Below are 113,262 nucleotides of genomic sequence, written 5' to 3' on the forward strand. Positions count from 1 at the left end.
CGATCGCGGCGAGGAGCTGCACCATTGCACGCGGCGTGCTGCTCGTACGGGTGTCGATCGTCGTCACCGGATTGACCCGGCCATCATCGCGCACCAGCGTTGCCATCGTGTGATCGAGATGCTGGCCTGTCACACCGATACGGCTGAGCCAGGTATTCACAGCGCCGATCCCGCCAACTGCGGCGATCAGCCCATCGGTTGCGTGGTTGTCGCTGCGCGTGATGGAAAGCTCCATCAGGCTCTGCGCGGACATCACCATGCCGGGCCGGACCGCTGCGACGGCCCCGCGCGATTCGACCGATTCGGCCACCGGCATCATCATCGGAAACTGCTGGTCGAGCCGGAGGCGGCCCTGCTCCACACCGGAAAGGTAAGTGGCAGCCACGGCAATCTTGGCGGTGCTGGCCATCGGAAAGGGCATGTCGCCGTTGATCAGGATCTGCCCGCCGCCATCGAGATCGACCGCCGCGACGCCGATGCGGCCGCGTCCTTGTGACACGATGGCAGAGACCTGCTGCTCGATCGCGGCATCGCGCGCGTTCTGCAGGGTGGTGCCGGGACGCGCCTGTGCCGGGGCGGCGACAAGCAGCAGCGGCGCCGCGCACCACAGTGCAGCCGCGATCCACTTGCTCATCGTCTTGCCACCGGAAGCCATGTTCCCCCTTAGCCCAGAACCCGTTTATGATCCATTAGCAGCCTAACTGATTGTGATTCCGTGGCAAGTGCCGCGTTGACAGGTGGTCGCGCGTGGCGCGCGGCCTGCCGTATCGCAAGCTGGAGCCGAACCGGACGCTGGACATTAATCGCGCGATTAATGATAGTGGCGCGAACAACAGCAAAGCGAATAGCCCGATGAAGAGCGGGCGAGAGGAGCGGATGGCGGCGGACGCGCAGCAGGGCTTGGCCGATGGGCTGGCTGAAGGCCTTGAGCAGGTGATGACGCGCGCCGGCTGGCGCGGCATGGTCACCGGCCTGCTCCGGCTATCCGGCGGTGCCAACATGCAGAGCTGGCGTTTCGAGATCGGCGGTGAAGCCTTCGTGCTGCGCCGCGCGCCCTCGGCTGAATGGGTGGCCAATCGCCAGCTTGATATGGCCAAGGAAGCCGCTGTGATCCGCTGCGCGCGTGCGGGCGGCGTGCCCGCTCCCGAAGTGGTCGCCGAACTTACCCCCGAAGACGATCTCGGCCTGGGCTTCATCATGCGCTGCGTGCCTGGCTCACCCGATCCCGAAAACGCGCTGTCCTCGCCGCCTGCCCTGCTGGGCGAGATCGCGGCCGCGATGGCTGGAGTCCATGCGCTCGATCCTGCCGCGCTGCCATTCCTCCCGGTGCTCGAACCCGCCGCCGGGGTCGAAGCGCTCGCCGCGCAATTCGAAGAAGCCGGAGGCGACCGGCCGCCCATCGCGCTGGGCCTCGCTTGGCTGCGCGCCAACCTGCCGCCCCCGGCGCCGCTCGCGGTGCTCCACGGCGATTTGCGCATTGGCAATATCATGGTCGAAGGCGGGCGCTTGTCTGCCGTGCTCGATTGGGAACTCGCGCACCTTGGCGATGTCCACGAGGATCTTGCTTTCGGCTGCATGACCGTCTGGCGCTTTGGCCGTCTCGACAAACGCGGCTTCGGCCTCGGCCAGATCGCGGACCTTGCCCGCGCCTACGAAGCTGCCGGTGGCACCATGTTCGATCCCGCCCGTTTCCGCTTCTGGCTGGTCTATCGCACGGTGTGGTGGGCGCTTTCCGCGCTTTCGATGGGCAAGGGCTGGCGCAGCGGTGCAGACCGCTCGCTCGAGCGCGTCGTCGTGGCGCGGCGGGCGGCGGAACAGGACCTCGATCTTCTGCTCCTGCTGGAAGCCGAAGCGCCCGAGGCGGAACGCGCACGGCCCTTGCCGCCCGCGCCGCCGCCGCCGCCCGCCTGCGCGGGTGAGCCGAGCGCCGCCGAAATCCTCACGGCCATCTCGGAATGGCTCGCCGCCACGGTCAAGCCGCATATGGCCGCCGGGCGCGAGCGCTTCGAACTGGCCGTTGCGCAGAACGCGCTCGGCATTGTCCGCCGCGAACTCGCCGGTCGGCCCAGCCCGCACGACAGGGCCTCGTGCGAAGCCATTCTCGCCGGGCGCACCACGCTGGCCGAGCCCGGCTTGCTCGCGACCCTGCGCCGCCGCGCACTCGATACGCTGGCCGCCGATATGCCGAAATACCCTGCGCTCAGCGAAGCGCGCCGCATCTGGGAGAGCACGACATGAACTTCGATCTGCCGCAGGAGCTCGTCGATTACCTCGCCGAACTCGACGCCTTCATCGATGCCGAGATCAAGCCGCTCGAACAAGCGGACGACAACATCCGCTTCTTCGACCACCGCCGCGAATGGGCGCGTACCAATTTCGAGGATCAGGGCCTGCCGCGCCACGAATGGGAAGCCCTGCTGATCGAGGCAACGCGCCGCGCCGATGCCGCCGGGCACTGGCGTTTTTCCGCGCCCAAGAAGTATGGCGGCAAGGATGGCAAGAACCTGTGGATGGCGGTGATCCGCGATCACTTCACGCAGAAGGGCCTTGGCCTCCACAACGATTTGCAGAACGAGCATTCGATCGTCGGCAACTTCCCGTTCGTGAACATGTTCGAGCATTTCGGCACGCCCGAACAGCAGGAGGAATTCATCCTCGGCGGCTTCGCGCGCACCCGCCGCGTGTCTTTCGGCCTTACCGAGGCGCGCCACGGCTCCGATGCGACGCACATGGAAACCCGCGCCGTGCGCGAGACGCGCGATGGCGTCCCCGGCTGGCGGATCGATGGCGAGAAGATGTGGATCACCGGCATGCACATCGCCAGCCACTGCGCGGTCTTTGCGCGGACCGAAGGCGAGCCCGGGAACGCGCGCGGGATCACCTGCCTCCTTGTGCCCAATCCCTCGCCGGGGCTGGTGATCGAGGAGTACATGTGGACCTTCAACATGCCGACGGACCACCCGCGGCTCTCGCTCACCAATGTCTGGGTGCCGGAATCGGCTATGCTCGGACCGGAGGGCGGCGGCCTCGCCATCGCGCAGAGCTTTGTCCACCAGAACCGCATCCGGCAGGCGGCCTCCTCGCTCGGCGCAGCCACGTTCTGCATCGAGGAATCGGTGCGGTATGCGCGGGAGCGCAAGCCCTTCGGAGAGGAGCTGGCGCGCAATCAGGCAATTCAGTTCCCGCTGGTGGAGCTTGCCACGCAGTGTGAAATGCTGCGCCTCCTCATCCGCAAGACCGCATGGGAAATGGACCGGCTCGAAGCCGAAGAAGGCGGCCACAAGCGCATCGAGCGCGAGCTCTCCGACAAGGTCTCGATGTGCAATTATTGGGCGAACCGGTTGGTCTGCGAAGCGGCGGACCGCGCGATGCAGGTCCACGGCGGCATCGGCTATTCGCGCCACAAGCCGTTCGAGCATATCTATCGCCACCACCGCCGCTATCGCATCACTGAAGGCGCGGAGGAAATCCAGATGCGCAAGGTCGGTGCGTACTTGTTCGGCTACCTCGGGCCGAGGAAGGGCATGTTCGGGTAAGCGCTTCCGTGCTGCTGGTCCGGCGGTGCTTCTGGCGCGGCCGGACCGGCGTTACCCGGCGCAGGGTATTCCGGCTCGCGCGGCAAGGTCAGCGAGTTCTGCTGCCGCCGTGGCCTGCGCCACCCTATCAGCGAAGGCCATGCATAATGCATCGCCGTCGATCCCGGCCCTCACCACGGCGTGGCATCCGCCCATGTCCGTCGCAGTAACCCAGGCGTCACCCATCAGGCGTTTCGTCATGGCCCTCGTCAGCAGGCCCGGGTCCGGGGCCTCGCCTGCGATCAGCGCTGCCTGGGTGCCGGTCCACCATGGGAAATCGGCAATATCGAACAGGGCAGCGGCTGCGCCGGGCGTGGTCGCCACGGTCCATTCGACATGGCCCAGCAGGCCCAGACGGACGGGAAACGCCACCTGACCTTGCCCGGCGAGCCAGGTCGCCAGCAGCGTCTGGAGTGGCTCCGGAACGCCAGCGTCCGCGGGCTCCGGATCGATGGTCCACGTGACCATCAGCGTTCGTGCGGGGCCATCTTCCGGGAGGTCTCCCGGCCAGAGCGAACAAGGGCCCGGTTCAGCGGTCGAGAGCTCGATCCGCAGGGTCATCAATGATGGCCGAACGGGGTCGGACTTGTCGGGATCTGCCGGAAAACGGTGTCCTCGGCCCAATCGTAGACGACCTCGCCTGCCTGCTCGCCCGCCTTGTATCCCGCGTAGCCGCCAACGATGCAGCCGCCGACGCCGCCGATGGCAGTGCCCTCCGGCCCGACCAGCGTACCCGCGCCGGCGCCCAGTGCGCCGACCGCCCGGCAGCCCACCCAGGCCGACGCCCATGCGCTGACAACTGCGGTAGATCGCCGCATCGGCTTATCGGCAACCACGATCGAGTATCCGTCGGTGGCGAGGCCGACGACGAGCAGGCTTCGGCCGAGGTATTTGAAATACTTCGCGCCCTTGTAGAGAAATGCCCCGCTCCGGCCGGCAAGGTCATGGTTCTTGATCTGGAAGGGCAGAGCTTCTGCCGTACCCTTCTGGTTCCAGTGGTAATTCACCGATTTCGTGTTCTTGTTATACCCATAATCAAGCCGCAGCGTCCGCTTGCCCGTCTTGTCGTGGAAGAACAGGCTGCAGGTCGAGTTGCCCTTGAACCCGCGCGCATCGAGCTCGATGGCAAGGCCGCTGGTGCCGGGAATGGGAATCCTGAGGTAGGACGCGAGACCGACGCTTACAGGTATCGACCCTTTCATCGGTTCGGTCATGGCGCCGCCTCCTTAATCAGACACGCGGCCACGAACCTGCCTGCACCGCAGCGATCCGTCAACAAGACCGCAGTCAGCGCTCAGCCGGGTCAATCCGGTGCAGCACAAATGAAAAGCGCTCCGAAGCGATGCTTCGGAGCGCTTTCATTCAGGCCGGTCTGCGTGCCTATGGCAGGCTACCGGTTCAGGCGAACGCCGCCTTGAGATCATCCACCAGATCGAGGCGCTCCCAGGGGAAGAAGTCGCCATCCGCCTTGCGGCCGAAGTGGCCATAGGCGGCGGTCGGCTGGTAGATCGGCTTGTTGAGGCCGAGGTGGGTGCGAATCGCGCGCGGGGTCAGGCCGCCGAGCTTGGCGTTGCCGAGGATGGCCTGCTCGATCAGGTTGTCGCCCACCGTGCCGGTGTCGTGCGTATCGACATAGAGCGAGAGCGGCTCGGACACGCCGATGGCATAGGCGATCTGGATCGTGCAGCGCGTTGCAAGGCCCGCAGCGACCACGTTCTTGGCGAGGTAGCGCGTGATGTAGGCAGCCGAGCGATCGACCTTGGTCGGGTCCTTGCCCGAGAACGCGCCGCCGCCGTGCGGGGAAGCACCGCCGTAGGTATCGACGATGATCTTGCGGCCGGTGAGGCCCGCGTCGCCATCGGGGCCGCCGATCTCGAACGAGCCTGTCGGGTTGATGTAGTACTTGGTTTCGCGCAGCAGCACCGGCGGGATCACCTCGGCGATCACGCGCTTCACGTAGTCGTGGAGTTCGGCTTCCTTGTCGCCCTCGTCATAGCCCGGCGCGTGCTGGGTGGAGACGACGACGGCGGTTGCGGCGACGGGGAGCGAACCTTCGTAGCGCAGCGTGACCTGGCTCTTGGCATCGGGCTCAAGGAACGGAGCCGCGCCCGAGTGACGGTCGGCAGCCATGCGCTCGAGGATCTTGTGGCTGTAGTAAAGCGTCGCCGGCATGAGATCGGGCGTCTCGTCGGTCGCATAGCCGAACATGATGCCCTGGTCGCCTGCGCCCTCGTCCTTGTTGTCGGCAGCATCGACGCCCTGCGCGATATGCGCCGACTGGCCGTGCAGCCGGTTGATGAACTCGAACTTCTCCCAGTGGAAGCCGTCCTGCTCATAGCCGATCCGCTTCACGGTCTCACGAACGGTCGCCTCGATCTCTTCCTGCGCGCCCGGCGCCCATGCGCCATCTTCGTAGACGCCCTTGCAGCGGATTTCACCGGCCAGCACCACGAGCTGCGTCGTCGTCAGCGTCTCGCAGGCGATGCGCGCCTCGGGATCCTTCGAAAGGAACAGGTCCACGATGCCGTCGCTGATCTGGTCGGCGACCTTGTCCGGGTGGCCTTCGGAAACGCTTTCGGACGTGAACAGGTAGTCGGTGCGCATTGGGGGCTTCCTATGTGATATAAAGAATCCTTTATGTCGCCTCCCTAGCGTCCTCTGCGCCGCCTTGCAACCACGAGCGCAGCGCCCAGCAATACCAGCGCCCATGCGAGGGCGAGCCGGTTGCCAAGCCGGGCAAACAGCGTGGGGGCGTGGGCGGGTGGCACCAGCCCGTCGAGCCGCCCGGCGGTAAGGCGGGGCACGAATTGGCGGACCACACCATCGGCATCGATCACCGCGCTGATTCCGGTCGTCGTGGCGCGCAGTACGGGCAGCCCTTCCTCGATCGCGCGCATCCGCGCCTGCGCCAGATGCTGCGGTGGGCCCCATGCGCCGAACCAGCCGTCGTTCGAAGGGTTGAAGATATAGTCAGGCCGGTGCGCGCGGTCGGCCACTTCGCCGGAGAACACGATCTCGTAGCAGATCTGGAGGCCGGCCTTGCCATGCACGCCCATTTCCAGCGTGCGCGGGCCGGGTCCGGGGAGGAAATCAAGGCTGCCCGAAACCAGCCGCGATAGGCCGAGCGGGGCGAGCCACGTGCGCATGGGCAGATATTCGCCATAGGGCACGAGATGCGCCTTGGCATAGCTGCCCCGGATCGCGCCGTCGGACCCGAGCACGGTGACGACATTGCGCGCGGCAGTCACATCGCCGCCTTGCACCACGAGATCGGTCGCGCCGGTCAGCAGCAGGCTGCCCGGGCCGATCACCCGGCCAATGCGGGCCCGGGCCATCGCCGGGTCCGCCGCATAGGTCGTGGCATCATAGAAAAACTGCGGATAGCCGGGCCGCAGATAATCGGGCAGGCCGCCTTCGGGCCACAGTACGATCCGCGTCGAGCCCGGTGTACGCGGCAGCGAAAGGCGCGCGATACTCTGGAACTGGCCTTCGTAAAGGCGCGGATCGTTGATCGTGTCCTGCCCGATGTTCGGCTGGACGAGGGTGTAGCCGAGGTGGCCCTCGCCGCCATGGCCATGCAATGGCAGCAGCATCAGCGCGGCGGGAACTGCGGCCATCATGGCTGCGGCATGCAGGCGCCCTGCCGTTGCCGTGCGCCAGGCCAGCAGCCAGAATCCGGCTAGCAGCACGATCAGGCCGGAAAGGGCGTATGTCCCCGTCCACGGCGCGATGGCGGCAAGACCGGGTCGGCTGAAACCACCCAGCGCGGCCATGGCGAGCGGGTTCCACGCAAACCCGGTGAACAGGGTGGCGCGCAGATATTCGGTGATGATCCAGAACCCTGCAAACGCTGGGAGCAACGCAGCCTGCCACCGCCGTGCAAGCCAAGCCGCGAGGAAGGCGGCGAGCGCGGGAAAGACCGCGAGGTAGACTGCCAGCAGCACGACCGCGATCCATCCCAGCCACGCGGGCATCGCCGCCTGATAGGTGAAGGCGGTTGCGATCCAGTTGTTGCCGAGCGTGAAGTAGCCGAGCCCGAACAGCCAGCCTGCCAGCGCCGCGCGGCGGGCCGAGCGCGCGCGCTCGATCCGGACGATCAGAAACGCCAGCGCAGCCAGCGTGAAGGGCCACAGCGCGAGCGGCTGAAAACCGGTCGCGGCCAAGGCACCTGCGCCGATCAGCGCGAGCGGCATCAAGCCTCTTGCCGATCTTTCCACGCGGCGACCCCGCTCAGGCCCGTTCAGGCGCTGCGACTGGCCGCGATCAGCCTTCTGCGGCTTCCGGCAGCGGATTCTTGCGCGGGCGACCACGGCGCTTGGGCGCCGGAGCCTCGGCAGCAAGCGCTTCGGCTGCAGGTGCCGACCCCGTTGCAGGTGCTTCCTCGACCGGCTCAGCCGAAGCGCGAACGCCGATGGCGGGCGGCAGGCTCAGCGGATCAAGCGCGGCGACTGGCGCTTCCTCGGCCTCGCGGCGGGGGCGGCGGTCGGTGCGGGGGCGCAGACCGCGCTGCGAACGGCTTTCGCGCACGAAGGGATTTTCGGCGGCATCGCCGATCGGCTCGCCTTCATCGGCGCGGACCATTGCTTCGGGCATGGCTTCCGGCTCGAAACGAGGGCGCTGGTTCTCGCGCGGCTCACGGTTTTCACGCTGGTCCCTATTTTCGCGCGGTTCACGCGGCTCGCGGTTTTCGCGAGGCTCCCGGTTCTCGCGGGGTTCCCGGTTCTCGCGCGGCTCACGGTTTTCGCGCGGCTCGCGGTTTTCGCGGTTTTCGCGGGGCTCGCGATTCTCACGAGGCTCGCGCGGTTCCCGGTTTTCCTCACGCCGGACTTGCGGGCGGTCGAAAGCGGGGAAATCGTTGTCCATGGAGAAGTCGGTGCCGTCGTCTTCGCCTTCGCCTTCGTTCCAGCGCTCACCGTTGGGGCGCTGGCGCTGATCGTCGGTGCGCGGGCGGCTGTCGGCGATGACGCGGAAGTAGTGATCCGCGAACTGCAGGTAGTATTCAGCCTGCACGCGGTCGCCATTCAGGTGTGCGTCCTGCGCCAGCTTGCGATACTTTTCGAGCATCTGGGGGGCATTGCCCCGCGCGCGGCTATCGATCCGGTTGAGTTGCTGACCGCCACCCTGCGGGCGGTTGTTGTTCCCGCGACCGCGCCGGCGGTTGTTACCACGATTGTTGTTCAAGTCAGGCACTTTCCTGTTTCGGTGCAACCTTGACCCAGGCAAGTTAAACGTTGTGTTCAACCTGGGCCAGACGTGGCGCAACTCGTGGGTCCGGTCCGGCCAGCCCCGCCGCCGCGCATATTCAACCACGATATGGTATGTTCGTGGTTCCCAGCATTTGCGCGCTGCCGGCCTGCCTTGCCGGCCATCGATGCAAATGGTGGAGTAAGCCGGGACGGGAAGCCTTCATCCGTCGCCCTGCCTGCGGATCTGATTAGTGACGCGCCGCCACCTTGCCAAGCGAAATGTTTGCCCAATTTACGTCATTTCGACGCAGCGGGGCCGCCCAGCAAGGTCCGGGTGGACTGTGGCGGTGAGCCCGGCGTCGTGGGCCAGTGCCACGACGGCTTCGCCCTGCGTCGCCCCGATCTCGAACAAGGCGGTGCCGCCGGGCGCCAGCATGCCGGGCAAAGCGGGGATCAGCAGGCGGTAGTCATCAAGGCCCAGCGGCCCTGCAAACAGCGCCTCGGCCGGTTCATGGTCGCGCACCGAAGGCTCAAGTTCGGCGTCTGTTTCCACATAGGGCGGATTGGCGAGGACGAGGTCGAACCTGTCGAGGCCTGCGGTCCAACCGGGCTGGGTCCAGTCGCCTGCAACGATCCGCGCGCGTCCGGCGAGGTCGTTGCGCGCGGCATTGCGCGCGGCGATTTCGCGCGCGGCGGCGGAGCGTTCCAGCCCGATCCCCTGCGCCTCGGGCCAGAGCGACAGGGCCGCCAGCAGCAGCGCACCCGAACCGGTACCCAGATCGAGAATGCGCGCCGGCGGGCGTCCCTCGCGCAAGAGGCGGGCAACTTCGACCACGGCCTCGCTGTCGCCGCGCGGGATCAGCACCGCGGGGCTGACCTCAAGCTCGAGGCCATGGAACGGTTGCGTGCCAAGGATATAGGCGATCGGTTCGTGGCGCAGACGGCGGTCCAGAATGGACGTGAAGTTCGCTGGAGGTCCGCAATGGAGGTGCCGCAGCAGCAGTTCGGTGCGGCTTACACCAAGCGCATGGGCCATAAGGAGCTCGGCATCGAGCCGCGCGGTATCGCTGGTCGCGGCGAGCCGTGCGGCGGCATCGCGCAGCGCCGAGCGAACGTCAGGCATGCGCCTCAGGCATCGAGGGCCGCGAGGCGCTTGACCTGATCCTCGGCGGCGAGCGCGTCGATCAGTTCGCCCAGGCCCGGGCCTTCGAGGATTTCGGGCAGGCGGTGCAGGGTCAGGTTGATGCGGTGATCGGTCACCCGGCCTTGCGGGAAATTGTAGGTGCGGATGCGTTCGGAACGGTCACCGGAACCCACCATGGCCTTGCGCGCCTCGGCTTCCGCCCCGTGTGCTTCGGCGCGGCGCAGATCATAGAGGCGCGTGCGCAGCACCTGCATCGCCTTGTCCTTGTTTTTGTGCTGGCTGCGCTGGTCCTGCTGAATCACGACAAGGCCGGTGGGCAAGTGCGTCAGCCGCACCGCCGAATCGGTGGTGTTGACATGCTGGCCGCCCGCCCCGCTGGCGCGGTAGATGTCGATCTTGATGTCACCCGGCTCGATCTGCACGTCGACTTCGTCTGGTTCGGGCAGAACGGCCACCGTCGCGGCGCTGGTGTGGATGCGCCCGCCGCTTTCCGTCACGGGCACGCGCTGTACGCGGTGCACGCCGCTTTCGTACTTGAGCTTGGCGAACACGCCGGTGCCCGCGACGTTGGCGACGACTTCCTTGAAGCCGCCCAGTTCGTTGGCATTGGCGGAGACCATCTCGACCCGCCAGCCCTGTTCGGCGGCGAAACGCTCGTACATCCGGTAGAGATCGGCGGCGAACAGCGCGGCCTCGTCGCCCCCGGTGCCGGCGCGGATTTCGAGCATCGCGGGGCGGCTGTCGGCACTGTCACGCGGCAGCATCGCGATGGCGAGCGCGCGCTCGGCCTCGGGCAGTTCGGTGCGAAGGTGGGCGATTTCCTCTTCGGCCAGCGCCCGCATTTCCGGATCGGGATCGCTGCTGGCGCTGAGTGCGGCGAGTTCGCCCCGCATCGTGCTGACATGCGCAGCGGCGCGGGCGACGGGCTCGAGCTCGGCATAGTCGCGGCTCGCCGTGACGAAGGCAGGGCCTTCCAATGTGCCCGAAGCCAGCCGCGCTTCGAGTTCAGCGAAGCGGGAGGCGATCTGGGCAAGGCGGGTGTCGGAGACGCTCACCGCAACTCCGCGAAGAAAGCGTCGTAGACCTCGCCCGCCTTTGCAGCGACAGGCGAACCGTTTTCCGTCGCGCGGAAAGACTTCCAGTTATTCCCATCGCGCACGTCGAGGGACACAAGGGCAGCCGGGTTCAGCTTCTTGGCGCGATCGAACCGTTTGCGCGGGCTGCCGGTGGCAATAAGCTCCGCCGCCAGACCGGCTCGCCGCATGGCAGCAACGAGCGCCAGCGCCTCGATCTCGCGCACTTCGTTTTCAGCGACGACAGCCACGTCTGGCCCAGCCTCTGCCCTGTCCCCCACCAGCATCGCCAGCCGCTCGATCCCCGCAGCCCAGCCGACGGCCGGCGTGTGCGGCCCACCGAGCGCTTCGATCAGGCCGTCATAACGCCCGCCGCCGAGCACGGTGCCTTGAGCACCCAGCCGGTCGGTGACGAACTCGAACGCGGTGTGGCGGTAGTAATCGAGCCCCCGCACCAGCGTTGGCGCGCGCGTCCACGCCACGCCAGCTGCATCCAGCCCGGCGGTCACCTTGCCGAAAAAGTCCTTCGCTTCGTCCGAAAGGAACGCGTCGATCATCGGCGCGTCGGCAGTGAAGACTTTGTCGCGCGGGTCCTTGCTGTCGAGGATGCGCAGCGGGTTCTTCTCAAGTCGCTCCTGCGAATCTTCGCTGAGTTCGCCCTTCACCGCGCGGAAATAGTCGATCAGCGCCGCCCGCCATGCCTCGCGGCTGGGGGCATCGCCCAGCGTGTTGAGTTGGAGCGTGACGCCGTCCGATATGCCCAGCTCGCGCAGGATCTGGTCGGCCATCACAAGCAGCTCCACATCCGCCTGCGGTTCCGCCGCACCGATGATCTCGGCGTCGATCTGGTGGAACTGGCGGTAGCGGCCCTTTTGCGGGCGTTCATAGCGAAACAGCGGGCCGTGCGTCGCGAGCTTGAGCGGCGCGTGTTGCTGCCAGCCGTTGGTGAGATAGGCGCGTGCGATTCCGGCGGTGAATTCGGGGCGCAGCGTCAGCGATTCGCCGCCGCGATCCTCGAAGCTGTACATTTCCTTGGAAACGACATCGGTCGTCTCGCCCAGGCTGCGGCTGAACACTGCAGTCTTTTCGAACACCGGCATCTCGGCGCGGCGGAAGCGGTATAGCCGGCGCACGCGTTCGAAGGTCTCGACCACGAAGGCGAAAGCCTCGGCGTCGGGGCCGAAGATGTCCTGCGTGCCGCGGATCGCCTGCGGCGTTGCGGTTGCCGGTTTCGGGGCGGATGTGTTCTTGTCGCTGCTCATGTCAGTGCGCGCGATTAGCGGGAATGTGGTCAGGGGGAAAGGGGCGCAGGCTGCCCAATGGTCGGGGCCGGTTGCAGTCACGCAAGCTTCGCGCCATGAAGCGCCGATGATCACGACCTCGATGCGCGCTTTGCGCCCTGCCGCCCTGCTGACTTTCGCCGCAGCTCTGCTTGCCACCACCGCCCCGGTCTGGGCGCAGGTTCAGCCGCCGACGAACACCCGCCCCATGGCGGTGCCGATTGTCGAAACGATCCCGGATGCCGAGGACAAACCCTATCCCGGCACGATCCAGCTGGCGATCGATGCCAGCGACACCACCACCGGCGCCTACCGCGTGACCGAGACGATTCCGGTGCCTGCCGGCCAGTCGAAGCTCACGCTGCTCTATCCCAAGTGGCTGCCCGGCAACCACGGGCCCAAGGGCACGATCGCCGAGCTTGTCGACGTGCGCTTCTACGCTGGTGGCCGGTTGCTGACCTGGACCCGCGATCCGGTCGACGTTTTCGCCTTCCATGTCGATGTGCCGGCCGGCGCGGGCGAAGTGACCGCGAAGTTCATCCACACCTCGCCGCTGCGCGAGAGCGAAGGCCGCGTCACCATGACGCGCGAGATGCTCAATCTGCAGTGGGAGAAGATGAGCCTCTATCCTGCCGGGTACTACGTGCGGCAGATCAAGGTGCAGCCGACCGTCACGTTCCCGGCGGGCTGGCAGGTCTTCACCGCGCTCGATGGCAAGGCAGCGAACAACAACGTGGTGACCTGGGGCGTGACCGACTACGAAACGCTGGTCGATTCGCCGATCTTTGCCGGGCTCTACGCCGCCCGCCACGATCTTGGGCTGGGGGTCTGGTTCGATCTCGTGGCCGACAAGCCCGAGCTTCTCAAGATCGCGCCGGAGAACCTGCAGGTCTATCGCAACATGGTGGACGAGGCGATGCTGGCGTTTGGCGCCAAGCACTTCGATCACTACGATTTCCTGCTGGCGATGACCGACCGCATGGGCGGGATCGGGCTGGAGCACCACCGCTCGAGCGAAAACCAGTACGAGCCGCGCACGCTTATCGACTGGGTGGCGGGCGACTGGGATCGCAATGTGATCCCGCACGAGTTTTCGCATTCGTGGGACGGCAAGTATCGCCGTCCGGCCAAGCTGTGGACGCCGGACTACCGCGCGCCGATGCAGGACAACCTGCTGTGGGTCTATGAAGGGCAGACGCAATTCTGGGGTCTCGTGCTTGCCGCGCGTTCGGGCGTGCAGAGCAAGGAGCAGGTGCTGGGCCAGCTCGCCAACTATGCGGGGTCCTTTACCCAGTATCCGGGCCGTGAGTGGCGATCGGTCGAGGACACCACGCACGATCCGATCATGGCGAGCCGCAAGCCCAAGCCGTTTTCCTCGCTCGCGCGGAACGAGGAATACTACACCGAAGGCGCTCTGGTCTGGCTGGAGACCGAGGCGATCCTGCGCGAGGGCACTGCGGGCAAGAAGGGTATCGACGATTTCGCCAAGGCATTCTTCGGCGTCAACAACGGCGACTGGGGCGTGCTGACTTACGAGCTCGACGACGTGGTGAAGACGTTGAACGGACTCTATCCCTACGACTGGGCGGCCTTCTTCAAGACCCGCATCCAGACACCGGGCCAGCCCTCGCCGCTCGGCGGGATCGAGCGCGGCGGCTACAAGCTGGCGTGGAAGGAAGAGCCCAATCCTTACGACAAGGCACGGATGGCGTCGGCCAAGTACATCTCGCTCAACCATTCCATCGGCCTTGCGATCGACAACGACGGCAAGGTGACCGGAAGCCGCTGGGATAGCCCGGCGTTCCGCGCCGGGATCGTTACGGGGATGCAGATCCTCTCGGTGAACGGCAAGACCTATGATCAGGAATCGATCAAGGCTGCGATCACGGCTGCCAAGGGCACGGCTGCTCCGATCGAACTGATCGTCAAGCGCGACGATGTCGTGCGCACGGTCCAGGTGCAGTATCACGATGGGCTGCGCTGGCCCTGGCTGGAGCGCGCCGCACCGGGCACCGCGCCGACCGGGCTCGACAAGCTGCTGGCGCCGCGCGCGCCGGCCGCAAAGCCGGCTGCCAAGAAGCCGGCCGGGAAGTAACGTGGACAGTAGCGGCGGCTCCAGCGCTGACCGGGCCAGACTGCGGTTCGGCCAGCGCTTTGCCCCGCTGCGCTTCGTGCTGTTTCTCGTCCTGCTGGTTGTGGGGGCCGCCGCTCGCGGCTGGATGACGGGCTACGCCGATCTGGCCGATGCGCTGGTCGTCGGCTTCGATCTGGCAGCCGCTGGCTTTCTTCTTTCGCTGATCCCGCTGCTGCGCGAATGCGACATGGCGACAATGCGGCGGCATTCGGAAGAAAACGATGCCAACCGCACGATCGTGCTCGCCGTCAGTACGCTGATCACGCTGGTCGTCATGGCCGCGATCGCGGGCGAACTGCCCGCTGCCAAGCACGGCGAGCCGGGGGCCTTGCTGCGCTTGATCGCCACGCTGCTGCTCACCTGGCTGTTTGCCAATGTGGTCTATGCGCTGCACTATGCCCACGAATACTACCGGGCCGGCGCGGTCCCCGGCGAGGATGCCGGCGGGCTGGAGTTCCCCGGCAGCGGACACCCGGACTACCTCGATTTTGCCTATTTCTCGCTCACGCTTGGAATGACGTTTCAGACCTCCGACGTGGAGATCTCCTCGCGGACGATTCGCCGGATCGTCACCGCGCATTCCTTCGCGGCCTTCATTTTCAACATCGGGGTGATTGCCTTCACCATCAACGGGATCGGCGGCATCTAGCGGTGGAATGAGGACGTTGCCTCACGTTCATGTTGCGACGCACAACGCGCGGCGCTAGAGCCCCGTTACGTTTTCAACGCCACTCCGGCCCAGCGAAGGCATCCCATGCGCATCGACATGATCCCTACCGGCGAAAATCCGCCCGAGACGCTCAACGTGATCATCGAAGTGCCGGTCGGCGGCGAGCCGGTGAAGTACGAGTTCGACAAGGCTTCCGGCGCGTTGTTCGTCGACCGCATCCTGCACACGCCGATGCGCTATCCGGCGAACTACGGCTTCGTGCCGCACACCCTTTCGCCCGACGGCGATCCGCTTGACGCGCTGGTGATCGCGCGCTCGCCCTTCGTGCCCGGCTCGGTGGTGCGCGTACGGCCGATCGCGGTGCTCAACCTCGAGGACGAGCACGGCGGAGACGAGAAGCTCATCTGCGTGCCCGACGACAAGACCTTCCCCTACTACCGCGACGTTGCCGAGCAGAGCGACCTGCCCGAGATCGTGCTCCAGCAGATCGAGCACTTCTTCACCCACTACAAGGACCTCGAAAAGGAAAAGTGGGTCCGCGTCGGCAAGTGGGGCGGCGCCGAGGATGCCAAGCGCATCACGCTCGAAGCGATCGAGCGCGCCAAGACCGCGAAGTAAGCTGCGGTTGAGGGCGCCGCGGCGCCCACAGTCCCCCGCGACGCTGAGCCCGTCGATCCGCAGAGTCGGCACATCGATGCCGCGCCAGGTTTCGAGATCGTCCGCTGCAACAAGCCGCGCGAACATGTCGATCAGGTTGCCCGCCACGGTGAACTCGGCAATCGGCCCGGCAATTTCGCCGTTCACGATGCGATAGCCCGAAGCGCCGCGGCTGTAATCGCCGGTCACGCCGTTGACGCCGTGGCCGATCAGCTCGGTCACATAGATCCCGTCGGCAATATCAGCCATCAGTGCGGCGCGGCTCACGGATCCCGGCTGCAGCACGAGATTGCCTGCCGTGACATGCGGCGCGCCCGATCCCCCGCGCGAGGCGTGGCCGGTGGGCACCGCGCCGAGCTGGCGAGCCGCGGCGGAATCCATCAGCCAGCCGGTCAGGCGGCCCTTCTCGACCAGGTTGCGCGCAGCCGTCGGCAGGCCTTCACCATCGAACGGGCGCGAGCGCGGTCCGCGCAGGCGGTGCGGATCTTCGCTGATGGTGATCGCGGAATCGAAGATCTGCGCGCCGTCCTTGTCGAGCAGGAAACTGGCGCGGCGCGCGATGGCCGAGCCCGACATGGCGCCGAGCAGATGGCCGACCAGCGAACTGCCGACCCGCGGATCGAACACGATCGGATAGGCGCCGCTCTTGACCCGGCCTGGATTGACGCGTGCAACGGTGCGCTCTCCCGCTTCGCGCCCGATCTCGGCGGGCGAAGGCAGATCGGCGGCGTGGCGCGCGCTGCGCCAGGAATAATCGCGCTGCATGCCGCTGTCCGTCCCCGCAAGCACGCTGGCCGAGCGGCCGTGGCTGGTGGCGGCATAGGCGCCGCCAAAGCCGTGGCTGGTGGCCAGTGCAACGACGCCGCGCCCGGCGCTGGCGCTGCCACCTTCGCTGTTGGTGACGCCGGGGACAGCGCGCGCGGCATCCTCGGCTTCTTCGGCCCAGCGCCGCAGCGTTTGCGGATCGGGTTCGTTGGCATCGACGAGATCGAGATCGGCCACGCCGCTGCGCAGCAGCAGCTCTTCCGGCGCAAGGCCGGCGAACTTGTCCGCCGGGGCGGCGCGGGCCATGTCGACCGCGCGGCTGGCCAGCTCATCGAGCGCGCTGTCTCCCAGATCGGTCGAACCGATCGAAGCCGAAGCACCGCCGACGAACACGCGCAGGCCGATATGTTCGGATTCGGAGCGCTCGACATCTTCAAGTGCGCCGAGGCGGACCGAGACGGCCTCTGACGAATCGGCGATATAGACGGCATCGCCGGCTTCGGCGCCAGCCTTCAGCGCGCGTTCGATCAGCGCGTGGCAGCGCTCCTGCGCCTCATGGGGGGAAAGCATCGGGGGAACGGGCCTTTCAAACGTACGGTCGTCTGGCCCTGCATATAGGTGCCGCCGCGCGGCGGGCAATCAGAACAACGAAACCAGTGCCCGGAACACGGCAGCAAGCAGGAACGGCAGGCCGATCGCGACGGCCCAGGTTGCCAGTTGATCGCGGCGGAATGCGGTGCTCAGGGCAGGATCAGCGGCTTCGCTATCGCTCAGGGCTTCCCAGCGGCGCTCGAAGTGGCGGAACATCGGAATGATCCCGGCGACCAGCACGACCAGCGCCATCATCGGCAGCATCGAGCCGCCTTCGCCTTCCAGCGTGCGCAAGGTCACGAAGATCTGGAGGCTGGTGTAGACGAGCAGGCCGTAGGCGACAGTGTCGCTCATCCGTTTGCGCCAATCGAGTGCGTGGCCCTGCATGGCTGTGCCTTCGCGTCCCAGATCCGCAGCAATTCCCTTGCGCATCGGTTGTGCCCCCGTTTCTGCCTCTCCAAGCGGAGTAGACCACGACTTCGGGAATGTTTCAAGCACTGCAATATTACCGGGGGTCTATCCTGACGCATCTCGCGGCGAGACATGCATAAATCCTGCCAAAGGCGCGCAGACGGGCTTTGCCCGCGCCGCGGACCGGGCTATGGACCAACTCGATTATGGATGAGACGCCCGCCACTGCGACCAACCAGGCAACCCTCGCCCAGGGCGGGCTGGAAGTTGTCTCGATCGCCAAGAGCTATGACAAGCGCGCGGTGCTGACCGATATCTCGCTATCGGTGGGCAAGGGCGAAGTGCTGGGGCTGCTCGGGCCCAACGGTGCGGGCAAGACGACCTGCTTCTATTCGATCATGGGTCTGGTGCGGCCGGATTCGGGGCGCATCCTGCTTGATGGCGTCGACATCACCCGCCTTCCCATGTATCGCCGCGCGATCCTCGGGCTGGGCTATCTGCCGCAGGAAACCTCGATTTTCCGGGGCATGACGGTCGAGCAGAACATCATGACCGTGCTCGAACTGGTCGAGCCCGACAAGACCACCCGTGCGGCAGAGCTCGACCGGCTGCTCGACGAGTTCGGCCTCATCCGCCTGCGCACCTCGCCTGCCATGGCGCTCTCGGGCGGTGAACGGCGGCGCTGCGAAATTGCCCGCGCGCTGGCGGCGAATCCGTCGATCATCCTGCTCGATGAACCGTTCGCGGGCATCGATCCGCTTTCGATCAGCGACATTCGCCACCTCGTGATCGATCTCAAGAATCGCGGCATCGGCGTGCTGATCACCGATCACAACGTGCGCGAGACGCTCGATATCGTGGACCGCGCCTGCATCATCTATGGCGGGCAGGTGCTGTTCGCCGGGAGCCCCGAAGCGCTGGTTGCCGATCCCAACGTGCGCCGGCTTTATCTGGGCGAAGGCTTCACCCTATGACATTTCGGGGTGTGATTCTGCCGAGACCGGGAGGATAGGCGGCGATGGCGCTGGGTCCGCGGCTCGACCTCCGCCAGAGCCAGTCACTGGTCATGACCCCGCAGCTTCAGCAGGCGATCAAGCTGCTGGCGCTGTCGAACCTCGAGATCGAGACCTTCATCGGGGAGGCGCTGGATTCGAACCCGCTGCTCGAACTGGGCGAAAGCGGGCCAGATGGCGGCAGCGAACCCGTGTTCGAGGGCGAGCCCGACGCGCTGCGCCGCACGACACTCGAATCCTCGCCGGTGGATCAGCTGGTCAGCGAAGGGCGCGCGGCGGATGACCGGCCGCTCGATATCGACGCCACTGCGCTCGACCGCGACCGCGATACCGGTGACGGTGATCAGGGTGGAGGCACGAAGAGCGATTTCACCGACAGCCTCGGCGATTTCGGCAGCAGCGGCGCGGGCGGCGAAGCGCCGGACATCAACGAGCGCGGCGGGACAAGCGAAACGCTGGCCGAGCATCTCCATGCGCAGATCGGCGCGGTCACGTCGGACCCGGCGTTGCTGTTTGCCGCGCGCTGGCTGATCGATCAGATCGACGAGGCGGGCTACCTCACCACCACCCTCGAAGACGCGCGCGAGGCGCTTGGCCTGCCGCAGACGGCGGTGCAGGCGGCGCTGGCCCTGGTCCATTCGCTCGACCCCACCGGCGTGGGCGCGCGCAATCTTGGCGAATGCATTGCGCTGCAAGCGCGCGAGGCGGATCGCTACGATCCCTGCATGGCGCGGCTCATCGACAATCTCGATCTGCTCGCACGCGGCGAGATCGCGCGATTGAAGCGGCTCTGCCAGGTCGATGACGAGGACTTTTCTGACATGCTGCGCGAACTGCGCAGCTATGATCCCAAGCCCGGCCTGCGCTTCGGCAGCCGCCCGGCCGAAGCGGTCGTGCCCGATATCCTCGTGCAGGCAGTGATTGGCGATGACGGTGCAGGCCAAAGTCACATCGAGGGCTGGGACATCGCGCTCAATCCCGCGACCCTGCCGCGCCTGGTGGTCAATCGGCGATACTATGTTGAGATGCGGCATGCCTGCGTGGGCAAGGATGCCAAGGCGTGGCTGGGCGAGCGGCTGGCCGATGCCAACTGGCTGCTCAAGGCGCTCGATCAGCGGCAGAAGACGATCCTCAAGGTCGCTGCGGAAATCGTGAAGCAGCAGGAAGGCTTCTTCCGCATGGGCGTCGCGCACCTGAAGCCGCTTACCCTGCGCACCGTGGCCGAAGCGATCTCGATGCACGAATCGACCGTGAGCCGCGTGACGTCCAACAAGTACCTCCACTGCGCGCGCGGTACTTTCGAGCTGAAATACTTCTTCACCTCGGGCGTGGCGTCGTCGGATGGCGAAAGTTCGGTTTCGGCGGAGTCGGTCAAGGCAGTGATCCGCCAGTTGATCGATGCGGAAGACCCCAAGGCGGTCCTTTCGGACGATACCCTTGTCGATCTCCTCAAGGCGCGCGGCTTCGATCTCGCCCGGCGGACGGTCGCAAAATACCGCGAGGCCATCGGGCTGGGGAGCTCGGTGCAGCGCCGCCGGCAGAAGGCGCTGGCGGGCGTGCGCTAGTCTGTTCGGCTTGCGCGGGGCGGTGCCGCCCCTGTTTCAGCCAGGCCGCTCAGCCAGCATGTGCTGGATCATGCCCTGCAGATTGGCGTCATAGCGGGCAAGGATCGTGTGATCCTCCGCCGTCTGCCAGTGCGTCACCAGTTCGCGCCCGTTCCACCAGTGCAGCGCATAGGCAGGTGGATCGGCCACGATCAGCGGGCGATGGTCGGGATGGTCGGGATCGATCGGACTGAGGTCGAGCGCGACTTGCGGCGCGGTCGAGGGGCAGGTGGCGACGACGAGCTCTTCCCAATGCGCCGTCACCGCGCGGTGGATATGGCCGCAGACAAGGCCGATCACATTGCTCCGACCGCGCAGGCAGGCGGCGAGGCGTTCGACCCAGGGCTCGGCCGGATCGGTGTTCATCCACGCGATGCCCACTTCGATCGGCGGGTGGTGCTGCACGATCAGCGTCTTGCGCTCCGGCGCGGCATCGAGCTGTGCGGTGAGCCAGGCGGCACGCTCCTCGCAGAAAGCGCCGCCGTGGCGGCCTTCCTCCAGCGTATCGAGCACGAGCAGGCGCAGCGCAGCGGTCTCGATGGCGTATTGCAGGAAGCCGCCGGAAAACATCGCTTCCGGGAAGACTTCGGCAAAATTGGCGCGCTCGTCGTGGTTGCCGAGCGCGAAGTAGACCGGGAAGGGCAGGCCGGAGAGCGCTTCGCGGAGCCGTTCGTAGCTGGCGCGGTCGCCGCGGTCGGTCAGGTCACCAGTGGCGAGCAGCATGTCCGGCTGCGGCACCATGCGCGCCAGTTCCGCCACCACGCGGTCGAGCCGCTGGCGGTTGAACTCCGCGGGGCTGTCAGGCTCGAAGCCCAGGTGGATATCGGTGATCTGTGCGATCAGCATCCGGCGGTCCCAAGTGCCTCTAGCGCGGGGCTGGTGGGTGGCGAGTGCGGTCCCACGCTGCCGTAAGCAGTGCAGGGCCCTTGCGCTGTTCAGCCGGCTTCCACGGAGCGCCACTGTCCATGTGATATTCGTGGCACATCGCGCAGCCCGATGCGACCGGTTCCTTCACGTGCGCGCCGGCGAGCTTTGCCCCGCCTTCGCCGACATGGCACGAGCGGCAGCCGCCTGCGCCGTCGATCCCCGGTAAGAGCACGGCATCGGCATCATTCGAAGTGGCTGCCTTCACATGGCAGGTCACGCATTCGGACTTGCGGTGGTCCTTATGATCGAACCAGCCCTTGCTGTAGTAGCGCCCGTTCTGCACGGGCCGCTGCACAGTGAAACCGGCGGTTGCCGCGCTCCCGCCGCGCCCGATCGTATGGCAATCATAGCAAAGGCCGCCCTTGCTGAAGACGGCAGCCACAGCCGCGTCTGCCTGCATGGGATAGAAGTGGACCGCGCGGGCAAAATCCGCTGCGGTCGATTGCTGCGCCGCTGCGCCGGGAATGCGCCGCGCCATGCCCGAAAGGCTGGCTGGGCGCGGCGGCATGCCGCCCCGGAACGCGGCGCGCAGATCTGCGACGACCTGATCGGGCTGGCCATGGCGCAGCGTGCGGAAAGTGCCGCCGATCTCGTCGAAAGTCAGCGCGTGGCACGATTGGCAGGCCTTCTCCATCTCGATCGGCTTGAACCGCGCTCCGCCGCTGTCGGTCTGGTGGCAGTCCTTGCAGCCAAGCGCATCATTAGAGGCAAACTGGCCCGGACGGCGGCGCACCATTTGCGCGATGCCGTTGGTTGTGGAGAGGTGCTGGGCGTGGGTGAACTTGAGCCCGGTGCGCTCCTTCATGCCGTCCTGCCAAACCGCGCGCTGGACCATAGGTTTGCCATCCCCGCCGATCCCGGCCACGAGCATGGGCCGGAACTGGGGATGGGCCGTCCCGAAATCGGCGGCATCGGCGATCTGCGTGTCGGGCAAGCGCGTCTTCAGTCCATCGTGGCAGGTGGTGCAGAATTGCTGCTGCGTGGCGGGCATAGCACCCGCGCCCTCATGCTCGGTGTGACAATCGACACACCGGCCAGCGGGTTTGTTGAAAGCCTTGGCCACCGCGCGCTGGAATCCGGCGAAGCCGCCCGGCTCGCCCCGTGCCTTCAGCAGCCGCGCGCCATCGGCGATATGCTGGTGCGCGTCCTCCTTGTGGCAGGTCATGCAGGCGTTGTCGCGCACCGCCACGAAGGGCTGGACATGGCAGGCCTGGCAATCTCCGCCGAGGTTCTTGTGCGCAAGGCTGAGAGTGCCCGAGGACCATGCGGCATCGCCGTGCATACCCGCCGGCCGGCGCGCATCCTTGTGCAGCGCGAGCGGCTGGTAGGTCGCCCACGACCAGATCGGCACCGCAAGGAACGCCAGCAGCACGAGCGCCGCGAAGCCCCAGGCCGAGAGCCGCTTGCCCGGCAGCAGCTTCTGCAGGGTGTAGGCGCTGCCGATATCGATGGCCTCGGCGCTTTCTGAAACGGCCTCCACCCTGCGCACGGTGAAGCTGGGCAGGCCGCTCTCCGCCTCGCGCGCGAGGGTGATGCGGTGGCCGCCAAAGCCGAGTTCGGCGCCCGTCGCCACATCCAGTTCGCTTGAAGTGGCAGAGCGGCCGTTCACGGTGAACGGCTGCGCGCCGATCGATTCGATCAGCAGTGTCTCGCCATCGATCGCGCGGATGCGGGCATGGCGGGGATCGACGGCAAGATCGGGCAGATGCATGCCCGAGGACCCGTCGCGGCCGATGACGAGGACGTCGCTTTCTACAACCGCACGGCGGACGATTTCCTCCCCGCTGGATTTGAGCGCGATCTGGCGGACGACAAAGCGCATCGGCGCGGTCACCAGTAGAAGAACACGCTGACGACATGCGCGCAAAGCGCAGCGATCAGCGCGAACGTAATCGGCACGTGGAGATAGAGCCAGGCCTGCAGCCAGCCCTTGATCCGCAAGTGCCGCCGCAGCCGTGCCAGCATGGCCTCCTTTCTCGTGAGCAGCGCGTCCACCTTGTCGAGCGGATCATCGGCGGTGCGGGGCCGGTGTGCGCGCAGCCGTCGCAGCTCGCTCGCCGCTTCGCGCGTGGCATCGCCGGGATAGCGACCGGTAAGGCGGCTGCCGATCCCGCCTGTGAAGGGATCCTGCCCCAGGCTGCGACCCACCAGCATGGCGCATTCGGGATCGAGCGGCTGCGCGGCTTCGTGGAGCTGGCGGTCTAGCGAGCGCAGCGCTTCCACCATCTGCTTCTCGGTAATCGCGCCTTCCGCGTCATAGCGGTTGGCCGAAAGTGCGCGCGGCAAGGTGGCATAGGCCGTCACGCCAAAGATGCCCGAGACGATCACGATCATCATCAGCACCCAGACCAGCGTATGCACGTTCCAGCCGAAGGCGAAGCCGGAATGGAGCGTGCCGATCACGATCAGCAGCACGCCGAGCCAGACATGCGCTGATGTCCACCCCTTCAAGGACCAGCGCCCCGGCGTGATCGCACGCTTGCGCATGCCGAGCGCTGTCAGCCAGAGGATCAGCAGCGCGCCCACCGTGCCCAATGTGTAGCCCAGCCAGCTCGAGCCGAAGTGGTGCGGGGGTAGCGGCACGAAGATGTAGAGCAGGATCAGCGCAGCCGCGAGCGCGGCGGCAATCTTGATCCACTTGCCGCCGCGATGAACGAGGAAGCTCTCGTGCGTGCTCTGCCGTTCGCGCGTAGTGCCGGTGCGGCGGCGGGGGGCGGCAGCTGGTGTTGTTGTCGCCATGGCTCAGGCGCCCTCGTTCTCGAGCCGCGCGACGGTCAGGAACTCATCGGGCGAGACGCGGATGGCAGCCCCCGTCGGGCAGGCGCGCACGCAGCTGGGGCCGCCTTCGATCCCGGCGCACATGTCGCACTTGATCGCCTTCTTGCGGTCGAGCTTGTCGTCGGCGACCGGATCGCCGGTGTATTTGGTGTGCTTCTTCGACCACTTGTAGGGCGGCTCACCCGGCCCAGGGCCGCTGCCGAAGAGGAGCCACGAGAGCAGCGAGGGCTTCTTGGGCGGCACCTTGTCCATGCGGATCACGCCATAGGGGCAGTTGCGCTGGCAATTGCCGCAGCCGATGCAGGTGTCGTTGATGAACACTTCGCCGTCCGGCCCGCGGTGGATCGCATTGGGCGGGCAATCGGCCATGCAGTGCGGATGCTCGCAGTGGCGGCATGAGGTCGGCACGTGGAGGTGCGCCAAGCTCTTGCCCGCCTCGCGGTCGAGCCTTGAAAGCCCGTCGTGGCTGTCGGCGCAGGCCTTCTCGCAGTTGTCGCAGCCGACGCAGAGCCGCTCGTCAATCAGCAGCACGTCGGTCGCCTCGCCCAGACCCTGCGAAACGAGGAATTTGGCCTGCTCCGAATAGAGATCGACGACCCCGGAGAAGCCCTCCTTCTTCGATTCGACGAAGGCATTGGTTGCGCGGCGCGCTGCCATGTCGTTGCGCGCGCGGGCCAGCAGCGCAGGCTTGGCTGCCAGCACTCGCGCGAAGGCCTCGCCGTCGATCCGGATCACTTCGCTCTTGATGGCCGCGCGCACTGTCGCGGTGCGCTGCCCGCCATCGATCAGCGCCATTTCCCCCACATAGGACCCGGCGGGGAGGTAGGACAGGAATACCGGCTTCCCGCCGACGATCTTCTCCACGATCATCGAGCCGACGCGGATGACGAACACGTCCTTGTCGTCGGCGCCTTCGGTGATGATCGCCTCGCCCGCGCGCACGGGCATGATCTTCGCGGTATCGACCACTTCGCGCACGTCATCGCTCGTGAGCCCCGCGCCGAACATCTGCAGCAGTTGCCGCTCGACCCCGATGCGCTCGATCGCGCGGCGGGCGCTCGGCACCTGGCTTTGCAGCTTGAGTGCAGCGTTGCGGCTGATCTCTACGCAGATGCAGTCGCTCGCCGCCACGATAGTCGCGCCGCGCCGCCGCCCGGAAATCAGGCCAACCTCGCCGAAGATCGAGCCCTTCGCAATGGGCACGACCTTGCTTGGATCGTTGGCGTCGATCCGGACATGCACAGTGCCATCGGCAATGGCAAACAGCGACGAGCCGGGATCGTTCCTTTCGAAGATCGTCTCACCCGCCTGATAGAAGCGGGCATCGGAATCGAGCATGAATTCGCGCAGCTGCAGCGTCGTCATGCCGTTCAGGATGGCGATATTCGTGCGCAGCAATTCGAGCCAGTCGGCCACGCTGCGCCTGCCTGGCAGACTGGCAAACCTGGCCTCTAGCAGCGGCTCGTCCGCCGGCTTGAGAGCCGTATTGCCGTTGATGAACTCGATGACGTCATAGCCCTGGTTCATGCAGTGCTTGATCAGCGGATAGCCCGCGAGCGCACCGATCACGAAAATGCCGGGCGCAGTCGATTCGAACTGCGGTGAGAGTGTGGGAAAGGCGAGCCGGTCATTGCTCGCGAAGGCGATGCCGCAGCCTTCGACAAAGGCGCGGGGCGGGGCAGAGCCGATGCGCGCGATGATCCGGTCGCAGCGGATGCGCTCCTCGCCGTCGCGCGTGTTGAGCGTGATCCAGCCCGGTTCGACTGCGCTGGTCTCGGTCTCGTAGCGGATCGTCAGCTTGCCCGCTGCGTCGTCCTCCACCAGCGCCTTGGCGTTGGGCTCCTTGGCGGTGGCGAAGCTCTCGCGCACGTTGGCTGATTTGGGGCTGCGGTTGAGGATCGTGACGACGTTGCCCTGCGCCGGATCCTCGGCAAGCCCGCGCGCGTTCTCGATCCCCGCGTCACCCGTGCCAATCACCACGATATGCTCGTCGAGCACGGCATAAGGATCGTCGAGCTGGTAGGTGACATGCGGCAGATCGCCGCCCCGGCAGCGCATCAGGTTCGGGTTGCCCTGCGTGCCGATGGCCAGCACGACCGCTTCGGCCATGACCACTTCGCCGCTCGCCAGCGTGATCGCATAGGGCGGGGCGTGGCGCTGCAGTTCGGTCGTTGTGGTCGAGCCATCGCGGGCGCGGGTCACGATCTTCTGGATCGAGCCCTCGATCGCGGGGCCGGTGCCGCGGATCGATCTGACCTCGGCGTTGTACTTGACGTTGACGCCCAGTTCCTCGGTCCGCCGGTTCCAGCGGCCAAGGATATCCTCGCGTTTGCCCGCATCGAATTCCTGATCGGAGCGCAGCACGAGCTGCGATGGCGTCGCCATCACGTGCTTGCCCTTCTGGTATTTGAAGATCGTATCTGAAAGGTGGTCGCTCTTTTCGAGCAGCACGTGCGACAGCCCCAGTTGCGCCGCCCGGCTCGCCGCGCTCATCCCGGCCGGGCCGGATCCGATGATCGCAACCCGCAATACCTCGCCGCAGCCTTCGCTCACCGGTGCACGCCCCCCTGCCATGCTCGGCACGGGCCCCTTTTGGCTGGCCTTGCGCCTTGTTTTCCCGACTTGCGATCCGTTTGCCGTGGGAGTTTAGCCAATACGCGGCGCTTTGCCAGTCGCATTATGGCCCGGCCGCCGCTGCCATCCGTTCCGCTCCGGCGTGCGGCGGGCTGCTGCCGCACCGCTTGCATGGTGCGGGTGGCAGAGGATATGCCCGGCATGAGGGGCAGCGCCGACTTCGGCGCACAAGGGAGCATGTGATGACCGAGGCCGAACCTACGCCGACCCCAGAACCCGCCCGCACGTCTCCGGCTTCCCCCGCTTCCGCTTCCCCTCCCAGCACTTCATCGGGCCTTGGCGGCCGCGTCGTCCTCGTGCTCGCGGCGGTCGTCGCGCTCACGGCAGGCGGCGTTGCGGTCTGGCGCGGCCAGCGCGATGCCGAGATCATTGCCCTGCCGCCGGCCCCCACCGAAAGCCAGGCCCCCTCGGTCGACGATGTGATCACCCGGCTGGAAGCGCGGCTCAAGGCCAAGCCCGACGATGCCGAAGGCTGGCGCATGCTCGGCTGGTCCTACTTCCAGACACAGCGCTATGCCGAAGCGGCGACCGCGCTCAAGGAAGCCACCAAGCTCGATTCCACGCACGCAGAGACTTATTCGTTCCTCGGTGAATCGCTGGTCCTTGCCAGCAAGACCGAGGGCAAGATCCCCGCTGATGCGCAGGTCGCCTTCAGAAAGGCGCTCAAGCTTGATCCCAAGGATGCCCGGGCGCGCTATTTCCGCGCCGTGGCGATGGATCTGGGCGGGCAGCACCGCAAGGCGATCGACGCATGGTTCGCGCTGCTCAAGGATACGCCAGCGGACGCGCCTTATGCCGAAGATATCCGCGCGGTGATCAAGAACGTGGGGGACCGCTACAAGATCCCCTACGAGGAGCGCCTCGCCGCCGCCCAGTTTGCCGCGCCCGCCGGCGGCATGGCAACCAATGGTGCGGCGGTCGCTTCGGGCGCCATTCCGGGACCGTCCTCGGCCGAGATCAAGGCTGCTTCCACGCTGCCAAAGGGCCAGCAGGAAGCGATGATCCGCGGCATGGTCGATGGGCTGGAGGCAAAGCTCGCGAAGAACCCGGGCAATGCCGATGGCTGGATCATGCTGATGCGCAGCCGCATGCAACTGGGCGAACCGGGCAAGGCGGCAAAGGCGTTTGAAGGGGGCCTTGCGGCCTTCCGCAACGATCTGGGCGCCACCCGCAAGCTGCGCGAGGCGGCGGTCGCAATCGGTGTGCCGGGCGCGGCTCCTGCCCGATAAGGCGTCACTTCTTAAAAAGGTTTCGCCTTCAGCTACACGCACCGGTCCCGGAAAAGACCCTTATCAGGGCACTTAACTATTGACAGAAAATGAGATTTTACCAAGCTACCGGGCATGTTCAGATTTCCGTAACGCGAACGGTACCGGCCATGGCGCTTACGATAAATTAACCTTTCATGTTCATTGGTCATATGGTTAATGACGGTGAAGGCCCTCGGTTAGGGGCCTGAGCCATCGGGGAATGGCAATAAGGGGCTGATCCATGCGCGTGCTGCTGATCGAGGACGAGCCGACCACGGCCAAGGCGATTGAGCTGATGCTCACGACCGAAGGTTTCAATGTCTATGCAACCGACCTCGGGGAAGAAGGCCTCGATCTCGGTAAGCTGTATGATTACGACATCATCCTGCTCGACCTCAACCTGCCCGACATGCACGGGTACGACGTGCTCAAGAAGCTGCGCGTCGCCAAGGTGCAGACGCCGGTGCTGATCCTCTCCGGCATTGCCGAGATGGACTCCAAGGTCCGCAGCTTCGGCTTCGGTGCCGACGATTATGTCACCAAGCCATTCCACCGCGAAGAACTCATCGCCCGCATCCACGCCGTGGTGCGCCGCTCGAAGGGCCACTCGCAGTCGGTCATCCGCACTGGCAAGCTTTCGGTCAATCTCGATGCCAAGACGGTCGAGGTCGACAGCGCCCGCGTCCACCTGACGGGCAAGGAATACGCGATGCTCGAGCTGCTTTCGCTGCGCAAGGGCACCACGCTGACCAAGGAAATGTTCCTCAATCATCTCTATGGCGGGATGGACGAGCCGGAACTCAAGATCATCGACGTGTTCATCTGCAAGCTGCGCAAGAAGCTTGCCCATGCCTGCGATGGTGAAAACTACATCGAAACCGTCTGGGGCCGCGGCTATGTGCTGCGCGATCCGGATGAAAAGCTGGAAGTCGAAGCGGCCTGATAGGCCAAAAATCCCCCCCGGTGATCGACCTCCCGTGCGCAGCGGCCCGTCAGCAATGGCGGGCCGCTTGCGTTTGGGGGCTCAGCCGATCCGGTGGAAGGTATTGGTTTCCAGCTTGGGCATGGCCGTACCGGCCCAGATGATCGTCTCGGTCATCGAGCGACGATCACGCGATACGGTATAGACCCGCGTCGAAACCGGTGCGCCGTCCTTGCCCAGCGTCATCACCAGTGTTCCCGGCGCGGGCTGGCGCAGTGAGCCGCTGTCGATGAAGCCCATGTTGCCGGTCACCGGCACAGGCGCGGCATCGAGCGCGGCAGTGGATTCGGCATGCAATGTGCCGCCATCGGGGTTCACGATCTCCACCGCAGTGGTCCAGCGCTGATCGGGCGCGACGCTGAAACTGATAGTGACGCTGCGCGGCCGTTCTTCGGCGGGCACGCGGGCCACATCAAGCGCCCAGCGGCCGACCAGCGGCGAGATGTGCGCGGCGCTTGCGGCCGCCGGGGCAGCCTGCGGACGGGCCGCGTTGAACGGGGCATCCGCTGCCATGAGCAGCGATCCTGCGGCGATGAGTGGCATGGCGATGAGCATGGCAATCTTTCCTTTCGGTCCTGACAGCCCGCGGCTTGCGGGCTGGACCGATCCTTCCGCCCCGGCGGATGTCATTGCCAGATCAGGATTTCTGTCCCAGATTTTCTGGGCACCCAGCTGCCGCGCCAGTTCGCGGCTGCTGCCCACCCCGGTTTTGCGGCGGGCATCGCGTAGCCGTTCGTTGATCGAGGCTTCGGTCCGGTCGAGCTTGACGGCGATCGATTTGATCGTGTGCCCCTCGGCCAGCAGCCGCAGCACTTCAAGCTCGCGCGCGCTGAGCTTCTCCGCAAGCGAACTTTGCCCAAGCGCGGGGGCACCGGTCAGACGTTCCATGGCCGACATGGTTTTTGAGTGACCACATGCCCCGCCGGGCGTCTATCCCAAATTTCTTGTCTGGCGCGCCGGGAGTGAATACCGGGCCTCCTTGATGAGAGGGTCGCTCACCGCATACCTTGCCGGATGCTCGGCCGTCGCTGGCCTGCTGGTCTGTGGCCTGCCGGATGCCGCGCGCGCGCAGGAAGCAGCGGAGCAGTCCATCCTCGTTACCGCGCCCGGTGCCGGGGTGGACAGCGACGACGCGCTGGGCCTTTCGCGCGAAGACCTGGCACGCAGCGGTCGCCCCGATCTCATCGGCGCGCTCACGCGCCAGCTGCCCGGTGTCACCTTGCAGGATGCGCAGGGCAACCCCTGGCAGCCGGTGCTGGTCTATCGCGGTCAGACCGCCTCGGGCGCGCAGGGCCAGTCGCAGGGTCTGGCGGCATACCTCGACGGTGCCCGGTTCAACCTGCCGTTCGGCGATACCGTGTCGCTCGATCTCCTGCCCGATGCGGCGCTGCGTGACGTCGAATTGGTCGATTCGAGCCCGGTCTACGGCCTAAATGCGCTCGGCGGCGCACTGGTGCTCGAAACTGCGACCGGGCGCAGTGCGCCTGGCGTGACTGGCAACGCCTCGCTCGGCGCTTATGGTGCGCATGACGCAAGCCTCGCAGCAGGCGGCGCGGCGGGCCGGTGGAGCGTGTTTGCCGCCGTGCAATCGCGCGGCGAGAAGGGTTGGCGCGATTTCAGCAGCTCGCGCCTGGCCAGCGGCTATGCCGATCTCGGCTATGATGGCGTGGCTGCCGGGCTCCACGCCAAGCTGATCGTGGCAAGCACCGGCCTCAGCGGCAATGGCGCCTCGCCCGAGGATCTGCTTGCCTTGCGGCGCGCGGCGGTGTTCACCCATCCCGACCGCACCGAGAACCGCTTCACCCGCGTCAGCCTCCACCCCTGGGCCGATCTCGCGCCCACCACGCGGCTGCAGGCGGCCGTCTATGCGCAGTGGCAGACCAGCCGCGCGCTGAATGGCGATGCCGCCGATATCGAACCGTGCGAGGATGAGCCGGGTCTGCTCTGCCTCGAAACCGAGAACGAGGGTGAGGAGGAGGCCGAAGTCCTCACCGATCGGCTGGGCCGTCCGATCGGTGCGCTGGCGGGCGATCCCACTTATGCCGTGCTCAATCGCGGCGAGCTGCATTCGCGCGCCTTTGGCATGCTGGCGCAGATCACCGACCGGCGGCTGCTGCTGGGGGGCAGCAACGTGCTGACGCTCGGCACCAGCCTTGATTACGGGCGTAGCGCCTTTGCCGCGACGACCGCGCTCGGCATGCTTGATGCGACGCGCGGCGTGCAGGCCGCTGGCCCTGTGATCGCGCAGGACGATAACGCGATTGCGCCGGTCTCGGTCGTGACCCGCAATCTCTATGCCGGGTTCTTCGCGGCGGAGACACTGCCGCTGGGGCCACGCCTGCGGCTGGAGGCGGGGCTGCGCTACAACTACGCGGCGATCCGGCTGGACGACCAGCTGGGAACGGCGCTCGATGGGCGGCACTTCTTCACCCGGCTGAACCCCGGTCTGGAGCTCGACTGGGACGCTGCCCCCGGCCTGTCGCTGCGCGCTGGCTATGCCGAGACGAACCGCGCGCCCACCCCGGCGGAGCTTTCCTGCGCCGATCCCGAAGCGCCATGCAGCCTCGCCAACTTCTTCGTTGCCGATCCGCCGCTGCGGCAGGTCGTGGCGCGGACGTGGGAGCTGGGCACATCGGGCAAGGGCGCGGTGGGCGGCTGGCGGCTGACCTGGCTCGCCTCGGTCTACCGCGCGGACAGCCGCGACGAGATCCGCCGCATCGCTTCGGGCGTGCGCGGCCGGGCCTATTTCCAGAACCTTGGCGACGCGCGGCGGCAGGGCGTCGAGCTCTCTCTGACGGCACAGCGCGGCGGGTTCAGGGTGGGCGCGACTTATGCCTTCACCGATGCCACCAACCGCTCGCTGGTGCGGATCGCCAGCCACGGCAATCCGGATGCGGAAGCGGACGGCGCGATCACGGTGCGGCCCGGCGATCGGCTGCCCGGCGTGCCGCGCCACAGCGCCAATCTCAATCTGGACTATGCCGGGAAGATGGGGGCCGGAAAGGCTGGCGCATGGCGGCGCTTCAGCCTTGGCGGCACGCTGTCAGCGCGGTCCGGGCAGGTCTTGCTGGGCGACGAAGCAAACCGCGCCCCGCTGGTGCGAGGCTATGTACTGGTGGATGTGCGCGCAGGGATCGAACTCTTGCGCGATGTCGTGCTGTTCGGTGAAGTGCGCAACCTGTTTGACCGCGCGCACGCCACGTTCGGCACCTTTGGCGAGATCGGCTCGGTTCCACTCGCCGAAGCGCCGGGGGCTTCCTCGCCACGCTTCCTTGGCCCGGGCGCGCCGCGCCGCTGGACGATCGGGATCAGGCGCGGGTTCTGAGCGGCCCGATCATGCGCATTGACCATTTGGGGCCTCGCTGCCACAGGCGCGCACCATGACCGCGCACAAGCCGGGCGATCCGCTCACCATCAACCGTCTCTATGGCCGCGCCAAGGGCAAGCCCCTGCGTGCAGGTCAGCAGGCCCTGATCGATACGCTGCTGCCGCAGATCGCGGTGCCTGATGAAGGGCCGGTCACGGCGGAGGCGTTGTTCGGCGACGCGCGCCCGCTGCATTTCGAGATCGGCTTCGGCGGCGGCGAGCATATGGCGGGGCGGGCGGACATGCTGCCCGATCATGGTTTCATTGGCGCGGAGCCTTTCCTCAACGGCGTGGCGCAGGCGCTGGTCCACGTCGATGGCGGGCGCGGGTCTGATGGCAGCGCCACCGGCATGCCGATCCGCAACGTGCGCATCCACCACGGCGATGCGCTGGAAGTGCTGGCGCGGGTGCCCGATGGCGCGCTCTCGTTCGTCTATCTGCTCCACCCCGATCCCTGGCCCAAGGCGCGCCACGCCAAGCGCCGGATGATGAACGACGGGCCGGTGGACCTCATCGCGCGCAAGCTGAAGCCGGGCGGAGAATTCCGTTTCGGCACCGATCACCCGGTCTATCTGCGCCATGCCTTGATGATCATGCGCGGCCACACCGACCAGTTCGAATGGCTCGCGCAGAAGGCCGCGGATTTCCAGACCCGCCCCGGCGGCTGGCCCGAGACCCGCTACGAGGCCAAGGCCCGCGCGCAGGGGCACGAGGTCTGGTATTTCCGCTACCGCCGCCGCTAACGGCGCAAACGGCCCCACGCGAGCGCGGGCAGCATCGTCGCCCCGACCAGCGGAAACAGCACGGCCAGCACCGCCAGCAGCACCTTGACGCCGGCCGGCATGCGATCCCCCGGCTGCAACACTGGTGCGCCGAGTTCGCCTTGCGGACGGCGCCGCCACCACAGCACCAGCCCCGCCGACACGCTGCCGACGAGCATCAGGCACACCGCCAGATTGGCGAGCTGGTTGGCGAGGCCATACTGCCGCCCCATGTGCGTCATCACGCCCCATTCGACCGCCTTGGCGACCGGGCTGTAATCCGCCCACCCCACATTGCCCAGCACACGCCCGGTGCCGGGGTCCATGTAGAGCGTGCGCTGCCCCTCGGCCTTGTCGGGCACGTAGGACACGGTGAACACGCCCTTGGGCCCCTGCGGGTAGATGATCCGCACGCCTTCGCCGAAATGGGCGCGGTCGAGCAGGGGGAGTAGCGCCTCCACGCGCGCGATGCCGATGGGGCCGCTGCCCGAACCTTGCGGCATGGCGCTGTGGCGGATCGTCCACGGCAGCTTCGGATCGGCGGGTGGCATGGCCATCATCTTGTGCATGGCATGCGGATCGGCGGCGGGCCGTCCGTCCGCCTCGGGCGGTGCGTGGAAATTGGGCGAGGGCGCGATGAAGGGCACGACTTCGCCCAGCTTTGCGAACTGCGCGCCCCAGAAGGCGGACCACGGCAGCCCGGTCAGCACCAGCAGGATCACGAACCCTGCAAGGAAGATGGAGGGTATGGCATGGAGATCGCGCCACATGCGGCGGCCTCCGGCGGAGAGGCGCGGGACAAACACGCCCCGCACCTTCCACTTGCGCGGCCACCACAACCACACGCCTGTCGCCATCATCACCAGTGTCCAGCAGGCCACGATTTCGACCACATGGCTGCCGATTTCCCCGGCGAAGAAAGTGCCATGCACCTTGCGCACCAGATTGGTCGGCTGGAGCGCCGGGTCCGCCGTGCCGGTGATGCGGCCGCGCCCTGCATCGAGGAACACGTCCTGCGCGGAGCCCTCCGCCTGCCGCACCGTCCAGATCGTCGCCTCGTCTGCCGTGAAGGGCAGACGCACCCGCAGCACCGTCGCGCCCGGATGCGCTGCCTTCACGATTGCCTCCTGCCGTTCGAGCGGCAGCGCGGCGAGGCCGGGAGCAGGCGCAAGCGTCTGCACGCTGCGGTTCCACCACGCGTCGATCTCGCGGTCGAACAGGTAGATCGCGCCGCTCAAGGTCAGCACGATCAGCAGCGGTGCAGTCCACAGCGCGGCGTAGAAATGCCAGCGCCACACCGCGCGGTAGCCATGCGGGCGGACAGGTTCATCTGCGTTTGCCATGGACCGCGCCTCCCTCAGAAGCCGACCGACACGCGCACGCTCAGCGTACGCGGATCGCCGGGATAGACCGCAAACCCGTTGCCCGATGCGGTGAAGTACCGCTCGTCCAGCAGGTTGCTCAGCGTGGCATCGATGCGGAAGGGCTTGAGCGACAGGCCCACCCCGATATCCGCCAGCGTATAGGCGGGCAGCGTGGTATCGCTCCCGTCAACCAGCGCGCGGCTCGTCACATGGTTCACCCCGCCGCGCAGGGTGAGCGGCGTGCCCGGCACCGCAATGCTGGTCCGCGCGGTCAGGCTGTGGCGCGGCAGGTCGCCGATCCGCTTGCCCGCGATGCCATCATTGCTGCGGGTGACCTTGCCGTCCATCAGCGCATAGCCTGCACTCAGCTCCCACCATTCCAGCGGCTGCCATTCGCCCTCGAACTCGATCCCGCGCACACGCTGTTCGCCCGCGTTGACGCTGAAATCGGGATCGACCGGATCGGCGGTGACCGCATTGACGCGCTTGATCTGGAACACCGCGAGGCTCGCGCGCAGCGTGCCCGTGCGCACCCTCAACCCCGCTTCGGCCTGGTTCGAGCGTTCGGGCTGGAGCGGCGTCCCGGTGCGGGTGCGCGCCCCCGCGGTGTTCTCCACGTCGAAGCCGGTGTTGTATCCGGCGTAGAGCGAGACGGCGTCCGTCACGCGGTAGGTCGATCCCAGCTGCCAGATCGTCGTGCTCGTCTTCGCGCGGTTGTTGGTTGCTCCGCCATAGTCGCCGTCGCGCGCGTCGATCCAGCTATGCCGCGCCGCCCCGATCACATTCCAGCGCGGGGTGATATCGATCTGGTCCTGCGCATAGAGCGCATGGCCGTCGATATTATAGAACCCATCGAAGGCGAAGGTGCCGGCAGGGGCCGTGCTGCTGAAGCCATAGACAGGCGCCAGCACGTTGATCGGGGTTACGTTGGTAAGGTTGTACTGAGTGAAGCGGCTGCGTTCGTGGTCGTATTCATAGCCCATCAGAAGCTTGTGGGTGAACGGGCCCGTCACCAAGCGGCCCGCCAGATCGAGCTGTGCGATGGTGTAGCTGTCATCCTCGCGCCCACGGCGGCCGTTGCGGTTGATGAGCGCCGGGTTTGCTGCATCGGGCGCGCGCAGGCGGATCTGCGTGAACGCGCTGTTGAATTCCTGGTATTGCAGGCGCGGTGTCACCGTCCAGCCATCGGCGAGCCGCACATCGACCCAGGTCTGCACCAGCGGTGCATCTGCGGTGAGCGTATCGACCGCCGGTTCGCCAAGGTAGAGCCCGCGCCGCAGTGCCGGAACTCCATCCTTGACCGTGCCCGCCAACGGCAAGCCCGGATTGCGCCGCGTATCGCGCTCGACATATTCGGCGACGAGATGCGCGGTCACGCTGTCTGACGGCGCGTAGCGCAGGTTCAGCGCCACGTTCTTGCGATTGAGATCCTGAAAATCGACGAAGGTGCCCGAACGCTCGACTTCGCCCGTCACACGCACCGCAAGGCCGGGAGCGAGGCCGGTGTTCATGTCGAAGGTCAGCATTTTCTGGTCGAACTGCCCCGCCGTCAGTGCGAAGCTGCCGAACTGCCGCTCTTCCGGCTGGCGCGTCACCACGCTGACGATGCCGCCTACCGCCGACTGGCCGTAGAGCACGCCCGAGGGGCCCTTGAGCACTTCGACCCGCTCGATGTTCGAGAGCGCAGAGGCATCGACGTCCTCGTAGTAGCGCTGGCGGATGCCGTTGCGCATCTGATCGGCAAGAAAGCCGCGCACCTTGAGGCTGAAGGACTGATACGGGCCGACGCGCGAGAAGCCGGGGTTGGCGCTGGGCACGGTGCGCAGGAGATCGCCGACCGAACGCGCGCCGCGCTCTATGATATCCTCGGCGGTGATGATCTGGATCGATTGCGGCAGCCGCGCGATGGGTATGCCGGACTTGGCGCCGAAATCGCCGGAAAGCTTGGTGCCCGTGACGATGATGTCGCGGTTGTCGGTGTTTTCGGGGGCTGCGGCCTCTTCGGCGCGCGCAGGAGTGGCCACCGCCATGATGGCGGCAAGGGCAATGAGTGACGTCTTCATGGGAAATCATGCTCCGCACCGGCGCGCCGTGGCGCGCGCGGTTCATCGGGAAAGTGTGCCCGGCGCGCAGGAGGGCCGGGCGGCCTGTTCCGTCAGAGGGAGAGCGGCGGTCCGCGCAAGGGGGGGCGCAGGCGGGAAAGCCGCCGGGGGCGCGGGGCGGGTGTGGGCGCAAAGCCCAGCGTGAGGATGAAGGCGAGCGCGAGCGCCAGCAGGATACCATCGGCACCGCCCGTCGCGGCCATCGACAGCGAGGAGAACGCGCATTCGCCCTTGCCCGAACTGCCTCCCGAACTGCCGCTCTTGCCCGCCGTCCCCTTCATCGGAACGGCAACTTGTGCGATCGCATCGTGATCGAGACTGTCGACGCAAATGCGGATTGTCAGGACCTTCGCCTCGGGCGCGACCATGACGCCTGCCGGCATGACCATGCGCAGGCACAGCGCCGCCCCGACCAGCACCATGGCCAGCAGGTGGTGACGCAGGACGAGGGCGCGCAAAACGGTCATTGCCGGGAGGCCCTAGCGCCGGGGCAGTCGGCTGTCACCCTGCCATGTCTTGAAAAGTATTGCCCGGAATCACCCGGCACGTAGCGCATTAACCAATTAATCTCTTCCTAACCGAGCAAGCTTACCATCTGCCCATACACCGGACGGGAACGGGATTGTCCGGCGGGAAAAGCGAAGCGAGGGGCTCATGGCCACGACGAAGACAGCGCAGACCATTCTGACCGAAATGCGGGAGTTTGCCGGATTTTCGCCGTGCGAGCAGCGTTATATCCGGCGCAGCCTCGATGTCGGCCTCGCCCGCCATGACGCCTTCCGGCGTTGGGCACGCGGACCTGCCGAAGCGGCCTCGATCCGCACCCAGTACGTGATCTATCAAGACCTCAAGCTGCTGCGCAGCCTGCTGAAAAACGAGCTCGAAACCGGCGAGGGCGCTGGCCTCGAGGACCTTGAAACCGTGATGGGCCCGCTGCTGCGTGTCACCACGTTCGATCTGGCGCAGGGCCGGATCGAATGCTTCTCGGCCTATCGCTTCCTCTACGAACGCCTGCTTGGCGCCGAAGTGCGCCCCTGGCTGCCGGGCGCGTTCTGCGGCGCCGCCGCCCTGCCGCACATCCGCCCGGAGCGCCGCAAGGAACTGCTCCAGTCGATCAGCGAAGCCGCCGCGACTGCGCCGGCCTGGTCGATGTGCGCGCCGCGCTTCTTCCCGGACTATGTCGAAATGGAAGAAGCCGCCTGAGGCTGACCGTCCTTTCGTCGTCGCTTCGCCAGGCTCGCAACGACGAAATTAGTTGTCTACCTCTTCGCTGTTACTTGGCCCGGTCAGGCTTCGCCCGCCAGGTGCCCTTGCGGTGCGGCTTCTTCGGCGCTTCGGGGCGGCCGGCCTGGCGATAGGGCTTGGGCGCGTGGTTCGGCTTCCCTTCGCGGCGATGCTTGCGGGCTTCGTCGCGCGGGGCACCATCCATCGGCCCGATTTCGAACTCGTCGGCTTCCTCGGCGGTGCGGCGCACGGCGTCCATGAAGCGGGCGGCGATCGCGGTCGGCACTTCGAACAGCGTTTCCTGCGCAGTGATACGGATCGCGCCGATCTCGCTGCGGCTGACATGGCCGCGGCGGCAGAGCAGCGGCAGGATCCAGCGCGGATCAGCGTTCTGGTCGCGCCCGAAGTTGAGCCGCATCCAGGTGCTCTGCTCGAAGCCGGGGCGCGGCTCGCGCTGCGCGGGCGGGCCGGCATCACTGCCGCTCATCATATCCTCGGGCTCAGGAAGGCGGGCGCGGTGAACCTGCACGAGCGCGGCGGCGATATCTTCGGCGCTGCGTTCGGCGAGGAGCCGGGTCGCGAGCGCACGGTCTTCTTCGCTCGCCTCGACAGGCGCGAGGAGCGCGGCCATCATCCGGTCATTATCGGCCGCGCGGATATCGGCGGCAGAAGGCGCTGGCACCCACTGCGCCGGAATGCGCGCGCCGCGCAGCATGGCTTCCACCCGCTTGCGGCGCGGATAGGGCACGATCAGCACGGCGGTACCCTTCTTGCCCGCGCGCCCGGTGCGGCCCGAACGGTGCTGCAGCGTTTCGGCATCGCGCGGAATCTCGACATGGACGACGAGGCTCAAGGACGGCAGATCGATCCCGCGTGCGGCGACATCGGTGGCAACACAAACGCGCGCGCGGCGATCGCGCAGGGCCTGCAGCGCATGGTTGCGCTCGCTCTGGCTGTGCTCGCCCGAAAGCGCGACGACCGCAAAGCCGCGCTCGGTCAGGCTGGCGTGGAGGCGGCGGACATTGTCGCGCGTGGCGCAGAACAGCATCGCGGTTTCCGCTTCGTGGAAGCGCAGCAGGTTGACGACCGCGTTCTCGATATCGGCGGGGGCGACGGCCATCGCCTGATAATCGATATCGCCGTGGCCGCGTTCCTCGGTGACCGTGGAAATGCGCAGTGCATTGTGCTGGTAACGGCGGGCGAGCGCGACGATGGGCGCGGGCATCGTTGCTGAAAACAGCATCGTGCGGCGTTCCTGCGGAGTCGCGTCAAGGATCGCCTCAAGGTCTTCGCGAAAGCCCATGTCGAGCATTTCGTCGGCTTCGTCGAGGACCGCCACGCGCAGCGCGGAGAGTTGCAGCGCGCCGCGTTCAAGGTGATCGCGCAGGCGGCCCGGGGTGCCGACGACGATGTGTGTGCCATAACCCAGCGCGCGGCGTTCGCGCGAGGCGTCCATGCCGCCGACGCAGGTGGCGATGCGCGCGCCGGTCTGTTCGTAGAGCCACTCCAGCTCGCGGCTGACCTGCAGCGCGAGTTCGCGGGTGGGGGCAATCACCAGCGCGAGCGGCGCGCCGGCGGGGCCCATGCGGTCTTCACCGGCGAGCAACTGCGCGGCCATGGCGAGACCGAAAGCGACGGTCTTGCCCGAGCCGGTCTGCGCGGAGACGACAAGGTCACGCCCCTCGGCTTCGGCTTCGAGGACGGCGGCTTGCACCGGCGTGGGTGCGGCATAGCCGCGTGCTGCCACGGCGGCGCCGAGGGCGGGGGGGAGTTTGGAAAAGGGCATAGGGCTTTCGGGGGAAGGACGTGTGCCCGGACATGCGTTGGCGGCCAGAACGCACCGCCTCCACGCCGGAAGATGCGCGCCCCATAGACCAATCGGAGCGGTTTGGCTTGTGTTGATTGCAGGGGGCCGGAATTTGCCCCCTCTTGTCAGCCGCAACGCGAGCGGACAAGCTGGCATTATAAAAACGACAGGAGGGGATGGCGATGGATTTTCGCGTGCGCGCGATGCGGCTGGCTTTGGGGGCGGTGGCCGCTTTACCGGGATTGGCGCTGGCCGCACCACCCGCCAATGGGCCCGTCAATGTGCCTGCCGATCCGGCGCTCGCACCCAAGCCCGCAAGCGCGGCGACGCTCGCGGCGCAACAGGCCGTGGCGGCAGCCTTGCCGCAGGAAGACGGGCGCGATGCTGCCTTTGCCGCGCAAGGTTTTGTGGCGAGCGCCGGTGATCCGGTGATCCGCGACGCTGCGGGCAAGCCGGTGTGGAACATGGCCGCCTATGACTGGGTTTCGGGCCCGGCGCCCGCAAGCGTGAACCCTTCGCTGTGGCGCGAGGTGGGCTTGCTCAGGAAGCACGGCCTCTACGCGGTGGCGGACGGGGTGTGGCAGGTGCGCGGGTTCGACGTTTCGAACATGACCGTGATCCGGGGCGCGACCGGTTGGATACTGGTCGATCCGCTGACCACGAAAGAGACGGCAGCGGCGGCGCTGGCGCTGGTCAACGCACAGTTGGGCGCAAGGCCGGTTTCGGCGGTAATCTACAGCCACAGCCACGCAGATCACTTCGGCGGCGTGCGCGGGGTTATTGCGGAGCCGGATGTGGCGGCGGGCAAGGCGCAGGTCATCGCGCCTGCCCATTTCATCGAGGAAGCGGCGAGCGAGAACATCCTTGCCGGCTCCGCAATGGGGCGGCGCGCGCAGTACCAGTTCGGCGGTGGGCTTGTGCCCGGCGCGCAGGGGCAGATGGGCAGCGGCATCGGGCTTGGCGTATCCTCCGGCACGATCACGCTGGTTGCGCCCTCTGATTCCATCAGCAAGACCGGCGAGACGCGGGTGGTCGACGGCGTGGCGATGGAGTTCCAGATCGTTTCGGGAAGCGAGGCGCCGAGCGAGCTCAACGTCTATCTTCCCGGGCCGAAGGTGCTGCTTTCGGCCGAGATGAGCACCTGTTCGCTGCACAATATCCTCACCCCGCGCGGGGCCAAGGTGCGCGATACGCGGGCTTGGGCGGGCTATCTGGATGAGGCGCTGCGGCTTTACGGTCCTCGCAGCGATGCGGTGATCTCGAGCCATTGCTGGCCGCGCTTCGGGCAGGCGGAAGTGAGCCGGATGCTGGCGAGCCAGCGCGACAACTACCGCGTGCTGCACGATCAAACCTTGCGGCTGATGAACCGGGGCGAGACTCCGGCGGAGATTGCGGAAGCTTTGGTGCAGCCCGCCAGCCTCGCGGCGGACTGGTTCAACCATGGCTACTACGGGACCTACAGCCACAATTCGAAGGCGGTCTATCAGTTCTATCTTGGCTGGTACGACGCGGTGCCCGCGAACCTGAACCCATGGCCCGCGGCCGAGCACGCCAAGCGGCTGGTTGCGGCAATCGGCGGGCCGGCCAAAGTGATCGCGCAAGCGCGGGCGGCGATGAAGGCCGGGGATTACCGCTGGTCGTCCGAACTGCTCAGCGCTGCGGTGTTCGCCGATCCTGCCAACAAGGCCGCGCGCGCCTTGCTGGCAGACAGCTATGAGCAGCAGGGCTATCAGGCGGAGAGCGCGATCTGGCGTAACCAGTTCCTTGCCGCCGCGAGCGAGCTGCGCAACGGGCGGATTGCCTCTGCCACATCAAGCCAGAGCCAGGACATGATCGCGGCGGTGCCGACGCAGCTGCTGCTCGATTCGGTGGCGACACGGATCGATCCGGCGAAGCTTGCGGGGCGGCACACCGCGATCAACCTCGTAATGCCCGAGCGCGGCGAGACGGCGGGCGTGGAATTGACCGGCACTGCGATGCTGGCGCGCATTGGCGCAGCGCCGGGAGCCACCGCGACACTGACAGCCCCGCGCCGCCTGCTGCTGGGGCTGCTGTTCCTGAAAATGCCGCTGGCGCAGCTGGAAATGGCGGGGCTCAAAGTGGAGGGCGACCGCGCGGCGGTGGAAGCGTGGCTGGCGGCGCTCGATCCGATGCCGGGGGCGTTCAATATCGCCGAACCGTGAGGGGTATCAGACCATCTTTTCGATGAGTATGGCGGCCCACACCGCCAGCGTGAGCGCGCCGCCGGCGATGGTCCAGCGGATAGCAAGGCGCAAGTGCCGGGCCTGCGCGTCTATGGAGTGAACGAAGCTGGCGAACAGGCGCTGGCGCAGCGCGGCATCGCCTTCCAGACCTTCGGCATCGAATTCCTCGCCCAGCAGCATGGCGCGCAAGGCGAGTGCGCAGGAGACGATCAGCGGCGCGATACCAATCAGGCTGGCGAGCACCAGCAGTGGCTGGGTGGCCGCGTCGACCGAAAGCGGTGCGCCGGGGCTGGCCGAGATCGGGTGGGTGCCGATGGTGATCATCAGCGCGTTGAACCCGAGCATCGCGCCCAGCCGCACCGAGAGATCGAGATCGCGGTTCTCGAGGAATTCGAGATCGGCAATGAAGCCCGGTTCGGGCGGCTCGCCGCGCATGTCGCGAAACGCGCGGAGCCGGGAGCGGAAGGACGTGGGGAGCATCGCCTGCGAGCGTAAAGCGATTTGCCTGCTCAGACCAGCCTGATCGGCCCGCGATACCGCGCGATGGCCTCGTCCGCCGTGAGCAGCGTGACGCCTTCTGCCATCGCCTGGGCGATGAGCAAGCGATCGAACGGGTCCTTGTGGATCGGCGGAAGCGAGGCGGCGGTAATGGCATGCGCGCTCGTCATCGCGAGTTCTGTCATGGCGTTGTCGAGGCAGCCACGCCGCACGAGGTGGGGATCGACATTGAAGTCCGGCCGCTGGAGCGCGTACTTGATTGCGATTTCCCAGATGCTCACAGCGCTGAAGGCGATCTCGTTGTCCCGGTCCTCGATCAGTTTGCGTGCCTTCTTGCTCAGCTTGTCCGGTGCAGCAGCGGTCCAGATGAGCAAGTGGGTGTCGAGCATCAGCTTCATGTGAACTTGTCGGGCCGATCACCGAACATGGCCTCGATGTCGTCCTTGAACGGCGTCTTGATATCGTTCGGCACATCGATCTGGCCTTGCAACCAGCCCAGTTTGCGCTTTTTCGGCGCTTCCTCGAGCGGGCCGAGCCGCGCGGTGGGCTTGCCGCCTTTTGCGACGATGATGTCCTCGCCAGCAGCAGCGCGCGCCACGAGCTTGGAGAGCTGGGTTTTGGCTTCGTGGATATTGACGGTATGCACGGCTGACTCCGGACTTAGCCAGATGAACTTAGTCCAGTCTGGCAGCACGATCAAGTCGCACCTGTCGTTGGCTCACCCCTTATACAACCCGTCGATCCGCGCCCCGTAGCGTGCCTTGATCTTGTGGCGACGGATCTTCATCGAGGGGGTCATTTCCTCGTTGTCGATGGTGAAGGGCTCGTCTGCCAAGGCGATCTGGCGGACTTTTTCGATCACCGAGAGGTCCTTGTTCACCCGGTCCACCGCGGCGCGGATCGCGGTGCGGAAAGCGGGGAGATCGGAGAGCGCGGCCATGTCGAACTTTTCGCCCTGCGCGCGCGACCATTCCATCGCCCATTCGGCATCGGGGACGATGAGCCCAACGATGTAGGGCCGCTTGTCGCCCGAGACCATCGCCTGCCCGATCTCCGGCTGAAGCGTGAGCATGCCCTCGATCCGCTGGGGGGAGACGTTGTCGCCCTTGTCGTTGACGATCATGTCCTTCTTGCGGTCGGTGATCTTGATGCGGCCCTTTGCATCGAAGTGGCCGATATCGCCGGTGTGGAGCCAGCCTGCCTGCGGGCCGTCCTGCGGGATGGCGCGCAGCGTTTCGGCATCATTGCGCCAATAGCCGTGCATGACGAGTTCGCCGCGCACGAGGATTTCGCCGTCGTCGGCGATCTTCACTTCGACCCCGCGCATTGGCGGGCCAACCGTGTCCATCGCGAGGCCCACCTTGGGCCGGTTGCAACTGATCACCGGACCGGATTCGGTCTGCCCATAGCCCTGCAGCATGGTGAGGCCCATGGCATCGAAGAACAGGCCGACATCGGGATTGAGCGGCGCGCCGCCCGAAACCATGGCCTTGATCCGGCCGCCGAAGCGCTGGCGGATCTTGGGGCGCAAGGTGCGTTCGATGAAGAAGTCCATCGGCGCATCGATCAGGCGGCGCAGCACATTGGCCCCCTCGGCCTTGCGCGCGCCGATCGCGAGGGCGCGGGCCATCAGATAGTTCGGCAGTTTGCCCTGCTTTTCGACCTGCTTCATGATCCGCGCACGCAGCACTTCGAACAGGCGCGGGACGACGACCATCAGCGTGGGGCGCGTCTCCTCGATATTGCTGGCGAGCTTTTCCAGCCCTTCCGCATAGTAGATCTGCGCGCCCATGCCGATGGGGAGGTACTGGCCGCCGGTGTGCTCGTAGGCGTGGCTCAGTGGCAGGAACGAGAGGAACGCCTCGGTTTCCTTGCCGGTGGGATCCCAGCCGAGGTCTTCGGCGAGGATATGCGCCGCACCATCGACATTGCACAGGATCGCGCCGTGGTGCTGGCACACGCCGCGCGGGGCGCCGCCGGTGCCGCTGGTGTAGATGATGCAGGCGGTTTCGCTGCGGCTGATCGCGGCCACGCGCGCCGCCACCGAAAGGCGCGCCGGGACGGCATCGCTGGCGGTGAGCGCCGACCAATCGTGGAAGCCGATGCGTTCGGACTGCATGCGGCGCAGCGGCTCCATGCCGATGATGTGCGCCACCTGCGTCGCGCTGAGGCAGGCGGTGAGCAGCGGCTGGGCAAGCTTGGTATTGGAGACGATGACCGCGCGCGCACCCGAGTTTTCGAGCACATGGGCGTGGTCACGCTCGGTGTTGGTGACATAGGCGGGCACGGTGACGAGCCCGGCGGCCATGATCGCGAGATCGGCGATGCACCATTCGGGGCGGTTTTCCGAGACGAGCACCACCCGGTCGCCCGGATCGAGGCCGAGGCTGCGCAGCGATTCCGCAAGACAGCAGACCTGATCCGCCGCCTCGCGCCAGCTCAGTGAAGTCCAGCTGCCGCCGCGCTTGGCCCAGAGGAACGGACGATCCCCGAAGAACTCCGCCCGATCGAGGAACATGGCGACGAGATTGGGATAGGACGCAAAATCGGAAAGCTGCACGGTATGACGATCCCCTGGCCCACTGGTGCCCGCACGGGCGGGCCTTTTGTTTGGCCCGGAAACTAGGAGTGCCGTCGCGGAAGGGCAAGCAGCCCTGTGGATATGGTTCAGGGCGAGGCAGTTGCGCCTTCGCTTCTGGGATCGGCAGCGCCGACCCAGTGGTACTTGCCGTTCTCGCCGGGGACCCATTCAATGGCATTGGCCTTGAGGCGCAGCGGCACCGCGACGACCTTGGTGTGGCCGAGTGCCTGAAGCGCCGGGACCATTGCGGCAAGCGGCGTGCCGGATTCTACCGCGAGCACGCCGGGGGCGGGCATCACGATGCCCTGCGCGATGGCCTCGCGCGCGGAGAGGTTCCAGTCGAGCGTGCCGATGATCACGCGGATCACCTGCGGCGGGATGGTGTAGCCGCCCGCCGCGCCCGCGATCAGGCGCAGGTGGCCATCGGGGCCATAGACCACGACCGGGCTCATCGAGCTGCGCGGGCGCTTGCCGCCTTCGACGCGGTTGGCGGTGGGCTTGCCATTGCGGTCGGGGGCGAGGTTGAAGTCGGTCAGTTCGTTGTTGAGGTAGTAGCCGCCGACCACGAGGCCCGAACCGAAGGCGCTTTCGACGGTGGAGGTGTAACTCGCGGCGTTGCCCCAGCGATCGACAGCGGCGAAGTGCGTCGTGCCGTTCTCGGGGATGGGGCCGGCCATGGCGAAGCGGTCGCTCGCGCCGGCGGGTTTGCCGGGGGCCACATCGGCCATCGTCGCGCTATCCGAAATCAGCGCCGAGCGCGCGGCGACATAGGCAGGGTCGATCAGCCCAGCGGTGGGCACCGGGACGAAATCGGGATCGGCGAGCCAGGTGTCGCGGTCGGCGAAGGCGAGCCGCTCCGCCTCGGCGATCAGATGCCACGCGGTGGGCGAGGCGGGGCCCATGGCCTTGAGATCGAAGCGTTCGAGCATGCCCAGCGTCTGTAGCACGGTCACGCCGCCGGCCGAGGGCGGGCCCATGCTGCACACCCGCCACACACGGTAGCGGCCGCAGACGGGATCGCGCCGCTTGGCCTTGTAACCCGCCAGATCGGCGGTGGACATCGGCGCGGGGTTGCGGGGGCTTGTGCCGACCTTGGCGGCGATCGCCTTGGCATTGCCGCCCAGATAGAAGCTGTCCGCCCCGAGCGCGGCGATCTTTTCGAACGTGGCGGCGAGTGCAGGGTTGCGCACCACGGTGCCGACAGGGAGCGGTGCCCCGTCCGCCCCGAAGAACAGGGCGCGCCCGGCGGGATCGAGCCCGGCAATATCGGGCGCCAGGGCCAGCGTGCTGGCAAGCCGCGGTGTGATCGCGAAGCCATCGCCTGCGAGCCGGATTGCCGGGCCGAACAGCACGCGCCACGGAAGCTTGCCACTGCGGGCATGTACCGTGGCGGCAAGGCGCAAGTTCCCCGGCACCCCGACGCTGCGCCCGCCGGGGACGGCGTCGCTGTGGCTCAGCACCTTGCCATCGGCGGTGAACCAGTTCGGCGTCGCAGCGGCAGGCGCCATCTCGCGCCCGTCAAAGCTTTCGACCGTGCCAGCCGCGTCGGCCGTCACGAGAAAGCCGCCGCCGCCGATGCCGGAGCTCTGCGGCTCGACCACGGTGAGCGCAAGCATGACGGCAATCGCGGCATCGGTGGCCGATCCGCCAAGGCGCAGCATTTCCGCCCCTGCTGCCGCAGCGCGCGGATCGGCGGCCGTGACGACGCCCATGTCCTCCGCCGCGAGCGGTGCGGTGGGTGCAGGCGCGTTTGCGGGCCGGGCCGCGTTGGGCAGCGGCGCGCAAGCCTGGGCAAGAACGAACAGCGCGGCGGGCGCAAGCGAGCGGACGAAACGGAAAGCCATAGTGCAGCGTTATGCACTGCCGACGGCCTCGGCAATGCTGCACATGCCTTCGGCGCTCACGCGCTTGGCGAGGCCGTCGACGATCCGCCGCACGAGGCCCGGTCCTTCATAGACCAGCGCGCTGTAGATCTGGATCAGGCTCGCCCCGGCGCAGATCCGTGCCCAGGCATCGTCCACGCTGGCGATGCCGCCCACACCGATCAGCGGAAGGGTGCCGCCGGTGGCGGAGCGAAAATCGCGCAGCACCTGCAGTGCCAGCGGGCGCAGCGGTTCGCCCGAGAGGCCGCCGGTCTCTACCGCGAGCGGCGAGCGCAGCGAAGGGCGGGTGATCGTCGTATTGCTCACGATCAGTGCGTCGAGCCGTTTGTCGATCGCGATCTTGCAGATGGCATCGATATCGGTGCTGGTGAGATCGGGGGCGAGTTTCAGGAACAGCTTGGTCGGCAGAGCGCCGCGCGCCTCGATCACGGAATCGAGCAGTTCTGCCAGCGCGGCGGGATCCTGCAGCGCGCGCAGGCCCGGCGTATTGGGCGAGCTGATGTTGACAGTGAGGTAGCTGGCAAGCGGCGCCATGATCCGGGTCATTGCTGCATAATCGGCGATGCGGTCTGTCGAATCCTTGTTGGCCCCGATATTGGCACCGACGACCCCGGACCGATTCTGCCGGGCGGCGAGACGTGCCGCCACCACCTGCGCGCCCGCGTTGTTGAAGCCCATGCGGTTGATCACCGCGTTGTCCTCGACAAGGCGGAAGAGGCGTGGCTTGGGGTTGCCCTCTTGCGGGCGCGGGGTGACCGTTCCCGCCTCGACAAAGCCGAAACCCAGGCCGAGCAGCGCGTCCGGCACTTCGCCGTTCTTGTCGAACCCGGCGGCGATGCCCACCGGGTTGGGAAAGACGAGGCCTGCGACTCGCTGGCACAGCAGGGGCTGCGGCGCGGCGCGGCCCGCACGCGGCGCCGCGGAGAGGGCAGCGATCGTGAGGCGATGGGCAGTCTCGGCGGGAATGCGGAACAGCAGGGGGCGGCAAATCGAGTAGAGCATGCTTGGGCGTTTCCCTCCGGCCCGATGACGGGGTGCGGCGTTCTATTGCCGCCCCGCGCGAGCACGCCAAGCTGCAATTACAACCAATTTGTCGGTTAACCGGCTGTTAAGCAATGAATTCGTTCGGCTGTGGCTTGTGTGCCACCGATTTTGTCGAATCCGTACAATTCTTATGTGTTGCAGTGTCCTAATCAAAACGTGCGACCCGAAGGGCTCGGTGCAGAAATGCATTCGAGTTCTCGACTTCATGGCGGCTCGTGCCCTGGCACGGCCGCCTTTTTTTCGTCTGTCGCCCTCATCCCGCTGGACCTGAACGGCCACCCGCACACCTGACATTTTCGGGCATGGCGCACGGCTTGCGCTGGGGCCGTCCATCGCCTAGATAACCGGAGCATATCAGTCCGATTTCAGATCGGATCGAATTTTACCGGGAACAGCCGCAATGCGACTTTCAAGCATGGCCGACTATGCCGTGGTGACGATGACCGCCGCAGCGCGTCATTGCGGGCGCCATGGCGTAGGCGAAGCGCGGGTTTCGGCGCAGCAGCTGGCCGACGAGACCGGGCTGCCGGTGCCGACGGTACAGAAGCTGGTGAGCAAGCTTGCCGCGGCCGGACTGCTCAAATCGTCGCGCGGGCTGGGTGGCGGGCTCAAGCTGGCGCGGCCGGCGGCGGCGATTTCGCTGGCCGATATTGTCGAGGCGGTCGAAGGGCCGATCGCGTTGGCGCCGTGCAGCGTGCATGGCCGCCATGATTGCACGCTGGAAGCCGATTGCACCGTGCGCCCGCACTGGCCGCAGGTCGATGCCGCGCTGCGCGGGGCACTCGCGGGCGTGCCGCTGACGCAACTGACGCGCCCGGTGCCAAAAGTGGCTCAGGCAGGAGCACCGGCATGAGCGAGGATACGGGTATCGAGATGGGCGTTGAAGTGCGTGATCAGGCTGCGCGTGATGCAGCGGCGCGCGTTGCCGATTACGAGCATGGCTGGTCATCGGACATCGAGCAGGAGTACGGCCCCAAGGGTCTTTCCGAAGACACGGTGCGCTATATCTCGGCCAAGAAGGACGAGCCGGAGTGGATGCTGGAGTGGCGGCTCAAGGCCTATCGCCACTGGCTGACGATGCCGACGCCGGAATGGGCCAAGCTCAATATCCCGCCGATTGATTACCAGGCAGCCTATTACTGGGCAGCACCCAAGGCCAAGCCCAAGCTCGGCAGCCTTGACGAGGTCGATCCCGAGATCCTGCGCATCTACGAAAAGCTCGGCATTCCGCTTGAAGAGCAGAAGGTGCTCGCGGGTGTCGAGGGCGCGCGCAAGGTGGCGGTCGATGCGGTGTTCGACAGTGTTTCGGTGGCGACGACCTTCCGCAAGGAACTGGAAGCGGCGGGCGTGATCTTCCGCTCGATCAGCGAGGCGATCCGCGAATATCCGGAGCACGTGCGCAAGTGGCTGGGCCGGGTCGTGCCGATGCAGGACAACTTCTTTGCGGCGCTTAACTGCGCGGTCTTTTCGGATGGCACCTTCGTCTACATCCCGGAAGGCGTGCGCTGCCCGATGGAGCTCTCCACTTATTTCCGCATCAATGCGGAAAACACCGGCCAGTTCGAGCGCACGCTGATCGTGGCCGACAAGGGGTCCTATGTCTCGTACCTCGAAGGCTGCACCGCCCCGCAGCGCGACGAGAATCAGCTGCACGCCGCGGTGGTCGAACTCGTCGCGCTCGACGATGCCGAGATCAAGTATTCCACCGTGCAGAACTGGTATCCCGGCGATGCGGACGGCAAGGGCGGCATCTACAACTTCGTGACCAAGCGCGCGCTGTGCCAGGGCGCGCGGAGCAAGGTTAGCTGGACACAGGTCGAAACCGGATCTGCGGTGACGTGGAAGTACCCCAGCTGCGTGCTCAACGGCGAAGGCTCGGTCGGTGAGTTCTATTCGGTGGCGGTGACCAACAACCACCAGCAGGCCGATACCGGCACCAAGATGATCCACAACGGCAAGAACACCCGCTCGACCATCGTGTCGAAGGGGATCAGCGCCGGCAAATCGAACAACACCTATCGCGGCCTCGTCCGCGTCGCCCCGCAGGCCGAGGGCGTGCGCAACTTCACCCAGTGCGATTCGCTGCTGCTGGGCGCTGAGTGCGGCGCGCATACGGTGCCCTATATCGAGGTGCGCAATCCGAGTGCGACGATCGAACACGAAGCGACCACGAGCAAGATTTCCGATGACCAGCTGTTCTATGCGATGCAGCGCGGCCTCGCGCAGGAAGATGCCATCGCGCTGATCGTGAACGGTTTTGCGCGCGAAGTGCTGCAACAGCTGCCGATGGAATTCGCGGTAGAAGCGCAGAAATTGCTGGGAATCTCGCTTGAGGGGTCGGTCGGGTGAGCGATGCGATGACCCTTACCGTGCGCCCCGTGGCAGCCGATGATGCCGCCGAACTCGCCGAGCTGCTCAACGCGGTGATCGCGGCGGGCGGGACGACCGCGCTGCAGGAACCCTTCACGCCCGAGGCGCTGGATGCGGCCTATCTGACCGGGCCGAACGTCCACTGCTGCTTCGTGGCGGAGGACGAGGACGGCACCTTGCTCGGCTTCCAGACGTTGGGGCGTTATCCGGGTCTGCCCGAGGATGTTGGCGATATCGGCACTTTCGCGCGGCTCGGCGGGACGCAGCGCGGGATCGGTTCGGCGCTGTTCGCCGCGACCACTCGGCGCGCCACGGAACTCGGCCTCAGCGCGATCAACGCGACGATCCGCGGCGACAATACTGGCGGCCTCGCGTTCTACACCAAACAGGGCTTCGTCGATCACGGCGCGACGCCGGGCGTGCCGCTTCAGGACGGGACGCCGGTGGACCGCGTGCACAAGCGGTTCGTGCTGGCAGCAGAAGCCCCGGCCAAGCGCAAGCTTTCGGTGCGTTTCGGCGGGGACGATGCGCCGACCCTGCAGAAGAAGGGGCGCGGCTGGGCGATTTCGGAATCGCGGCTCGATGTCTTGCACGAGCGTGCACGGGAGATGCGCCGCAACCCCGGCCCGGCGCAGGAAGCGCTGGCCGATGCGCTCACCCGCGTCGAGACTGGCGGCTACAGCTTCAAGCAGCAGGCGGTGATCGGCTCTGCAATCGTCGATTTCGCCTGCAAGCAACTGATGCTGGTGGTCGAGATCGACGGCGATGCCGATGCTGCCTTCACCGCCGCGCGCGACAAGAGCCTGACCGAAGTGGGCTACCGGGTGGTGCGCATTGCCGCTGCCGATGTGCTCGCCGATCCTGATGCCGCCGCGCAGCGCATTTCCGATGCGATGCGCAGCCTCCACACTGAACGCCGCGCCAGGCGATCTGCCCCCAGGCGCGCCGCGCCGCGCTCACCCCGGAACTACTGATGCTCAAGATTGACAACCTTTCCGCCACCGTTGCCGAAAAGCCGATCCTCAAGGGGCTTTCGCTCACGATCAACGCGGGAGAAATCCATGCCATCATGGGCCCCAACGGCGCGGGCAAATCGACGCTGGGCTACACGCTGGGCGGTAGGCCCGGTTATGCAGTGACCGGCGGTTCGGTGGAGTTTGACGGGCAGGACCTGCTCGCGCTTGAGCCGCATGAGCGTGCGGCGGCGGGGCTGTTCCTCGGCTTCCAGTATCCGGTCGAGATCCCCGGCGTGTCCAACCTGCAGTTCCTGCGCGAGGCGCTCAATGCCCAGCGCAAGGTGCATGGGCTTGAGCCGCTTTCGGGCGCGGCCTTCATCAAGCTCGCCAAGGAGCAGGCGGGCCTGCTGCGGTTTGACATGGACATGCTCAAGCGCCCAGTGAACGTCGGCTTCTCAGGCGGCGAAAAGAAGCGCGCCGAGATGGTGCAGATGGGCATCCTCGCGCCCAAGCTGGCGATCCTGGACGAGACCGATAGCGGCCTCGACATCGACGCGCTGCGCATCTGCGGCGAGGGCATCAACGCGATCATGAGGAAGCCCGACAAGGCCGTGCTGCTGATCACGCATTACCAGCGCCTGCTCGATTACGTGAAGCCGGACTTCGTCCACGTGCTCGCGGGCGGGCGGATCGTGAAGTCGGGCGGGGCGGAACTGGCGTTGGAACTCGAAGAGCACGGCTATGAGGCGGTGGCGGCATGAGCCTGCTGCTTGCCCTTGCAGCGGCGGCGCAGGCGGCGGAGCCTGCTGCGCCCGCTGCCCCGGCCCCTGCGATGCCAGCGGCGTTTCTCGGCGAGTGGGCGCCTTCCGGGGCGCTGTGCGGCGACAAGTATGCGCGCCGCATCGTGACGGCCTCGATGAACACCGAGGGCGACTATTGGGGCGTGGTCAAGGCGGTCGAGACGCTGGGCGAACGGCATGTCCTGGTGCGCGAAGGCGATGATGATTTCGGCGTTTCGCTGACGGCGGACTATGTGCTGAGCCCCGATGGCCGGATGCTGGTGCTCCACGTGCTGGAGCGCAGCGGTGCCAAGGTTTCGGAAAGCCCCATCCCGATGGTGCGCTGCGAGACGTCCAATGGCTAGTCTGGCGCTCCCCACCCGCCCCCTGCCCACGAAGAGGGATGAAGCCTACCGCTACGCCGATCTGGCCGCGCTGGCACCGCTCTGGCCGGTGGCTGTGCAGGAAATCCGCGTCGCCGCCGGGCAGAGCGAGGCGCTGGCAATCTCCGCGCGCTCCGACAGCGCCGAGGCACGCGAACTTCTGATCACGCTGGAAGATGGCGCCAGTTTCGACCTGCGCGTGCTGAACGCTGGCCATGCCTATGGCCGCATCGCCGTCACTGCCGTGCTGGGCAAGGGCGCGTCGTTCCACTTCGGCGCAGCGCAACTGGGCGGCGGGGCGCAGACCTTGGAGATCGTCACCGAGGTGCGGCATCTGCAGCCCGATGCGGTGAGCCGGCAGGTCGTGCGTTCGGTGCTCGGCGGGCAGGCAACCGGCACCTATCTCGGCAAGGTCCATGTCGCGCGCGGGGCGATCGGCACCGATGGCGAGCAATCAATTCGCGCGATGCTGCTGGAGCGCACGGCGACGGCCAATGCGCGGCCCGAACTTGAAATTTACGCTGACGACGTGAAGTGCGCGCATGGCTGCGCGGTGGGCGAGCTCGATCCGCAAGGCCTGTTCTACCTGCAATCGCGCGGGCTGCCGCCAGCCGAGGCCAAGAAGCTGATGCTGCACGCCTTTATTGCCGAAGCCTTCGTCGGTGCGCCCGATGCCGAGGCGTTGACCGAAGCCGCGCTGGCCGGGCTGGAGAACTTGCTGTGAGCACCGATACCCTTGTCCGCACTGACGCATGGCCCGGCCTGCTGAACGGGGAGGGCAAGCGCTGGCACTACCTTGATACCGCCGCCACCGCGCAGAAGCCGCAAGTCGTGATCGACGCCATGAGCCGCGCGATGGGCGCGGATTATGCGACGGTGCACCGGGGGGTCTATACCCGCTCCGCCGAGATGACGCTGGCCTACGAAGCCGCGCGGCGCACCGTGGCGGCGCTAATCGGCGGTCGCGAGGAAGAGCTGGTCTTCACGCGCGGGGCGACCGAGGCGATCAATCTCGTGGCACAGTCGTGGGGTGTGGCCAACCTCAAGCCGGGCGACCGCGTGCTGCTCTCGCAGCTTGAGCACCATTCGAATATCGTGCCGTGGCAGCTGATCCGCGAACGGACGGGCCTTGAAATCGACGTCTGCCCGCTGACCGAGGACGGTCAGATCGATCTCGATGCGGCGGAGCGGATGCTGACCTCGGCGCACAAGCTGGTGGCCTTCGCGCATGTTTCGAACGTGCTCGGCTCGGTGCTCGATGCGCCGCGCGCGGTGCGGCTGGCGCATGCCGTCGGCGCAAAGATCCTGCTCGATGGCTGCCAGTCGGCGGCGCGGTTGCCGGTCGATGTCGCGGCACTGGGCTGCGATTTCTACGTGTTCTCCGCGCACAAGCTCTATGGGCCGACCGGGATCGGCGCGCTCTGGGCGAAGGCGGATATCCTCTCGGCGATGCCGCCTTGGCAGGGCGGCGGCTCGATGATCGACCGCGTGACCTTTGCGCAGACGACCTGGGCGCCCGCACCGCAGCGCTTCGAGGCGGGCACGCCCGCGATTGTCGAGGCGATTGCCTTTGGCGCGGCGGTGGATTTCCTGACCGGCACGGGGCTGGACGTGATCCACGTGCACGAGGCGCGGCTGGTTGCGCTGGCGCACACCGAACTGGGCCGCCTCAACGCGGTGCGCCTGTTCGGACCCGCTGACAGCGCCGGGATCGTCAGCTTCGCGCTCGAAGGCGTGCACCCGCACGATCTCGGCACGATTCTCGACGAGGAGAACGTGGCGATCCGCGCAGGGCATCACTGCGCGCAGCCGCTGATGGAGCACTTGGGCGTGCCGGCAACGGCGCGCGCGAGTTTCGGGATTTACAGTGACGAAAGCGATGTCGCGGCGCTGGTGCGCGGCATCGAGCGGACCCTAAGGATATTCGGATGAACCGGATCGAGATCGAGGAAGTCGAAGGCGTAGAACCGCCGCGCCGTGCGCGGGTGGAGGAGGCTGTTGAGACCCCCGCAGAGAAGCTTGAGCGCAAGCGCGACTATCTGGAAGGCTTCCTTTCGGAAAAGCCCGCAGATGCAGCGCCGGGCGAGCCAGGCGGCGATATCTACGAGGGCGTAGTGGCCGCGCTGCGCGAGATCTTCGACCCCGAGATTCCGGTCAACATCTATGACCTCGGCCTGATCTACGGGGTCGATGTCAGCCCCGAAGGCTCGGTCGTGGTGTCGATGACGCTCACCACGCCGAATTGCCCGGTGGCCGAATCGATGCCCGCAGAAGTCGAGCTGCGCGTGGAGGCGGTGCCCGGCGTGCGCGACGCCGAGGTCAATCTGGTGTGGGAACCGGCCTGGGACCCGCAGAAGATGAGCGATGACGCCAAGCTTGAACTTGGTATGCTCTGAACAAGCCCCATATAGGTGAAGCCATGACCACCGAAGCCCCCGCCCGCCCCAAAGTCCGCCAGCGCCCCGCTGCAGTGATCCTCACGCCCTCGGCCGAGGCGCGGATCGCCAAGCTGATGGCGAGCGCGCCGGAAGGGGCGATCGGCGTGAAGCTTTCCACCCCGCGCCGGGGCTGCTCGGGGCTGGCCTATTCGGTGGACTATGTCGAAGCGGCCAATCCGATGGACGAGCGGATCGAGACGCCGGGCGGCACCTTCTTCATCGACGGCGGATCGGTCCTCTATCTGATCGGCAGCACGATGGAATGGCAGGAGGATGATTTCACCGCCGGTTTCGTGTTCGAGAACCCCAATGCCAAGGGATCCTGCGGCTGCGGGGAAAGCTTCACGGTCTGACCGGAGTGGCCACACCCATCGCCGAACTGCGCGCACGGATCGCCGCGCAGCGCACTGACAATCCGGCGATGTATGGTGCGGTCGATTTTGCGATCCATCCCGAGCGGCTGCTGCTCGATGGGAACATCGCAGGTAGCGAACTGCGCACCTATCCCAAGGTTGCAGCCAAGCTGCTCGAAGATCGCGCGCTGATGGAGCGCATAGGCGCCTACACGATGATGGGCGATGCGCTGGCCGATCCCTATGCCGCGCTGATGCCGGAGTATGGCTTCAAGCGGCTCGTCGATATGCTGGTCGAGGCCTGCGACAAAGGCCTTGAAAAAGTTGATGGCGCACCGTCGGAACTGGTCACGTTCATTCGCTCGATGGAAGCGACGCCCGCGTGGGTGAACATGCCGATGGTCGAGGAAGGCGCGCGGCTGCAGCGCGTAACCTTTGCCAATGTCGCGCCCTGGGCGATCCGCGGGGCTTTCATCGCCACCTTCATGAACAAGTATGCCGCGCTTCCCATGGCGCTGACCGGCACGCTTTCCAACAAGACCGCCGCACGCCGGATCAAGGAAACCGCGACGTTCTTCGGCACTTCGGTGCTGCCGGGCGCGCTCGCCCGCTTCGGCCCCGGCTTCAAGGCGGCGGCGATGGTGCGGCTGATGCATTCGATGGTGCGCTTCAACGTGCTGTCGAACGGCAAATGGGATCAGACGGTCTACGGCATTCCGATCCCGCAAGTGGATCAGATGCCGGCGGGGCTGATCTCGGACTTCCTCATTTCGTCCAAGGTGCTCAAGGAAGGTCGCAGCGACTTCACGCCAGAAGAGCGCGCGCAGATCGAGCTTTCGCGTTACCGCTGTTTCCTGCTGGGCTTGCCGGCGGACCTGTTGGCCGAGACGCCGCAAGGGATCGTCGATGCGTGGAACGCCCGCGCGCTTTCGCTGCGCGCCGGGTTTGATGAGGCAACCTGCGGCGGCCTGCTGCGCGCGACGATGGAAGCCGATCTGATCGACACGACAACCCCGCAAGGGCAGATGCGCGCGCGGCTCGAACGCTCGTTCGCCAAGGTCTATTTCATGCAGAACTTCTGCGACGGCAGCGAGAAGGCGGCAGCGCGCTTCGGGGTGAAGATCCGCGCCATCGACAGGATGCGCGCGGCGGCGGTCGGCGTTGGCCTCATGGGGCAGATGCGGCTCTATGGCGTCGCCGCGAAAACCCCGGTCGTGCGGCACCTGGCGGACCAGCGACTGGTCGGCAAAGTGCGCGGCTACCTCGGCAGCCTCGGGCATGCCGAATTCACCACCGATGCGACGAAGTACAAGCCTGCAGCGTGATCGGCTGTTTCAGGGTGGCCGAATCAAAGCGGCCCGGCGCCGCCTTGCGCGTCAAACCAGCAAGCTATAGCCGCCGCAGGCGGATCGGCACGGGCTCTGCCAGCAGTGCGTCGACTTGCCGCGAGCCCAGCGGGCGTGCGAACTCAACGCCGAGCCGCGCGCGGTCCGACCAGCGAATGATCGCGCGGGTGACGACGCCGCCGAAATCGATCTCGACGAACTGGCCGCTCGCGCCATCGGCAAGATCGTTGCTTTCGATCTGGCAACCATAGCGCGAGATATCGAAGATCCGCTGCACGCGCCCCGGGGCGCTATCGCCCCCGCGCTGACGCTGCACGCGGCGATTGTCCACCGCGACGTCTTGCGACAGCATTCTGGCCGGAATGTGCATAGAGATCCCCTTGCGATGGGGCCCTTATGCAGGAGCGCGGGTAAACGCTTCCTGTTGTAGCAATGGCTAATTTCACGTGAAGGGCGGCTTCACCCCTCGGCCAGAAACGCCAGCAGAGCCGCTTCCAGCGGGTCGGTCCGGCCGTCTGCGCCGATCCTGCCATCCAGCCAGGATTGCTCAGGCGAAGTGAGCGCTGCCTCTGCCCCCGCCTCGCCGGCAAAGTCGCGCGCGGGTGCGTTCGCAAGCAGGTCCTGCGCCGCCGAGCGCAGATCCTTCGCGCCGACCCGGCTCATGCGGCTGAAGAACGATCCGAAACTGCTCGACCTCTCGTTCATGAAGCCTTCGAGTTCGGCAGCGCGGTCGCGGGTGATCGCGCGGCCGCCGGTCCAGCCCTGCAGGTAATTGCCTACGCCCTGCACGAAAAGGCGCTGCCATTCGGGCGCATTGTCTGCGCCGAGCGTGGCATCCTTGATGCGGAACAGCATTTCGGCCTCGCGCTGGCTCACCGCCGCAGGGCGATCGCCGCCGCTGGCGAAGATCACGCGGCGCAGCAGCTTGCATTCGGCCTGCGTGATGGAGCCGGCGTCGAGCGCCCCGCCCCCGAGTATACTGGCATCGCGCGTCGGCCCTTCGCCGGTGAGCACGGCGCGCTCGATCTGGGCGAGCGCATAGTCCTTGAGGTGGTCCGGCGTGCCGAGCGCCTTTTCGAGGACGCGGACGAGGAGTTCGAGTTCGGCTGCCGAATCGAGGCGGCCATCATGATCGAGCCGGGCGATGAGCCAGTCGGCGGTCGCATCGGCGACATAGCCGCGCGGCTCGGTGCCATTGAGCGCGTATTCGCCCACCGCTTCGACAAGGAAGTCGACCCATTCAGGGCTCTTGGCGGAAACCACATCGTTGATCGCGAGAATGGCCTCGGCCTCGGTCTGGTCGATCCGGCCATCGGGCCACGCGGCGCGGCGCAGCGCCAGCACTTCATCGGCGGTGATCACGCCATCGGCAGCCGCCTGGCGAGCAAGCTCGGGGAAATTGATCGTCATCGGCAGTCCGTCCGCTAGTCTGGTGGCGCAGACCTATGGACCGGAGAGGGTTTATTTGGCGTTACCCATGGCGCTCCGCGCGCCAGGCAGATCAGCCTAGTAAGCGGAGGACGGCCATGAGCGCGGATGCCGCCAGCAGGAAACCGACAAAGGTGCGCCAGACGGGATCGCTGACTTTGCCGAAGGCGAGCGAACCGAGGTGATTGCCGGCCAGCACCGGAGCGAACAGCAGGAGCGCGAAGAGTGCATCGCGCCACGAGGCGAGTCCCAGCGCGAGGGCGGCCGTGGTGCTGGCAGCGGAGGTCAGCAAGAACACGGTGAGCATCGAGGCGCGCGCCACCTCGCGCGGGATCGGGCGGCGGAGATAGTAGGGCACCACGGGCGGGCCGGGCATGCCGGCGAATCCGGTGAGAAGGCCCGCCGCCGCGCCGGTCAGCCTGGTTTCGAGGTTGCCGGGGGCGTGGCCGGGCTTTGCGGGCAGCAGGACCATCACGAAAGCGCCGATGGCCACGACCGCAATCAGGACGCGGGCGACTGCAGGCGGCGTCGCGAACAGCGCAAGCAGGCCCAGCGGGGTCATCAGCATGGCGAGGCCGCCGATCATGCCGGCGCTCTTCTCGCCCACGTTCCACACCTTGCGCGCGCCGACGAGGCCGATCAGCAGGCCGAGCATGTTGGAGACGACCACCGCCTCTCCCGGGCGGATGACAAGCGCGATCAGCGGAACCAGCAGGATCGCCATGCCGAAGCCCGCAAGGCCGCGCACAAAGGCCGCGACGAACGCCGCCAGCACGCAGAGCGCCAGCGAAAGCAGCGGCAGGTCGAGCAGTGCGATCAGTTGCGCAGGTCCGGCGGGGTCGCTTCGGCCCGTAGCATTGCGATGGCTTCGGCCAGCGGCATCACCTTCTGGTGCTGTTCACCCAGCGTGCGGATGGCGACAGTGCCTTCCTCCGCCTCGCGCTTGCCGACCACCAGCAGGTAGGGGACCTTCTGCAAGGAGTGCTCGCGCACCTTGTAGTTGATCTTCTCGTTGCGCAGATCGGATTCCACGCGGATGCCGGCGGCGCGCAGCTGCTCTGTGGCGGCGAGCGCATAGTCGTCCGCGTCGGAGACGATGGTGGCGACCACGGCCTGCACCGGGGCAAGCCATGCAGGCAGACGGCCGGCGAAGTGTTCGATCAGGATGCCGATGAAGCGTTCATACGAACCGAAGATCGCGCGGTGGAGCATGACCGGGCGGTGCTTTTCGCCGTCTTCGCCGACATAGGCGGCATCGAGCCGATCCGGCAGCACGCGGTCGGACTGGATCGTGCCGACCTGCCAGGTGCGGCCGATCGCGTCGGTCAGGTGCCATTCGAGCTTCGGCGCATAGAACGCGCCTTCGCCGGGGAGTTCTTCCCAGCCGTATTCCGGCGTGGCGAGACCTGCTTCGACCACTGCATTGCGCAGCTCGGTCTCGGCCATGTCCCACATCTCTTCGGTGCCGAAGCGCTTTTCCGGGCGTAGCGCGAGCTTGATCGAATAGGTGAAGCCGAAGTCCTTGTAGATCCGGTCCGCCAGTTCGCAGAATGCACGCACTTCGGAGACGATCTGGTCCTCGCGGCAGAAGATATGCGCGTCATCCTGCGTGAACTGGCGCACGCGCATCAAGCCGTGGAGCGCGCCGTGCGGTTCGTTGCGGTGGCAGCAGCCGTTCTCGTAGAGGCGCAGGGGCAGCTCGCGGTAGGACTTGAGGCCCTGCCGGAAGATGAGCACGTGCGCCGGGCAGTTCATCGGCTTGAGCGCCATCCAGTCGGCCTCGCCGCTGATCACCGGGCCTTCATCCTCGGTGTTCGGCACTTCGTCGGGGATGACGAACATGTTCTCGCGGTACTTGCCCCAGTGGCCGGACTGCTCCCACTGGCGCGCGTCCATCACCTGCGGGGTCTTGACCTCGCGGTAGCCGGCGCCGTCGATGGCGCGGCGCATATAGGCCTCCAGCTCGCGCCAGATGCGGTAGCCCTTGGGGTGCCAGAACACGCTGCCGTGCGCTTCCTGCTGGAGATGGAACAAGTCCATCTCCGCACCCAGCTTGCGGTGATCGCGCTTGGCGGCTTCTTCCAGCCGCATGAGGTGCGCATCGAGCTGCTTCTTGTTGAGCCAGCCGGTCCCGTAGACGCGGCTGAGCATCGCATTGGCCTGATCGCCGCGCCAGTACGCACCCGAGACCCGCGTGAGCTTGAAGGCCTGCGGATCGAGCTTGCCGGTGGAGGCAAGGTGCGGCCCGCGGCACATGTCGAGCCAGTCATCGCCCGACCAGTAGACCGTCAGTTCCTCTTCCTTGGGAAGTTCGGCGGCCCATTCGGCCTTGAAGCTCTCGCCCTGCTGCAGCCAGCGGCTGATCAGCTGCTCGCGGCTCCACACTTCGCGGCGGAGCGGTTTGTCCGCTGCGATGATCTTGCGCATCGCTTCCTCGATCGCCGGAAGGTCGTCCTCGGTGAAGGCGCGGTCCTTTGGTGCGAAGTCGTAGTAGAAGCCGTCGTCGGTGCTTGGACCGAAGGTGATCTGCGTGCCGGGAAACAGCGCCTGCACGGCTTCGGCCAGCACGTGCGCATAATCATGGCGCACGAGTTCGAGCGCATCGGCTTCATCGCGCGTGGTCACGAGTGCGAGCGCGGCGTCGCCTTCGAAGGGGCGGGTGATGTCGAACAGTTCACCGTTCACGCGCGCGCCGATGGCGGCCTTGGCAAGGCCCGGGCCGATCGCGGCGGCAATGTCTGCCGGAGTGGTGCCCGGCGCGACTTCACGCACGGAACCATCGGGCAGGGTGATCTTGAACATTTCGGACATGGACGCTCTCGCTGATAATCAGGGGCGCTTTGGCAGAAACCGGCCTTCGCCGGAAGGGGGCAGAAACCGGCCTTCGCCGGAAGGGGGCAGAAACCAGCCTTCGCCGGAAGGGGCCAGAAACCGGCGCGCTTTCGGCAATAGTGATTGTGACTGTTTGACCTCTCGGCTGGCGCTGGCACAAGGGCGGCATGATCCAGCACTTCACGCTGCCTTCGGGCGAACGCATGGCCTATCGTTTCGCGCCCGGTACAGGCCCCGTCATCGTGTTCCTGCCCGGCTACATGTCCGATATGAGCGGGGGCAAGGCGCAGGCGGTGATCGCCTATGCCGAGGCCAAGGGGCGAGCCTGCCTGCTGCTCGACTATACCGGCCTCGGCCAAAGCGAGGGCGCATTTGCGGAGAAGTCGCTGCCGCTGTGGCGCGACGAGGTGATCGCGCTGCTGGACGCGCTGGCCATCGAAAGCATGATCCTCGTCGGGTCCAGCATGGGCGGCTGGCTGATGTTGCTGCTGGCCGAGGCGCTTGGAAACCGCGTCGCAGCGCTTGTCGGCCTCGCCCCCGCGCCCGATTTTTCCGAATGGGGCTTCGAGGCAGCGCAGAAGGCCGTGTTTGCGCGCGGCGAGACGGTTTATGAGGACAATCCCTATGGCCCGGAGCCGACGCCCACTTATGCGAAGTTCTGGGCGGCGGGGCAGGAATGCCTGCTGCTGGCGCGCAGTATCGCATTCGATGGGCCGGTGCGGCTGATCCACGGGCAGGCGGACCGCGATGTGCCGTGGGACATTTCGATCAGGCTCGCCGCTGCGCTGCGTTCAGCCGATGTGCAGGTCCATCTGATCAAGGACGGGGACCACCGCCTTTCGCGCCGGTCGGATATTGCCGTGCTGCTTGGCCAGCTGGACACGCTGGGCGAGGCCTGAAGGACCGTTGATGCTCATCCTGCTTTCTGCCCTGCTTGCTGCCGAACCCCTGCTGCCAGTGCAGGCGGCGCCGGACGTCTGGCATCAGATCGGCCCCAACCCGCGACAGTACGAACCCTCACCGCTGCCGATCCCGCGCCGCAAGCGCGTGACCGAAGTGCCGCCGCCGGTCCCCGGTGAAACGCCCCCCGCGACCCAGACCGGCATTCCCGCCGCGCCAGTGCAGGCATCCGCGCCGAGGCTGACGCGCTACACGCTTTGCCTTGCGGCGGGTGACAAGGATCTGACCTCCGGCATCGCTGCCGCGCGCGCGTGGCTTGCCGAAGCGAGCAAGGCTGCCACGCCCGACACGGCACACGGCGCTGCCGCGCAGTGCCTCGGCCAGTTGCTGCTGCAACAGGGCGATTCCGCCGGTGCCGAAGCGGCCTTCATCGAAAGCGCCGGGCAGGTGCCCGCCACTGATCCCGCCGCAGCCGCTGCGCTGCAGACCATGGCGGGCAACGCGGCGCTGGCAGGAGGCCGTGCCGAAACCGCGCTCTCCTGGTATGACAAGGCGCTCTTGCCCTTGCCCGCCAGCGCCCCCAGCGCGGAGGACAATGCGGTTCGCGGCGCCGTGCAGATCGGCCGTGCGCGTGCGCTCGTCGCACTGAGCCGCCTGCCGGAGGCCAGCGGCGCGCTGCAGGAAGCGCACCGGTTGGCGCCCAATGATCCCGAAGGCTGGCTGCTTTCCGCCACTCTGGCGCGGCGCGGCAAGGATCTGGAGCGGGCGCAGCGCGATATCGAGGTGGCCGCGAGCCTTGCCGCGCACGGCGATCCGCTGGGAGCGCCGATCGGGCTTGAGGCGGGCGTGATCGCCATGCTCGATGGCCGCGAGGATGCCGCGCGCAAGTCATGGCAATCGGTCGTCGCGCTCGCGCCGGACAGCGCCGAGGCAGCGACCGCAAAGGGTTATCTTGACCAGATCGGGCCAGCACCTACATCGAGTCCTGCAGCATCCCCTGCCGCTCCCCCGGAGACCTCGCGATGAGCCCCCCTCAAGGCAATCTGGCGAACCTCAAGCTGTCCGTCCTCGATCTCGTCCCGGTGCGCGAAGGCGGCACCGTGGGCGAAGCGCTGGCCGAAGCCGCTGCGCTCGCCCGCACGGCTGAGGACCTCGGTTACAACCGCTTCTGGGTGGCCGAGCACCACGGCATGGAAGGCATCGCCGGGGCGGCTGTCTCGGTCGTGCTCGCCCATGTCGGCAACGCGACAAGCCGTATCCGGCTGGGCGCGGGTGGGATCATGCTGCCCAACCACAACCCGCTGGTGATTGCCGAGCAGTTCGGTGCGCTAGATGCCCTGTTTCCGGGGCGGATAGACCTCGGGCTCGGCCGCGCGCCGGGGGCCGACCAGCGCATCCTGCGCGCGCTGCACAAGGATATCCACCAGGCGGCAGAGAGCTTCCCGAACGACGTGGTCGAGATACAGCTCCACTTCGCCGGTGATCCGCGCCTGCCGCTTCAGGCAACCCCGGGCCTCGGTGCCAATCCGGAAATGTGGATCCTCGGCTCCAGCCTGTTCGGCGCGCAGCTCGCTGCGATGCTGGGGCTACCCTATGCTTTCGCCTCGCACTTCGCGCCTGATTATCTCGATGCGGCGCTCAAGCTGTACCGCGAACGGTTCGAGCCTTCGGCGCGGCTGGCCGAGCCCTACGTGATGGCCGCAATCAACGTGATTGCAGCAGATACCGACGAGGAGGCCGTGCTGCTGGCTTCGTCGATGGACCAGTCCTTCGTGCGGCTGCGCACCGGATCGCCGGGCAAGCTGCCACCGCCGGTGCCGGGCTACCGCGAAAGCCTGCATCCCGCTTCGCTCGCGATGCTCGATCACATGCGGCAGGTCAGCGCCATTGGCAGCGTGAAGACGGTGCGCGAGCGGCTTGCGGCGTTTCAGGCGCGGACCGGGGCGGACGAGTTGATTGTCTCGGGCTCCACCTTTGATCCGGCGCTGCGCCACCGCAGTCTGGCGTTGACGATGCAAGCGTTGAACGCCGAAGTCGCGGTCGCCGCATAATAGCCGAAGATGCCTAATTCTTATCCGTTCTCCCGCTTGCCACTGCGTTGATGCCGGAGTAGGCTGCGCATGATTAGTTCATGAGTGTGACATAAAATTACGCACTCATAACGACAAGATGGCGCGCTTCCGCAGGGCTTCGTTCAGGCGGGGTGACAGCGCCGGGATGCAGGAGCGACCATGGCTACGAAGACCGCCGATTCCGGCGCTGATGCGATTCTGTCGCAGGCGCTCGCTTCCCGTTTTGCAGCGTCGCTGCTGCCCGCAGAGGCGGCCGAGTTCGAGGCGGAGCGGCTCGCGGGCGCAGCGCGCTTCACGCTGAGCGCTGCTGCCAAGCGCACCGGAGCGGAACCTGCAATCGCCATCGAAAGCATCGGCGGGCAGGCGGGCGCGGCTGGCGGCGCGCGGTATCTGCGCATCGCGGTGATCAACGATGACATGCCGTTCCTCGTCGATTCGATCGCGGCCACGATCTCGGCGCAAGGCCTCGCCATAGATCGTCTGGTGCATCCCGTGGTTGCCGTGCGGCGCGATCCCGATGGCAAACTGCTTGGCCTGCCCGAAGGCGAGGCGCATGGCGAACGCCGCGAATCGATGGTCTATCTCGAGACCGAGCGCGTCGATGCACGCGAACGCCGCGAACTGCTCGCCGCGCTGCAAGCCACGCTGGCCGATGTTCACGCTGCCGTCGCCGATTGGCCGCGCATGCAGGCGGCGATGCAGGAAGATGCGCGCACCCAGCCCGATCAGGAGGGCGCCGCGCTGCTGCGCTGGCTGGCGGACGGGATGCTCACCCAGCTCGGCCATGTCGTTCAGCACCGTGATGGGACGCATGGTGAGCGGCTCGGCATCTGCCGCGCCAGCGATGCGCCGCTGCTGGCCAAGGCGAGCTACGACCGCGCCTTTGCGTGGTTCGACCGGTTGGGCGAGCGCGGGACCGAAGTTCCGCGCGCCCCGCTGATCGTCAAGGCCAACCGCATCGCGCGGGTGCACCGCCGCGTGCCGCTCGATCTGTTCATCGTGCCGGTGCTCGAAGGCGGCAAGGTCGTTGCGCTTTCGGTCCATGCGGGCGTCTGGACCAGTGCCGCGCTGGCCGCCACGCCCGACCGTATTCCGCGCATGCGCAGCCAGCTCGATGCGCTGATGGTGAAGTTCGGCTTTGCCCCCAATGGCCATGCCGGCAAGGCGCTGGCGCACGCGCTCACCGCGCTGCCGCACGATATTCTGATCAGCTTCGACGAAACCGATCTCGAACGCGTCGCAACGACGATGATGACGCTGATCGATCGGCCGCGCCCCCGCCTTGCGCTCGTTGCCGCGCCGCTCGCGCGCCACTTGTTCGCCTTTGTCTGGCTGCCACGCGATGTGCAGTCGACCGAGCTGCGCCACCGCGTGCAGGCCATGCTGGAAGCCTCGACCGACGCGCCGATCCTCGATTGGAGCCTTTCGGTCGAGGGTAGCACGCTCGCGCTGATGCGCTTCGTGATCGATATCCGTGACGGTGCCGCGCTACCCGATGAAGCCGCGCTCGATATGGCGCTGCAGACGATGGTGCGCGGCTGGGGCGCTGCGGTGGAAGCCGAGCTTGCCAAGGGCGAGGACCCGGCCCGCGCCGCGGCGATTGCCGCGCGCTATGCCGAGGCATTCCCGATCGGCTATCGCAGCGCCTATGGCCCGGCCGAAGCGGCAGGCGACATCCGCGTCCTGCGCGCCCTCACCCAAACCGGCGCGCCGCGCCGCGCGGTGCGGCTCCACCGCCTGCCGGGCGAGGAAGGCCTGCGCCTCAAGCTCTACCAGCGCGAGGGCGCGATCGTGCTTTCGGACGCTGTGCCGGTGCTCGAAAACTTCGGCTTCCGCGTGCTCGAGGAAGTGCCGACCGCGCTCGACAAGGGGCGGCTGGGCTTCATCCATGATTTCCTTGTGGCGCTGCCTGAGGGGATCGAATGCGAAGCGGTGCTTGCGCGCGGTGAGGCGATCGAGGAATCGCTTGCCGCCGTGCTCAACGGCGGGGCGGAGGATGACCTCTTCAACCGCCTGATCGTGACTGCCGGGCTCACCGCGCGCGGGGCGAACTGGATGCGCGCCTGGTATCGCTACTTGCGCCAGGCCGGGATGACCTTCTCCATCGCCACCGCGGTCGATGCGCTGCGCAGCGCGCCCACGGTGACGCGCGGGCTGATCGGCCTGTTCCTCGCGCGCCATGATCCGGCCTTCGCGGAAGACCGCGCCGAGGCCGAGGCCGGTTTTGCCGAGCAGATCCGCACCGGGCTCGCCGGAGTCGCCGCGATCAACGACGACCGCCTGCTGCGCCAGTTCCGCGCGCTGGCCGAGGCGATCCTGCGCACCAATGCGTTTAGCCCGGCAGCGAACGAGGCGCTAGCGTTCAAGATCGATTCGGCGCTCGTTCCGGGCCTGCCCCGGCCGGTGCCGTGGCGGGAAATCTTCGTCTACAGCCCCCGCGTCGAGGGCATTCACTTGCGCGCCGGGCCGGTGGCACGCGGCGGTCTGCGCTGGTCCGACCGGCGCGATGATTTCCGCACCGAAGTGCTCGGCCTGATGAAGGCGCAGCGCGTGAAGAACGCGGTCATCGTGCCGACGGGCGCGAAGGGCGGGTTCTATCCCAAGCAGCTGCCCGATCCGGTCCGCGCGCGCGAAGCCTGGCTGGCCGAGGGGCGCGCGAGCTATGAAGTGTTCATCCGCACGCTGCTGTCCGTCACCGACAATATCGTCGATGGCAAAGTGGTCCACCCGGCGGGCGTGATCATCCGCGACGGGGAGGACCCCTATTTCGTCGTGGCGGCGGACAAGGGCACCGCGACGTTCTCCGACATCGCCAATGCGATTGCCGAGTCCAAGGGCTTCTGGCTCGACGATGCCTTCGCGAGCGGCGGCTCCAAGGGCTATGACCACAAGGCCATGGGCATCACTGCCCGCGGCGCGTGGCTTTCGGTCCAGCGGCACTTCCGTGAGCTGGGCGTCGATGTGCAGACCCAGCCGATCACGGTGGCGGGCTGCGGCGATATGTCGGGCGACGTGTTCGGCAACGGCATGCTGCTGTCCAAGGCGCTCAAGGTGGTGGCGGCCTTCGATCACCGGCACATTTTCCTCGATCCCGCGCCCGATCCGGCGGCGAGCTGGGCCGAACGGTCGCGCATGTTCGCGCTGCCGCGTTCAAGCTGGGACGATTACGACAAGTCGCTGATCTCGCAGGGCGGCGGGGTTTTCCCGCGCACGATGAAGCAGATACCGCTGACGGACGAGATCCGCGCCCTGCTTGGGCTTGAGGTAGCGGAGCTCGATCCCGAAGCGCTGATCACCGCGATCCTCAAGGCACCGGTCGATCTGCTGTGGTTCGGCGGCATCGGCACTTATGTGAAGTCGTCCGCCGAGAACAACGTCGCGGTGGGTGATCCGGCCAACGATGCCTTGCGCATCAACGGCGCGGAGGTTCGGGCGCGGGTGATCGGCGAGGGCGCCAATCTCGGCACCACGCAGGCAGGCCGTATCGAATATTCGCTGGTCGGCGCGACCGGCCGGGGCGGGCGTATCAACACCGACTTCATCGACAATTCGGCGGGTGTCGATTGCTCGGACAACGAGGTCAACATCAAGATCGCGCTCGCTTCGGCCAAGCGCGCCGGGCGGCTGGATGAGCCGGGCCGTGTCGCGCTGCTCACGGCGATGACCGATGACGTTGCGCACCTTGTGCTGGAGGACAACCGCCTGCAGGCCCTCGCGCTCTCCATCGCAGAGCGCGGCGGGCCGGGTGCGGCCCCGGCTTATGCGCGGCTGGTCGATGTGCTGGAGGAAGGCGGCGACCTTGATCGCAAGACCGAGGGCCTTGCCAGCAGCGAAGACATGTTGCGCCGCGCGGCGGGCGGGCACGGGTTCACCCGGCCTGAACTTGCGGTGCTGCTTTCCAGCTCCAAGTTGGTGCTGCAGCGCGCGCTGGAGGACAGCCCGGTCGTCGATGATCCGGTGCTGGAGGCCGACCTCTTCGCCGCCTTCCCGCCGCAGATGCGGGAAACCTTCGCCGAGGATATCCGCGCCCACCGCCTGCGCCGCGAACTGATCGCGACTAAGCTCGCCAACAGGATCGTCAATGATCTTGGCCCCGTCCATCCCTTCGAACTGGTCGAGGAAGAGGGTTGCAGCCTGGCGCAAGTCGCGGCGGCCTTCGTGGCGGCGGCGAAGCTGCTCGATCTCAAGGGGATCTGGGCCCTGCTCGATGGGCCGGACGGCGACGTGATGCCCGAACAGGTGCGCCTGTCGCTCTATGCCCGCGTGGCCGAAGTGCTGCGCGGCCATATCGCCGATGTCCTGCGCGCCGGGCGCGGATCGCTCGAGCCGGGCAAGCTGATCGATCAGCTGTCCCCGGGCGTTTCGCAGCTCGCCGCGTCCACCGGCGAGCTGCTGCAGGGCGAGGCCAAGGTGCAAGCGCGGCGGCTGCTGGCCGAACTCACCGACCTCGGCGTTCCGCTTCACGTGGCGCAGCGCATCGCGCATCTTGTCGATATGGACGGGGCGATCGGCCTCGCACACCTCGCCGCCGCGCGCGCGATCGATCCGGCGGCGCTGACGGCGGCGTTCTCGGCGCTCGGCGCAGCGCTCGGGCTTGACTGGGCGCAGCAGGCGGCCAGCCGGATGAGCCCCTCCGATCCGTGGGAGCGCCTGCTCGTCGCAGGCCTCGCGCGCGATTTCCAGCAGATGCGGCTCGATTTCCTCGCCCGCGCCGCCGGGCAGGATCCGGGCGCAGCAGTGGCGCAGTGGCTGGAGGCGCACGCCGCCCCGGTAAACAATTTCCGCGCACTGACCGGCCGGGCGCAGGCGACGACGGGCGTTGCTCCGGCGATGCTGGCGCAGCTTGCAAGCCAGGCACGAACCTTGCTGGCGCGGTGATGTGCTGGGCCGGGGCGGACAATCTGCTTTCGGCTAGTTGACCTGCCGCGACTTTTCGCCAAATCCGCGCTCACGAAAAGGAGTGCGGGCATGAGCGAGACGGATCTGACGGCCGATGTGGTGATTGTCGGCGCGGGCCATGGCGGGGCGCAGGCGGGAATCGCGCTGCGGCAGAACGGGTTTGCCGGCACGATCCTCGTCGTCGGGCGCGAGCCGGAGCTGCCCTACGAGCGGCCGCCGCTCTCCAAGGAATACCTCGCGCGCGAAAAGACCTTTGATCGGATCATGATCCGGCCCGAAGCGTTCTGGGCGGACAAGGCGGTCACCATGCTGCTCGGCACCGAAGTGACCGCGCTCGATCCCGCCGCGCATGTGGCGACGCTGAGCGATGGGCGCACGCTCGCTTATGGCCACATGATCTGGGCGGCGGGCGGCGATCCGCGCAAGCTGACGTGCGAGGGGCACGACCTCGCCGGCGTTCATGCCGTGCGCACGCGCGAGGATGTCGACCGCCTGATGGGCGAACTCGATGCCGGAGCGAAGCGCGCAGTCGTGATCGGCGGCGGTTACATCGGCCTTGAAGCGGCGGCGGTGCTGACCAAGCTCGATTGCAACGTTACCCTGCTCGAAGCCCTGCCGCGCGTGCTGGCGCGCGTGGCGGGTGAGGCGCTCTCGTCGTTCTATGAGGCTGATCACCGCGCCCATGGCGTCGATCTGCGCACGGGCGTCATGGTCGATTGCCTGGTGGGTGAGGGCGGCAAGGTCACCGGTGTGAAGCTGGCGGACGGCACTGTGTTGCCCGCCGATCTGGTGATCGTGGGCATCGGCATCATCCCTTGCGTCGAGCCGCTGCGCGCGGCGGGCGCGGAAGGCGCCAATGGCGTGACGGTCGATGGCCAGTGCCGCACCTCGCTGCCCGATGTCTATGCAATCGGCGATTGCGCAGCGCATGCCAACGCCTTTGCCGATGGCGCGGTGATCCGCCTCGAATCGGTGCAGAACGCCAATGACATGGCAACCGTCGCGGCCAAGACGATCTGCGGTGTGGAAGCGGCCTATCACGCGGTGCCGTGGTTCTGGTCGAACCAGTATGACCTGAAGCTCCAGACCGTCGGCCTTTCGACCGGGCATGACGCCGTCGTCACGCGCGGCGATCCGGCCACGCGCAGCTTCTCGGTGATCTACCTCAAGGCGGGCAAGGTCGTCGCGCTCGATTGCGTGAACATGATCAAGGACTATGTGCAGGGCCGCAAGCTGGTGGAAAACGGCGCGGTGATCGCGCCCGAGAAGCTGGCGGACGCGGGCACCCCGCTCAAGGAACTGGCATAACCTCGACCAGCCGGTCGAGCGCCCAGCTGGCGGCATCGGCCACGGCGGGATCGGGATCGGCCAGCAGACGCTGCACCGGGGCCATCAGCGCGGCGTCGCCGCTGTTTCCGGCGGCATAGAGGCAGTTCCTCACGAACCTGTCGCGCCCGATGCGCTTGATCGGAGAACCGGCAAAGAGCGCGCGGAAGGCGGCATCGTTCAGCGCCAGCAATTCCGCGAGGCGCGGCGCTGCGAGTTCGGCGCGGGGCAGGAACGCGCGGTTGGTCGCCGCCGTGCTGGCAAAGCTGTTCCACGGGCAGACCGCTAGGCAATCGTCGCAGCCATAGATGCGGTTGCCTATCGCCGCACGGAATTCGGCAGGGATCGGCCCCTTGTGCTCGATCGTGAGGTAGGAAATGCAGCGCCGCGCATCGAGCCGGTAGGGCGCGGGGAAAGCATCCGTCGGGCAGGCGCGTTGGCAGGCGGTGCAACTGCCGCAGCGGTCGGCATGCGGCGCGTCAGGCTCCAGCACCAGCGTCGTGTAGATCGCGCCGAGGAACAGCCAGGAGCCGTGGCTGCGGCTGACGAGATTGGTGTGCTTGCCCTGCCAGCCGATCCCCGCCGCTTCGCCCAGCGGTTTTTCCATGACGGGCGCAGTGTCGACGAATACCTTGACCTCGCTGCCGGGCACTTCGGCCACGATCCACCGCGCAAGCGCCTTCAGCGCGCGCTTCACCACATCGTGATAGTCTGCCCCTTGCGCATAGACCGAGATGCGCGCGCGGTCTTTCGCGTCCGCCAGCGTCATGGGATCGGCGGCGGGGGCATAGCTCATGCCCAGCGCGATCACGCTGCGCGCGGCAGGCCAGAGCGATTGCGGACCGCGCCGATGCTCCAGGCGGGTCTCCATCCACTCCATCGAGCCGTGGTTGCCTTCTGCCAGCCACTCCTCCAGCCGTGCCGCCCGCACCGGATCATCGCTGGCAGGCGCAATCCCGCAGGCGGCGAAGCCAAGCCCGGCAGCTTCCTCCTTGATGCGTTCCGTCAGCATGGTTTCCGCGCTGTTAACCATGTTTGCTGCGCCCCTCGTTCATGCCTGACGGTTAACGGCATACGCCATGAAGATCGAACCCTTTGCTTCCTTTACCGGGACGACCGTGCTGGACAATGTTCCATCCGCTGAGGTTGCCCCTGAACTCGCAATCGAGGCGCGCGGCCTCGTCAAGCGCTTCGACGGCTTCACTGCCGTCGACGGCGTCGACATCTCGGTGCCGCGCGGCGCGATCTACGGCATTCTCGGCCCCAATGGTGCGGGCAAGACGACGACGCTGCGCATGCTGCTCGGCATCATCGATCCCGATTCGGGCTATCGCCGCGTGCTGGGCCATGAGCGCCCGACCGAAGTGGCGCGCCGCATCGGCTATCTGCCGGAGGAGCGCGGGCTCTATCCGGCGATGAAGGCGACCGAAGCCATCGCGTTCCTCGCCGCACTGCGCGGGGTGCCGCTTAAGGAAGGCCGCCGGCGGGGGCGTGAACTGCTCGAACAGCACGGCCTTGGCTATGCGGCGGACCGCCAGATCCGGCAGCTCTCCAAGGGTATGGCGCAGCAGGTGCAGCTGCTCGGCACGCTGGTGCACGAGCCCGATCTCGTGGTGTTCGATGAGCCGTTCTCGGGTCTCGACGCGCTCAATCAGGGCAAGCTCGAGCGGATGATCCGCAGTCTTGCCGAACGCGGCACGACGGTGATCTTCTCCACCCACGTCATCGCCCACGCCGAGCGGCTCTGCGACCAGATCGCGATCATCGCCGGCGGCAAGGTGCCATTCGCGGGTCCAGTGGACGCCGCGCGCGATCGCCTGCGTCCGCAAGTGCGCCTCGAAACCCGCGTGCAGGACGGGCCGTGGCGTGCCGCGTTGCCCGCCGATGCGCGCCACGAAGGCCGTTTCTGGTTCTTCACTCTGCCTGAAAGCGGGGTCGAGCCGCTGCTGCGCGCGCTGATCGAAGGCGATGCCGGCATTCTCTCGCTCTCCATCGAGCGGCCGGGCCTGCACGATGCGTTCGTGTCGATCGCCGGCGAGGCAGCTGCCCGCGCGCTGGAGGAATCGGCGCAGGAAGCGGCCGAGAAGGCCGCCGAACAGACCGGATCAAAGAAGGGTCGCCGCTGATGCTCCGCAACCATTTTGCCGCCGCCTGGGTGATCATGCGCCGCGATTTCTGCGCGGTTATCTTCTCCAAGACGTTCATCTTCTTCCTGATCGGCCCGCTGTTCCCGGTATTCATCGGCGCGATGGCGGCGGCGGTGGGCTCGCAGGTCTCGCGCGATATCGACAATCCGGTGATCGGCGTTGCCATGCCCGCGCACCAGGGCGATTCGCTGGTTGCCGCGCGGGGTGGCCTTGCGCCGAAGATGGCGGGCTTCGTGCCGGAATATACCGTGCTGGCGCGCCTTGCGCCGGGTGAAAATTTCGATGCGCGCACGGTGCTGGCTAGCAAGGGCGTGAAAGGCGCGCCGCAACTCGCTGCCGTGATCACCGGCACGTTGGACAAACCGGTGCTGACCGGCAACTCCGAGCGGGTCGACCAGTGGCGCGGGCAGGTCGCGCTGATCGCGGCGGAGGCCGGTGCGCCGGGGCCGCGCACCTATCCCGAGGTGGCGGAGGACAAGATCGCCACCACCGCGGCCAAGCAGCACGTCGATCTCGCGGTCACGGCGCAAGCGGGCCAGGTGCTGTTGTTCCTCCTCACGATGCTGCTGGCCGGCATGGTGCTGTCCAACCTCGTCGAGGAAAAGGCCAACAAGATCATCGAAGTACTCGCCGCCTCGATCCCGATGGACGCGCTGTTCCTTGGCAAGCTCTTCGCGATGCTCGCGGTCAGCCTCGTCGGTATCGCGGTGTGGGGCTCGGTCTATGGCGTGCTGATGCTGGCCGGCATGAAATCGATCCCGCTGCTGGCGACGCCAGCTGTCGGTTGGCCGCTGTTCTGCGTCCTCGGCTTTCTCTACTTCGCGATGGCCTATCTGCTTCTCGGCTCGCTGTTCCTCTCGATCGGCGGCATGGCGACCACGGTGCGTGAAGTGCAGACGCTTTCGATGCCGGTCACGATGATGCAGCTCATGGTGTTCTTCTTCGCCAGCTACGCATTGGCCCGGCCCGGCACCTGGATCGAGACCGCGAGCTTTGTCTTCCCGGTCAGCTCGCCCTTCGCGATGCTGGCGCAGGCGGCGCAATCGCCGGTGCTCTGGCCGCACCTGATCGCGCTCGTCTATCAGGCGGTGTGGGTTGGCGTGATCATCCGCGTGGGGGCGCAGCTGTTCCGCCGGACGGTGATGAAATCGGGCCCGGCGCGGGGGCGTCGGGGCTGGTTCCGCCGTCCGGCGAAGGCCTAAACCTTATTGACAGCCATGTAGGTTGCAAGGATAGTATTCACCGAGTGACAAGGGCGGCCGCGCGGAGCTGCCCGCACCCGGAAGGATAGCCATGGCCACCCAGCTCGCGCCCGAAGCGCCGTTCACTTATCGCTCGTCGCCCACTGCGAACGAGGCGTTTGAGGCCTGGCTTGCCGCCAATCCGCAGGCCGCGCCGCACCACACGCAGCCTTGGGACGTCAGCGCCTCGGCGATCTATGTCGAGGACCGCTGGGGTCCGATCTTCGCTGAAATGCGAGAGCAGGCACCCGTCAACAAGGTCACCGGCACGCCGTATGGCGACTACTGGAACGTCACCACGCACAAGGCGATCCAGCACGTCGAATCGCTGCCAGAGCTGTTTTCCTCGGGATGGCAGCATGGCGGCATCACCATCGGCGATCCGCCGGAAGGCACCGATCCGGTCAAGCTGGCCGAGCGCCAGATGCCGATGTTCATCGCGATGGACCGGCCCGAGCATACCGGCCAGCGCCGCACCGTCGCGCCCGCCTTCACGCCCGCCGAAATGGTGCGCATGGAAACGGAGATCCGTGCGCGAACCGGCGAAGTGCTCGACAGCCTGCCCTGGGGCGAGAAGTTCGATTGGGTCGACAAAGTCTCGATCGAGCTCACCACCGGCATGCTCGCGATCCTGTTCGGCTTCCCGTGGAAGGACCGCCGCCTCCTCACCTTCTGGTCCGACTGGGCCGGTGATGTGGAACTGACGCTGGCGCAAGACCTTGCCGACCAGCGCTTCGAGATTCTGAGCGAGATGGCACGCTATTTCCAGGGCCTGTGGATGGAGCGCATGGGCAAGGCGCCGACGCCCGATCTCATCTCGATGATGATCCATTCGCCGGCCATGGCGACGATGAGCCCGCTGGAATTCATGGGCAATCTCGTGCTGCTGATCGTCGGTGGCAACGATACCACGCGCAACACGATGTCCGGCATCGTCCACGCGCTCGATCAGTTCCCGGATCAGCGGGCGCTACTCGAATCCGATCCCTCGCTGATCCCCAATGCGGTGCAGGAATGCCTGCGTATCGTGACGCCGCTGGCACACATGCGCCGTACCTGCACGGCGGATACCGAGCTGTTTGGCCAGCAGGTCAAGGCAGGCGACAAGGTCATCATGTGGTACCTTTCGGCCAACCGCGACGAGACGGTGTTCGAAAACCCCGACAAGCTCATCATCGATCGCCCCAATGCGCGCCGCCACCTTGCTTTCGGTTATGGCGTTCACCGCTGCGTTGGCGCGCGGCTTGCCGAACTGCAGCTGCGCGTGCTGCTCGAGGAGATGCACGAGCGCAAGATGCGCGTGCGGGTGGCGGGCGAGGTGAAACGAGTGCGCGCCAACTTCGTCCATGGCTTCCGCAAGCTGGAGGTTGTGCTCGAGAAGCGCTGAACCAGGGCCCTGAACCTTTCCTATCCGATTCGGTCAGATTCGGTTCAGATAGCCTGGGCTAGGAGGGTGGCGTCCCGCCGGTGGGCTTACCCGCCCCCCTCCCCAGCCCACCTGGCGGGACATCTCCCCACCTCGATTGGCTCCACCCGAACGGTCCTCTTGATCGGCTCGGCATGGCAGGGAATGTAACGGAATGACTCATTCCCCCGAACTGGCTGCCATGAGACCTTCACGCCGCAATTTCCTCGCCTTCCTCACCGCCACGGCGGCCATGACAGCTGCCGCCTGCGGTGCGCCCGCCGCCGCGACGCGCAAGGGAACCTTCCCGCTGCGCCATACCGAAGCGGAATGGCGCAAGATCCTCACGCCCGCGCAGTACTATATCCTGCGTGAGGAGGGGACCGAGCGGCCGTTCACTTCGGCGCTGCTGGGGGAACATCGCAAGGGCACTTTCACTTGTGCGGCTGACGGCAATGCCGTGTTCGCCTCCTCGACCAAGTTCGACAGCGGCACCGGCTGGCCCAGCTTCTGGACCCCGATCAAGGGCGGCATCGCCACGTCGGTCGATACCTCGTTCGGCACGACCCGCACCGAAGTGCATTGCACGCGCTGTGGCGGCCACCTCGGCCACGTGTTCGATGATGGCCCGCCGCCCACGGGCAAGCGCTATTGCATCAATGGTGATGCGCTGAAGTTCGTGCCGGCCTGAAGGCGCTACCTTTTGGCGGTGCGCTGTGGCAACGCCGCCGCAATGCGCGCGTTCAAACTCGCCCTGCTGATCCTCGCGCTTGTGCCGGTCACCTGGTTGCGGGCACCGAAGCCTGAACCCTCCAGCGATCCGGTGGTCCATCTCGCCGATCTGATGCCAACGCTGCGCAGCGATCTACCGCAGATGGGTGCATTGCAGCTGGCAGGCGTCTGGCAGATCAAGGGCCGTGCGCGCAGCCTCGGCACGCTATCGGGACTGGCCCGGACGGACGATGGCTTCGTGGCCGTGGGCGACCGGGGCGGCGTGCTCTGGTTCACGCGGCCTGACAGGGCGGGGGCGTGGCGCGCGCATCTCGATCGTCTGATCCATCTCGAATGGCGCAAGCACCGCTATGCCACTGATGCCGAATCGGTCTTTGTCGAGCCGGCGAGCGGCGATCTCGTTGTCGGCTACGAGGACAAGCCGATGCTGCAGCGCTTCAGCCCGGATCTTGCGCGGCATGAGGCAATCGCGCTGCCAGCGCTGGCCGAATGGCCGGAGAATCAGGGCGCCGAGGCGACGACGCGCCTTGCCGACGGGCGCACCCTGATCATTGGCGAGACCTATTCCCGCTGGCTGGACCGGACCCGCCATCCGGCTCTGATCTTTCCGGGTACGCCCCGGCCGTTCGAGGACCCGGAGCGATTTGTGCTCATCATGCCGGACGGTTACCGGCCGAGCGAACTGGCGCAGATGCCGGATGGCCGGCTGCTCGTGCTGGGGCGCCATTTCGGCCTCCTCGGCTTCCGCTCGGTCATCGTGGTGTTTGCCCCCCAGGATGTCCGCTCCGGCGCTGAGTTGACGCCGCAGGTGCTCGCCCGGATCGATGATCCGCTTATCCGCGATAACTACGAAGGGATGACCGTGACACGCGAAGTCGATGGCAGCCAGGCGATCTGGCTGATCTCGGACAGCAACGAAATGGTCTGGGCGCAGCGAACGCTACTGCTCAAGCTGCGAATCGGGCCGGAAGTCCGTCAGACCCCGGCCCGTTCAGCGCGGGCGGCAGCTGGCCGCCCGGCGAATTGATCAGGCGGCAGTCGCCTTGGCCAGCTCGCGCTTCACCTTGAGCGCGCGCGGGCTGAGCTTGGTGTCCGACTGCTTGAGCAGCCAGTTGTCGAGCCCGCCGTTGTGCTCCACCGAGCGCAGGCCGTGGGTCGAGACGCGGAACTTGAAGCTGCGATCGAGCTTCTCCGACATGAGCGTGACGTTCTGCAGGTTGGGCAGGAACAGACGCTTGGTCTTGTTGTTGGCGTGGCTCACGTTGTGGCCGACCTGGCGGCCCTTACCGGTCAGTTCGCAGATGCGCGACATGGCTGAAAACTCGCTTGGATTTGAACGATCATGGATCGGGAAGGGCGCGCTTTTGCCGATCCGGGGGGCAAAGTCAAGGATTCGCACGTTGCGCTTGCAGCCCCACCCGCGCTAGCCCCGCCGGCATGACTCGCTGGCCCCTTCCCGAACCCATGCGCATGGCGCTGGAGGCCGCTTCAGAGGCGGCAGAGGCGGGCGAAGTGCCCATCGGGGCGGTGATCGTCAAGGACGGCGTGGTGATCGCCGCTGCGCATAATACGCCGCGCGCGGACCATGATCCCACTGCCCATGCCGAAGTCATGGCGATTCGCGCCGCCGCCGCGGCGCTGGGGCAGGCGCGGCTCACGGGCTGCGACTTGTGGGTGACGCTGGAGCCCTGCGCGATGTGTGCGGGTGCGATTGTCCACGCACGGCTGGACCGGGTCTACTACGCGGCGAGCGACCCCAAGGGCGGGGCGGTGGAGCACGGCGCCAAAGTGTTCGACGCGCCGGGCTGCCTGCACCGGCCGGAGGTCTATTCGGGGATCGGCGAGGCGGAAGCTGCGGAACTGCTGCGAGGCTTCTTCCGCGAGCGGCGTTAGCTGCCGCGCCAGATCTTCAGCGGGGCGGCGTCGCTGGCGCCCCGATCAGCGCAGGGTGCGGGCAGGAAGTCCTTGCCGTAACATACGTGGACTTCCTCCAGCCAGCCGCGCCTGTTCGCCTTCACGCGGATCGCGGCGGCAGGGAGGAACAGGGTGGCGGCGCGAAACGCGGTGCGCAGGTCTCCGGCGGTAAGGCCCGGGCGGCGCGAGAGGCGCATCATGTCAGGATAGCGCAGCGAACGCAGCAGGGCGGCGCCGGCCTTGAAGTAGCCCTCCGGCCTGCCCGCCATGCAGGCGCCGTGCTTGGCCCACTCGTGCGCGAGGAGGCCGGGCGAGGGGGTCATGCACAAGTTGCGGCGCACCGTTTCGGCGGAGAGCGGCGCAGCCTCGCACCACTGCGGCCAATTGCCGGGCGTCGCTTCGGGCCACAGGCCGTGGAGGATGAAGCCGAAGCGCCCCAGTTCGCCGCCGCACTGGTAGCTGGCACGCGGATCGCGCGCGCGGTTGCGGCAGTATTCCGGCGACCAGCTGAGCGCGAGGGTATAGCCCGCGATCGGCAACACCCGGCGCGGGCCATCCGGCACCGGCAGGGCAGGCGCGGCCAATTGCGGCGGCAAGCGGCATTGCGGAACCTCGGCCTGCGCCGCAGCGGGAAGCGCGAGGGCCAGCGCTGCAAGAGCGATCACGCGCATCAGTTGAAGGTGGACACGTCGACCATCTGGTTCTGCCCCTTGCTGCGCAGCCAATCGGCGGCATCGCGCCGGAACAGGAACACCACCGCAACAAATTGCAGCAGCGTGACCAGCGTGGTCAGCAGGGCTTCGAGAGGAGAGGAAGAGAACATCATCGCCAGCATGGGGACGGTGCCGATCATGCCGAGCAGGGTGATGACCACAAGAAGCCATTTCGCGATGTTGCTGGCCCGGCGCGCGATCAGATACCAGAACAGGAACGTCAGCCCGTAGCCGACCGCCATCAGGATCAGCAGCGCGAAAGGGCTCAAGGCGTCACTGCTGCTGAAGCCGAGTAGCCCGATGGCATTGAGCAACTGGGTCAGTAGGCTGATTGCAGTGCCACCGAGATAGAACTGTTCGAAGCGGATGATCGACTGCGGTCTCAATGCGCGGGTCCCCGTGATCGCTGTGCGGCCAGACTAGCATGCAGCGAGCAGGCGGCAATTGCGAGACAGTTCAAAGCGGCGTGAAATCGAGGCCGATATCGGCTGCCGGCGCGCTTTGCGTGAGGCGGCCGACCGAGACGTAGTCCACGCCCGAGGCGGCGATTGCGCCGATGGTTTCGAGGCGCACGCCGCCCGATGCCTCGCACGGCGCGCGGCCTGCAACGAGCGCAACGGCCTCGCGCAGCAGGTCTGGCCCCATATTGTCGAGCAGCAGGCGAGTGGCGCCTGCCTCCAGCGCGGGCTCGATCTGGTCGATGTGATCAACCTCGCAGATCACCTCGCGCACCCCGGCGGCAAGCGCGCGGCGCACCGCCTCGGCCACCCCGCCCGCGACGAGCACGTGGTTATCCTTGATCATCGCCGCGTCCCACAGCCCCATGCGGTGGTTCACCCCGCCGCCGGTGCGCACGGCGTATTTCTCAAGGTGCCTGAGGCCCGGAATGGTCTTGCGCGTATCGAGCAGCTTCGCGCGCGTGTCCCCCATCGCATCGACATACTGGCGCGTGAGCGTGGCAACGCCCGAGAGGTGCTGCACGGTGTTGAGCGCGCTGCGTTCAGCGGTGAGCATGGCGCGGGCCGAGCCGGTGAGGCGCATCAGCGCGGAACCGGGGGCAACTTGCGCGCCCTCCTCGACCAGCACTTCGATTTCCATCGCCGGATTGAGCGCGCGGAAGAAGGCGGCAGCGATGGGGAGCCCGCAGACGGTGATCGCATCGCGGCTGTCCATCACCCCGGCAAAGCGCGCGTTCGCCGGGATCACGCTTTCGCAGGTCACATCATGCCCGCCGCCGGGCAGACCCTGCCCAAGATCCTCGGCCAGCGTGGCGGCGACGAAGGCATCGAGATCAAAGCCGGGGAGGGTGAAGGTGGTCATGTGAAGCGCTTACCGATGCGCTGCTGGTGTGTCGAGACGAGGAAAGGGGTTCGCGCAGAGGCGCGGAGGCGCAGAGAAAGAGATTCCGGCGAAGCCGGTTCAATTACTGCGAGCGGGCCAGGAAGGCGAATGGCCTTCGGCCAAGACTCCCTGCGCCTCCGCGCCTCTGCGCGAACCGGAAAATCAATGCACGAAGCGCGCCACCACATCGCGGTACGAGCGCGAGACTTTCACTTCCGAGCCAGAGTCGAGCACCAGAAAGCATTCGCCATTGGTGTGCGGCTTCACTTGCCGCACGCGGTCGAGGTTGACGATCTTCGAGCGGTGCACGCGCTGGAACACGCGCGGATCGAGCCGGCGTTCGAGGTCCTTCATCGTCTCGCGCAGGATCAGTGAATTGTCGCCGGTGTAGATGCACATATAGTCCCCCGCCGCTTCGATCCGCTCGATCGTATCGACATCGACGCGGAAGATCTGGCCGCGGTCCTTGATGTTGATGAGCTTCTCGAATCGGCCGACCGCAGGCTCGCTGTCGTCAGGCATCGAATCCATCGCATCGGGAGCGACTTCGGCGAGCACGGTCTTCAATTTCTCCGCCTCTTCCAGCCCGCGCTTTTCAGCAAGGCGAGTGCGCGCGCGGTCGAGCGCGTCGGCCAGGCGGGCTGGCTCGACGGGCTTGAGGAGATAGTCGACCGCATTGGCCTCGAACGCGCGGATCGCGTGCTCGGAATAGGCGGTGACGAAGACGAACAGCGGCGGATCGATCTCGATCACCCCGCTCACCACGCTGAACCCGTCGAACCCGGGCATCTGGATATCGCAGAACACCAGATCGGGCTTCTCGGTCTTGATCTTGCGGATCGCCTCGCGCCCGTTGGAGCAGGTGTCGATGATCTCGACATCGGGGAAGGCTTCAAGCCGAAGCTGGAGGCCCTGGATCGCGAGCTTTTCGTCATCGACGAGGATCGTGCGAATGGTCATGCGCTACCTTTGCTGTGTCGCGAGCTGCGCGGCAGACTGCTGATTGGGGGCTATCTCACGCGCTTCGAAGGGCAGTTCGATCACCACCATGAAGCCTCCACCCGGCCGCTCGCCGATTTCGAACCGCTGGTTCTCGCCATAGGCCTGGGCGAGCCGGTCGCGGATATTGGCGAGGCCGACACGCGTGGAGTCCGATTGAGAACTGGTCACGCCGAACAATGTCGAGGGGTCGGTGCCCGGTTGCAAGCCCGGGCCAGTGTCGGACACGGTGACACGCAGCACCGGGCCGACGAGTTGCGCCGCGATGGTGATTGTGGCCCCTTCCTCGAGCGGGCTGACACCATACTTGATCGCGTTTTCCACCAGCGGCTGGAGCAGCAGCGAAGGCATCAGCGCGGGCGAGGCCTCATCGTCGATGCGGAATTCGGTGCCCAGCCGCTCTTCGAAGCGCATTCGCTCGATATCGAGGTAGAGCTTCAGCGTCTCGACCTCCTGCGCCACCGTCACGCGCCCGGTCGGCTCGTTGATCAGGGTGTAGCGCAGGAACGAGGACAGCCGGCTCAGCATCGCATTGGCGGGCTCGGTCTGCTTGAGCAGTACCAGTGTGGAAATCGAGTTCAGTGTGTTGAACAGGAAGTGCGGGTTGAGCTGGTAGCGTAGCATGGCCAGCTGCGCGGACGTCGCCTGCGCTTCCAGCCGCATCAGCTGGTCGTTCTGCTCTTCCACCTGCACGTAGAAGTTGATCGCGTAGTAGAGCGCCGACCACGCGCCGAGCAGCGTGAGATCGAGGTAGAACACGCCGAGGAACAGCTGCGCGAAGCCGGAATCGCCGTCCGTCCGGTAGAGGCTGATCACCCAGCTGTCGATGAAGGCATAGAGCCCGACCGCGATGGCAAGAACGACCGAGGTGATGCCCCAGGTGATCAGCGGCGTGCGGTTGATCAGCGCGCGGTAGATCACCGAGAGGATCAGCGAGATTGAAAAGCCGGTGATCGTGGCGATCAGCACGATGATGAGGAACGACCAGGGCTGCGCATTGGCAAGGCTGGACAGCGCGCGCAGCAGCATCGCGCCGCCCCAGCCAAGCATCTGCAGACGCCAGAAGGCGCGGTTCTTGTTGCCGAAGAACGGCGTGGGGCGCAGCGGCAGCTTCATTGCCATGGGGGATGTGTAGCCCACAGTTTGCCATCGCGCCACTTTTGCGCGCGGCACCAGCCCACTCCCCCGCCCGGCCACCCACGAGAGTACCCTGAATGGGTGGCCGGGCGGGGGAGTGGGCTGGTGCCGCATTCCGCGGGAGCGGAACCAACCAATGGCTTTGCGTGGCTGGGTAAACCGGTTATCCTCCCGCAAAACGGGAGAGAACCATGGATCATCACGGCAGTTCCGAAGAGCGCGCGCAGTTCCATTCGATGGAGGAAGGCACGCAGGAAGACTGGGCGATCATCGCGCGCGATTATGTCGGCTTTGCCGCCGGCCTGCCCGACCGCGTGCTTGCACACCTGAAGCTGCTCGATGGCGATTTCGGCGGCTTCCCGATCGACCGCCTGACCCACAGCCTGCAGACGGCGACCCGCGCGCACCGCGATGGCCGCCCCGAAAGCTATGTGGTAATGGCCTTGCTGCACGACATCGGCGACACGCTGGGTTCGTACAATCACCCCGAAATCGCCGCCGCGATCCTCCAGCCCTTCGTGAGCGAGGAAGAGCACTGGATCTGCCGCAATCACGGCGCGTTCCAGGGTTACTACTACTTCCACTACCTCGGCATCGATCGCAACGTGCGCGAGAAGCACCGCGACAATCCCCATTTCGATGCCTGCGCGGAATTCTGCGCCAAGTATGACCAGAGCGCGTTCGATCCGGACTACGACACGCTGCCGCTCGATTTCTTCGAGCCGATGGTGCGCCGGGTCCTCGCCCGCCCGCGCAGCGAGACGTCGATAAAGGCGATGGAAACGACCGCCGCGAAGGCCGGCGTTCCCGCCTAAGGCTCGCGGCGGAACCGCAGCGCCCAGTTCGTATCGGGCTGGGCGCGCATCACCGCGATCTCCGCCGCCATCTCGCGGGCGCGGGTGCTGGCCTTGCCGTGGCTCGCGCCGGGGATCACCAGCAGGCCGCGTGGACCGATGCGGCGGATCATCGTGAGTGCGGCTTCCGGCGGGTAGCCGGCATTCGCCATGATCCACACCGAAAGTCGGTCCGCCTCGCGCTCTGTGCGGCGGACGGCTGCGGTGGGCCGCTTGCCCGGTCCGAGCAGGGTTTCGTGATCGAGTGCGGCGTGGGCCAGTTCGTGCGCCAGCACCGCCGCGATCATCGCTTCGTCGCCGCCGAGCTGGTCCAGCGCCTCCCGGCCGATGCGCACCTGGCTGCGGGTTGCGCCGGCATTGTCCTTGGCATCATCGAGGATGAAGCGCACCCCGCACGATGGCGCGGCGGGCACAGTCACCACACGGCCGCCGTCCAGCGAGAGCGCAACCTTGCCGCCTTGCGCCGCCGCCTGCTCCAGCCGCGATTGCAGCGCCCAGACGCGGTCCCAGCTGCCCTGGCGCGGCGCCGGGCCGACCGGTTCGCCATCGACTGCCAGCACCACCGCGTTGGCGGCGAGGCCCGCCGCTTCTGCCGGGCCACCCACCGCCACGGCTGCCACCGCGATATCCCCGGTGAGGCCATAGACCGCGCGTGCCACAGCCGGATCGGCGAAGGTCTGCACGTCGCCCAGCAGCAGACCGATCCCGGGCGCGCCGCGTGCGCAATAGGGCGCATTGGCGTGGCTCAGCCGCCAGCCGATCGTCTGGACCTGCGCATCGTCCTGCTGGAGATCATCAACCGGTTGCGCGGCGGCTGGCACCGCGAAGGCGAGCGCTGCCGCCAGAACCGTACCCCGGGCGCGCATCAGCCTTTGCGGGCCGCGTTGACCGCCTGTTGCAGCGCCTCGCGCCCCACTGCGCCGGACATCAGCTTGCCGCCCACGCTCCATGCCGGTGTGCCGCTGATGCCAAGCTGGCGCGCAAAACCAAGGTTGCGCTCCAGCTCCTGATGCACACCGGGCGCTTGCGCGAAAGCAGTGGCGGCGGCGCTGTCCACGCCGGCCACGGTTGCGGCCGCTGCGATGCTGGCGCTGCTCGGCCGCTCGCCGGAGAACATCGCCTTGTGGAAGGCCGGATACTTGCCTTGTGCCGCAGCGGCGAGGCCCATGCGCGCGGCAGGTTCGCTCTCAGGCGCGATGATCGGCAGCTCGCGAACTACCACGCGCAGATCGGGGTTGGCCTTCACCAGCGCTTCGACATCGGCCACGCTGCTGCGGCAATAGGTGCAGGCAAAGTCGGTGAATTCCACCAGTGTGACCTTGCCCTGCGGATTGCCGAGCACCGCACCGGGGAACGGCGTCTCGATCGCGCCGCGCAAGGGGGCGAGCCGCGCCTCGGCTTCGCGCGCCTGGAGCTTTTCCATCGCCTCGGGCAGCACTTCGGGGTGCTCGAGGATGTAGCTGCGCACCAGCGCCTCGATCGCGCCGCGCTGGCGGGCATCGATCCCGGCCTCGGCCAGCTGGCTTTCGAGCCTGGTGTCCTGCGCGGGCGCTGCCGCTTCGCCGCCCTGGCCATGCATGGCCCACCACCCGCCGGCGGCACCCGCAGCGCCGATCACCAGCGCAAGGGCAAGAAACGGACTGAAACGCATCAACCAAACTCCTGCTGGGCCGCTTACCCCGCGCTACCGCGACTTCTTCATCCGCTCAATCATCGCGCGTGCCGACATGGCGATATCCTGCGCGCGCAGCCAATCGGGCGAGCCCTTTGGCAGCGCGCCTTCCGCCGCCTCGGCGCTGCGCAGCGCCTCGGGTAGCTGCATTTCGCCCAGCTGCTGCTCCGCGCTGGCCAGCCGGGCGCGCGGAATATCGCCCTGCGCTTCATAGACCACGCCGAGCTGGTACCACGCGAAGGGGTTGTCGCGATCACGCGCCACAGCAGTCTTGAGCACGCGCTGTGCCTCAGGGAAATTGGCCTTGTCTTCCGTCGCCAGCAGCGCGTGGCCCAGCGTGGTGGCGATCAGCGGCGCGTTCTGGGTCAGCTCGGTCGCGCGGCGCAGCGGTTCAAGCGCGTCCTTCGGCCGCCCCGATTCGAGCAGGACCTGCCCCTTCAGTTCCAGCGCATAGGGATCGTTGGGGTCCATCTTGAGCAGCGCGTCGGTTTCCGCGAGCGCCTTGTCCATCAGCGCTTCCTTGTGGAAGGCATAGGCGCGGGCAAGGTGTGCGGGCGCGTCCTGCATCCATTCGGGATAGGCGGCTAGCGTGGCGGCAGGCTCCGCCAGATAGCCCACCAGCTTGGCCTTCACCCGCAGGAACCGCGCCTGCAGCGCGGGATCGGGCGGTGCATTCCACGCCGGATCCTGCGAGAAGCTGTCCTGCATCGTCGTCAGGCGGTCTGCCGTCATCGGGTGGGTCGAATAGAACTCCGCATCGGCATCGCGCTTGAAGCCATAGCGGAACTCCATGTTCTGCAGCTTCTTGAAGAAATCGACCGAGCCCTTGCCCGAAATCCCGGCCTTTGAGAGGAAGCCCACGCTCGCCGCATCGGCCGAGGATTCCTGTGCGCGGCTGAAGGCGAGGTACTTGCCCAGCGCGGCCTGCTGGCCGGCCATCATGATGCCGATGCCCGCGTCCCCGGAACCGGCCGCCGCCGCCGCCGCGCCCAACAGCAGGCTGAGGATGGTGATGCCGGTGGCAGGCTTGCCGCCCTCGTCGCCGCGGATCACGTGGCCGCCGGTGATGTGGCCGAGCTCGTGCGCGAAGACGCCTTGCACTTCCTGCGCGTTGTCCGCCGCGCTGATCAGGCCCGAATGGATATAGACCGCCTGCCCGCCCGCCACGAAAGCGTTGATCGAGGGATCGTTGAGCAGCACGAGATCGATCGCACGCGGATTGAAGCCCGCCGCCGCCACAATCGGCGCGGCCATGTCCTGAAAGAAGGCCTCGGTCTCGGCATCGCGCAGCACCGATTGCGCCGCAGCCGGCACCGGAGCAAGGAGTAAGGCGATGGAGGCCGCCAACGCGCGGCCGATGCGGCGGGGGAGGGACCGTGTCACGATGCGCGCAGCTTATCCGCCATGCGCCTGAACCGCCGGTGAAGCAGTCACCTTGGCCAGGAACGGCAGCACGGCGTCAAGGCTTCGCGGATCGTGCGAGAAGGGCCGCGCGAACATCATGATCAGGCCCTCGTGGGTCACGCCGTCCAGCAGCACGGCCCGCGTCGGCGCGCCGGCGCGGGTCATCGTGCGGGCAAGTTCGACCGAATTGCGCGGGCGCACGCGGGTATCGGCGGTTCCGTGGACAAGCAGCAGCGGCGGCCCTCCGGCGCGGGCGTGGACCACCGGCTGGGTCTCTTCGGGATCGGGTGCCTTGCCGAAGCTCAGCTTGGTGGCGTCGGAATCGAAGGGATAGAAATCATAGGGACCGGCAAGCCCGACCACCCCGCGCAGGGCATCCGCCGAAAGGCCGCGGGCCGCCAGCCAGCGCTTGTCGAGCCCGAGCATGACCGCGTTGTAGGCCCCGGCGGAGTGCCCCATCAGCACGACGCGGGAAGGATCACCGCCAAGCTTTGCGGCATGGTCAGCCACCCAGCGCAACGCGGCAGCGCCATCCTCCAGCATCCCGGGATAGCGCGCCTTGGGATAGAGCCGGTAGCCGGCCAGCACCACGGCATAGCCTTGCGGTGCCAGCGCGCGGGCCATGAAGCGATAATCATGCGGATCGCCCGAGCGCCACCCACCGCCATGGATGAACACCACGATCGGCAGCGGTCCCTTCGCGGAGCCGGTATCGGCGGGCAGGAACATCTCCAGCTTCTGCGCCGGATCACTGCCATACCGCACCGATGCAACTTCGCGGATCATGCCGTCGCCCCCGCGCAGCACGCGGTCCGCGTTGTCGAGCATCGCCACGGCCTCCGTCGCAAGTGCTTGCCGATAAAGCAGAAAACCGCCCACGCCGAGCAGTGCGAGCACGGCCAGCGTCCACAGGAGCCAGCGGCGGCGCGGCTTGCCGGGTGCGCGTTTCAGGATCGTTAGGTCAGCCATGGCGCATGGCTAGACGGTTTTGTTCAGGCGGGAAAGCGGCCCTTCAGCCCAGCAGGCGGCGCGCGGCGCGCTCCAGAAGCGGCTGGTCATCGGCAATCTCGCCAAGCAGCACCGCGGGGCCGCTCGCCAGACGGCGCACCAGCACCAGCGCGAATTCGGCGCCGTCCGGTTCCAGCGCATAGAGCGGCTTGTGATCGAGCGTGCGCAGGTTCTCGACCAGCGATGCGCGCGGCGCAGGCGCGGTCTTGCCGGTTTCCTCGCGCCGCAGCTTGCGCTCCAGCGCGACGACGCCCTTGAGTCCGCCGGACGCCTTGGCAAGGTAACCGCCAAGCTCGCCGTAGCCGAGCGCAAGGCGCTGTGCATGGGTCAGCGCGGTGGTGTATTCCGCGATGCGCGTCTTGTCGTAGTCCGCGCCAAACACGAGCTTGACCAGCGGGGTCAGCGGCGCACGCGCCTGCATGGTGAGGCCCGCATCGGCGACCATTTCAGCATAGTCTTCGGGCGCATCTTCGGCCGCGAGTGCGAAGTCCCACGCCCGGCCGATCGCGGCATAGAGCGCGCCGCGCGTGCGGTCTTCGCTGGCGTGGGCGATGTGCGCCAGATCGCGTGCCGAGGCGAGCCAGTCCGCCAGGCAGGCCGGTTCGGGCTCCCCCGGTGCGAGGCCGTGCTCGGGCTCGGCCGCTTCGCCGGCGATGATTTCAGCGCCGAACTCGGCCAGATCGAGCGGCTGTTGGCCTTCGAACCCGGCGATTTCGCCGTCCGGCCCATCGGCCCAGCCGCCCAGCGGCACCGTTGCCCGGCGCGGCGCGAGCGTGGCGCTGCTCGGGCGCTGATCCAGCGACTGGTCGATCTCCAGCAGCAGCGCGTCGGTGGTCTGCTGGTCGGCCAATTCCTTCCAGTTGATCACGCCGTAAAGGTAGTCGATCGTGGTGTTGTCGGTCGAAAAGGGCAGGAGAATGCCCCGGTACAGGATCGTGCGGCCGCGCTGGTTGACGAATTCGGCCTCGAAGCCGATCGGCGCCTGGTTGGCGATGATCTGCAGATAATGATCGGTGATGCGCGACAGCAGCGAGCGTCCCGGAATGTCGCTCAGGCGGCGCAGCGGGCTGCCGGCCTCGCATTCATCGGCAAGCACCTGGCCCAGGAACGGGATCGCTGGATCCTCGATGCCGTTGTCGAAGTGCAGCAGCACCGAATGGTCGGCAAAATCGGGCAAGTGCCCGTCGAGCAGCGATTGCACGGGCGGGAACTGCCCTTGATCCAGCAGGCTCGCCCAGAAATTGTAGGCGCGCACCTGCATGCGGCGCTCGTCCTGCCCGATCGGCGGCGGCGGCGCGGCGACCGTGCCCTGCTCGTCGATCGATTCCTCGTAAGCGGTATAATCGGCGGCATAGTCGAGAGGGTCCTGGCCCTCTGAACCGTCCTTGCTGATGCCGCGATACGTATCCATGAACCAGTCCCCGTGGTCGTCCGATGGGGCCCGTCATGGCGCAACATGGTAAAGATGTGTTTAAGTTGCGCCGCGCCTCTGCACGCAATCGTTCGAATATGGCGGCGTTCGAATATGGTGGGTTCCCAATCCCGGTCCCGCGATCAATCAGCGCGCGGCGATGGCCGATGCCTTGGCCAGCAGCCGCACCGCCATGTCGCGGTGCAGCAGTTCGGCCATCTTGCCGCCCACCTTGAGCGCGCCCTTGCCCGCATTCGCAGGGTCCGCAAACGCGGCAACGATGGCTTCGGCTTCCGCCACTTCGGTTTCGGCCGGTGCGAACACGCGGTTGGCGGTTTCGATCTGCGAGGGATGGATGAGCGTCTTTCCGTCGAGACCCAGCTCGCGCGCCTGCACGCATTCCGCTTCGAGCCGCGCGGGATCGTCGATCGCGTTGCACACCCCGTCGAGCAGGACGAGGCCATGCGCGCGCGCCGCCATCAGCGATTGCACCATGACCGGCACGAACCCGGCGCGTCCCGGCACTTGCGCCATGCCGGTTTCCTTGGCGAGATCATTCAGCCCGAGCACGAACCCGGCGAGCCGCGAGAGCCGCGCCGTTTCCGCGATCCGCTCCAGCGCGAGCACCGCCCGGGGCGTTTCGATCATCACCCACAGGCGGACGGCGGGATCATAGCCTGCCCCGTCCATCGCCACCGAAAGCGCCACGACGTCGGCGGCATCGTCGACCTTGGGCGCCAGCAGGGCGTGGAGTGGGCAGCCCGCCAGCGCGGCGAGATCGGCCTTGCCCCAGGGCGAGCCGAGCGGGTTGATCCGTGCGATCATTTCCCGGTGCCCGAAACCGCCAGCCGTCAGTTCTTCCACCAGTGCGGTGCGGGCCTCGTCCTTCATCTCGGGCGCAACGGCATCTTCGAGATCGAGCGCGACGGCATCGCAGGGCAGCGCACGCGCCTTGTCGACAGCACGGCGGTTGCTGGCAGGCATATAGAGCAGCGAGCGCAGCGGCTGCGCTTGAATCAGGGCTTCCGGCACACACTTCTCCGAGAAAGTATGGGGCACTTGGGCATGGGGCGATTGGCCCCCGCCCTTTCCCGATGCCGCGTCGCTGCGCAAGCGATTGTTACAGGATATAGCGCACCTTGATGGCGGTCCGCAGTTGCGCGGGGCCGACCTGGAACGAGGCCGCGCCGAAGCGGGGCGGGCCGAACTGCAGCGGCGCATCGCGCGAAAAGCCGAAGCCCTCGCGCGGGAGCATCATCATCTTGTCCATGCGGCCATTGCCGTTTTCGTCATGAAACAGCGCGATGGCATAGCGGCCTTGCGGCACGTCCTTGAACTGCACCGTTTCGCCATTCAGCGCCGGCACGGTCAGATGCCGCGCATAGGGGTCCTTCTGGCAATCGGGGAATGTCTTCGGATTGGCGGTCATGCAGGCCATGATCTGGCCGCGACTGGACCGCAGCCCGTCGATCTCCACGAGGATCGAACTGGGCGCGGCCGGGCCAGCCTGCACCGGCCCCTGCGGACGCGGCTGGATCTGCGGCAGCGGCACCGCCGCCATGGCCAGCGGCGCGGTGAGCAGGGCGAGCCCCAGCGTAAGCCCCTTTCGCTTCATGGCGCGGATATTCCCTTGTCGGTCCCGCAAACGTGATCCCAGAAGCGGAAGTAGAGGCCAAAGTTGCATCGATAGAGCTCGTGATGACGGTGATGATGGCTGGCTGTTATCACCCATTGCCCTACAGTTGAGTGAACGAGGGCCTTGGAAAACAGTTCCCAGCCCATGTGATTGGTCACGCCCATCACGGTCATCACCATCAGCACGAGGCCAAGCACGCCGGCGTGGATCGGCACCACGAAGACCAGCGCAGGAATGAACAGGCCGACGATCGCGGCCTCGACCGGGTGGAAATTCATCGCCGCCCATGCCGTCGGCGGACGGCTGGCATGGTGCACCGCATGGACCGCACGGAACACCTGCGGGCGGTGCATCCAGCGATGCGTCCAGTAGAACCAGGTATCGTGGAGCGCGAGGTAGACGAACAACGAGACCGGCAGCCACCACAGCGGCCAGTCGTTCACGTTGGTATAGACCCGCGTCCAGCCATAATGCTGCCAGCCCCAGGCGATGATCCCCGCCGGCACGCCGTAGATCGCGGCAGAGGCAAGGCTCCACGTGATCTCGCTGCGCATCTGGCGGGCAAGACCGTTGTAGTGGCCGGGGCGCACCAGTTTGGTCAGCCAGGCGAACAGGCCGCTCACCGCCAGATAGCGCACCGCGACGATCACGGTCATCACCAGCGCAGAGAGCCACAGTTCGGTCATGCGCGGTCAGAAGGGCAAGGCTGGGTCACCCCACCCCTATGCCAAGCCCGCGCAGCCGTGGACAGCCCGCATTCGGGGTAGTCCACAAGCCGACGCGAGCTCGGTCCGGTCATCAGATGGCCCGACGAACCTTGTTGCGGTGCTGGCCGACGCCGGGAGCCCCGCCACCCGTGCGCGGGCGGAAGCTGCGGGGCTTTTCGCCCTGCGGGCCGTCGCCGCGTTCGGCGCGGGCCGGGTTGCCCACGGGGCCACGATCATCGACCTTGCGCGGATTGGGATCGCGGGGACGTCCATCGACCCCCTGCGCGCGGCCACCGGGCGAACGGTCGTCGCGCCGATTGGGATTGGGGCCTGCACCCCGACCTTCGCCACCACGACCCTGGCCGCCTCGGCCCTGACCACCGCCACGGTTGCCGCCCCGATCACCGCCGCGCCCGCGTGCATCGCGGTCATCGCGGCGCGCATCGCGCTCGGCTTCCTCGGGCTTGCGGCTGACAGCGGGTAGCTTTGCGGCCTCGGCCAGGAAGCCTTCGGGCAGCGGCAGCGGCATGAGCTTGATGCCGGTCAGCTTCTCGATGTCCTTGAGGTAGGGCTTCTCGTCCGGCGCGCAGAAGCTGATTGCCTCGCCATCAGCACCTGCACGCGCGGTGCGGCCGATGCGGTGGACATATTGCTCGGCCACGTTGGGCAGCTCGAAGTTGAACACGTGGCTCACCCCGGTCACGTCGATCCCGCGCGCGGCGATATCGGTGGCAACGAGGATCGGGCAGGAACCCTGGCGGAACGCGTCCAGCGCGGCGGTGCGCTGCGCCTGGCTCTTGTTGCCGTGGATCGCGCGGGCGCTGATCGAAGCGGCGGAGAGGTGGCGCACCACGCGGTCCGCGCCGTGCTTCGTGCGGGTAAACACCAGCGCGCGGTCCAGCTTGCCATCAGCCAGCAGCGCACGGATGCGCAGCGTGAGCAGCGCCTGCTTCTCGGCCTGATTGACGAAGGTGACGAACTGCTCGACGCGCTCGGCCGTGCTCGCCTGCGGAGTCACTTCCACGCGCACCGGGTTGTTGATGAACTGCTTGCCGAGATCCGCGATGGCCTTGGGCATCGTCGCGGAGAAGAACAGGCTCTGCCGCTCCTTGGGCAGCAGGTTCGCCACACGCTTCAGCGCATGGATGAAGCCGAGGTCCATCATCTGGTCCGCTTCATCGAGCACGAAGATCTCGACGCGGCTGAGCGTCAGCGCGCGCTGGTCGATAAGGTCGAGCAGGCGGCCCGGCGTTGCCACCAGAATGTCGCAGCCCGGCACGAGGCGGCGGGCCTGCTTGCCCACCGGCACGCCGCCGAACACGCAGTCGACCGTCAGGCGCAGGTTCTTGGCATATGCCGCAATGTTCTCGGCAATCTGCGCGGCGAGCTCACGCGTGGGCGAAAGCACCAGCATGCGGCACGAGGCGGGCTTGCGCGGCTTCATGTCCGCCGCAAGGCGGTGGAGCGAGGGCAGCGCGAAAGCGGCGGTCTTGCCGGTGCCGGTCTGCGCGATGCCGAGCAGGTCGCGGCCTTCGAGCAGCGCGGGGATCGACTGACGCTGGATCGGCGTCGGGTCGGTGTAGCCCTTGCTGGCAAGCGCGTGGAGAATGGGCTCGGCAAGGCCGAGATCGCTGAAATATGACATGTAGAATCCAATCGGGTGTTTGGGCGCACGGCACGATGCGGCGCGCAGGCAGAAGGTCGACCATGCGACCCATGCGTGAAGGGGAAGCCAAGCGAAGCAGCCGTTCGACCGGGGCGGGTCTCGCCCTGAAACGGCGGACCTCACGCTTGCCCGGGCCTGCGGCGGAAAGTCCGCTCGCCAGTCCTGCTGGACGCGCACCTAAGCGCAATTGCGCGCAAAAGCAAGGAAATTGCGCGAGAGGGTTGCAGGCTTTCCAAGTGCCAGCCTGTCGTTCTATCACGGTGCGATGCACCACCGCCTTGCCTTCGCGCTGTTCGCCGCCTCCCCCCTGCTCCCCGCCAGCGCATTTGCCGCGCCTGCACTGACTGCGCCTGACAAGCGCATGGTCGCCACGGTGGAGGCGAACGAGGCGCGCGATCTCGCCCTGCTCGAAAAGCTGGTCAACCAGAACTCCGGCTCGCGCAATATCGCCGGGGTCAAGGCCGTGGCCGCGGTGGTGCGGCCCGAATTCGAAGCGCTGGGCTTCACCGTGAAATGGTTGCCGATGGAACAGACCGGGCGCGCCGGGCATCTTGTCGCCACGCATACCGGCAAGCCGGGTGCCAAGCGTCTGCTGCTGATCGGCCATCTCGATACGGTGTTCGAGCCGGATTCGCCGTTCCAGACTTTCACCCGGCGGGGCGATTTCGCCAGCGGCCCCGGCGTGGCGGACAACAAGGGCGGCGTGGTCGCCATGCTCGCTGCGCTGCGGGCGATGGCAGCGGCGGGCACGCTCAAGCAGGCCAACATCGTCGCCTACCTGACGGGCGACGAGGAAGACGCCGGTGATCCGCAGTCTGCCGCGCGCGCCGATCTGATCGCAGAGGGCAAGAAGGCCGACGTCGCGCTCGATTTCGAAGGCCTTGCCCGCGATCTGGGGCCGGATGGCAAGCTTGTCGACATGGGCTCGATCGCCCGCCGCTCGGCCTATAGCTGGACGATCGAGGTCACAGCTAAATCGGGCCATTCCAGTGGTGTGTTCGGCGCAGATGGCGACGGCGCGATCTATGCCCTCGCGCGCATGCTCGCCGCGATCCGTGCCGAAGTGCCCGAACCCAATCTCACGCTCAATGTCGGCATGATCGCGGGCGGCGCGGAAGCGGCGCTTGCCGCCGATCAGGCCCACGTCAGCGCCGCGGGGAAGACCAACATCATCCCGGCCAAGGCCGTCGCGCGTGGCGACTTGCGCACCCTTTCGCCTGAACAGAACACCCGTGCGCAGGAAAAGATGGCCGCAATCGTCGCGCGCGCCTTCCCCGGTGCCACGGCCCGGATCGTGTTCGAGGATGGCTACCCGCCGATGGCGCCGACCGACGCCAACCGCGCGCTGCTCGCCCGGCTCAACGATGTGAACGCCGCGCTCAGCCTCCCCGCAATGGCCCCGCTCGATCCGCTCAAGCGCGGCGCGGGGGATATCAGCTTCGTCGCCGCCGATGTGCCTGGCCTCGTCGGGCTTGGCCCCGCGAGCAAAGGGGATCACACCCCGGCGGAGACGGTCGATCTCATCAGCCTCACCCTCCAGGCCAAGCGCGCCGCGCTGCTGATGAGCCGGTTGGCGGCGGAAAAGCGCTGATGGACCATCCGCCCAGCCCCTGCACCGGCACCTGCACGCTCGATCCGTTCACAAAGCTGTGCCGCGGCTGCGCGCGCACGATCGAGGAAATCATGGTCTGGCCCAGTGCCAGCGCCGCGCAGAAGCACGCCATCCTCGGCGCGTTGGGCGATCGCCTTCAGAGCGTCAGCGTCAGGTCGAAATAACCGTAGACGCTGTTGCCGCTCGCCGGAGCATTGGGCGCATCGCGCAGGACCCCGTGCTTGAACAGCACTGCGCCGCCCGTCTCGGCTTGCAGCAGTGCGGGCACGAGCCAATGCCGCACCCGCGCCTCGGCCTGATGACCGGCAAAGCGCCCCGAAGCGCCCTTCGCATCGCGCACGCCCGTGGTCGCAAAGGCATCGCGCGGGTTTTCGAGCCACATCGCGCGGTAGGAGAGCATCACGTCGGTCTGCTTGTCCGGCTCCGCTTCCAGCCGCAGCCCTGGTGAAAGGATGTTGGTCCGCTGCAAGGCGCCATAGAGCGCCGTCGGCCCGAAATCGAAGCGCCGCGCTCCATAGAGAGTATCGAACCGGCCATAGTGTCCCGCCCGGCCGTCATCGCCGCTCGCGGCATCGAACAGCGCGGCGAGGCGCGGCGTCCACCCGGTCTTGAGCGTGTAGCCCGCCTCAGCATGGAGGAACCACGCCCCAACATCGAGGTCGGTCCGGTCCGCCGCCGCCGCGCTGCGCCGCGCGGTGCCGAACTGGTAGGCGCCTTCGACGTCATGGTCCCACTTGCCCGCCGCCGGCCGCACGAAGGTCCGGGCGCCCACGGTCCAGAGCCGGCGGTTGCGCGTCTGCCGGTTGTCGCCGTCCTGTTCGGCCAGCCGGAAGCCATATGTCTCTAGCGTCCCGCCCAGCACATGCCGCAGCGTGGCATGCGCGCCGAAGAACTGGACGCGGGTGGTTTCCAGATCGACCTTCACGCGGTTGTCCCGCAGCCCTTGCGAATCGTCGGGCCGGCGTATCTGGGGCATGGTCCAGAACGCTTGCAGCCGCGTGCCGCCCTGCGTGGTCCATTCCAGGTTCGCGCCGGTAAAGCCGTTGGTGGTCTGGCGAAAGCGGTTGCGCGCGACCAGCCGCCGCGAGCCGATATCCATGGTCTGGCGGCCCAGCGTCAGCATGCCGTGTCCGCCTTTCGCACCCTTGCGCCCATCGCCCAGCTCGATCCTGGCATAGGCCTGTACCAGCTCGAGCGAATTGACGTCCGATGTCGTGATGCTCGAAGTCGGCCCCTCGCCATAGGCGCGCGCATCCCACAGCTCGCCGCCGAAGCGGACGGGTCCCGCATCGTATTCGATGGCGAGCGTGGTGCGCAGCGAAAAGAGCGAATCCGCAGCGGCAGGGCTGGGGCGGAACTGCCCGTCGATCCCCTCGACCCGCGCGCGCACGGTCGCGCTGATCGAAAGCTCCTCGGGCGCCCCCAGCGCTTCGGCGAGGGGGCCGGGCTTAGCCGAGGCAGGCACGGCAGCAGCAAGCGCGGCCAGCGCCGCGAAGGAAAGGGCTCTCTTGGTCAAGGTCGCTTCCAAAGATCCAGGGCGCGTCCCCTCCCGGTGTCGGGTCGGTGCATGAAGGCGCCGTGCCGCGCATAGAGCATCCGGCCGCGCCGTCCAACCGGGCTTGCCGCCCGGGGCAAACGGTCCTAGGGCCGCAGGCAGTCACTTGGGGAGTAGCCGCTGCGCGTCCCGCGCGCAGTCCCCCCGTCCAGCGGACGGACGCGTCAACATGCTTGGTCGAGAGGCCATGGCGCAGGCGGCAGGCACGGAGCGTCCCCGTTCCACTTGCCGGGCGAGACCAATGGCACCGTATTTCCCTGTCCGGCCGGGCGGGGGAGGCCGGTGCCGTTGTCTCGATCAGCTCGCCCGGCCCCGGAACATGTCCATGCTCGAAGCTCTGTTCACCTCCACTGCCATCGTCGCTCTCGCCGAGATCGGCGACAAGACGCAGCTCCTTGCCATCGTGCTCGCTGCAAGGTTCAAGCGGCCCGTGCCGATCGTGCTCGGCATACTAGTCGCCACGCTGGCCAACCATTTCCTCGCCGCGATGGCGGGATCGCTCGCTGCCGGGTGGTTCGACGGCCCCGCCTTCCGCTACGCCGTCGCCGTCGGCTTCCTCGCCATGGCGGCCTGGACCCTGGTGCCGGACAAGTTCGATGATGACGAAGCACCTGCCGTTTCGCGCGGCGGCGCGTTTCTCACCACTCTCGTCGCGTTCTTCCTCGTCGAGATGGGCGACAAGACGCAGATCGCCACAATCGCGCTCGGCGCCCGTTTCCACGATGCGCTGGCGGTCACGGCGGGCACCACGCTTGGCATGATGCTCGCCAATGTGCCTGCGGTGCTGCTCGGCGGCGAACTGGTCAAGCGCGTGCCGCTGGGCGTCGTGCGCACGGTCGCCGCGCTCCTGTTCGCGCTGCTGGGCCTTTGGCTCCTGCTCGCGACAGCGGGAGTCATCTAGCTTTCCTCACCCCAGCCGGCACATAGCGGATCGCCGCTGACCACCAGCCGCCGCAGCGCCGCGCGTGCCAGCCGCTCGGTCTCGGCCTTGCGGCGCGCGGCGGCGAGGGGGAGGCTGGGGGCAGGGCGCAGGATCTCGGCATCATAGCCATCCGCCACGATCACCCCGCACAGGTCCGGCCGGAACGCCGGTGTTTCGAGGCACGCGCGGTCGAGGTGCGGGGCAAGCCCCCAGTAGAACCGGTCGCAGTACTCCAGATAATCCGGCCACTTCGCATCACCGAGGAGATCGGCGCGCGCCACCTTGATCTCCACGATCACGATCCGGCCCTTGCCGTCGATCCCCATCAGGTCCGCTCGCCGGCCGGAGCGCAGCGGCATTTCGGGCAGGCACCAGATCCCGTTGCGCGCAAAGAGCCGGCCGATCCCGCGGGCGACGGCCTGTGCCTCCCGCTCGGCGGGAACAGGTGTGGCGGCAGGGAGGGCCGAATCGAGCATGGCCCCAGTTTAAGAACAAAAATGGAACAAGGGAAGAGCGCCGAGCGCTATCGCTCGATCCCCAGCGGCGGGATCAGCGCGAGCAGGCCCGCGCGCGCCGTGTGGAATTCCTGCCACAGCGCCAGCGCCGCCGCGCTTGCGGCGGCGCCGCTGCCATGCAGTGCCAACAGCGCGGCAAGACCGGGTTCGAGAATCGCGGCCAGATCGTCCACACCCTGTTCGGCCAGCCGATATCGCCAGCCGCCCGTATCGCGCATCATCGCGGGAAAGTTGCGAATCTCGGGCGAGCGGTACTCGGGCGCAATCCCGGCAAGTTCGCCGATCGCCGCCGCCGCCGCGTGCACCGCTTTCCACTTCATCGCCATCTGGCTCGCCGCCGCGTGGCCGCCAGCGCGATTCGCATCGTGAGAGGGGGGGCGAGTGGCCATGCGGGAGAGACTATCCCCGCGTCCGCTACCAAATCGCTAAACCGCAAACTTCTGGTTACGATCCTCTGGCTTTAGATCGCTGGCCATAAACCACTGGCCATAAACCACTGGAATGCCGCGCGCGGCGCTGCTAGGCGGTTCGCAAGGCACCCGTAGCTCAGCTGGATAGAGCGCTGCCCTCCGAAGGCAGAGGCCACAGGTTCGAATCCTGTCGGGTGCACCACCTTTCAAATCCCTGGCGGCAACCGGTCTGCTCCTTACGAAGTGCGTACGGAGCATAGTGGCATGTGCATTCTTACGCGGGTCAGTGGACGGCAATTGAGCCCAGCGACGTTTGCTTGCAGCGGCTCAATCGGCCTCGACAAGCAGCCGACTGGCTATGGCGGAAATAGCGCAAAGTCCCCTTGGGCCGGAGAGGTTTGATCCCGCCCCTCATCTGCTGATCATCCGCGAGCGGGAGACGGGCGCCTTCGCGAGAACCTCGCCCGTTCGCTCACCTCGTGTCAGCGGGTGCATTTGCACTTTCACCGCTATCCGGGACCGACGTGCGGTAATCTCCGAAGGCCCCATCGCGCGCATCGAGCGCACCGCGGACGTTACCGGCGCGGAATCCGGCGAAGGTCTGCCGGGAGGCCTCTGTCGTCATCGCCAAGGCCTGCATTTCCGTGCCCGCACGGATTGCAGACCGCAGCCCCATCGCTTCCATCGCGCGGTGCACCGATCGCTTGTTGATCTGCTGAACCTCGGGTGGGATCTTCGCGATCCGCTCCGCGATCTTGAGGACTTCGCCTTCAAGCGCCTCTTTGGGGAACGCCCGGTTGGCGAAACCTACGCGCACCGCTTCGTGGGCAGACAGCGCATCCCCGGTCAGCATCTGCTCCATCGCCGAGCGGAGGCCGCACAGCCACGGATGGAACTGGGTATCGGGCGGGCTCATGCCGCGCACCGGCGGATAGCCGATCTGCGCATCGTCGCTCAGGTAAATGAGATCGCAGGCCGTCGCGAGCTCCGTCGCCCCGGCGAGGCACCAGCCGTGAACTTGCGCAACAACGGGTTTCGCCAGATCCCAGATCCGGAACACCCCCTCGACGACATGCCGCGGCCAGAAGCCCGCGCCGCCTGCGGTGTGATAGGGCGGCACCTGCGTGCTGGCCTCCGGCGAAAGGTCATAGCCGGCGGAAAAGCAGGAACCAGCGCCCCGCAAGATGATCACCCGAACCTCGGGGTCCTTGTCGGCCTCTTCAAGCGCCGCAAACAGCTCGGTCCTGAGGGCATTTGAAAGCGCGTTGCGCTTCTCCGGACGGTTCAACGTGAGCCGGCGGATACCGGCACGCGGCGTGTCGCTCAGCACCAGAGACAGAGGCGCATCTTCCATCGGGGCAACTCCAGTTCGGTCAATAGATCGTGTACCCGCCATCAAGGACGATGCTGTCTCCGGTATGGAACCGTGATGCGTTAGAGGCGAGGTAGATCGCGATCCCGCCGAAATCCTCAGGCTCGATCCATTGCCGGAAGGGCACGCGCGAAATCACCTGCCGGTTGAACTTCTCGTTCGCTTGCGCGGCCTCGGTCATTTCGCTGACCGTCCAGCCAGGAAGCACCGCATTGGCGCGCACGCCGTAGCGAGCAAACTCGACAGCGGTTGCCCGAACCAGCGAACACAGTGCCCCTTTGGCCGCGCCATAGGCCTGATTGCGCGCCGCGCCGTGGATGGCCGAAGTCGACGAGATCGCAATCAGCGATCCCCCCGGATCGCCCGCTTCGGCACGCGCCTTCATATGCTTGCACGCCTCGCGCAGCGTGAAGAACACGCCGTCCAGATTGACCGCCATGACCTTGCGCCATTGCTCGGTCGGAAACTCGTCAAACGGAGCCCCACCGCCAACGCCGGCATTGGCCACGACCGTATCGACACGGCCGAATTCGGCGACCGCCTTTTCCATCGCCGCGCTCACCGCATGCTCGTCCGACACATCGACGATCTCGCTGGCGATGCGCGCTCCGGTTTCCTCCAGCCTGCTCTTCGCGGCAGCATTCTTGGCCGGGTTCGTTCCCCAGATGATCACGGACGCCCCTGCCTGCGCGAGCGCCTCTGCCATGCCGAGGCCGATGCCGCCGTTGCCCCCGGTCACGAGAGCTACCTTTCCGCTTAAGTCGAAGGGCTGGTAAGGCATTACGATACTTCCTTAATTCGCACCCGGTTGCCGCATTGTGTGAGAGGGTCCTCCACAAGCGCGAGCTAGTCCACTTCTGCAAAGTGCTAGTGGAATCGCGGCCGCTGTCGAGACCGCAACCGGGCGCTGGCGAAGGGCCTAATCTTGATTCTTTGTCGGAAATTGAACGCCGCAGGATTGGAAAAGTCCGACCAGGTAGCAAAAACGCCGGTCACGATGCACAAGATGTCGCCATGCCAGCGCCATCGATTCCCAGCAGCCTTCTCACAGGCCTTCTCGGATCGGGGCGTGCGGCTGCCTTGCTTGCAGCCGGGAACCTGCCGCTCGACACAGCCGAGATCGACCATCTCACGTTCTGGCGCCTGCTGCGCGACAACATCGTGCGCACTGGGGATGAGCACCATGCACTGGGCGCCAATGTGGTGCCCGAGGGCAGTTTCGAACTCCTGCTTGCCGCCATGCGGCTTGGCACCAATCTCGCGGACGGGTTGGAACGCCTTGCCGGTGCCGCGCGCATTCTCCGGCCCGATCTGGGAATTGTCGTTAGCCGCAAACGCCATCTCGTCCTGCAGTTTGCGCCGGGCGCGGTCCGCAGTGTGCAGCAGGCGCTCTATGTCGAGCTTATCGTCGTTGTGATCCACGCCGCCATCTGCTGGATGACCGGCAGCGTCTTCCGGCCACGCGCGATCATGGCGGCGCCTTGTGCCGAAGCCGGTTCGGGCGCTGTCTATGCGCTGCTGGGCACACCCATTCAGCGTCGCGGCAACGGCGTTGCCGTGCACTATGCTGCTGCGGATGGAGGCCGCGCCTTGTCCGCTGAAGCCTTCGATCTCTGGCCGACGCTGGTTTTCGAGGCCTATCGCCAACTGGCAAATTCGGCGACCGATGCATCTGCGGCAACGGCGGATCAGGTGAGAGCGCGATTGCTGATGGGCCGCGTCGATCAGACGACTGTGGCCCGGGAGATGGCCATCTCGGTCGCGTCGCTGCGCCGACGTCTCGCGGATGAAGGCCATCGGTTTCGTGATCTCGATCGCGAGGTGCGCCAGTCGCTTGCGCGGGACGGCATCGTGGCCGGGCGCAAGACCGAAGATATCGCCAGCGATCTGGGCTATTCGGAAGCCCGCAGCCTGCGCCGGGCCGCCAATCGCTGGTTCGGCAAACCTCCGACCGGCTTGCGGCAGCTGCCGATCGATTGAGCGAAATTGTCCGCCCCAACGGCAGCGCTGCCGTCCTTCCGCACCCGCTGATCCGCGATCTACACTCCTGAAAAACAACAGGGGAGGATCGTTCATGCGCAATCATCTGCTTATTGTGTCGACAGCGGCCACGCTGGCGTTCGCGCCGGATCTGGCCGCACAGCCGGTCACCTCCGCGGCCCCGGCGGCGCAAGACAATGCCGCCGACATCGTCGTGACGGCCGAGCGACGTTCCTCACGCGTACAGGACGTTCCCATCGCGATCTCGGCCTTGTCCGGCGATACATTGCGCGCTGCTGGCAACAACGGTCTGTCCGATCTGGCCAAGCGTGTCCCAAGCCTGACCTTCGCGCAGAGTTTCGGCATTGCGCAGGTCTTCATCCGCGGCGTGGGCAACAACTTCTTCTCGCCCGGCGGCGATCCCGGGGTCGCGACCTATGCCGATGGGGTCTATCTGTCCGATCAGGAGGCCACTGCAGTCGCATTTCTCGATCTCGAACGGGTCGAGGTCCTGCGCGGCCCCCAAGGCGCGCTCTATGGGCGCAATGCCACGGGCGGTGCGGTCAATCTGGTTTCGGCAGAACCGGAAGCAGCCTTCGCCGGACGTGTCGGCTTGCGGTTTGGTGATTTTGGCCGGATCGAAGCGGACGGCTTCGTCACGGGCGACATCGGCCGCGGCGTTCTGGTGCGCGCAAGCGGACAGGTGCGCCGGCTGCGCGGCTATGCCCGCAACGAGCTTACCGGGCCGGGACTGCCAACGCGGCTTGATGGCGAGAAGAGCTTTGCCGGGCGACTGCAGGTCCGCGTGCCGATCGGGGCGGGTTCGCTGCGGCTGATCGCGAACGGCTACACGCAGGATGATGTGGGACCGGGGTTGAAGATCCTTGCCGATCCCTTCCCCCAGCCCGCGCAGTTCCTTTATGGCGTGCGCCCATCGGACAGCCCGCGCAATTTCAAGAGCCAGGTTTCGGCGAACAAGCGCGACGTATGGTCGGTAACGGTCGCGCTCAAGCAGCCTCTTTCGAACACCATCGATGTCAATCTGATTGCCGACTATCGCCATTCGAACCGCGCGATCACCTATGATCAGGATGGTACCGAGCGCGAGGTTTCGCGCACCACACTCGATACGCGCAGTCATCAATGGAGCATCGAGGGCTATCTTCAGGGGCGTTCTGGTGGGTTCGACTGGCTGGTCGGCGCCAACTACCTCCAATTCGAACAGACCCGGGTGACGACTGTGCCCGGCCTTCTGCCGGCAGCTTTCCTCGATCCGTCCCTGCCACTCACGCTGCCATTTCCGTTCCGCTTCGATGGCGGCGGCACGATCCACACCAAGGCGTGGGCGGGCTATGCGGATGGTTCGCTGAAGCTGTCGGACACGATCAAGCTGCGACTTGGCGGACGGTATAGCGACGATGCCAAGCGGGCGGATGAATTCCTGACGTTCCTCGCGCCGACCATCCGTGGCACGCAGGCCAAGTCCTGGGGCCAGTGGTCGGGCAAGGCCGGGATCGACGTGACACCGGCCAAGGGCATCCTGCTCTACGGTTCGGTCGCGCGGGGCTTCAAGTCGGGCGCGCTCAATGTTGGTGCCTTTACGCCAGCGGTGAAACCGGAAATCAACGTGACCTGGGAGATCGGGGCGAAGCTCGAGACGGCGGATCGCCGGGCCCGGTTCAACCTCGCTGCGTTCACCAGCAGCTACAAGGACCTCCAGATCGTCCAGATCGGCCCGATCAGCCAGATCCTGGCCAATGCGGCCGATTCCACCATCAAGGGTATCGAGGCGGAGGCAAGCTTTCGCCCGGTCAGCGGGCTGACGCTGGGCGCCACGCTTTCCTACCTCGACGCGCGCTTCGGCAGTTTCTCCGCAACCGATCAGCGGCGCGCCTTCCAGCGGTTCGATCTGACCGGGAACCGCTTGCCGCTGACCTCGCGCTGGCAGGGCAGCGTTTCGGCGGGGTACGTGCTGCCGCTTGCCTCCGGAGCCACCATCGGGGTGGACAGCGCGGTGCAATTCCGCTCGGAATACTTCTTCACGGAGTTCAATACCGCCGATGCCCGGCAGGGCGGCTTTGCCCGCTTTGATCTCGCGGCCAACTGGACCAGCGCCGATCGGCGCTGGAAGGTTTCGGCATTCGGCCGAAACCTCTCCAACGAGCGGGTGCTGGCTGGTCTGGCCGTTGTTTCGCCCCTGCTCGGATCGGTCAGGGTCGCCTCGCTCGAACCGCCGCGCACGTTCGGCGTTGCGCTTGATATCAGCTTCTAGGAAGTGATGCCCATGGCCGATCGCCCCGATCTTGACCGCATCTTTGCCCACCTCGCATCGCCGCCCGCTGCCGGGGACAGCCCGCTGGCGGCGATGCGCGCCATGGTCGAAGACTACGGCATGGGTGCCTCTGGTGATGGATTGGTCGCGTGCCGCCGTCTGCCGACCATGATTGGTTCGCTCGAGGCCGAATGGCTGGTGCCGCCCGGCGCCTCGACCAGCCAGCGCATCGTGCATCTGCATGGCGGTGGCTGGTCTGCCGGCTCGATTTCCAGCCACCGCGCGTTCGCGGCCGAAATCGCTTACCGAACGGGGCAGGCGGTGCTGCTGCCGGCATATCGCCTGGCGCCTGAACACCCGTTCCCCGCCGGTCTCGACGATGCGATGGCGGCGCTGGCCCATGCGCAGGTCATGGGGCCAGAGGGACTAGGCACTTCCCGAGTGGCGGTTTCAGGGGATTCCGCTGGCGGGAATCTCGCCGTGGCCGTCGCTGCCCGCTGCATCGAAGAAGGATTGCAGGTGCCACTTGCGCTCTGGCTTGTGTCACCGTTTCTTGCGCCGGACCTGCCGGCCGATCGATTTGCCGCGCCGCTCAGGGATCCGGTGGTGGACCCGTTGTCCACGGCGGGCGTGGCCCAGATCTATGCTCCGGGGGTGGACGTGCTCGACCCCAGAATCTCGGTTCTGAGGACCACTGCCAAAACGCTGGCAGACTTTCCGCCAGTGCTGCTTCAGGCAAGCGGCGCAGAGGCACTGCGCGAACAGGCGGTGCGATTTGCCGATGCGGTCTGGAAGGCGGGTGCCTGGCTCAAACTGAGCCTGTGGCCGGGCATGCCGCATGTCTGGCCGGTCTTTGTCGGGATCCTGCCGGAAGCCGAACAGGCGATCATCGAGGCATCGGCGTTTCTGAAACAGCCGCAGCCGTAAGCCCGTTGGTTGCGAACATCACTTCGGCAAGAGTTGCGCGCGCTGGTAGGTCTTGATAGCCCCGCTTTCGACCGTCGCCGGGGTGTTTGCGTCGCGGGCTTCGTGCGCGCGCTTCCATACGCCGAACAAGCCCATGATATGGGGCGGATCGCCGTGGATCTCGGTGAAGCCGCCGTTGAGCGAGCGGGTGTCGAAGTAGGCGGCATTTACTTGATCGGCGTAGAGTTCGGTCGCGAGTGCATAGCCCATGTCGAGCCAGCGCTGGCGCTCGGCGGCGAAGTCGGAAACGAGATAGGCGATGTGGTGGAAGCCTTCCTCGCCGTCCCTGTACATGTCGCGGTAGATCGATGGCTGGTCATCATGCTGTTCGATGAACTGGATCATCGTATCGCCAAGATAGCCGAACGCGTAGGAAACATCGGCCTCGACCGCGGTGCCGCGATAGGTGAATTCCTCGCACCGATGGTGGCGCGCCATGAAGAAGGGCCCGGCGCCGAATGCCTCCGCCCACTTCTCCGCCGCCGCGTCGATGCTCTTCACGAAATAGGCATGCTGGAACAGCTGGCAGGACCGGGTCATGCGATCACTCCTTGCAGAACGCGCTCCGGCTTTCCGAAGCGCCTTGATCGATAACCCCGTAACCGCGCGTCGTCTGCTGTCAGAAGCGCTTGGTCCGCTCGGCTCAATCCGCAGGCATACCGAGCGCCGCCGTCACGCTGGCCAGGGCATCGCGGTTCAGCGCGGCAGCGCGCGTTTCGCTGTCCGCCTCGGTATAGCAGCGCAGTTCCGGCGCGTTGCCCGATCCGCGCAAGTGGATGATCTCGCCGCTGCTGAACGTCGCGCGGACCCCGTCGGTCGTGTCGATGATGGTCGCCTCGCCGGCAAAGGCCCCGAATAACCGCGTCTGCAACGCCAGCTGCTCGGCCGCCGAACCCGCCTTGAGCATGGTGAAGAGCTGCTCGCTGAGCGCCGGGGGAAATGCCTGAAGCCGGTCGCTGAACGTGAAGCGCTGCGGCAGGCTCGCCAGTTGCTGCGAAACGCTCCCGCCTGCTGCGGTCAGCACCAGCAGGATCGGCAGCACCGCATCGCGCGTCGGCAGTGCCGTGGTCGTCCCGCCGCCCGCGCCGGTAATATCCGAGCCGAGCAGGAAGCCGCCGTTTGCTTCATAGCCGCAGACCACATCGGACGGCGCGTGCTGCTCCTCGCTCATGGCGGCGATCACATAGGGCGAACCGATCCGCGTGCGCCGGCAACGCGGGAAGAGGTCCGATAGTTCGAGCGCGGTGTTGCTGCTGACTGGCGTGACAACCGCCGTCGCGCCGACGCGGGCTGCCGAAAGGATGCCGAGCACATCGCCGCGCATCCAGGTGCCGGCTTCGTCTGCCAGCAGCGGACGATCGGAATCGCCATCGGTCGAGACGATCGCATCGAACGTCCCGCCGCGCGCCCAGTCCCGCGCGAGGACGACGTCTTCATCGCGGATCGCCTCGGTATCGACCGGGATGAAGGTATCGGAGCGCCCGAGCAGCTCGATCTCCGCGCCAAGCTCGCGCACGATGCGGGCGAGAATGTCGCGCCCAACCGCTGAATGCTGGTAGATCCCGATGCGCTTGCCGCTGAGCGCGCCCGGCCCGAAATGATCAAGGTAGCGCTGGACATAGGCGGTCTCCACATCGGTAACCGGCGGCAGCGTTTCCGCGTCCGTCAGCATGCCCTCTGCCGTGAAAGTGCCCTCCGGCAGCGGGACCAACTGGGCGGACATCCCGGCCTCGTCCGTCTTGAGCACTTCTCCGGCGGGCCGGTAGAACTTGATGCCGTTGCGGTCCGCCGGGATGTGGCTGCCGGTAACCATCAGGCTGGGCATGCCTTCGGCGAACCCGTAGAGCGCCAGCGCCGGTGTCGGCACATAGCCGCAGAACACGGGCACGCCGCCGCAATCGCGGACAGCGCGGGCACAGGCTGCAAGGATGCGCGGCGTGCTGGGGCGCAGGTCTCCGGCAAGCGCCACGCGGCCGCCGGGCTGGAACTCGCCAAGGCCGGAAAGGTACGACAGGAACCCGCGCGTATAACCGTAGCAGACCCGGTCGGTCATCGCGACGACGGTGCCCCGCGCGCCGCTAGTCCCGAAAGCCACGCCGCTTTCGGCCATGAGGTCCTTCACCGTAATCTGCGCCATGCGATTGTCCCGATCCGTTTGCCTGCACCGGATCGGTGCAGGTGCGTGCACGCAGCCCGATCGCAGGGGCGCAGATGCACGATGCTCTTCGCCTGCCGCGCGGCAAGGTTCAAGACCCAAGTCGTGCGGCCCGTCGCAGGTCAGGCCCCAAGCGGTGCGCTCCGCGCGGTGTGCTTGAGCAAAATGGCGGGCGCGGCCGTTTTGTTCCCGCAGGGCAGCCTGCCGCCAGGTGCACGTCGCTGGCAGAGCGCCTCTAAAGCGGCTTGCCCATGCGGATGATCGGGACCTTCACGCCCTCGCGCGAGGTGGCCTCGACTGCCTCGATCTCGGCATAGCCGCAGGCCTTGTAGAGCGGCAGACCGGCCAGTGTTGCCATCAGCTCCGCACGGCTGAACCCGGCCGCGCGCGCGGAATCCTCGCACAGGGCCATGATCCGTTTGCCGATGCCGCGCCGGGCGTGGGCGGGATCGACGTACATCGCGCGGATTTTCGCGGCGTCCTTCGCCGGATCGAGTGGCAGCGGTTCGCGTGCCACGATGCTGTCATCCCCGCCGAACAATGTCGCCCGCCAGCTCCACCCCCCGCAGCCGACGAGCGCGCCCCCATCGAGGATCATGAAGTAGGTGCGGTCCTTCACCAGCTGGGTATCGAGCCCCATGATCTGGTGGCTTGCCTTGACCTGCTCGGGGGTGAGGAAGCCGTGCTGCAGCTCCTCGATGGCACGCGTCATCAGTGCACGCAGGGCGGGCAGGTCCTCCTCCTGCGCGAGGGCATGGGTGAACGCCATGACATCAGTACCCGGCCACGCTGCCCACCGGCAGGCGCGGATCGATTGCGCCGTAGAGCCGGTCACGGCCCACCGCGGGCTTGCCCAGCGCGGGGCTGCCGACGAGGATCGCCGCGACCTGGTTCCAGTAGTCCATTGCTTCCAGCTTGTGCCCCTTGGCCTCCAGCGCGGCGCGGGTTTCGGCGCTCAGCGCATTGGGTTCCATGAAGATCACATCAGGCAGCCACTGCGCATGGATGCGTGCGGCATCGGTCGCCTCAGTCACCGTCATGCCGTGGTCGATCACGTTGAGCATGACCTGCAGCACGCCTGTCGGGATATGGCTCCCGCCCGGGGTGCCGACGACCATGGCGAGCTTGTCGTCCTTCGTCACGATGGTCGGCGTCATCGAGGAGAGCGGCCGCTTTCCCGGGGCGATGGCATTGTTGGCACCTTCGACGAGGCCGTACATGTTGGGTACGCCGGGCTTCGACGAAAAATCGTCCATCTCGTCATTGAGCAGGATGCCGGTGCCGTCCGCCGTCACCCGCGCGCCGAACCAGTCGTTGAGCGTGTAGGTGAGCGAGACGGCATTGCCCGCGGCATCCACGATGGAAAAGTGCGTGGTGCTCGCGCCCTCGTGGCTCGTGCCCGGCACGCCGAGCGAGACGGACGGTGTGGCCTTGTCCGCCGCGATGCCGGCGCGCAGCTGCGCCGCATAATCGGGCGAGATCAGCTTGGCGACATCGGCCTTCACGAAGCCGGGATCGCCGAGGTTGACGTTGCGATCGTGGAAAGCGCGGCGCAGCGCTTCGGTCAGGTAGTGGATGTTCTGCGCCGAATGCCAGCCCAGCTCACCCATCGGGTAGGCGGAGAGGATGTTCAGCGTCTCGCACACCACGACCCCGCCCGAGCTCGGCGGCGGCGCGGAGATCACGTGATAGCCGCGGTAGTCGCATTCGAGCGGCGCGCGCTCGATGGCGCGGTAGGCGGCAAAATCGGCCTTGGTCAGGATGCCGCCGTGCGCCTTGCTCGATGCGGCGATCTTCTCGGCGATTTCGCCCTTGTAGAACACGTCCGCGCCCTTGTCGGCGATGAGCTGGAGCATGCGGCCAAGATCGGCCTGCACGAAGCGATGGCCCTTCTCCCAGGGCTTGCCATTGTCGAGGAAGATCGCGGCGCTTGCCGGATCCCGGGCGAAATCCTCCGCCCCTTCGGCGAGGAACGTCGCATCGCCCTGATCCATCACGAAACCATCGCGGGCGAGGCTGATGGCCGAGGCCATGAGGCGCGCGCGGGGCAGGGTGCCGAACTTCTCGCGCGCGAGTTCAAGGCCCGCGACCGTACCGGGCACGCCGACGGCCTTGTGACCGCGCGTTGAAAGCAGCGGGATCACCTTGCCCGCCTTGTCCTGATACATCGTTGGCGTGGCCGCTGCGGGCGCGGTCTCGCGGAAGTCGATGAAGCTGGTGCGGCCATCGGCAAGGCGCACCGTCATGAAACCGCCGCCGCCGATGTTACCGGCCTCCGGGAACGTCACCGCCAGTGCATAAGCCACTGCGATGGCCGCATCGACGGCATTGCCGCCCTCCTTCAGCACCTCGACCCCGGCATCGCTCGCCAGTCGGTGGGCGGAGACGACCATGCCATGCTCGGCGCCCACCGGCACTTGCGATGCGGCCATGAGCGGCGCGGGCAGGCTGGTGCCGGAAACAAGGGAAAGTGCCGCGAAGGCGGTGATTGCGGTCTTGCGCAGGGCCATGGTCGGTATCCTCTCGGCCCTTCCTCTGCCCCTGCCGGCAACAAAAGAAAAGGGGCGGGGAAGCCGAAACTTCCCCGCCCCCTTGCGTTAGGCCAGTTGGGCCGACCTTTAGTACTTCACGCTCGCGCGGACGTACCAGAAGCCGCCATTGAAGCCGAAGGGACCGCCGTTACGCGGATAGATCTGGCCGTCGCCGGTGCTGTTGGTCAGCGTGTAGATCGGGTTCGAGGTCGAAGCCTTGATCCGGTCGGGCTTGGTGTTGAAGATGTTGTTGCCACCCACGGTCAGCTTGAAGTTGTCCATGAAGGTGTAGCTCACGTCCATGTCAGCCGTGACCTTGGCACCGAATTCCTGACCCGGATAGTCGCTCTCGACGCGCCACTTGCCGAAGTAACGCGCAGCCGCGCCGACCGAGAACGCGCCCATCGACCAGTTGCCCTGGAGGTTGAGGCGGTGCTTCGGAGCAAGGTTTTCCGCGTCGCTGCGCTGGGCATCGCCGAGCGTGTTGGCGTCGAACTTGGTCACCTTGTTGCGGTTGTAGTTGTAGGCGAGCGTCAGGTTCAGCTTGCCGCCGGCCAGATCGGTCCGGTAGCTGCCCACCACGTCGACGCCGCGGGTGCGGATATCGAGCGAGTTGGTGAAGAACTGGACGTTGCCGCCCACGCCCACCGAAGCGAGCTCAGGCAGTGCCGCGATGTTGGCCGCGCTCACCACGAATGCCTTCGAGATGAAGATGCGGTCGGTCACCTTGATCTGGTAGCCGTCAACCGTCAGCGTCAGCGCGCTCGAGGGCTGGAACACGAAGCCCACGCCGAAGTTGGTCGACTTTTCAGGCTTCAGCGCTTTGGCACCGAAGAACTGCGCCACGTCGCTGGTCACCGGGAAGGTGCCGACCTGCACCGAGTTGCCCTGGAGGAAGTTGGTGGTCAGCACGGCGGTGTTGTTCTGGCCCGGGGTCGGGGCGTGGAAGCCCGAACCAACGGTGCCACGCAGCGCGAACTCGTCGGTCACGTGGTAGATGCCGTTGAACTTGTAGACGAAGCGGCCGCCGAACGAATCGTAGTGTTCGTAACGACCGGCTGCACCCAGCGTCAGCTGCTTGGTCACGTCGGCTTCTGCGCCCACGTATACGCCGTAGCTCTTCTGGTGGCTGGTGCCGGCATACTTCGGCGAAGTGCCGCCGTAGCCGCTGGCAGCCGGATCATACGATGCGGTCTGTTCATCGGCCGGGGCATACACGCCCGGAGCGGTCTGGATGTAGAGATCGTGGGCAATCGCGTAGGGGCCTGCGCCGTAGGACTGGAAATCGCCTTCGGTCGAGGTGTAGCTTTCGCGGCGGAATTCCGCGCCGCCCGAGAACGTGATCGGGCTGGCGAGGCCAGCTTCGACCGCGTAGGTCAGGTCGAGGTTGGCGTCGAATTCCTTCTGGATCAGCTTGCCGAACTCGAAGCTGGTCTGAGAAGCCTTGCCGAACGACGGGCTGATCGAGTTGTACATCGACAGGTCGAGCGAGTTGCGGCTCAGCGAGGCCGAGAGATCATAGGTGAAGCCGCCGTCGGTCTTGCCCTTGTAACCCATCGTGCCGATGGCCTGATCTGTCTTGCCCACGAAGATCGGCGTGAAGCCGCCCGGGTAGATCGAGGTCAGGTTGAAGACATTGCTGTCCTTGACATAGCCGCCAGCCGGGCAGGTCGGGTTACCGGCCGGGCACTGCGTCTGGTAGTAGGGGGCCTGGAAGAAGTTGCGGCCACCGATAGTGCCGGTCTTCAGCGTGCCGCTGCCATCGTCGTATTCGAAGCTGCTCGAGCCCTGATACGAGGAGCGGAAGTTGAAGCTCTGCTCGGCCCGGGCGTGCGCGAAGTTGCCGAAAGCATAGATCTTGCTGTTGTCGGTCACGTCATACGCGGCGTTGACGACGGCCTTCCAGCCTTCGCTTGGCGAGTTGCCCCAGATCTGCGCAGGCAGCGGAGCGAACGGCAGCTTGTCGGCCAGCGAGGGGTTCTCGGCGGCGAAGCGCGCAGCGATCGGGCGGGTCACACCGCGGCTGGTGCGGCCGTCGTTGTTGTATTCAGCCGAAACGTTGATGAAGCCGCGGTCCGACTTGAGGCCGGCGTTGCCCGCGATCTGGTAGCTCTTGCCGTCTCCGGCATAGAACTGGCCGTAGCGGCCGACGAGCTCGAAGCCGGCGTTGTCGCGCAGGCCGTAGTTCAGCACGCCCGCGATGGCGTCCGAACCGTATTGGGCGGTCGCGCCGTCACGCAGCACTTCGAGACCCTTGATCGCGATGGCCGGGATCGCCGAAATGTCGGGACCCTGCGAGCCGAACGAAAGGCCGGTGTCACCGCCGTTGTAGACCTGCACGAGGGCCGAGCGGTTGTAGCGCTTGCCATTGAGCATGACGAGCAGCTGGTCGCCCGGCAGGCCGCGCAGCGAAGGCGCGCGAACGAAGGTCGAGGCGTCCGAAATCGAGTTCTGGCCGACGAAGAACGACGGTACGAGGTTGCGGACCGAGTCCAGCAGGTTCGCGGTCGGCTGCGAGCTGATGTCAGCCGCGCTGATCACGTCGATCGGCGAAGCCGAGTCAGCAACGGTGCGGTCGGTACGGCGGGTGCCGATGACGACGATGCTCTGCGCAGCGGCGGCATCGTCAGGAGCTGCAGCAGCTTCCTGCGCAAAGGCGGCCTGCGGAGCGGCCACGCCGGCAAAGGCGGCTGCCGAAGCAAGCAGCGCGCCGCGCACGGCAAGATTGGAAAGGTTTCGCACGATAGGGTACCCCCTGAATTGAGCAGCCGGGCATTATGGTGCCCCCCCGGCCTGCCTCTGGATGAAGCGAGCCGTGGATATTCCTTCGATTGAAAGTGTAAACTGGTTTGCAGGGCAATCCGCATGCCGCAGATGCGAAACCAGACATTGTGTGACATTTTTGCTATTATCGATGCGGCGCTGCCACAGACGTTTTTGCTAGGGTTTGAAGACCTTAAGCGTCATCGCGCCTATTCGCGCAGAGCCTCCTGCGAGATGCGGATGAGCGGGCCGAGTACGTAGTTCAGGATAGTCTGGCGGCCCGAACGGATCGCCACTTCGCCGGTCATCCCCGGGATCACCGGCATGCCCGCACCGAAGCTCGCGCGTCCCGCATCAAGCCGCACGCGGTAGTAGAGCCCGCCGCGCGGGTCCTGGATCGCATCGGGAGAGACATCGACCACCTTGGCCGCGAGCGAGCCGTAGACCGTGGAATCGTAGGCCGAGATCTTGATCCGGGCGGGCAGGCCGGGCCAGATGTTGCTGCGGTCCTTGGGGGCGATGCGCGCCTCGATGATGACCTGGCTGGCGGCGGGGACGATCTCCGCCACCGGTTCACCACCGCGGATCACCCCGCCTGCCGTGCGCACGTTGAGCCGGTTGATCACGCCATCGACCGGCGCGCGGATTTCCTCGCGCGCGACGCGGTCCTGCACTGCGCCGAATTGCTCGTCGGCCTTGGCAAGTTCCAGCCGCAATTGCGCCGCTTGCGCGCGCATCTGTTCCATGTCGCTCGCCCAGATCTCGCCCCGCCGGGCGGCGGATTCGCCAAGGCCTGCGGAGGATTGCGGAATCTGGTTGGCCACATCGGCGATGCGCGTGCGCAGTGAAAGCAGCGACGCGCGCTTGTCGAGCACGTCGCGCTCCGAAACCGCATCCTCGGCATAGGCGCGCTCCAGCCTGGAGAGCTGCTCCATCGCCAGCCGTTCCTCATTGCGCAAGTTGGCGAGCCGCGCCTGAAGCGAGCCGACTTCGGCCGACTTTGCCCGCGCCTGCTGGTTGATCACGCCCACCTGGCTCATCCGCTGCGCCCGGCGCGAGGCGAACAGCCCGGCCTCGCTTGCGGCCAGCTCGGGGGCCTGCGCGGCGAGTTCCGGCGGCGGGGTGAAGCTCCCCGCACCGGCAATCTCGGCATCGAGCCGGGCGAGGATGATGCGCTTGGCGACCAGATCGGTCCGCGCGCTTTCGATCGCTGCGCCGGTCGAGGCATTGCTGATGCGCATCAGCACCTGCCCCTTGCGCACCCGCTGGCCCTCCAGAACAAGGATTTCCTTCACGATCCCGCCTTCAAGGTGCTGCACCAGCTGGTTCTGCGCCACCGGCAGCACGCGCCCCGCGCCGCGCGTCACCTTGTCCACGGTGAACAGCGCCATCCACAGCACGACGAGCACGAAGATGCTCGCCAGCGCCTTGAGCAGGCGCGAGGGCGCGCCGATCCCGATCCGCGCGCTCCATGGCAGCGCCGCGCCGATTGGCTGGCTGGCAAGCGAGAGCTTGCCGTCCAGCACGTCCTCCGCTTCACCGGGGCGCAAGTCGTCGAACAGGCTGCCCCCGCCGAGAAAGACGATAAGGGATTGGCGAAGGCGCGCTAAGCGCATGGCAGGACCTCGGTCAAAGCAAGAGTGTTGCCGAGAATTTACCGTTCATTATCCTCGTTTCGGCTTGCCGCCGGGCTACGCGCAGTCCCGTAGGTCCCGCTTTATTTGGCGTTTTCCATAAGCTGGCACTCCCGGCGCGAAAGCAGGGTAAACGCCATGATCGCACCGCCATCCGTCCGGCCTGAAGCCCGCCGCGCAGGATTCATTGGCCGAATCTTCCGCCGCCGCCCGCCGCCCGGCGCGCAAGGCCAGCCCATGGTCACGCCGCTCGCGATGCTCGCCGCGCTCGAACTGCTGGCCGCCGCGCGGGGGACCTCGCACGACTGCGGGGCGCTGGGCGCTGCACTGCCGATGGCGCAGGAAGCGCTGGCCGCCAAACTCGCCCCGCTCGCGCTCGCACGGATCGGCATCGAGGCGCACTGGCGCCCGATCGGCCACTGCGTGCCCGAGGCGGCAGACCTGCCGCTGGTCCTGCCCTTGGTGGGCGGCGGCGCGGTGCTCATCACCAGCCGCGCCGAGGAGCATGTTATCGTGCGCGATGCGCAAGGCCTGCAGGTGCTGCCCTTCGCGGCCCTGCGCCCGCTGCTGGCGGGCGAGGCGCTGCACAGCGGGCCGGTCGATCCGGTGAACGGCGCCTCCGACGCACACGAGCGCGATCTCATCCGCCGCAATCCCAGGGCCTGGCTGCTCGGCGCCTATCTCGCCGAGCGCCGTCCGCTGGGGCAGATGCTGCTGGCCAGCGCGCTGCTCAATCTCTGCGCGCTTGCGATCCCGCTCTATATGCGCGCGATCTATGATCGGGTGGTGCCCAATCTCGCGATCGAAAGCCTCTGGGCGCTGTCCATCGGGGTCGTGCTCGTGCTGGTGTTCGAACTGCTGCTCAAGAAGATCAAGGCGCGCTTTGTCGAGGCGGTGGCCACGCGCGTGGGGCAGGCCGTGCAGCACCGCGCGGTCGTCACCGTGCTGCGCGCCCGCGCGCCGACGCCGGGCATGGGCTTCGGCGCGATGCTGACTGC

Annotated in this window: 98 protein-coding genes, 1 tRNA gene and 1 pseudogene (1 of these 100 only partly in view); 43 read left to right on the forward strand and 57 right to left on the reverse strand. The window is 66.7% G+C overall.

Going from position 1 to position 113,262, the window contains the following annotated elements:
• Positions 1-655: serine hydrolase (locus ACODS2_RS00005; RefSeq protein WP_488997033.1), on the reverse strand; the 655-nt coding region annotated here is incomplete at its 3' end.
• Positions 656-852: 197 nt separating this feature from the next.
• Here ACODS2_RS00005 and ACODS2_RS00010 point away from each other — a divergent pair.
• Together ACODS2_RS00010 and ACODS2_RS00015 are read left to right on the forward strand one after the other, a co-directional pair.
• A complete protein-coding gene (locus tag ACODS2_RS00010; protein ID WP_488997034.1) occupies positions 853-2,238 on the forward strand; it encodes a phosphotransferase family protein in 1,386 nt (461 codons plus the stop codon).
• On the forward strand, positions 2,235-3,536 hold the full coding sequence (locus tag ACODS2_RS00015; protein ID WP_421836415.1) for an acyl-CoA dehydrogenase family protein: 1,302 nt from the start codon (positions 2,235-2,237) through the stop codon (positions 3,534-3,536). Before ACODS2_RS00010 ends, ACODS2_RS00015 begins: the two co-directional genes overlap by 4 nt.
• Before the next feature lie 51 nt (positions 3,537-3,587).
• On the opposite strand, the gene ACODS2_RS00020 is transcribed toward ACODS2_RS00015, so the two are convergent.
• From ACODS2_RS00020 to hisS, 8 genes are all read right to left on the reverse strand, one after another.
• Positions 3,588-4,136, reverse strand: a complete 549-nt coding sequence (locus ACODS2_RS00020) for a hypothetical protein (RefSeq protein WP_488997035.1) — start codon at positions 4,134-4,136, stop codon at positions 3,588-3,590.
• Positions 4,136-4,789, reverse strand: a complete 654-nt coding sequence (locus ACODS2_RS00025) for a hypothetical protein (RefSeq protein WP_298168392.1) — start codon at positions 4,787-4,789, stop codon at positions 4,136-4,138. The genes ACODS2_RS00020 and ACODS2_RS00025 overlap by 1 nt, the downstream gene beginning before the upstream one ends.
• 184 nt (positions 4,790-4,973) lie before the next feature.
• Positions 4,974-6,179 (reverse strand): methionine adenosyltransferase, encoded by a 1,206-nt coding sequence (metK, locus tag ACODS2_RS00030; RefSeq protein WP_298168390.1) that lies wholly within the window; start codon positions 6,177-6,179, stop codon positions 4,974-4,976.
• 44 nt (positions 6,180-6,223) lie between these two features.
• Positions 6,224-7,768, reverse strand: a complete 1,545-nt coding sequence (gene lnt, locus ACODS2_RS00035; RefSeq protein ID WP_488997036.1) for an apolipoprotein N-acyltransferase — start codon at positions 7,766-7,768, stop codon at positions 6,224-6,226.
• Positions 7,769-7,838: 70 nt separating this feature from the next.
• Positions 7,839-8,756 carry a DUF4167 domain-containing protein gene (locus ACODS2_RS00040; RefSeq protein WP_488997037.1) on the reverse strand — a complete coding sequence of 306 codons (918 nt, stop codon included), beginning with the start codon at positions 8,754-8,756 and terminating at the stop codon, positions 7,839-7,841.
• Positions 8,757-9,053: 297 nt separating this feature from the next.
• Positions 9,054-9,884 carry a peptide chain release factor N(5)-glutamine methyltransferase gene (prmC, locus tag ACODS2_RS00045; protein ID WP_488997038.1) on the reverse strand — a complete coding sequence of 277 codons (831 nt, stop codon included), beginning with the start codon at positions 9,882-9,884 and terminating at the stop codon, positions 9,054-9,056.
• A 5-nt stretch (positions 9,885-9,889) separates the two neighbouring features.
• Positions 9,890-10,960 carry a peptide chain release factor 1 gene (gene prfA / locus ACODS2_RS00050; RefSeq protein ID WP_488997039.1) on the reverse strand — a complete coding sequence of 357 codons (1,071 nt, stop codon included), beginning with the start codon at positions 10,958-10,960 and terminating at the stop codon, positions 9,890-9,892.
• Positions 10,957-12,240, reverse strand: coding sequence for a histidine--tRNA ligase (hisS, locus tag ACODS2_RS00055; protein WP_488997040.1), 1,284 nt, complete (start codon positions 12,238-12,240; stop codon positions 10,957-10,959). Before hisS ends, prfA begins: the two co-directional genes overlap by 4 nt.
• Positions 12,241-12,346: 106 nt before the next feature.
• On the opposite strand from hisS, the gene ACODS2_RS00060 reads away from it, so the two are divergent.
• The 3 genes from ACODS2_RS00060 to ppa all read left to right on the forward strand — a co-directional run bounded on the left by ACODS2_RS00060 (position 12,347) and on the right by ppa (position 15,680).
• Positions 12,347-14,353 carry a M61 family metallopeptidase gene (locus tag ACODS2_RS00060; RefSeq protein ID WP_488997041.1) on the forward strand — a complete coding sequence of 669 codons (2,007 nt, stop codon included), beginning with the start codon at positions 12,347-12,349 and terminating at the stop codon, positions 14,351-14,353.
• 1 nt (position 14,354) lies between these two features.
• The gene (locus tag ACODS2_RS00065; RefSeq protein ID WP_488997042.1) at positions 14,355-15,041 is read left to right on the forward strand and encodes a DUF1345 domain-containing protein; all 687 of its coding nucleotides are present in this window, start codon (positions 14,355-14,357) and stop codon (positions 15,039-15,041) included.
• 105 nt (positions 15,042-15,146) lie between these two features.
• Positions 15,147-15,680 carry an inorganic diphosphatase gene (ppa, locus tag ACODS2_RS00070; protein ID WP_298167121.1) on the forward strand — a complete coding sequence of 178 codons (534 nt, stop codon included), beginning with the start codon at positions 15,147-15,149 and terminating at the stop codon, positions 15,678-15,680.
• Positions 15,681-15,713: 33 nt separating this feature from the next.
• Here the strand turns inward: ppa and ACODS2_RS00075 are convergent.
• Positions 15,714-17,054: pseudogene (locus ACODS2_RS00075) on the reverse strand (TldD/PmbA family protein); the annotation flags it as partial.
• Positions 17,055-17,123: 69 nt separating this feature from the next.
• Positions 17,124-17,507 (reverse strand): hypothetical protein, encoded by a 384-nt coding sequence (locus ACODS2_RS00080; protein WP_488997043.1) that lies wholly within the window; start codon positions 17,505-17,507, stop codon positions 17,124-17,126.
• A gap of 185 nt (positions 17,508-17,692) precedes the next feature.
• On the opposite strand from ACODS2_RS00080, the gene lptB reads away from it, so the two are divergent.
• Together lptB and rpoN are read left to right on the forward strand one after the other, a co-directional pair.
• The gene (gene lptB, locus ACODS2_RS00085) at positions 17,693-18,460 is read left to right on the forward strand and encodes an LPS export ABC transporter ATP-binding protein (protein WP_488997044.1); all 768 of its coding nucleotides are present in this window, start codon (positions 17,693-17,695) and stop codon (positions 18,458-18,460) included.
• A 44-nt stretch (positions 18,461-18,504) separates the two neighbouring features.
• Positions 18,505-20,064, forward strand: a complete 1,560-nt coding sequence (gene rpoN / locus ACODS2_RS00090) for an RNA polymerase factor sigma-54 (protein ID WP_488997045.1) — start codon at positions 18,505-18,507, stop codon at positions 20,062-20,064.
• 36 nt (positions 20,065-20,100) lie between these two features.
• Here rpoN and ACODS2_RS00095 read toward each other — a convergent pair whose 3' ends face one another.
• The 4 genes from ACODS2_RS00095 to ACODS2_RS00110 are packed head-to-tail and all read right to left on the reverse strand — an operon-like array spanning position 20,101 to position 26,301.
• A complete protein-coding gene (locus ACODS2_RS00095; protein WP_488997046.1) occupies positions 20,101-20,949 on the reverse strand; it encodes a phosphodiesterase in 849 nt (282 codons plus the stop codon).
• A gap of 19 nt (positions 20,950-20,968) precedes the next feature.
• Positions 20,969-22,864 (reverse strand): cytochrome c3 family protein, encoded by a 1,896-nt coding sequence (locus ACODS2_RS00100; protein ID WP_488997047.1) that lies wholly within the window; start codon positions 22,862-22,864, stop codon positions 20,969-20,971.
• Positions 22,861-23,769 carry a hypothetical protein gene (locus tag ACODS2_RS00105; protein WP_488997048.1) on the reverse strand — a complete coding sequence of 303 codons (909 nt, stop codon included), beginning with the start codon at positions 23,767-23,769 and terminating at the stop codon, positions 22,861-22,863. Before ACODS2_RS00105 ends, ACODS2_RS00100 begins: the two co-directional genes overlap by 4 nt.
• A 3-nt stretch (positions 23,770-23,772) precedes the next feature.
• Positions 23,773-26,301: a cyclic nucleotide-binding domain-containing protein gene (locus ACODS2_RS00110; protein ID WP_488997049.1), complete on the reverse strand. Its 2,529-nt coding sequence runs from the start codon at positions 26,299-26,301 to the stop codon at positions 23,773-23,775.
• Positions 26,302-26,624: 323 nt separating this feature from the next.
• On the opposite strand from ACODS2_RS00110, the gene ACODS2_RS00115 reads away from it, so the two are divergent.
• Positions 26,625-27,671 carry a tetratricopeptide repeat protein gene (locus ACODS2_RS00115; protein WP_488997050.1) on the forward strand — a complete coding sequence of 349 codons (1,047 nt, stop codon included), beginning with the start codon at positions 26,625-26,627 and terminating at the stop codon, positions 27,669-27,671.
• 262 nt (positions 27,672-27,933) lie between these two features.
• On the forward strand, positions 27,934-28,635 hold the full coding sequence (gene ctrA / locus ACODS2_RS00120; protein ID WP_488997051.1) for a response regulator transcription factor CtrA: 702 nt from the start codon (positions 27,934-27,936) through the stop codon (positions 28,633-28,635).
• Between the two features lie 81 nt (positions 28,636-28,716).
• Here the strand turns inward: ctrA and ACODS2_RS00125 are convergent, their stop codons facing one another.
• Positions 28,717-29,571, reverse strand: coding sequence for a helix-turn-helix domain-containing protein (locus ACODS2_RS00125; RefSeq protein WP_488997052.1), 855 nt, complete (start codon positions 29,569-29,571; stop codon positions 28,717-28,719).
• 85 nt (positions 29,572-29,656) lie between these two features.
• Here ACODS2_RS00125 and ACODS2_RS00130 point away from each other — a divergent pair, with 85 nt between their 5' ends.
• Positions 29,657-31,999, forward strand: coding sequence for a TonB-dependent receptor (locus ACODS2_RS00130; protein ID WP_488997053.1), 2,343 nt, complete (start codon positions 29,657-29,659; stop codon positions 31,997-31,999).
• A 55-nt stretch (positions 32,000-32,054) separates the two neighbouring features.
• Positions 32,055-32,783: a tRNA (guanine(46)-N(7))-methyltransferase TrmB gene (gene trmB / locus ACODS2_RS00135; RefSeq protein ID WP_488997054.1), complete on the forward strand. Its 729-nt coding sequence runs from the start codon at positions 32,055-32,057 to the stop codon at positions 32,781-32,783.
• Here trmB and ACODS2_RS00140 read toward each other — a convergent pair.
• The 3 genes from ACODS2_RS00140 to ACODS2_RS00150 form a co-directional block, all read right to left on the reverse strand.
• Entirely contained in the window at positions 32,780-34,144 is a 1,365-nt protein-coding gene (locus tag ACODS2_RS00140) for a PepSY-associated TM helix domain-containing protein (RefSeq protein ID WP_488997055.1), read from the reverse strand. The two genes, trmB and ACODS2_RS00140, sit on opposite strands and share 4 nt — an antisense overlap.
• Before the next feature lie 14 nt (positions 34,145-34,158).
• Complete coding sequence (locus ACODS2_RS00145; RefSeq protein ID WP_488997056.1) at positions 34,159-36,228, reverse strand: TonB-dependent receptor; 2,070 nt, start codon at positions 36,226-36,228, stop codon at positions 34,159-34,161.
• 92 nt (positions 36,229-36,320) lie between these two features.
• Entirely contained in the window at positions 36,321-36,734 is a 414-nt protein-coding gene (locus tag ACODS2_RS00150; RefSeq protein ID WP_488997057.1) for a hypothetical protein, read from the reverse strand.
• Positions 36,735-36,921: 187 nt separating this feature from the next.
• Between ACODS2_RS00150 and ACODS2_RS00155 the strand changes: the two genes are divergently transcribed.
• Complete coding sequence (locus tag ACODS2_RS00155) at positions 36,922-37,470, forward strand: hypothetical protein (protein WP_298172107.1); 549 nt, start codon at positions 36,922-36,924, stop codon at positions 37,468-37,470.
• Positions 37,471-37,540: 70 nt separating this feature from the next.
• Here the strand turns inward: ACODS2_RS00155 and ACODS2_RS00160 are convergent, their stop codons facing one another.
• On the reverse strand, positions 37,541-39,277 hold the full coding sequence (locus ACODS2_RS00160; protein WP_488997058.1) for a DEAD/DEAH box helicase: 1,737 nt from the start codon (positions 39,275-39,277) through the stop codon (positions 37,541-37,543).
• Between the two features lie 203 nt (positions 39,278-39,480).
• Here ACODS2_RS00160 and ACODS2_RS00165 point away from each other — a divergent pair, with 203 nt between their 5' ends.
• Positions 39,481-41,481: an alkyl/aryl-sulfatase gene (locus ACODS2_RS00165; protein WP_488997059.1), complete on the forward strand. Its 2,001-nt coding sequence runs from the start codon at positions 39,481-39,483 to the stop codon at positions 41,479-41,481.
• Positions 41,482-41,487: 6 nt separating this feature from the next.
• On the opposite strand, the gene ACODS2_RS00170 is transcribed toward ACODS2_RS00165, so the two are convergent.
• From ACODS2_RS00170 to ACODS2_RS00195, 6 genes are all read right to left on the reverse strand, one after another.
• A complete protein-coding gene (locus ACODS2_RS00170; protein WP_298172115.1) occupies positions 41,488-41,982 on the reverse strand; it encodes a hypothetical protein in 495 nt (164 codons plus the stop codon).
• Positions 41,983-42,011: 29 nt separating this feature from the next.
• Positions 42,012-42,398 carry a type II toxin-antitoxin system VapC family toxin gene (locus tag ACODS2_RS00175; RefSeq protein ID WP_488997060.1) on the reverse strand — a complete coding sequence of 129 codons (387 nt, stop codon included), beginning with the start codon at positions 42,396-42,398 and terminating at the stop codon, positions 42,012-42,014.
• Positions 42,395-42,646, reverse strand: coding sequence for a type II toxin-antitoxin system Phd/YefM family antitoxin (locus ACODS2_RS00180; protein WP_488997061.1), 252 nt, complete (start codon positions 42,644-42,646; stop codon positions 42,395-42,397). The genes ACODS2_RS00175 and ACODS2_RS00180 overlap by 4 nt, the downstream gene beginning before the upstream one ends.
• 72 nt (positions 42,647-42,718) lie before the next feature.
• Entirely contained in the window at positions 42,719-44,560 is a 1,842-nt protein-coding gene (locus tag ACODS2_RS00185; RefSeq protein ID WP_488997062.1) for an AMP-dependent synthetase/ligase, read from the reverse strand.
• Positions 44,561-44,667: 107 nt separating this feature from the next.
• Positions 44,668-46,425: a gamma-glutamyltransferase gene (gene ggt, locus ACODS2_RS00190; protein WP_488997063.1), complete on the reverse strand. Its 1,758-nt coding sequence runs from the start codon at positions 46,423-46,425 to the stop codon at positions 44,668-44,670.
• A gap of 9 nt (positions 46,426-46,434) precedes the next feature.
• On the reverse strand, positions 46,435-47,466 hold the full coding sequence (locus ACODS2_RS00195) for a quinone-dependent dihydroorotate dehydrogenase (protein ID WP_488997064.1): 1,032 nt from the start codon (positions 47,464-47,466) through the stop codon (positions 46,435-46,437).
• A 442-nt stretch (positions 47,467-47,908) separates the two neighbouring features.
• Here ACODS2_RS00195 and ACODS2_RS00200 point away from each other — a divergent pair, with 442 nt between their 5' ends.
• The 10 genes from ACODS2_RS00200 to ACODS2_RS00245 are packed head-to-tail and all read left to right on the forward strand — an operon-like array spanning position 47,909 to position 56,112.
• On the forward strand, positions 47,909-48,361 hold the full coding sequence (locus tag ACODS2_RS00200) for an RrF2 family transcriptional regulator (protein ID WP_488997065.1): 453 nt from the start codon (positions 47,909-47,911) through the stop codon (positions 48,359-48,361).
• Positions 48,358-49,857, forward strand: a complete 1,500-nt coding sequence (sufB, locus tag ACODS2_RS00205; RefSeq protein ID WP_488997066.1) for a Fe-S cluster assembly protein SufB — start codon at positions 48,358-48,360, stop codon at positions 49,855-49,857. The genes ACODS2_RS00200 and sufB overlap by 4 nt, the downstream gene beginning before the upstream one ends.
• On the forward strand, positions 49,854-50,852 hold the full coding sequence (locus ACODS2_RS00210; protein ID WP_488997067.1) for a GNAT family N-acetyltransferase: 999 nt from the start codon (positions 49,854-49,856) through the stop codon (positions 50,850-50,852). Before sufB ends, ACODS2_RS00210 begins: the two co-directional genes overlap by 4 nt.
• Entirely contained in the window at positions 50,852-51,595 is a 744-nt protein-coding gene (sufC, locus tag ACODS2_RS00215; protein WP_298172137.1) for a Fe-S cluster assembly ATPase SufC, read from the forward strand. Before ACODS2_RS00210 ends, sufC begins: the two co-directional genes overlap by 1 nt.
• Positions 51,592-51,978 (forward strand): hypothetical protein, encoded by a 387-nt coding sequence (locus ACODS2_RS00220; protein ID WP_488997068.1) that lies wholly within the window; start codon positions 51,592-51,594, stop codon positions 51,976-51,978. Before sufC ends, ACODS2_RS00220 begins: the two co-directional genes overlap by 4 nt.
• Positions 51,971-52,720, forward strand: coding sequence for a SufD family Fe-S cluster assembly protein (locus ACODS2_RS00225; RefSeq protein ID WP_488997069.1), 750 nt, complete (start codon positions 51,971-51,973; stop codon positions 52,718-52,720). Before ACODS2_RS00220 ends, ACODS2_RS00225 begins: the two co-directional genes overlap by 8 nt.
• Positions 52,717-53,928 carry a cysteine desulfurase gene (locus ACODS2_RS00230; protein WP_488997070.1) on the forward strand — a complete coding sequence of 404 codons (1,212 nt, stop codon included), beginning with the start codon at positions 52,717-52,719 and terminating at the stop codon, positions 53,926-53,928. Before ACODS2_RS00225 ends, ACODS2_RS00230 begins: the two co-directional genes overlap by 4 nt.
• Positions 53,925-54,392 carry an SUF system Fe-S cluster assembly protein gene (locus tag ACODS2_RS00235; protein WP_298172149.1) on the forward strand — a complete coding sequence of 156 codons (468 nt, stop codon included), beginning with the start codon at positions 53,925-53,927 and terminating at the stop codon, positions 54,390-54,392. The genes ACODS2_RS00230 and ACODS2_RS00235 overlap by 4 nt, the downstream gene beginning before the upstream one ends.
• A 23-nt stretch (positions 54,393-54,415) precedes the next feature.
• Positions 54,416-54,787: a HesB/IscA family protein gene (locus tag ACODS2_RS00240; RefSeq protein ID WP_488997071.1), complete on the forward strand. Its 372-nt coding sequence runs from the start codon at positions 54,416-54,418 to the stop codon at positions 54,785-54,787.
• A 5-nt stretch (positions 54,788-54,792) separates the two neighbouring features.
• Positions 54,793-56,112 carry an oxygenase MpaB family protein gene (locus ACODS2_RS00245; protein ID WP_488997072.1) on the forward strand — a complete coding sequence of 440 codons (1,320 nt, stop codon included), beginning with the start codon at positions 54,793-54,795 and terminating at the stop codon, positions 56,110-56,112.
• A gap of 64 nt (positions 56,113-56,176) precedes the next feature.
• Here the strand turns inward: ACODS2_RS00245 and ACODS2_RS00250 are convergent, their stop codons facing one another.
• The 4 genes from ACODS2_RS00250 to thrS form a co-directional block, all read right to left on the reverse strand.
• A complete protein-coding gene (locus ACODS2_RS00250) occupies positions 56,177-56,485 on the reverse strand; it encodes a PilZ domain-containing protein (protein ID WP_421836379.1) in 309 nt (102 codons plus the stop codon).
• 107 nt (positions 56,486-56,592) lie between these two features.
• Positions 56,593-57,543 (reverse strand): hypothetical protein, encoded by a 951-nt coding sequence (locus ACODS2_RS00255; RefSeq protein WP_488997073.1) that lies wholly within the window; start codon positions 57,541-57,543, stop codon positions 56,593-56,595.
• 91 nt (positions 57,544-57,634) lie between these two features.
• Positions 57,635-58,336, reverse strand: coding sequence for a TSUP family transporter (locus tag ACODS2_RS00260; protein ID WP_488997074.1), 702 nt, complete (start codon positions 58,334-58,336; stop codon positions 57,635-57,637).
• 41 nt (positions 58,337-58,377) lie between these two features.
• Positions 58,378-60,372: a threonine--tRNA ligase gene (gene thrS / locus ACODS2_RS00265; RefSeq protein WP_488997075.1), complete on the reverse strand. Its 1,995-nt coding sequence runs from the start codon at positions 60,370-60,372 to the stop codon at positions 58,378-58,380.
• A gap of 188 nt (positions 60,373-60,560) precedes the next feature.
• On the opposite strand from thrS, the gene ACODS2_RS00270 reads away from it, so the two are divergent.
• The 5 genes from ACODS2_RS00270 to ACODS2_RS00290 all read left to right on the forward strand — a co-directional run bounded on the left by ACODS2_RS00270 (position 60,561) and on the right by ACODS2_RS00290 (position 69,572).
• Positions 60,561-61,292: an alpha/beta fold hydrolase gene (locus ACODS2_RS00270; RefSeq protein ID WP_488997076.1), complete on the forward strand. Its 732-nt coding sequence runs from the start codon at positions 60,561-60,563 to the stop codon at positions 61,290-61,292.
• Positions 61,293-61,302: 10 nt separating this feature from the next.
• Positions 61,303-62,319 carry a tetratricopeptide repeat protein gene (locus ACODS2_RS00275; protein ID WP_488997077.1) on the forward strand — a complete coding sequence of 339 codons (1,017 nt, stop codon included), beginning with the start codon at positions 61,303-61,305 and terminating at the stop codon, positions 62,317-62,319.
• Positions 62,316-63,344 carry an LLM class flavin-dependent oxidoreductase gene (locus ACODS2_RS00280; RefSeq protein ID WP_488997078.1) on the forward strand — a complete coding sequence of 343 codons (1,029 nt, stop codon included), beginning with the start codon at positions 62,316-62,318 and terminating at the stop codon, positions 63,342-63,344. Before ACODS2_RS00275 ends, ACODS2_RS00280 begins: the two co-directional genes overlap by 4 nt.
• Before the next feature lie 180 nt (positions 63,345-63,524).
• Complete coding sequence (locus ACODS2_RS00285) at positions 63,525-68,243, forward strand: NAD-glutamate dehydrogenase (RefSeq protein ID WP_488997079.1); 4,719 nt, start codon at positions 63,525-63,527, stop codon at positions 68,241-68,243.
• A gap of 90 nt (positions 68,244-68,333) precedes the next feature.
• Positions 68,334-69,572: an NAD(P)/FAD-dependent oxidoreductase gene (locus ACODS2_RS00290; protein WP_488997080.1), complete on the forward strand. Its 1,239-nt coding sequence runs from the start codon at positions 68,334-68,336 to the stop codon at positions 69,570-69,572.
• Here ACODS2_RS00290 and queG read toward each other — a convergent pair.
• On the reverse strand, positions 69,556-70,623 hold the full coding sequence (gene queG, locus ACODS2_RS00295; protein ID WP_488997081.1) for a tRNA epoxyqueuosine(34) reductase QueG: 1,068 nt from the start codon (positions 70,621-70,623) through the stop codon (positions 69,556-69,558). The genes ACODS2_RS00290 and queG overlap by 17 nt on opposite strands.
• Positions 70,624-70,669: 46 nt before the next feature.
• Here queG and ACODS2_RS00300 point away from each other — a divergent pair, with 46 nt between their 5' ends.
• From ACODS2_RS00300 to ACODS2_RS00320, 5 genes are all read left to right on the forward strand, one after another.
• Positions 70,670-71,716: an ABC transporter ATP-binding protein gene (locus ACODS2_RS00300; protein ID WP_488997082.1), complete on the forward strand. Its 1,047-nt coding sequence runs from the start codon at positions 70,670-70,672 to the stop codon at positions 71,714-71,716.
• Positions 71,716-72,939: an ABC transporter permease gene (locus tag ACODS2_RS00305; protein WP_488997083.1), complete on the forward strand. Its 1,224-nt coding sequence runs from the start codon at positions 71,716-71,718 to the stop codon at positions 72,937-72,939. The genes ACODS2_RS00300 and ACODS2_RS00305 overlap by 1 nt, the downstream gene beginning before the upstream one ends.
• A 91-nt stretch (positions 72,940-73,030) precedes the next feature.
• A complete protein-coding gene (locus ACODS2_RS00310) occupies positions 73,031-74,365 on the forward strand; it encodes a cytochrome P450 (protein ID WP_488997084.1) in 1,335 nt (444 codons plus the stop codon).
• Positions 74,366-74,558: 193 nt separating this feature from the next.
• Positions 74,559-75,074, forward strand: coding sequence for a peptide-methionine (R)-S-oxide reductase MsrB (gene msrB / locus ACODS2_RS00315; RefSeq protein WP_488997085.1), 516 nt, complete (start codon positions 74,559-74,561; stop codon positions 75,072-75,074).
• 42 nt (positions 75,075-75,116) lie between these two features.
• The gene (locus ACODS2_RS00320; RefSeq protein ID WP_488997086.1) at positions 75,117-76,142 is read left to right on the forward strand and encodes an esterase-like activity of phytase family protein; all 1,026 of its coding nucleotides are present in this window, start codon (positions 75,117-75,119) and stop codon (positions 76,140-76,142) included.
• Here ACODS2_RS00320 and rpmB read toward each other — a convergent pair whose 3' ends face one another.
• Entirely contained in the window at positions 76,143-76,427 is a 285-nt protein-coding gene (gene rpmB / locus ACODS2_RS00325) for a 50S ribosomal protein L28 (protein ID WP_298172200.1), read from the reverse strand.
• 125 nt (positions 76,428-76,552) lie between these two features.
• On the opposite strand from rpmB, the gene ACODS2_RS00330 reads away from it, so the two are divergent.
• Positions 76,553-77,008, forward strand: a complete 456-nt coding sequence (locus ACODS2_RS00330) for a nucleoside deaminase (RefSeq protein WP_488997087.1) — start codon at positions 76,553-76,555, stop codon at positions 77,006-77,008.
• On the opposite strand, the gene ACODS2_RS00335 is transcribed toward ACODS2_RS00330, so the two are convergent.
• The 5 genes from ACODS2_RS00335 to ACODS2_RS00355 form a co-directional block, all read right to left on the reverse strand.
• The gene (locus ACODS2_RS00335; protein WP_488997088.1) at positions 77,005-77,700 is read right to left on the reverse strand and encodes a ribonuclease T2 family protein; all 696 of its coding nucleotides are present in this window, start codon (positions 77,698-77,700) and stop codon (positions 77,005-77,007) included. The genes ACODS2_RS00330 and ACODS2_RS00335 overlap by 4 nt on opposite strands.
• The gene (locus tag ACODS2_RS00340; RefSeq protein WP_488997089.1) at positions 77,700-78,128 is read right to left on the reverse strand and encodes a hypothetical protein; all 429 of its coding nucleotides are present in this window, start codon (positions 78,126-78,128) and stop codon (positions 77,700-77,702) included. The genes ACODS2_RS00335 and ACODS2_RS00340 overlap by 1 nt, the downstream gene beginning before the upstream one ends.
• A gap of 70 nt (positions 78,129-78,198) precedes the next feature.
• On the reverse strand, positions 78,199-79,062 hold the full coding sequence (gene nadC, locus ACODS2_RS00345; RefSeq protein ID WP_488997090.1) for a carboxylating nicotinate-nucleotide diphosphorylase: 864 nt from the start codon (positions 79,060-79,062) through the stop codon (positions 78,199-78,201).
• Positions 79,063-79,245: 183 nt separating this feature from the next.
• A complete protein-coding gene (locus ACODS2_RS00350; protein ID WP_298172216.1) occupies positions 79,246-80,043 on the reverse strand; it encodes a LytR/AlgR family response regulator transcription factor in 798 nt (265 codons plus the stop codon).
• 3 nt (positions 80,044-80,046) lie between these two features.
• Entirely contained in the window at positions 80,047-81,204 is a 1,158-nt protein-coding gene (locus tag ACODS2_RS00355) for a sensor histidine kinase (protein WP_488997091.1), read from the reverse strand.
• Positions 81,205-81,410: 206 nt separating this feature from the next.
• On the opposite strand from ACODS2_RS00355, the gene ACODS2_RS00360 reads away from it, so the two are divergent.
• Positions 81,411-82,034, forward strand: coding sequence for an HD domain-containing protein (locus tag ACODS2_RS00360; protein WP_298172221.1), 624 nt, complete (start codon positions 81,411-81,413; stop codon positions 82,032-82,034).
• Here the strand turns inward: ACODS2_RS00360 and ACODS2_RS00365 are convergent.
• The 9 genes from ACODS2_RS00365 to ACODS2_RS00405 all read right to left on the reverse strand — a co-directional run bounded on the left by ACODS2_RS00365 (position 82,031) and on the right by ACODS2_RS00405 (position 91,556).
• Positions 82,031-82,939 (reverse strand): M48 family metalloprotease, encoded by a 909-nt coding sequence (locus ACODS2_RS00365; protein ID WP_488997092.1) that lies wholly within the window; start codon positions 82,937-82,939, stop codon positions 82,031-82,033. The genes ACODS2_RS00360 and ACODS2_RS00365 overlap by 4 nt on opposite strands.
• Positions 82,939-83,724, reverse strand: a complete 786-nt coding sequence (locus ACODS2_RS00370; RefSeq protein ID WP_488997093.1) for a DsbA family protein — start codon at positions 83,722-83,724, stop codon at positions 82,939-82,941. The genes ACODS2_RS00365 and ACODS2_RS00370 overlap by 1 nt, the downstream gene beginning before the upstream one ends.
• Before the next feature lie 33 nt (positions 83,725-83,757).
• On the reverse strand, positions 83,758-85,128 hold the full coding sequence (locus ACODS2_RS00375; protein WP_488997094.1) for a M48 family metalloprotease: 1,371 nt from the start codon (positions 85,126-85,128) through the stop codon (positions 83,758-83,760).
• 12 nt (positions 85,129-85,140) lie between these two features.
• Positions 85,141-86,118, reverse strand: coding sequence for an alpha/beta hydrolase (locus ACODS2_RS00380; protein ID WP_488997095.1), 978 nt, complete (start codon positions 86,116-86,118; stop codon positions 85,141-85,143).
• A gap of 43 nt (positions 86,119-86,161) precedes the next feature.
• Positions 86,162-87,568 (reverse strand): PAS domain-containing protein, encoded by a 1,407-nt coding sequence (locus ACODS2_RS00385; RefSeq protein WP_488997096.1) that lies wholly within the window; start codon positions 87,566-87,568, stop codon positions 86,162-86,164.
• A gap of 147 nt (positions 87,569-87,715) precedes the next feature.
• Positions 87,716-88,600, reverse strand: a complete 885-nt coding sequence (locus tag ACODS2_RS00390; protein ID WP_488997097.1) for an HpcH/HpaI aldolase/citrate lyase family protein — start codon at positions 88,598-88,600, stop codon at positions 87,716-87,718.
• An 88-nt stretch (positions 88,601-88,688) separates the two neighbouring features.
• A complete protein-coding gene (locus ACODS2_RS00395; protein WP_488997098.1) occupies positions 88,689-89,183 on the reverse strand; it encodes a DUF2141 domain-containing protein in 495 nt (164 codons plus the stop codon).
• Complete coding sequence (locus ACODS2_RS00400) at positions 89,180-89,890, reverse strand: sterol desaturase family protein (RefSeq protein WP_488997099.1); 711 nt, start codon at positions 89,888-89,890, stop codon at positions 89,180-89,182. Before ACODS2_RS00400 ends, ACODS2_RS00395 begins: the two co-directional genes overlap by 4 nt.
• A 112-nt stretch (positions 89,891-90,002) precedes the next feature.
• Positions 90,003-91,556 (reverse strand): DEAD/DEAH box helicase, encoded by a 1,554-nt coding sequence (locus ACODS2_RS00405; protein WP_488997100.1) that lies wholly within the window; start codon positions 91,554-91,556, stop codon positions 90,003-90,005.
• 286 nt (positions 91,557-91,842) lie between these two features.
• Here ACODS2_RS00405 and ACODS2_RS00410 point away from each other — a divergent pair, with 286 nt between their 5' ends.
• Together ACODS2_RS00410 and ACODS2_RS00415 are read left to right on the forward strand one after the other, a co-directional pair.
• Positions 91,843-93,168: a M20/M25/M40 family metallo-hydrolase gene (locus tag ACODS2_RS00410; protein ID WP_488997101.1), complete on the forward strand. Its 1,326-nt coding sequence runs from the start codon at positions 91,843-91,845 to the stop codon at positions 93,166-93,168.
• Positions 93,168-93,353 carry a DUF1289 domain-containing protein gene (locus ACODS2_RS00415; RefSeq protein ID WP_298172251.1) on the forward strand — a complete coding sequence of 62 codons (186 nt, stop codon included), beginning with the start codon at positions 93,168-93,170 and terminating at the stop codon, positions 93,351-93,353. The genes ACODS2_RS00410 and ACODS2_RS00415 overlap by 1 nt, the downstream gene beginning before the upstream one ends.
• Here the strand turns inward: ACODS2_RS00415 and ACODS2_RS00420 are convergent.
• Positions 93,326-94,705, reverse strand: a complete 1,380-nt coding sequence (locus ACODS2_RS00420) for an alginate export family protein (RefSeq protein WP_488997102.1) — start codon at positions 94,703-94,705, stop codon at positions 93,326-93,328. The genes ACODS2_RS00415 and ACODS2_RS00420 overlap by 28 nt on opposite strands.
• A 364-nt stretch (positions 94,706-95,069) precedes the next feature.
• On the opposite strand from ACODS2_RS00420, the gene ACODS2_RS00425 reads away from it, so the two are divergent.
• A complete protein-coding gene (locus tag ACODS2_RS00425; RefSeq protein ID WP_488997886.1) occupies positions 95,070-95,645 on the forward strand; it encodes a TMEM165/GDT1 family protein in 576 nt (191 codons plus the stop codon).
• On the opposite strand, the gene ACODS2_RS00430 is transcribed toward ACODS2_RS00425, so the two are convergent.
• Together ACODS2_RS00430 and ACODS2_RS00435 are read right to left on the reverse strand one after the other, a co-directional pair.
• A complete protein-coding gene (locus ACODS2_RS00430; protein WP_488997103.1) occupies positions 95,642-96,142 on the reverse strand; it encodes an MmcB family DNA repair protein in 501 nt (166 codons plus the stop codon). The two genes, ACODS2_RS00425 and ACODS2_RS00430, sit on opposite strands and share 4 nt — an antisense overlap.
• Positions 96,143-96,189: 47 nt before the next feature.
• The gene (locus ACODS2_RS00435; protein ID WP_488997104.1) at positions 96,190-96,570 is read right to left on the reverse strand and encodes a hypothetical protein; all 381 of its coding nucleotides are present in this window, start codon (positions 96,568-96,570) and stop codon (positions 96,190-96,192) included.
• A gap of 146 nt (positions 96,571-96,716) precedes the next feature.
• On the opposite strand from ACODS2_RS00435, the gene ACODS2_RS00440 reads away from it, so the two are divergent.
• A tRNA-Arg gene (locus tag ACODS2_RS00440) sits at positions 96,717-96,793 on the forward strand.
• Between the two features lie 270 nt (positions 96,794-97,063).
• On the opposite strand, the gene ACODS2_RS00445 is transcribed toward ACODS2_RS00440, so the two are convergent.
• Both ACODS2_RS00445 and ACODS2_RS00450 read right to left on the reverse strand, forming a co-directional pair.
• Entirely contained in the window at positions 97,064-97,945 is an 882-nt protein-coding gene (locus ACODS2_RS00445) for an enoyl-CoA hydratase/isomerase family protein (RefSeq protein WP_488997105.1), read from the reverse strand.
• 19 nt (positions 97,946-97,964) lie between these two features.
• The gene (locus ACODS2_RS00450) at positions 97,965-98,744 is read right to left on the reverse strand and encodes an SDR family NAD(P)-dependent oxidoreductase (protein WP_488997106.1); all 780 of its coding nucleotides are present in this window, start codon (positions 98,742-98,744) and stop codon (positions 97,965-97,967) included.
• A 299-nt stretch (positions 98,745-99,043) separates the two neighbouring features.
• Between ACODS2_RS00450 and ACODS2_RS00455 the strand changes: the two genes are divergently transcribed.
• From ACODS2_RS00455 to ACODS2_RS00465, 3 genes are all read left to right on the forward strand, one after another.
• Positions 99,044-99,943, forward strand: a complete 900-nt coding sequence (locus tag ACODS2_RS00455; RefSeq protein ID WP_488997107.1) for a helix-turn-helix transcriptional regulator — start codon at positions 99,044-99,046, stop codon at positions 99,941-99,943.
• Between the two features lie 94 nt (positions 99,944-100,037).
• Positions 100,038-102,215 carry a TonB-dependent receptor gene (locus ACODS2_RS00460; RefSeq protein ID WP_488997108.1) on the forward strand — a complete coding sequence of 726 codons (2,178 nt, stop codon included), beginning with the start codon at positions 100,038-100,040 and terminating at the stop codon, positions 102,213-102,215.
• 12 nt (positions 102,216-102,227) lie between these two features.
• The gene (locus ACODS2_RS00465; RefSeq protein WP_488997109.1) at positions 102,228-103,142 is read left to right on the forward strand and encodes an alpha/beta hydrolase; all 915 of its coding nucleotides are present in this window, start codon (positions 102,228-102,230) and stop codon (positions 103,140-103,142) included.
• An 18-nt stretch (positions 103,143-103,160) separates the two neighbouring features.
• Here ACODS2_RS00465 and ACODS2_RS00470 read toward each other — a convergent pair whose 3' ends face one another.
• From ACODS2_RS00470 to ACODS2_RS00495, 6 genes are all read right to left on the reverse strand, one after another.
• Positions 103,161-103,721, reverse strand: a complete 561-nt coding sequence (locus ACODS2_RS00470; protein WP_488997110.1) for a VOC family protein — start codon at positions 103,719-103,721, stop codon at positions 103,161-103,163.
• Between the two features lie 103 nt (positions 103,722-103,824).
• Complete coding sequence (locus ACODS2_RS00475; protein ID WP_488997111.1) at positions 103,825-105,318, reverse strand: phosphomannomutase; 1,494 nt, start codon at positions 105,316-105,318, stop codon at positions 103,825-103,827.
• A gap of 253 nt (positions 105,319-105,571) precedes the next feature.
• Complete coding sequence (locus tag ACODS2_RS00480) at positions 105,572-106,105, reverse strand: GNAT family N-acetyltransferase (RefSeq protein ID WP_488997112.1); 534 nt, start codon at positions 106,103-106,105, stop codon at positions 105,572-105,574.
• 4 nt (positions 106,106-106,109) lie between these two features.
• Positions 106,110-107,846 (reverse strand): gamma-glutamyltransferase, encoded by a 1,737-nt coding sequence (gene ggt, locus ACODS2_RS00485; RefSeq protein WP_488997113.1) that lies wholly within the window; start codon positions 107,844-107,846, stop codon positions 106,110-106,112.
• A 108-nt stretch (positions 107,847-107,954) separates the two neighbouring features.
• A complete protein-coding gene (locus tag ACODS2_RS00490; protein ID WP_488997114.1) occupies positions 107,955-110,609 on the reverse strand; it encodes a TonB-dependent receptor plug domain-containing protein in 2,655 nt (884 codons plus the stop codon).
• Positions 110,610-110,839: 230 nt separating this feature from the next.
• Complete coding sequence (locus ACODS2_RS00495) at positions 110,840-112,246, reverse strand: HlyD family type I secretion periplasmic adaptor subunit (protein WP_488997115.1); 1,407 nt, start codon at positions 112,244-112,246, stop codon at positions 110,840-110,842.
• Positions 112,247-112,402: 156 nt separating this feature from the next.
• On the opposite strand from ACODS2_RS00495, the gene ACODS2_RS00500 reads away from it, so the two are divergent.
• A protein-coding gene (locus ACODS2_RS00500; protein ID WP_488997116.1) for an ATP-binding cassette domain-containing protein crosses the window boundary here: on the forward strand, positions 112,403-113,262 show its 5' end (the start). Its footprint extends 1,381 nt past the window's final position; the window shows 860 of its 2,241 coding nt (coding positions 1-860); its start codon is at positions 112,403-112,405; its stop codon lies off the right edge, out of view.

The organism is Novosphingobium sp. FG137 (assembly GCF_057809735.1).

What these genes read in the sequence shown, in the direction of transcription:
- ACODS2_RS00010 (WP_488997034.1), top strand. Translation starts at nt 853, where the DNA reads ATGAAGAGCGGGCGAGAGGAGCGGATGGCGGCGGACGCGCAGCAGGGC.
- ACODS2_RS00015 (WP_421836415.1), top strand. Translation starts at nt 2,235, where the DNA reads ATGAACTTCGATCTGCCGCAGGAGCTCGTCGATTACCTCGCCGAACTC.
- ACODS2_RS00020 (WP_488997035.1), bottom strand. Translation starts at nt 4,136, where the DNA reads ATGACCCTGCGGATCGAGCTCTCGACCGCTGAACCGGGCCCTTGTTCG.
- ACODS2_RS00025 (WP_298168392.1), bottom strand. Translation starts at nt 4,789, where the DNA reads ATGACCGAACCGATGAAAGGGTCGATACCTGTAAGCGTCGGTCTCGCG.
- metK (WP_298168390.1), bottom strand. Translation starts at nt 6,179, where the DNA reads ATGCGCACCGACTACCTGTTCACGTCCGAAAGCGTTTCCGAAGGCCAC.
- lnt (WP_488997036.1), bottom strand. Translation starts at nt 7,768, where the DNA reads ATGCCGCTCGCGCTGATCGGCGCAGGTGCCTTGGCCGCGACCGGTTTT.
- prmC (WP_488997038.1), bottom strand. Translation starts at nt 9,884, where the DNA reads ATGCCTGACGTTCGCTCGGCGCTGCGCGATGCCGCCGCACGGCTCGCC.
- hisS (WP_488997040.1), bottom strand. Translation starts at nt 12,240, where the DNA reads ATGAGCAGCGACAAGAACACATCCGCCCCGAAACCGGCAACCGCAACG.
- ACODS2_RS00060 (WP_488997041.1), top strand. Translation starts at nt 12,347, where the DNA reads ATGATCACGACCTCGATGCGCGCTTTGCGCCCTGCCGCCCTGCTGACT.
- ppa (WP_298167121.1), top strand. Translation starts at nt 15,147, where the DNA reads ATGCGCATCGACATGATCCCTACCGGCGAAAATCCGCCCGAGACGCTC.
- ACODS2_RS00080 (WP_488997043.1), bottom strand. Translation starts at nt 17,507, where the DNA reads ATGCGCAAGGGAATTGCTGCGGATCTGGGACGCGAAGGCACAGCCATG.
- lptB (WP_488997044.1), top strand. Translation starts at nt 17,693, where the DNA reads ATGGATGAGACGCCCGCCACTGCGACCAACCAGGCAACCCTCGCCCAG.
- rpoN (WP_488997045.1), top strand. Translation starts at nt 18,505, where the DNA reads ATGGCGCTGGGTCCGCGGCTCGACCTCCGCCAGAGCCAGTCACTGGTC.
- ACODS2_RS00095 (WP_488997046.1), bottom strand. Translation starts at nt 20,949, where the DNA reads ATGCTGATCGCACAGATCACCGATATCCACCTGGGCTTCGAGCCTGAC.
- ACODS2_RS00105 (WP_488997048.1), bottom strand. Translation starts at nt 23,769, where the DNA reads ATGGCGACAACAACACCAGCTGCCGCCCCCCGCCGCCGCACCGGCACT.
- ACODS2_RS00110 (WP_488997049.1), bottom strand. Translation starts at nt 26,301, where the DNA reads ATGAGCGCGGCGAGCCGGGCGGCGCAACTGGGGCTGTCGCACGTGCTG.
- ACODS2_RS00115 (WP_488997050.1), top strand. Translation starts at nt 26,625, where the DNA reads ATGACCGAGGCCGAACCTACGCCGACCCCAGAACCCGCCCGCACGTCT.
- ctrA (WP_488997051.1), top strand. Translation starts at nt 27,934, where the DNA reads ATGCGCGTGCTGCTGATCGAGGACGAGCCGACCACGGCCAAGGCGATT.
- ACODS2_RS00125 (WP_488997052.1), bottom strand. Translation starts at nt 29,571, where the DNA reads ATGTCGGCCATGGAACGTCTGACCGGTGCCCCCGCGCTTGGGCAAAGT.
- ACODS2_RS00130 (WP_488997053.1), top strand. Translation starts at nt 29,657, where the DNA reads ATGAGAGGGTCGCTCACCGCATACCTTGCCGGATGCTCGGCCGTCGCT.
- trmB (WP_488997054.1), top strand. Translation starts at nt 32,055, where the DNA reads ATGACCGCGCACAAGCCGGGCGATCCGCTCACCATCAACCGTCTCTAT.
- ACODS2_RS00140 (WP_488997055.1), bottom strand. Translation starts at nt 34,144, where the DNA reads ATGGCAAACGCAGATGAACCTGTCCGCCCGCATGGCTACCGCGCGGTG.
- ACODS2_RS00145 (WP_488997056.1), bottom strand. Translation starts at nt 36,228, where the DNA reads ATGAAGACGTCACTCATTGCCCTTGCCGCCATCATGGCGGTGGCCACT.
- ACODS2_RS00150 (WP_488997057.1), bottom strand. Translation starts at nt 36,734, where the DNA reads ATGACCGTTTTGCGCGCCCTCGTCCTGCGTCACCACCTGCTGGCCATG.
- ACODS2_RS00155 (WP_298172107.1), top strand. Translation starts at nt 36,922, where the DNA reads ATGGCCACGACGAAGACAGCGCAGACCATTCTGACCGAAATGCGGGAG.
- ACODS2_RS00160 (WP_488997058.1), bottom strand. Translation starts at nt 39,277, where the DNA reads ATGCCCTTTTCCAAACTCCCCCCCGCCCTCGGCGCCGCCGTGGCAGCA.
- ACODS2_RS00165 (WP_488997059.1), top strand. Translation starts at nt 39,481, where the DNA reads ATGGATTTTCGCGTGCGCGCGATGCGGCTGGCTTTGGGGGCGGTGGCC.
- ACODS2_RS00170 (WP_298172115.1), bottom strand. Translation starts at nt 41,982, where the DNA reads ATGCTCCCCACGTCCTTCCGCTCCCGGCTCCGCGCGTTTCGCGACATG.
- ACODS2_RS00175 (WP_488997060.1), bottom strand. Translation starts at nt 42,398, where the DNA reads ATGAAGCTGATGCTCGACACCCACTTGCTCATCTGGACCGCTGCTGCA.
- ggt (WP_488997063.1), bottom strand. Translation starts at nt 46,425, where the DNA reads ATGGCTTTCCGTTTCGTCCGCTCGCTTGCGCCCGCCGCGCTGTTCGTT.
- ACODS2_RS00195 (WP_488997064.1), bottom strand. Translation starts at nt 47,466, where the DNA reads ATGCTCTACTCGATTTGCCGCCCCCTGCTGTTCCGCATTCCCGCCGAG.
- ACODS2_RS00200 (WP_488997065.1), top strand. Translation starts at nt 47,909, where the DNA reads ATGCGACTTTCAAGCATGGCCGACTATGCCGTGGTGACGATGACCGCC.
- sufB (WP_488997066.1), top strand. Translation starts at nt 48,358, where the DNA reads ATGAGCGAGGATACGGGTATCGAGATGGGCGTTGAAGTGCGTGATCAG.
- sufC (WP_298172137.1), top strand. Translation starts at nt 50,852, where the DNA reads ATGCTCAAGATTGACAACCTTTCCGCCACCGTTGCCGAAAAGCCGATC.
- ACODS2_RS00220 (WP_488997068.1), top strand. Translation starts at nt 51,592, where the DNA reads ATGAGCCTGCTGCTTGCCCTTGCAGCGGCGGCGCAGGCGGCGGAGCCT.
- ACODS2_RS00225 (WP_488997069.1), top strand. Translation starts at nt 51,971, where the DNA reads ATGGCTAGTCTGGCGCTCCCCACCCGCCCCCTGCCCACGAAGAGGGAT.
- ACODS2_RS00235 (WP_298172149.1), top strand. Translation starts at nt 53,925, where the DNA reads ATGAACCGGATCGAGATCGAGGAAGTCGAAGGCGTAGAACCGCCGCGC.
- ACODS2_RS00240 (WP_488997071.1), top strand. Translation starts at nt 54,416, where the DNA reads ATGACCACCGAAGCCCCCGCCCGCCCCAAAGTCCGCCAGCGCCCCGCT.
- ACODS2_RS00250 (WP_421836379.1), bottom strand. Translation starts at nt 56,485, where the DNA reads ATGCTGTCGCAAGACGTCGCGGTGGACAATCGCCGCGTGCAGCGTCAG.
- ACODS2_RS00255 (WP_488997073.1), bottom strand. Translation starts at nt 57,543, where the DNA reads ATGACGATCAATTTCCCCGAGCTTGCTCGCCAGGCGGCTGCCGATGGC.
- thrS (WP_488997075.1), bottom strand. Translation starts at nt 60,372, where the DNA reads ATGTCCGAAATGTTCAAGATCACCCTGCCCGATGGTTCCGTGCGTGAA.
- ACODS2_RS00270 (WP_488997076.1), top strand. Translation starts at nt 60,561, where the DNA reads ATGATCCAGCACTTCACGCTGCCTTCGGGCGAACGCATGGCCTATCGT.
- ACODS2_RS00275 (WP_488997077.1), top strand. Translation starts at nt 61,303, where the DNA reads ATGCTCATCCTGCTTTCTGCCCTGCTTGCTGCCGAACCCCTGCTGCCA.
- ACODS2_RS00280 (WP_488997078.1), top strand. Translation starts at nt 62,316, where the DNA reads ATGAGCCCCCCTCAAGGCAATCTGGCGAACCTCAAGCTGTCCGTCCTC.
- ACODS2_RS00285 (WP_488997079.1), top strand. Translation starts at nt 63,525, where the DNA reads ATGGCTACGAAGACCGCCGATTCCGGCGCTGATGCGATTCTGTCGCAG.
- ACODS2_RS00290 (WP_488997080.1), top strand. Translation starts at nt 68,334, where the DNA reads ATGAGCGAGACGGATCTGACGGCCGATGTGGTGATTGTCGGCGCGGGC.
- queG (WP_488997081.1), bottom strand. Translation starts at nt 70,623, where the DNA reads ATGGTTAACAGCGCGGAAACCATGCTGACGGAACGCATCAAGGAGGAA.
- ACODS2_RS00300 (WP_488997082.1), top strand. Translation starts at nt 70,670, where the DNA reads ATGAAGATCGAACCCTTTGCTTCCTTTACCGGGACGACCGTGCTGGAC.
- ACODS2_RS00305 (WP_488997083.1), top strand. Translation starts at nt 71,716, where the DNA reads ATGCTCCGCAACCATTTTGCCGCCGCCTGGGTGATCATGCGCCGCGAT.
- ACODS2_RS00310 (WP_488997084.1), top strand. Translation starts at nt 73,031, where the DNA reads ATGGCCACCCAGCTCGCGCCCGAAGCGCCGTTCACTTATCGCTCGTCG.
- msrB (WP_488997085.1), top strand. Translation starts at nt 74,559, where the DNA reads ATGACTCATTCCCCCGAACTGGCTGCCATGAGACCTTCACGCCGCAAT.
- ACODS2_RS00320 (WP_488997086.1), top strand. Translation starts at nt 75,117, where the DNA reads ATGCGCGCGTTCAAACTCGCCCTGCTGATCCTCGCGCTTGTGCCGGTC.
- rpmB (WP_298172200.1), bottom strand. Translation starts at nt 76,427, where the DNA reads ATGTCGCGCATCTGCGAACTGACCGGTAAGGGCCGCCAGGTCGGCCAC.
- ACODS2_RS00330 (WP_488997087.1), top strand. Translation starts at nt 76,553, where the DNA reads ATGACTCGCTGGCCCCTTCCCGAACCCATGCGCATGGCGCTGGAGGCC.
- ACODS2_RS00335 (WP_488997088.1), bottom strand. Translation starts at nt 77,700, where the DNA reads ATGCGCGTGATCGCTCTTGCAGCGCTGGCCCTCGCGCTTCCCGCTGCG.
- nadC (WP_488997090.1), bottom strand. Translation starts at nt 79,062, where the DNA reads ATGACCACCTTCACCCTCCCCGGCTTTGATCTCGATGCCTTCGTCGCC.
- ACODS2_RS00350 (WP_298172216.1), bottom strand. Translation starts at nt 80,043, where the DNA reads ATGACCATTCGCACGATCCTCGTCGATGACGAAAAGCTCGCGATCCAG.
- ACODS2_RS00355 (WP_488997091.1), bottom strand. Translation starts at nt 81,204, where the DNA reads ATGGCAATGAAGCTGCCGCTGCGCCCCACGCCGTTCTTCGGCAACAAG.
- ACODS2_RS00360 (WP_298172221.1), top strand. Translation starts at nt 81,411, where the DNA reads ATGGATCATCACGGCAGTTCCGAAGAGCGCGCGCAGTTCCATTCGATG.
- ACODS2_RS00365 (WP_488997092.1), bottom strand. Translation starts at nt 82,939, where the DNA reads ATGCGCGCCCGGGGTACGGTTCTGGCGGCAGCGCTCGCCTTCGCGGTG.
- ACODS2_RS00370 (WP_488997093.1), bottom strand. Translation starts at nt 83,724, where the DNA reads ATGCGTTTCAGTCCGTTTCTTGCCCTTGCGCTGGTGATCGGCGCTGCG.
- ACODS2_RS00380 (WP_488997095.1), bottom strand. Translation starts at nt 86,118, where the DNA reads ATGGCTGACCTAACGATCCTGAAACGCGCACCCGGCAAGCCGCGCCGC.
- ACODS2_RS00385 (WP_488997096.1), bottom strand. Translation starts at nt 87,568, where the DNA reads ATGGATACGTATCGCGGCATCAGCAAGGACGGTTCAGAGGGCCAGGAC.
- ACODS2_RS00395 (WP_488997098.1), bottom strand. Translation starts at nt 89,183, where the DNA reads ATGAAGCGAAAGGGGCTTACGCTGGGGCTCGCCCTGCTCACCGCGCCG.
- ACODS2_RS00400 (WP_488997099.1), bottom strand. Translation starts at nt 89,890, where the DNA reads ATGACCGAACTGTGGCTCTCTGCGCTGGTGATGACCGTGATCGTCGCG.
- ACODS2_RS00405 (WP_488997100.1), bottom strand. Translation starts at nt 91,556, where the DNA reads ATGTCATATTTCAGCGATCTCGGCCTTGCCGAGCCCATTCTCCACGCG.
- ACODS2_RS00410 (WP_488997101.1), top strand. Translation starts at nt 91,843, where the DNA reads ATGCACCACCGCCTTGCCTTCGCGCTGTTCGCCGCCTCCCCCCTGCTC.
- ACODS2_RS00415 (WP_298172251.1), top strand. Translation starts at nt 93,168, where the DNA reads ATGGACCATCCGCCCAGCCCCTGCACCGGCACCTGCACGCTCGATCCG.
- ACODS2_RS00425 (WP_488997886.1), top strand. Translation starts at nt 95,070, where the DNA reads ATGCTCGAAGCTCTGTTCACCTCCACTGCCATCGTCGCTCTCGCCGAG.
- ACODS2_RS00430 (WP_488997103.1), bottom strand. Translation starts at nt 96,142, where the DNA reads ATGCTCGATTCGGCCCTCCCTGCCGCCACACCTGTTCCCGCCGAGCGG.
- ACODS2_RS00435 (WP_488997104.1), bottom strand. Translation starts at nt 96,570, where the DNA reads ATGGCCACTCGCCCCCCCTCTCACGATGCGAATCGCGCTGGCGGCCAC.
- ACODS2_RS00445 (WP_488997105.1), bottom strand. Translation starts at nt 97,945, where the DNA reads ATGGAAGATGCGCCTCTGTCTCTGGTGCTGAGCGACACGCCGCGTGCC.
- ACODS2_RS00450 (WP_488997106.1), bottom strand. Translation starts at nt 98,744, where the DNA reads ATGCCTTACCAGCCCTTCGACTTAAGCGGAAAGGTAGCTCTCGTGACC.
- ACODS2_RS00460 (WP_488997108.1), top strand. Translation starts at nt 100,038, where the DNA reads ATGCGCAATCATCTGCTTATTGTGTCGACAGCGGCCACGCTGGCGTTC.
- ACODS2_RS00465 (WP_488997109.1), top strand. Translation starts at nt 102,228, where the DNA reads ATGGCCGATCGCCCCGATCTTGACCGCATCTTTGCCCACCTCGCATCG.
- ACODS2_RS00470 (WP_488997110.1), bottom strand. Translation starts at nt 103,721, where the DNA reads ATGACCCGGTCCTGCCAGCTGTTCCAGCATGCCTATTTCGTGAAGAGC.
- ACODS2_RS00475 (WP_488997111.1), bottom strand. Translation starts at nt 105,318, where the DNA reads ATGGCGCAGATTACGGTGAAGGACCTCATGGCCGAAAGCGGCGTGGCT.
- ACODS2_RS00480 (WP_488997112.1), bottom strand. Translation starts at nt 106,105, where the DNA reads ATGGCGTTCACCCATGCCCTCGCGCAGGAGGAGGACCTGCCCGCCCTG.
- ggt (WP_488997113.1), bottom strand. Translation starts at nt 107,846, where the DNA reads ATGGCCCTGCGCAAGACCGCAATCACCGCCTTCGCGGCACTTTCCCTT.
- ACODS2_RS00495 (WP_488997115.1), bottom strand. Translation starts at nt 112,246, where the DNA reads ATGCGCTTAGCGCGCCTTCGCCAATCCCTTATCGTCTTTCTCGGCGGG.